This is a genomic window from Marichromatium sp. AB32, assembly GCF_003718675.1.
GTDB lineage: Bacteria > Pseudomonadota > Gammaproteobacteria > Chromatiales > Chromatiaceae > Marichromatium > Marichromatium gracile.
In genome coordinates, this window is the sequence record NZ_RHFJ01000010.1 from 1 (window position 1) to 85,708 (window position 85,708).

75 protein-coding genes, 1 tRNA gene, 1 other RNA gene and 1 pseudogene are annotated in these 85,708 nt (G+C 67.2%); 31 read left to right on the plus strand and 47 right to left on the minus strand.

Annotated elements, in window-relative coordinates; translation table 11 throughout:
* Positions 1-6: 6 nt before the first annotated feature.
* A pseudogene (gene folE, locus EBL85_RS04960) lies at positions 7-492 on the plus strand (GTP cyclohydrolase I FolE); the annotation flags it as partial.
* 15 nt (positions 493-507) lie between these two features.
* Here the strand turns inward: folE and EBL85_RS04965 are convergent.
* Entirely contained in the window at positions 508-1,131 is a 624-nt protein-coding gene (locus EBL85_RS04965) for a response regulator transcription factor (RefSeq protein WP_243695653.1), read from the minus strand.
* 289 nt (positions 1,132-1,420) lie between these two features.
* Here EBL85_RS04965 and EBL85_RS04970 point away from each other — a divergent pair, with 289 nt between their 5' ends.
* Positions 1,421-2,341 (plus strand): PAS domain-containing protein, encoded by a 921-nt coding sequence (locus EBL85_RS04970; protein WP_190288039.1) that lies wholly within the window; start codon positions 1,421-1,423, stop codon positions 2,339-2,341.
* A 148-nt stretch (positions 2,342-2,489) separates the two neighbouring features.
* Positions 2,490-3,941: a sensor histidine kinase gene (locus EBL85_RS04975; RefSeq protein WP_123142328.1), complete on the plus strand. Its 1,452-nt coding sequence runs from the start codon at positions 2,490-2,492 to the stop codon at positions 3,939-3,941.
* A gap of 73 nt (positions 3,942-4,014) precedes the next feature.
* Here the strand turns inward: EBL85_RS04975 and ilvC are convergent, their stop codons facing one another.
* The 4 genes from ilvC to EBL85_RS04995 form a co-directional block, all read right to left on the minus strand.
* Entirely contained in the window at positions 4,015-5,031 is a 1,017-nt protein-coding gene (gene ilvC / locus EBL85_RS04980; RefSeq protein ID WP_025275104.1) for a ketol-acid reductoisomerase, read from the minus strand.
* Between the two features lie 106 nt (positions 5,032-5,137).
* Positions 5,138-5,629 (minus strand): acetolactate synthase small subunit, encoded by a 492-nt coding sequence (gene ilvN / locus EBL85_RS04985; RefSeq protein WP_005220234.1) that lies wholly within the window; start codon positions 5,627-5,629, stop codon positions 5,138-5,140.
* A 31-nt stretch (positions 5,630-5,660) separates the two neighbouring features.
* The gene (locus EBL85_RS04990) at positions 5,661-7,424 is read right to left on the minus strand and encodes an acetolactate synthase 3 large subunit (protein ID WP_123139811.1); all 1,764 of its coding nucleotides are present in this window, start codon (positions 7,422-7,424) and stop codon (positions 5,661-5,663) included.
* A 207-nt stretch (positions 7,425-7,631) separates the two neighbouring features.
* On the minus strand, positions 7,632-8,672 hold the full coding sequence (locus EBL85_RS04995; protein ID WP_123139812.1) for a PilZ domain-containing protein: 1,041 nt from the start codon (positions 8,670-8,672) through the stop codon (positions 7,632-7,634).
* 233 nt (positions 8,673-8,905) lie between these two features.
* Between EBL85_RS04995 and EBL85_RS05000 the strand changes: the two genes are divergently transcribed.
* Complete coding sequence (locus EBL85_RS05000; protein WP_123142329.1) at positions 8,906-10,630, plus strand: proline--tRNA ligase; 1,725 nt, start codon at positions 8,906-8,908, stop codon at positions 10,628-10,630.
* A 119-nt stretch (positions 10,631-10,749) separates the two neighbouring features.
* Positions 10,750-11,265 carry a 3-hydroxyacyl-[acyl-carrier-protein] dehydratase FabA gene (gene fabA / locus EBL85_RS05005; protein WP_062276685.1) on the plus strand — a complete coding sequence of 172 codons (516 nt, stop codon included), beginning with the start codon at positions 10,750-10,752 and terminating at the stop codon, positions 11,263-11,265.
* 54 nt (positions 11,266-11,319) lie between these two features.
* Here fabA and EBL85_RS05010 read toward each other — a convergent pair whose 3' ends face one another.
* Complete coding sequence (locus EBL85_RS05010; protein ID WP_123139814.1) at positions 11,320-11,502, minus strand: hypothetical protein; 183 nt, start codon at positions 11,500-11,502, stop codon at positions 11,320-11,322.
* 161 nt (positions 11,503-11,663) lie between these two features.
* Positions 11,664-12,251, minus strand: a complete 588-nt coding sequence (locus tag EBL85_RS05015; RefSeq protein WP_123142330.1) for a YceI family protein — start codon at positions 12,249-12,251, stop codon at positions 11,664-11,666.
* 163 nt (positions 12,252-12,414) lie between these two features.
* On the opposite strand from EBL85_RS05015, the gene EBL85_RS05020 reads away from it, so the two are divergent.
* A complete protein-coding gene (locus EBL85_RS05020; RefSeq protein WP_123142331.1) occupies positions 12,415-12,996 on the plus strand; it encodes a nucleoside deaminase in 582 nt (193 codons plus the stop codon).
* Here EBL85_RS05020 and EBL85_RS05025 read toward each other — a convergent pair.
* Entirely contained in the window at positions 12,969-13,349 is a 381-nt protein-coding gene (locus tag EBL85_RS05025; RefSeq protein ID WP_123139817.1) for a hypothetical protein, read from the minus strand. The genes EBL85_RS05020 and EBL85_RS05025 overlap by 28 nt on opposite strands.
* Before the next feature lie 98 nt (positions 13,350-13,447).
* On the opposite strand from EBL85_RS05025, the gene EBL85_RS05030 reads away from it, so the two are divergent.
* Both EBL85_RS05030 and EBL85_RS05035 read left to right on the plus strand, forming a co-directional pair.
* Positions 13,448-14,098, plus strand: a complete 651-nt coding sequence (locus EBL85_RS05030) for an ankyrin repeat domain-containing protein (protein WP_123139818.1) — start codon at positions 13,448-13,450, stop codon at positions 14,096-14,098.
* Positions 14,099-14,131: 33 nt separating this feature from the next.
* Complete coding sequence (locus tag EBL85_RS05035) at positions 14,132-14,425, plus strand: hypothetical protein (protein ID WP_123139819.1); 294 nt, start codon at positions 14,132-14,134, stop codon at positions 14,423-14,425.
* Between the two features lie 348 nt (positions 14,426-14,773).
* Here the strand turns inward: EBL85_RS05035 and bamC are convergent, their stop codons facing one another.
* From bamC to tpiA, 19 genes are all read right to left on the minus strand, one after another.
* Positions 14,774-15,958 carry an outer membrane protein assembly factor BamC gene (gene bamC, locus EBL85_RS05040; RefSeq protein WP_123142332.1) on the minus strand — a complete coding sequence of 395 codons (1,185 nt, stop codon included), beginning with the start codon at positions 15,956-15,958 and terminating at the stop codon, positions 14,774-14,776.
* 89 nt (positions 15,959-16,047) lie between these two features.
* The gene (gene dapA, locus EBL85_RS05045) at positions 16,048-16,923 is read right to left on the minus strand and encodes a 4-hydroxy-tetrahydrodipicolinate synthase (RefSeq protein WP_123139821.1); all 876 of its coding nucleotides are present in this window, start codon (positions 16,921-16,923) and stop codon (positions 16,048-16,050) included.
* Between the two features lie 138 nt (positions 16,924-17,061).
* The gene (gene nuoN, locus EBL85_RS05050; protein WP_123142333.1) at positions 17,062-18,504 is read right to left on the minus strand and encodes an NADH-quinone oxidoreductase subunit NuoN; all 1,443 of its coding nucleotides are present in this window, start codon (positions 18,502-18,504) and stop codon (positions 17,062-17,064) included.
* A gap of 89 nt (positions 18,505-18,593) precedes the next feature.
* Positions 18,594-20,171, minus strand: coding sequence for an NADH-quinone oxidoreductase subunit M (locus EBL85_RS05055; RefSeq protein ID WP_005220220.1), 1,578 nt, complete (start codon positions 20,169-20,171; stop codon positions 18,594-18,596).
* Positions 20,172-20,193: 22 nt separating this feature from the next.
* Positions 20,194-22,200 (minus strand): NADH-quinone oxidoreductase subunit L, encoded by a 2,007-nt coding sequence (gene nuoL, locus EBL85_RS05060; protein WP_123139823.1) that lies wholly within the window; start codon positions 22,198-22,200, stop codon positions 20,194-20,196.
* A 147-nt stretch (positions 22,201-22,347) separates the two neighbouring features.
* Entirely contained in the window at positions 22,348-22,653 is a 306-nt protein-coding gene (nuoK, locus tag EBL85_RS05065) for an NADH-quinone oxidoreductase subunit NuoK (RefSeq protein WP_062276709.1), read from the minus strand.
* A complete protein-coding gene (locus tag EBL85_RS05070; protein ID WP_123139824.1) occupies positions 22,650-23,312 on the minus strand; it encodes an NADH-quinone oxidoreductase subunit J in 663 nt (220 codons plus the stop codon). Before EBL85_RS05070 ends, nuoK begins: the two co-directional genes overlap by 4 nt.
* A 47-nt stretch (positions 23,313-23,359) precedes the next feature.
* A complete protein-coding gene (nuoI, locus tag EBL85_RS05075) occupies positions 23,360-23,851 on the minus strand; it encodes an NADH-quinone oxidoreductase subunit NuoI (protein WP_005220216.1) in 492 nt (163 codons plus the stop codon).
* Positions 23,852-23,867: 16 nt separating this feature from the next.
* Complete coding sequence (gene nuoH, locus EBL85_RS05080) at positions 23,868-24,902, minus strand: NADH-quinone oxidoreductase subunit NuoH (RefSeq protein ID WP_123139825.1); 1,035 nt, start codon at positions 24,900-24,902, stop codon at positions 23,868-23,870.
* A gap of 7 nt (positions 24,903-24,909) precedes the next feature.
* Complete coding sequence (gene nuoG, locus EBL85_RS05085) at positions 24,910-27,303, minus strand: NADH-quinone oxidoreductase subunit NuoG (RefSeq protein WP_123142334.1); 2,394 nt, start codon at positions 27,301-27,303, stop codon at positions 24,910-24,912.
* Positions 27,304-27,484: 181 nt separating this feature from the next.
* The gene (gene nuoF, locus EBL85_RS05090; protein WP_190287888.1) at positions 27,485-28,768 is read right to left on the minus strand and encodes an NADH-quinone oxidoreductase subunit NuoF; all 1,284 of its coding nucleotides are present in this window, start codon (positions 28,766-28,768) and stop codon (positions 27,485-27,487) included.
* A gap of 4 nt (positions 28,769-28,772) precedes the next feature.
* Entirely contained in the window at positions 28,773-29,300 is a 528-nt protein-coding gene (nuoE, locus tag EBL85_RS05095) for an NAD(P)H-dependent oxidoreductase subunit E (protein ID WP_123139827.1), read from the minus strand.
* Positions 29,300-30,559 (minus strand): NADH-quinone oxidoreductase subunit D, encoded by a 1,260-nt coding sequence (locus tag EBL85_RS05100; protein ID WP_123139828.1) that lies wholly within the window; start codon positions 30,557-30,559, stop codon positions 29,300-29,302. Before EBL85_RS05100 ends, nuoE begins: the two co-directional genes overlap by 1 nt.
* Positions 30,552-31,262 (minus strand): NADH-quinone oxidoreductase subunit C, encoded by a 711-nt coding sequence (locus EBL85_RS05105; protein WP_123139829.1) that lies wholly within the window; start codon positions 31,260-31,262, stop codon positions 30,552-30,554. The genes EBL85_RS05100 and EBL85_RS05105 overlap by 8 nt, the downstream gene beginning before the upstream one ends.
* A gap of 17 nt (positions 31,263-31,279) precedes the next feature.
* Positions 31,280-31,756 (minus strand): NADH-quinone oxidoreductase subunit B family protein, encoded by a 477-nt coding sequence (locus tag EBL85_RS05110; RefSeq protein ID WP_005220209.1) that lies wholly within the window; start codon positions 31,754-31,756, stop codon positions 31,280-31,282.
* On the minus strand, positions 31,747-32,103 hold the full coding sequence (locus tag EBL85_RS05115; RefSeq protein ID WP_025275102.1) for an NADH-quinone oxidoreductase subunit A: 357 nt from the start codon (positions 32,101-32,103) through the stop codon (positions 31,747-31,749). Before EBL85_RS05115 ends, EBL85_RS05110 begins: the two co-directional genes overlap by 10 nt.
* Before the next feature lie 175 nt (positions 32,104-32,278).
* Positions 32,279-32,363, minus strand: a tRNA-Leu gene (locus tag EBL85_RS05120).
* Between the two features lie 8 nt (positions 32,364-32,371).
* Entirely contained in the window at positions 32,372-32,860 is a 489-nt protein-coding gene (secG, locus tag EBL85_RS05125) for a preprotein translocase subunit SecG (RefSeq protein ID WP_123142335.1), read from the minus strand.
* Positions 32,861-32,880: 20 nt separating this feature from the next.
* Positions 32,881-33,645 carry a triose-phosphate isomerase gene (tpiA, locus tag EBL85_RS05130; protein WP_123139831.1) on the minus strand — a complete coding sequence of 255 codons (765 nt, stop codon included), beginning with the start codon at positions 33,643-33,645 and terminating at the stop codon, positions 32,881-32,883.
* Positions 33,646-33,794: 149 nt separating this feature from the next.
* Here tpiA and smpB point away from each other — a divergent pair, with 149 nt between their 5' ends.
* Complete coding sequence (smpB, locus tag EBL85_RS05135; protein WP_005220205.1) at positions 33,795-34,274, plus strand: SsrA-binding protein SmpB; 480 nt, start codon at positions 33,795-33,797, stop codon at positions 34,272-34,274.
* An 80-nt stretch (positions 34,275-34,354) separates the two neighbouring features.
* Positions 34,355-34,711, plus strand: a transfer-messenger RNA (tmRNA) gene (gene ssrA, locus EBL85_RS05140).
* Positions 34,712-35,126: 415 nt separating this feature from the next.
* Here ssrA and EBL85_RS05145 read toward each other — a convergent pair.
* The 7 genes from EBL85_RS05145 to EBL85_RS05180 all read right to left on the minus strand — a co-directional run bounded on the left by EBL85_RS05145 (position 35,127) and on the right by EBL85_RS05180 (position 44,805).
* Positions 35,127-36,137, minus strand: a complete 1,011-nt coding sequence (locus EBL85_RS05145; RefSeq protein WP_223806066.1) for a Wadjet anti-phage system protein JetD domain-containing protein — start codon at positions 36,135-36,137, stop codon at positions 35,127-35,129.
* A 5-nt stretch (positions 36,138-36,142) separates the two neighbouring features.
* On the minus strand, positions 36,143-40,567 hold the full coding sequence (gene mukB, locus EBL85_RS05150) for a chromosome partition protein MukB (protein WP_123142337.1): 4,425 nt from the start codon (positions 40,565-40,567) through the stop codon (positions 36,143-36,145).
* Positions 40,564-41,262 carry a chromosome partition protein MukE gene (locus EBL85_RS05155; RefSeq protein WP_123142353.1) on the minus strand — a complete coding sequence of 233 codons (699 nt, stop codon included), beginning with the start codon at positions 41,260-41,262 and terminating at the stop codon, positions 40,564-40,566. Before EBL85_RS05155 ends, mukB begins: the two co-directional genes overlap by 4 nt.
* Before the next feature lie 2 nt (positions 41,263-41,264).
* Positions 41,265-42,563, minus strand: coding sequence for a condensin subunit MukF (locus EBL85_RS05160; RefSeq protein ID WP_190287889.1), 1,299 nt, complete (start codon positions 42,561-42,563; stop codon positions 41,265-41,267).
* Complete coding sequence (locus EBL85_RS05165) at positions 42,563-42,982, minus strand: hypothetical protein (protein WP_148040515.1); 420 nt, start codon at positions 42,980-42,982, stop codon at positions 42,563-42,565. The genes EBL85_RS05160 and EBL85_RS05165 overlap by 1 nt, the downstream gene beginning before the upstream one ends.
* A gap of 454 nt (positions 42,983-43,436) precedes the next feature.
* Positions 43,437-43,985, minus strand: a complete 549-nt coding sequence (locus EBL85_RS05175; RefSeq protein WP_190287890.1) for an HD domain-containing protein — start codon at positions 43,983-43,985, stop codon at positions 43,437-43,439.
* A gap of 364 nt (positions 43,986-44,349) precedes the next feature.
* A complete protein-coding gene (locus tag EBL85_RS05180; RefSeq protein WP_148040516.1) occupies positions 44,350-44,805 on the minus strand; it encodes a hypothetical protein in 456 nt (151 codons plus the stop codon).
* 687 nt (positions 44,806-45,492) lie between these two features.
* Here EBL85_RS05180 and EBL85_RS05185 point away from each other — a divergent pair.
* Positions 45,493-45,735, plus strand: a complete 243-nt coding sequence (locus tag EBL85_RS05185; protein ID WP_123139837.1) for a hypothetical protein — start codon at positions 45,493-45,495, stop codon at positions 45,733-45,735.
* A 72-nt stretch (positions 45,736-45,807) separates the two neighbouring features.
* Here the strand turns inward: EBL85_RS05185 and EBL85_RS05190 are convergent, their stop codons facing one another.
* Positions 45,808-46,152 (minus strand): TusE/DsrC/DsvC family sulfur relay protein, encoded by a 345-nt coding sequence (locus tag EBL85_RS05190; protein WP_165913537.1) that lies wholly within the window; start codon positions 46,150-46,152, stop codon positions 45,808-45,810.
* Positions 46,153-46,442: 290 nt separating this feature from the next.
* Here EBL85_RS05190 and EBL85_RS05195 point away from each other — a divergent pair, with 290 nt between their 5' ends.
* The 5 genes from EBL85_RS05195 (at position 46,443) to EBL85_RS05215 (ending at position 53,183) form a co-directional block, all read left to right on the plus strand.
* Positions 46,443-47,978, plus strand: a complete 1,536-nt coding sequence (locus EBL85_RS05195) for an alkaline phosphatase (RefSeq protein WP_123142341.1) — start codon at positions 46,443-46,445, stop codon at positions 47,976-47,978.
* 53 nt (positions 47,979-48,031) lie between these two features.
* Positions 48,032-49,141, plus strand: coding sequence for a YibE/F family protein (locus EBL85_RS05200; RefSeq protein WP_123139840.1), 1,110 nt, complete (start codon positions 48,032-48,034; stop codon positions 49,139-49,141).
* 200 nt (positions 49,142-49,341) lie between these two features.
* The gene (locus tag EBL85_RS05205) at positions 49,342-50,931 is read left to right on the plus strand and encodes a sensor domain-containing diguanylate cyclase (RefSeq protein ID WP_190288040.1); all 1,590 of its coding nucleotides are present in this window, start codon (positions 49,342-49,344) and stop codon (positions 50,929-50,931) included.
* Positions 50,932-50,958: 27 nt separating this feature from the next.
* Entirely contained in the window at positions 50,959-51,588 is a 630-nt protein-coding gene (locus EBL85_RS05210) for a protein phosphatase CheZ (protein WP_123139842.1), read from the plus strand.
* A 230-nt stretch (positions 51,589-51,818) separates the two neighbouring features.
* The gene (locus EBL85_RS05215; protein ID WP_123142354.1) at positions 51,819-53,183 is read left to right on the plus strand and encodes an NAD-dependent succinate-semialdehyde dehydrogenase; all 1,365 of its coding nucleotides are present in this window, start codon (positions 51,819-51,821) and stop codon (positions 53,181-53,183) included.
* A 12-nt stretch (positions 53,184-53,195) separates the two neighbouring features.
* Here EBL85_RS05215 and EBL85_RS05220 read toward each other — a convergent pair whose 3' ends face one another.
* From EBL85_RS05220 to EBL85_RS05230, 3 genes are all read right to left on the minus strand, one after another.
* A complete protein-coding gene (locus tag EBL85_RS05220) occupies positions 53,196-53,513 on the minus strand; it encodes a cupin domain-containing protein (RefSeq protein ID WP_123139844.1) in 318 nt (105 codons plus the stop codon).
* Positions 53,514-53,633: 120 nt separating this feature from the next.
* Positions 53,634-54,167 (minus strand): GNAT family N-acetyltransferase, encoded by a 534-nt coding sequence (locus EBL85_RS05225; protein WP_223806067.1) that lies wholly within the window; start codon positions 54,165-54,167, stop codon positions 53,634-53,636.
* A 17-nt stretch (positions 54,168-54,184) separates the two neighbouring features.
* A complete protein-coding gene (locus EBL85_RS05230) occupies positions 54,185-54,883 on the minus strand; it encodes a hypothetical protein (RefSeq protein WP_123139846.1) in 699 nt (232 codons plus the stop codon).
* Between the two features lie 170 nt (positions 54,884-55,053).
* On the opposite strand from EBL85_RS05230, the gene EBL85_RS05235 reads away from it, so the two are divergent.
* Positions 55,054-56,535, plus strand: a complete 1,482-nt coding sequence (locus EBL85_RS05235; protein ID WP_123142344.1) for an oligosaccharide flippase family protein — start codon at positions 55,054-55,056, stop codon at positions 56,533-56,535.
* 31 nt (positions 56,536-56,566) lie between these two features.
* Here the strand turns inward: EBL85_RS05235 and EBL85_RS05240 are convergent, their stop codons facing one another.
* A complete protein-coding gene (locus tag EBL85_RS05240; protein WP_123142345.1) occupies positions 56,567-57,199 on the minus strand; it encodes a DUF2076 domain-containing protein in 633 nt (210 codons plus the stop codon).
* A 155-nt stretch (positions 57,200-57,354) separates the two neighbouring features.
* Between EBL85_RS05240 and nhaR the strand changes: the two genes are divergently transcribed.
* Positions 57,355-58,293: a transcriptional activator NhaR gene (gene nhaR / locus EBL85_RS05245; protein ID WP_123139849.1), complete on the plus strand. Its 939-nt coding sequence runs from the start codon at positions 57,355-57,357 to the stop codon at positions 58,291-58,293.
* Positions 58,294-58,578: 285 nt separating this feature from the next.
* Positions 58,579-59,007: an FUN14 domain-containing protein gene (locus EBL85_RS05250; protein WP_123139850.1), complete on the plus strand. Its 429-nt coding sequence runs from the start codon at positions 58,579-58,581 to the stop codon at positions 59,005-59,007.
* 37 nt (positions 59,008-59,044) lie between these two features.
* Here the strand turns inward: EBL85_RS05250 and EBL85_RS05255 are convergent, their stop codons facing one another.
* The 6 genes from EBL85_RS05255 to EBL85_RS05280 form a co-directional block, all read right to left on the minus strand.
* On the minus strand, positions 59,045-60,106 hold the full coding sequence (locus tag EBL85_RS05255) for a cyclopropane-fatty-acyl-phospholipid synthase family protein (protein WP_123142346.1): 1,062 nt from the start codon (positions 60,104-60,106) through the stop codon (positions 59,045-59,047).
* An 81-nt stretch (positions 60,107-60,187) separates the two neighbouring features.
* On the minus strand, positions 60,188-60,772 hold the full coding sequence (locus EBL85_RS05260; protein ID WP_123142347.1) for an L-threonylcarbamoyladenylate synthase: 585 nt from the start codon (positions 60,770-60,772) through the stop codon (positions 60,188-60,190).
* Positions 60,769-63,072: a type I DNA topoisomerase gene (gene topA, locus EBL85_RS05265; RefSeq protein WP_123139853.1), complete on the minus strand. Its 2,304-nt coding sequence runs from the start codon at positions 63,070-63,072 to the stop codon at positions 60,769-60,771. Before topA ends, EBL85_RS05260 begins: the two co-directional genes overlap by 4 nt.
* 265 nt (positions 63,073-63,337) lie before the next feature.
* A complete protein-coding gene (locus EBL85_RS05270) occupies positions 63,338-63,826 on the minus strand; it encodes a DUF494 domain-containing protein (protein ID WP_062273949.1) in 489 nt (162 codons plus the stop codon).
* A 94-nt stretch (positions 63,827-63,920) separates the two neighbouring features.
* Positions 63,921-65,060, minus strand: coding sequence for a DNA-processing protein DprA (dprA, locus tag EBL85_RS05275; RefSeq protein WP_123139854.1), 1,140 nt, complete (start codon positions 65,058-65,060; stop codon positions 63,921-63,923).
* A gap of 11 nt (positions 65,061-65,071) precedes the next feature.
* Positions 65,072-66,283 carry a LysM peptidoglycan-binding domain-containing protein gene (locus EBL85_RS05280; protein ID WP_123139855.1) on the minus strand — a complete coding sequence of 404 codons (1,212 nt, stop codon included), beginning with the start codon at positions 66,281-66,283 and terminating at the stop codon, positions 65,072-65,074.
* 121 nt (positions 66,284-66,404) lie between these two features.
* Here EBL85_RS05280 and def point away from each other — a divergent pair, with 121 nt between their 5' ends.
* From def to EBL85_RS05320, 8 genes are all read left to right on the plus strand, one after another.
* Positions 66,405-66,941 (plus strand): peptide deformylase, encoded by a 537-nt coding sequence (gene def, locus EBL85_RS05285; RefSeq protein ID WP_123139856.1) that lies wholly within the window; start codon positions 66,405-66,407, stop codon positions 66,939-66,941.
* A 56-nt stretch (positions 66,942-66,997) separates the two neighbouring features.
* A complete protein-coding gene (fmt, locus tag EBL85_RS05290) occupies positions 66,998-67,936 on the plus strand; it encodes a methionyl-tRNA formyltransferase (RefSeq protein WP_123142348.1) in 939 nt (312 codons plus the stop codon).
* Positions 67,929-69,272 carry a 16S rRNA (cytosine(967)-C(5))-methyltransferase RsmB gene (gene rsmB, locus EBL85_RS05295; RefSeq protein WP_123139858.1) on the plus strand — a complete coding sequence of 448 codons (1,344 nt, stop codon included), beginning with the start codon at positions 67,929-67,931 and terminating at the stop codon, positions 69,270-69,272. Before fmt ends, rsmB begins: the two co-directional genes overlap by 8 nt.
* Positions 69,269-69,844 (plus strand): DUF4390 domain-containing protein, encoded by a 576-nt coding sequence (locus EBL85_RS05300; RefSeq protein ID WP_062273961.1) that lies wholly within the window; start codon positions 69,269-69,271, stop codon positions 69,842-69,844. Before rsmB ends, EBL85_RS05300 begins: the two co-directional genes overlap by 4 nt.
* Positions 69,826-72,033, plus strand: coding sequence for an ATP-binding protein (locus EBL85_RS05305; RefSeq protein ID WP_123139859.1), 2,208 nt, complete (start codon positions 69,826-69,828; stop codon positions 72,031-72,033). Before EBL85_RS05300 ends, EBL85_RS05305 begins: the two co-directional genes overlap by 19 nt.
* Positions 72,030-73,397 (plus strand): sigma-54 dependent transcriptional regulator, encoded by a 1,368-nt coding sequence (locus tag EBL85_RS05310; protein ID WP_062273965.1) that lies wholly within the window; start codon positions 72,030-72,032, stop codon positions 73,395-73,397. Before EBL85_RS05305 ends, EBL85_RS05310 begins: the two co-directional genes overlap by 4 nt.
* Before the next feature lie 253 nt (positions 73,398-73,650).
* Complete coding sequence (gene trkA / locus EBL85_RS05315) at positions 73,651-75,024, plus strand: Trk system potassium transporter TrkA (protein ID WP_123139860.1); 1,374 nt, start codon at positions 73,651-73,653, stop codon at positions 75,022-75,024.
* Positions 75,025-75,031: 7 nt separating this feature from the next.
* Positions 75,032-76,483, plus strand: coding sequence for a TrkH family potassium uptake protein (locus EBL85_RS05320; protein WP_123139904.1), 1,452 nt, complete (start codon positions 75,032-75,034; stop codon positions 76,481-76,483).
* A gap of 3 nt (positions 76,484-76,486) precedes the next feature.
* On the opposite strand, the gene EBL85_RS05325 is transcribed toward EBL85_RS05320, so the two are convergent.
* On the minus strand, positions 76,487-79,069 hold the full coding sequence (locus EBL85_RS05325; protein WP_190288041.1) for a PAS domain S-box protein: 2,583 nt from the start codon (positions 79,067-79,069) through the stop codon (positions 76,487-76,489).
* 338 nt (positions 79,070-79,407) lie between these two features.
* On the opposite strand from EBL85_RS05325, the gene EBL85_RS05330 reads away from it, so the two are divergent.
* Genes EBL85_RS05330 through EBL85_RS05340 form a run of 3 tightly spaced genes read left to right on the plus strand, consistent with a single transcriptional unit; the run spans position 79,408 to position 84,428 of the window.
* Entirely contained in the window at positions 79,408-81,054 is a 1,647-nt protein-coding gene (locus tag EBL85_RS05330; RefSeq protein ID WP_123142350.1) for a methyl-accepting chemotaxis protein, read from the plus strand.
* A 53-nt stretch (positions 81,055-81,107) separates the two neighbouring features.
* Positions 81,108-81,548, plus strand: coding sequence for a response regulator (locus tag EBL85_RS05335; RefSeq protein WP_123142351.1), 441 nt, complete (start codon positions 81,108-81,110; stop codon positions 81,546-81,548).
* A gap of 6 nt (positions 81,549-81,554) precedes the next feature.
* The gene (locus EBL85_RS05340) at positions 81,555-84,428 is read left to right on the plus strand and encodes an EAL domain-containing protein (RefSeq protein WP_123142352.1); all 2,874 of its coding nucleotides are present in this window, start codon (positions 81,555-81,557) and stop codon (positions 84,426-84,428) included.
* Between the two features lie 15 nt (positions 84,429-84,443).
* Here the strand turns inward: EBL85_RS05340 and mobB are convergent, their stop codons facing one another.
* Entirely contained in the window at positions 84,444-84,977 is a 534-nt protein-coding gene (gene mobB, locus EBL85_RS05345) for a molybdopterin-guanine dinucleotide biosynthesis protein B (protein WP_123139865.1), read from the minus strand.
* Between the two features lie 165 nt (positions 84,978-85,142).
* Between mobB and EBL85_RS05350 the strand changes: the two genes are divergently transcribed.
* A partial coding sequence (locus tag EBL85_RS05350; RefSeq protein ID WP_123142355.1) for an ATP-binding cassette domain-containing protein occupies positions 85,143-85,708 on the plus strand: 566 nt, incomplete at its 3' end.

The following is an 85,708-nucleotide window of genomic DNA, read 5'->3' on the forward strand; positions in this document are numbered from 1 at the left end:
ATCTAAGGCCTCAAGCGTACCCCGCTGCGCGTGGCCAAGGCGCTCGACTTCCTCACCAGCGGCTACCAGATGTCGGCCGAGGAGATCATCAAGAAGGCGCTGTTCGAGGAGGACGCCAAGGAGATGGTGATCGTGCGCGACATCGAGTTCTATTCGATGTGCGAACATCACATGCTGCCCTTCTTCGGCCATGCCCACGTCGGCTACCTGCCCAACGGCAAGGTGGTGGGACTGAGCAAGATCGCCCGCGTCGTCGATGTCTTCGCGCGCCGGTTGCAGGTGCAGGAGCGTCTGACCAACCAGGTGGCGGATGCCTTGATGGAGCATCTCGGCGCCCATGGCGTGGCGGTGGTGATGGAGGCCAGTCACACCTGCATGATGATGCGCGGGGTCCAGAAGCAGCGCAGCACCACGGTGTCGAGCGCAATGCGCGGCGCCTTCGAGAGCGACCCGCGCACCCGCGCCGAGTTCATGTCCTTCGTGCGCGGCTGATTCAGCCCCTTTCGATCAACCCTGCTCGAGCTGCCACTGCACCGCGTAACGCATCAGTTCGGCAGCCGAGGACAGCTGCAGCTTGCGCTTGATCTTCTCGCGATGGGTTTCGATGGTCTTGACGCTGAGGTGCAGCCGCTCGGCCATACGGCCATTCGACACCCCCTCGCCGATGAGGATGAACACCTGCAGCTCGCGGTCGGTGAGCAGTTCGACCGGGGACTGTGCCGGCACACGCTTCTGCGCGAATCCCTCGACGAAGCGCTGCTGCATGTCGGCGCTGAGATAGATGCGCCCGGCCAGGGTCTGGCGGACCGCGGCGATCACCTCGTCGATGCCCTTGTGCTTGTTGATGTAGCCAAGCGCCCCGGCACCGATGGCACGCTCGGCGAACAACGCCTCCTCGTGCACCGAGCAGACCAGGATGCGGATCTCAGCATCATGGGTTCTGAGCCGCTTGATCAGCTCCAGACCGTTGCCGTCCTCGAGCGAAAGATCGACGACGGTCAGGTTCGGGGTGAGGTCGCGCACCAACTGCAACCCCTCGCGTAGCGTCTCGGCCTCGCCACAGACCTCCAGATCCGGTTCGGCGGCGATCAGACTCGCCAGACCGGCCCGAACCAGCGGATGGTCATCCACGATCAGAATGCGTTTTACAGGCTCGTTCACTTGGAGATACGCCACCGATCAAGACACGTTGCGTGAGGATCGCCCCTGACAGGGGGAACTCGATCGAGATGATCCCCTGATGCCGGCATCAGGGGATCCCTGATCTTAGCGCCATCGTTGCACTGGGACAATGAAGCTCGACTTCATCGGTCCGTCCAGCCCCGGCACACGGCCTGGCACGGCGGACGACCGCAGTCTGGCGCCAACCCGCGCCAGGCGGAGATCAACGTCCACACGTGCAGCAAAACACCATTCGAAGATGAACTCGCCCGACTTCCATTTCGATCAGCATCCAGGGCAAGTCGGCACGCCGCCCTACACCTCCGTGCTGCATGCCTCCGGTCCCACGCCCCATCATGCGCCCAGGATCCCGAACACCACGCCCGAGGTGCTCGTCTGCATCGACGCACAGGAGCAGATCGTGATCTGCGATCATGGCGTCGAGCCCCTGTTCGGCCACTCGCCCGAGGCGCTGCGCGGCAACTCCTGGAAGCACCTGGTCGCGCACCAGAGTCAGCAGCGTCTCAGCGACCTGCTGCAGCAGGTCGACACCAGCCCGCACCCCGACGGCATCGACCTGGGCCAGGCCGGGCTGCTCGGCCAGCATCAGGACGGCGCGCTCTTCCCTCTCGACGGTCGCATCCTGCCGGCGCGCAGTGGTGCCAGCGGCGGCTATACCCTGGTCCTGCGTCCGGCGCCGCGTCGTGACGATGGCCGCGATCACTGCCCCGAGGTCGAGCGCCCACACCTCATCGACCAGCTCGATCGCGCGCTGCAACAGCACCGCCGACTCAACCGCTCCTGCGCGCTGTTGGTGATCGACATCGCCCTGGGCAGACACCACGCCAACCCGGCGCACACCGAGACGATGATGCAGGCCTGCATCCAGCGGCTGCAGCACGGGCGTCGCCGTCAGGACCGCCTGGCCCGGTTCGGCGCCAGCCGGCTGGCACTGCTGCTGAGCGAGATCACCGGTGTGGACAAGGTCGAGCGCGTGGTCGAGCGCCTGCGCACCACCCTGTCCCAACCCGTCGAGTCCGCCGGCGGCCAGCACCGACCCAGCCCGCGCATCGGCTTCGCCTGCTATCCCGAGGACGCAATCTGTCCGGCGACACTGCTCGACCACGGCGAGCGTAGCTGTACCGAGCGACATCGCCCACCGACCATCCTGGTCAGCTGAGCCGACGCCCTCCCGTCGGCGATCGCCTTTTGACCGCGCTTCTTCTATCCTAACCGCTCCACGCGTCCTGTCATCGCGCGTTCATCCAAGATGCGATGACGGGGCAACGACGCGCCCCGGGGCGTCTGCCGTTTCCAGGAGAACGATCGTGCGCGCGCTGTTGTTCCTGGCGCTGAGTTACATCCCGCTTTGGATCCTGCTGCAGCAGGTACCGGGCTGGCCCGTTGCATCGCTCTGCGCACCGGAGGCCGCCCTGACCCTGGCTGCGGTGATGCTCGGCGGCCTGCAGGCCCTCCTGCTCCCCATCACCGCCACTCTGATCTACGCCCTGACCGCCTGGCCAGAAGAGGCCGCCACCCGCCAGCTGGCTACGGCGCTGCTGCCCCTGCCCCTCTATGGCCTGCTCGGGCACTATCTGGCGCGCCGGCGGTTGATGCTCGAACCCTCGCTCAATGCCTTGCTGGCGATTGCCGCCACGGCGCTGGCCGCCATCGCCGCACAGAGCCTGATCCAGCCCGACACCCTGACCGCCGAACCCGGCCAGGGCGGGGCCATCTTCGTCTCCCTGCTGGTCACCGCCGCCCTGCTCTCGTTGCGTCAACACCCTGAACACCATCCCACGCCACCACCGCCGGCACAGGATACGGCCCGCACCACCCTCGGGCTGGCGCTGCTGCTGGCGTTGTTGAGCGCGCCGTTGAGCGATCACGGCATCGCCGCGCTGCTGCCACTCCTCGTCCTGCTCGCACTGCCGCTGGCGGCCGCCTTCGGCCTCGCACTGGGCCCACGAGCGGCGCTGGCGATGCTGTGCGGACTCGAGCTGCTCGCGCTGGTGCTGGCCGGCGCGCTCGGCTCACCGACGCTGACCCCGCTCTATCAGGCCGTGCTGGTACTGATCGGCGGCGCGTTGCCGCTGGCGATCAACCAGCTGCGGTTGCAGGTCGAGACGACCACGGCGAGGATCGGCCTGGCTCGGCACTTCGACAAGGAGCGGGTGGCGTACGGGCGCACCGCCCACCGACTCGCCCGCACCCTGCACGACGATCCGATGCAGCTGCTCACCGCGGCCGCACTCACCACCCAACGTCTCGCGCGCGACAGCGACGATGCCTCACGCGAGACACTGCGGCGTGTCCACCAGCTGATCGATCACGCGATCGACTCGATGCGCGGCGTCTGCGCCCGACTCAGCCCCCCACTGCTGCACGAGTTCGGTCTCGCCGAGGCCTTGACCCGCGAGGTACGGTCCAGCGCCAGCGGCGGCGAACCGCCACTGCTCGAACTCGATGCCGGACCACCGGTGGTCGCTGGGGCAACCCGCATCCTGCTCTTCGACAGCCTGCAGGCGCTGCTCGAGCACTATCCGCTGGCACGGATCCGCTTCACCACGAGGGCGGACGAGGGGTTGTCGATCATCCTCGACATCGCCGCCCCCGGCAGCGCAGCCGACCTGCCGCGCACCACGCTCGGCCAGATGCTCGAGCTGCGGTTGCAGGCACTCGGCGGAGAGCTGCGGCTGGCAGCGGATGGCATGAAGATCAGGATGGAGGTGCCACCACGAGCCTTACTCGCGGATGCGCTGGACGAACGTCCGGGATGAGGGGCCGCCCGCGCCCTGACGGGCACGGACGCGAGCGGGACCGACCAGGATGGCCGGCCCCGACGGGGGGCGATCAGTTGCGGGTCTTGTCGACCAGCTTCTGCTCGCGGATCCAGGGCATCATCTCGCGCAGACGCTCGCCCACTTCCTCGATCTGGTGCTCGGCGCCGATGCGACGCAGGGCCTTGAGCGAGGAGGCACCGGCCTGGTTCTCGAGGATGAACTCCTTGGCGAACTGACCCGACTGGATCTCCTCGAGCACACGCTTCATCTCGGCCTTGGACTCGGCGTTGACGACGCGCGGACCACGGGTGAGGTCACCGTACTCGGCGGTGTTGGAGATCGAGTAGCGCATGTTGGCGATGCCGCCCTCGTAGATCAGGTCGACGATCAGCTTGACCTCGTGGAGGCACTCGAAGTAGGCCATCTCGGGGGCGTAGCCGGCCTCGACCAGGGTCTCGAAACCGTTCTGGATCAGCGACACCAGACCACCGCAGAGCACCGCCTGCTCACCGAAGAGGTCGGTCTCGCACTCCTCGCGGAAGCTGGTCTCGATGATGCCGGCACGGCCACCGCCGTTGGCCGAGGCATAGGCCATGGCGATGTCGCGGGCCTGACCGGTGGCGTCCTGGTAGACCGCGATCAGGCTCGGCACGCCGCCGCCCTGGGTGTAGGTCGAGCGCACCAGGTGACCGGGGCCCTTGGGCGCGATCATGATGACGTCGAGGTCCTCGCGCGGCTCGATCTGGCCGAAGTGGACGTTGAAGCCGTGGGCGAAGGCGAGCGCCGCACCCTGCTTGATGTTGGGGGCGATCTGGTCGCGGTAGAGCGCGCCCTGGTGTTCATCGGGGGCGAGCACCATCACCACGTCGGCGCCAGCAACGGCTTCCTCGATCGACTTCACCGCCAGACCGGCGTTGGCCGCCTTGACCGCCGAGGCCGACCCCTCGCGCAGACCGACGGTGACCGAGACGCCGGAGTCCTTGAGGTTGTTGGCATGGGCATGGCCCTGCGAGCCATAGCCGATGATGGCGACCTGCTTGCCCTGGATGAGGGACAGATCGGCGTCTTTGTCGTAGTAAACGTTGATGCTCATGGGTGTGGATCCTATCGGATGGTGATATCCGCGCGGCGACGGATATGGAAGCGGAAGGCGTCCGGGCGATACCGCCCGGACGCCACATGGATACCGAAGGCTAGATGGTCAGACCCTTCTCGCCACGGGAGATCCCGGTCGGCCCGGAGCGCACGACCTCGATGATCAGCTCCTCGGCGACGGTATCGATGAAGGCGTCGAGCTTGTGGGTCGCCCCGGTCAGTTCGATGACATAGCTGGTGTCGGTGACATCGATGATCTTGGCGCGGAAGATGTCGACCAGACGCTTGAGCTCCTCGCGGTCGCGCCGCTCGGCGCGCACCTTGACCAACATCATCTCACGCTCGATGTGCGGGCCTTCGCAGAGATCGAGCAGCTTGACGGTGTCGACGAGCTTGTTGAGCTGCTTCTTGATCTGCTCGACGATGTCGTCGTTGCCGGTGGTCACCAGCGTCATGCGCGAGAGCGTGGGGTCGTCGGTCGGGGCGACGGTCAGGGATTCGATGTTGTAGCCACGGGCCGAGAACAGTCCGGCGACACGCGACAGCGCGCCCGCCTCGTTCTCCAGCAACACGGCGATGATGTGTCTCATGTGATCTTCTCGTCTTGTGTCGGCGCGGCGCTCAGGCCAGTTCTCGATCGGACAGGCTCGGCGAGAGCTGCATCTCGTGCTGGCCCTTGCCGGCGGCGATCATCGGATAGACGTTCTCCGTGGGATCGACCACCACGTCGAGGAACACGAACCTGTCGGTCATCGCGAACGCCTCCTGCATCGCCGACTCCAACTCCTCCGGGCGCTCCACGCGCATGCCGACATGGCCGAAGCTCTCGGCGAGCTTGACGAAGTCGGGCACCGCGTCGACATAGGAGTGCGCGTAACGGCCGTCGTAGAAGAACTCCTGCCACTGGCGCACCATGCCCATGTAGCCGTTGTTGAGCAGGATCACCTTGATCGGCAGCCCGTACTGCATGCAGGTGGCCAGCTCCTGGATGCACATCAGGATGCTCGCCTCACCCGAGACGCAGGCGACCTGGGCATCGGGATGACCGAGCTGGACGCCGATGGCCGCCGGCAGGCCGAAGCCCATGGTGCCGAGCCCGCCGGAGTTGATCCAGCGCCGCGGCTTGTCGAAACCGTAGAACTGAGCCGCGAACATCTGATGCTGACCGACATCGGAGGTCAGATAGAGATCACCCTTGGTGACCTTGTGCAGGGTCTCGATGGCGAACTGCGGCTTGATCGTGCTGCTGGTGCGATCGTACTGGAGGCAGTCGAGCGCACGCCACTGTGCGATCTGCTCCCACCAGGCGGCGAGCGCCGTATCGGTGCCCGAGACCGCCGGCTGCTCGCGATAGAGCCGCAGCATCTCCTCGAGCACCTTGCCGACCTGACCGACGATGGGCACGTCGACCTTGACGTTCTTGGAGATCGAGGAGGGGTCGACGTCGACATGGATGATCTTGGCGTTCGGGCAGAAGTGCTCGATCTTGCCGGTGACGCGATCGTCGAAGCGCGCACCGATGGCGATCAGCACATCGGTCTCGTGCATCGCCATGTTCGCCTCGTAGGTCCCGTGCATGCCGAGCATGCCGAGGAACTGACGATCGCTCGTCGGATAGGCACCCAGCCCCATCAGCGTGCTGGTGATCGGGAAGCCCGACTCGCGCACCAGCTCGGTGAGTTGCCCCGAGGCCTCGCCGAGCACCACCCCGCCGCCGGTGTAGAACACCGGTCGCTTGGCCGCGCGCATCAGCTCCACGGCGCGGCGGATCTGCCCCGAATGGCCCTTCTCGATCGGGCTGTAGGAGCGCATCCGCACCTCGCGCGGATACGCATAGGGCACCTTGATGCCGGGGTCGGTGACATCCTTGGGGATATCGACCACCACCGGCCCGGGCCGCCCCGAGGTCGCGATATAGAAGGCCTTGCGGATGGTCAGCGCCAGCTCGTTGACATCCTTGACGAGGAAGTTGTGCTTGACGCAGGGCCGGGTGATGCCGACGGTGTCGACTTCCTGGAAGGCATCGCTGCCGATCACCGGGGTCGGCACCTGGCCGGTGAGCACCACCATCGGGATCGAGTCCATATAGGCGGTGGCGATACCGGTGACCACATTGGTCGCGCCCGGCCCCGAGGTGACGAGACAGACGCCGCACTTGCCGGTGGCGCGGGAATAGCCATCGGCGGCATGGGCCGCGGCCTGTTCATGACGCACCAGGATGTGACGCAGCGCGCCGTGACGGAAGAGTGCATCGTAGATGTGCAGGACGGCACCGCCGGGATAGCCGAATACGCACTCGACGCCCTCGTCGGCCAGCGCCTGGACGACGATCTCGCCGCCACTCAACAGCGGTCCAGACGGCCCCTCGGCCGCGTCCGCGCCCATCTCATCCGGCTCCACTGACAGTGTCACCTCTACGACCTCCGATCACCCACCTTGATACTGCGACACTCGACGGAGCGCGTACGCGCCCCGCGACCGGAAGCGGCCGGGCGGCACGGATCCGGGGCCGATACCAGGGAACAGGTGAAATTGGTTGAAAAGGGATCGAAATTACAGGCATACCGAACGGGGGTCAAGCCAGGCCGGGATTCAGGTCACCCGCCCGCCGCGCAGCGGGTTGTCGCGCACGCTCGGCACCCCATAGGCCTGATCGTGGACATCCTGGAGCAGTCCCAGCTCCTCCCAGGCGTCCTCGGGCCAGCCACCGGGCTCGGCATGCTCCCCGATGATCAGATCCTGGAAACGCAGATCGAAGGCCTCGGGGTCGCCCCAGACCAGCGCCAGATAGTTGAGCGCATCGGGGTAGCGCATCTCGAGCGTCGAGCCGCCATCGCTCGAGGGCGGCAGGACCTCGCTGGGGCTTGCCAGATGCGCGCCACGCAGCCAGTCCGGCGCCTCGGCATAGCTCGACGTCGCGGCCTTCCAGTCGCTCGGCAGCTGCTCGAGGAGCAGCTCGACGAGTTTCTTGAGCATCGGACGCGGATGCTCGATCGCGAACCGCAGCGAATAGAGCGCCGGCCAGTTGCCATCGGCCGCGCGGGCCGCCGTCACCTCGCGCACCCGCGCGCGCAGCCGCAACGAGGGCAGATCGCCATCGCCACGAATCACCAGGCGGATGCTCTGATCCACCGCATAGGCCTCGAAGGCGCTCAGCGTCACCTCGCCGCTGACGACCTGCTTGAGGGTATGGCGCATGTCGCTGGCATCGGCCATGGTGATGTTGAGCTCGCGCACCAGCGCCGGCCCGTCGACGCCATCGCGGGGACAGAGCATGTTGAGCAGCTTCTCGAGCCGGGCCTGGCTGCGCGGCGACAGACTCTGGAAGCGGACGGCGACCTGGTAGCGTCCGTCGGCGAGACGCTGAGCGCGGGCGAGTTCGGCCTCGGCGGTGATCTGGCCGCCACCGGTCCAGGGCAGCAGCAGCGTCAGCGGCCCGGCCTCGCGGGTCGGCAGCTGGCCACCGAGCGACTTGCCGCTGACGATGAATCGCGCCCCGCCCCAGGAGAGATCCTGATTCAGTGCCGAGACGGGCTGGTCACGCCCCGGCAGCCTGACCTTGATGGGGATCTCGGCACTGATGCGTGCCTGGGTGCGGCGCTCGTGGAAACTGGACTCTGCGTGTTTGCTCATCGGGGGGATCTGGCTGCATCGGTGCACGACCTTCGACAAGGACCGCGCATCATGATTATCCGTTCAATTATAGATTGCACGTCCTGTGCGGAACGCGTTCGGCTCGACACAATGACCAAGGTGCCAGCCGGAGGCAAGCAATCGCAGACAACCGCCCGGCAACCCAGCGCCCCGTTGTGCTCGTCACCGTTGCACCCTAAACTCGCGTATTTTACGTCCTGGCCCCTTGCCCAATGCGCACATCCCAATTCCCTCTGCACACCGTCAAAGAAACCCCCGCCGACGCCGAGATCGCCAGCCACCAGCTGATGCTGCGCGCCGGCATGATCCGCAAGCTCGCCGCCGGCCTCTACACCTGGCTGCCGCTGGGGCTACGGGTGCTGCGCAAGGTCGAGCGCATCGTGCGCGAGGAGATGGACCGCAGCGGCGCGCTCGAGGTCTCGATGCCGGCGGTGCAGCCGGCCGAGCTGTGGCAGGAGTCGGGGCGCTGGGAGCAGTACGGCCCGGAGCTGCTGCGGCTACGCGACCGCCATCAGCGCGAGTTCTGCTTCGGCCCCACCCACGAGGAGATCATCACCGATCTGGCACGTAGCGAGATCAAGAGCTACAAGCAGCTGCCGGTCAACTTCTACCAGATCCAGACCAAGTTCCGCGACGAGATCCGTCCCCGCTTCGGGGTGATGCGTGCGCGCGAGTTCCTGATGAAGGACGCCTACTCCTTCCATCTCGACGACGACTCGCTCGAGCAGACCTATCGCGAGATGCACGCCACCTACAGCCGCATCTTCACCCGCTGCGGGCTCGACTTCCGCCCGGTGCAGGCCGACAACGGCAGCATCGGCGGCAGCGCCTCGCACGAGTTCCACGTCCTCGCCAGCTCCGGCGAGGACGCCATCGCCTTCTCCGATGCCAGCGACTATGCCGCCAACGTCGAGCTGGCCGAGGCCGTGGCGCCGCGCGCCGCACGCCCCGCGCCGGGCGAGGAGGCGCGCCTGGTCGACACCCCCGACACCCGCACCATCGCCGATCTGGTCGAGGGCTTCGGGCTGCCGATCGAGCGCACCGTCAAGACCCTGGTGGTCGCCGCGGCCGAGGACAGCGAGGCCGAGCTGGTCGCGCTGGTGGTGCGTGGCGATCACGAACTCAACGCCATCAAGGCCGAAAAACTGCCCCAGGTCGCCAGCCCGCTGCGCATGGCCAGCGAGGCCGAGATCCGCGCCGCGATCGGCGCCGGCCCCGGCTCGCTCGGCCCGCGCGAGCTGCCGATCCCCTGCGTCGTCGACCGCGCGGTGGCGGTCGCCGCCGACTTCGCCGCCGGCGCCAACAGCGACGGCAAGCACTGGTTCGGGCTCAACTGGGAGCGTGATCTGGCGCTGCCCGAGGTCGCCGACCTGCGCAACGTGGTCGAGGGCGACCCCAGCCCCGATGGCCAGGGCACCCTCACCATCGCCCGCGGCATCGAGGTCGGTCATATCTTCCAGCTCGGACGCAAGTACAGCGAAACGATGAAGGCCACCGTGCTCGGCGAGGACGGTCGCGCCACGGCCATGACCATGGGCTGCTACGGCATCGGCGTCTCGCGCGTGGTCGCCGCCGCCATCGAGCAGCACCACGACGACAAGGGCATCTGCTGGCCGGCGCCCATCGCCCCCTTCGAGGTCGCCCTGGTGCCGATGCGCATGGGCAAGTCCTACCGGGTGCGCGAGACCGTCGAGCAGCTCTACGACGCGCTGCGCGAGGCCGGGGTCGACGTCCTGCTCGACGACCGCGACGCCCGCCCCGGATTCATGTTCGCCGACATGGAGCTGATCGGGGTCCCGCACCGTATCGTCGTCGGCGACAAGGGCCTCGATCAGGGCATGGTCGAGTACAAGGGCCGATGCGACGCCGAGATGCAGCTCGTCGCAGTCGATGCCATCGTCGACTTCATCCGCGAGCGGCTGCAGCCGAGCGCCTGATCCGGCGGCGGGGCGAACGCGCCCCGTCGTCCCCGACGGCCCGTCCCGGCGCCGTCCCCGAGCGGCGACGCCGACGACAGGCGTCGCTCCCGCCCATTCCTGACAGCAGAATCACGATCATGACCAAAGAAGCCTCCTTCGACAGGGAAGAACTCCTCGCCTGCGGCCGCGGGGAGATGTTCGGCCCGGGCAACGCCCAGCTGCCGGTCCCCAACATGCTGATGATGGATCGCATCCTGCGCATCGCCGACTTCGGCGGCGCCAACGGCAAGGGCGAGATCCTCGCCGAACTCGACGTCAACCCCGACCTGTGGTTCTTCCAGTGCCACTTCCCCGGCGACCCGGTGATGCCCGGCTGTCTCGGTCTCGACGCACTGTGGCAGCTGGTCGGTTTCTATCTGGCCTGGATCGGCAACCCCGGCCACGGTCGCGCACTCGGCGTCGGCGAGGTCAAGTTCACCGGACAGGTGCTGCCCGAGGCGAGCAAGGTCACCTATCACATCGACATGAAGCGGGTGATCTCGCGCAAGCTGGTGCTCGGCATCGGTGACGGCATCGTCCAGGTCGACGGTCGCACCATCTACACCGCCAAGGATCTGCGCGTGGGGCTCTTCACCTCGACCGAGGGATTCTGAGCGGCTGACACGCCGCCGGATCGACGGTCGTCGTCCGGCGGCGAGAGGATGAAATCAGGCGGGCTGCACGGGCACCGTCGCGACCACGGCGACTGCGGGCAGAGGACTCTGCACCGCACCCTCGAGCGACTGGGCGCCGGAGTTGCCGGAAAACAGGTGCGGGATCAGGAAATAACCCACCGCGACACCGCTGATCGCACCGATCGCAGCACCCAGCAGGATGGCATACCACTTCATGGTTGAACGAACCTCGTCACGCTCACGACCGCGCCCCAGGGCACCATGCCCCGGGGTCTGACCCCACGCACCGACACGCTGTCGACGCGCGGCTCGGCCGCGTTCCCCCGAGTGTCCGAACTCACCACGGACAAGTCAAGCCACGCACCCGCCGAACCGACTCACTCCGGCTGGGCGACGAAGGTCACGACAAAGGTCACCGGCACCGCCCGGGCGATGCGCTCGAGCCCGGCGATCTCGCGCAGTTGCTCCACACCGTCACTCAACCCGAACTTCTCCGCATCGACGATCAACGGCTTCGTGCTCGCCACCATCAGCGTGGTCTCGTCGAGCCGCGCCACCTGCATGCTGATGGTCATCGGCTGGGTCTCACCGTGCAGCGACAGCCGCCCCTCGGCGATCAGCGGCATCATCGACCCGACCTCGAGCGCAGCGAGCTGCTCGGGATCGACCTTGGCCTCGAGCAGCGCCTCGCGATAATCGGCAGTCTCGAACAGCATCTCGCGCATGCGCTCGTTGCGGATCGGGATCAGCGTCTCGACACTGTCGAGCATCAGCGTCACGGTGACATCGCCCTGCTCACCGACCACGCCATGCACCTCCTCGAAGGTGTTGATCTCGGCGACATCGCCCGACTTGATCGAGACGAAGGCCAGGTGCGAGCGCTCGGGATCAAGGGTCCAGTCGGCGAGCACCGGAGTCGCGGCAAGCAGGGCACTACAGCCCAGGGCAAGGATCGAATGACGCATTCGTACGCTCCCTATGCAGAGGATCATGGGTCCAGGCACCGCAGGGCGCGGCGCGATCAGGGAGAGAGGTTATGGGCGGCTGGCAAAATTCAAGCCCCGGGCTGTCCCGATGCCACGCGCCATGTCATCCTCCCGGCACCGACCACCACCACAGACATCGAGCATGCAAGCGATCCACATCCCCCATCCCGACTGGCTGGACGGACTGCTCGCGTCGCGCGCCACGCCCCTGCCCGACCCCGAGGCGCAGATGGCGCTGGTACTCACCCTGGCCGAGACCAATGTACGCCAGCGCAGTGGCGGCCCCTTCGGCGCGGCGGTGTTCGCACGCGCCGACGGGCGGCTGCTCGGCGCCGGGGTCAACCGGGTCAGCGCCAGTCATTGTTCGCTCGCCCATGCCGAGATGCTGGCGCTGGCGAGCGCCCAGCAGCGGCTCGGCGACGATGATCTGGGGCGTGCCTGTCCCGGCGGCTGCGTGCTGGTGAGCAGCGCCGAGCCCTGCGCCATGTGCATGGGCGCGATCCCCTGGAGCGGGGTCGATGCCCTGTACTGCGGGGCTCGCGACAGCGACGTGCGCGCGATCGGCTTCGACGAGGGGGACAAGCCCGCCGACTGGGTGGCGCACTATGCGCACCGCGGGATCGCGGTCACCCGCGACCTGCTGCGCCCACGCGCGATTGCCGTCCTCGAGGCCTATGTCGCCGGCGGCGGCGTGCGTTATGGACCCGCCGCGACATCGGCCTGAGCGGGCGCGAGCAGCATCCGCTCGACGTCGGCCAGGCGCACCTCGATCCCGTCGAGGGTGCGGAAGCGCCGCCCCTCGACCGAGCCTCGGCGCGCCAGATAGCGGGTCTCGGCGCCGCTGGCGACATTGAGCACCCGCACCTCGACCACCTCGCGCCCCCGCTGCCAGTCATGCAGCAGATAGAAGCCGCTCGCCCCGAGCATCACCACCACCAGCCCCGCAGCCGTCCAGCGCAGTGCGCGCGAGGGCAGCCCTGGACGCATCCCCGGAGCGGTGTCGCCCCGCCAGCGCGCGCGCACCACCAGATAGGCCCCGGCGATCACCGCCAGGGTCAGCACCAGCTTGCCGATCATCGTCCTGCCCCCATGTCCTGACACACGGCTTGCGCCTTCCCGAGGGCAGGCCTTACCATCAACCGAGCCTTGTCGCCGGCGATCTCGCCCATCATCCGATGCATCGTTTACTGCCCATCCTGTTCGTTGCCGTACTCGGCGCCTGTAGCGAACCGCCACCGCCGACGCTCAACCTGTTCCGCGCGCTCGAGATCGGCGACCTCGACCAGGTCAAGCGCCACCTCTACTGGGAGGACGGGACCGACCGCCCCGACAGCGCCGGTGATTACCCGCTGCACATCGTCGCCCGTACCAATCGGGTCAGCATCGGTCGCGCTCTGCTCGAACACGGCGCCGACCCCGAACGACGCAACGGCGCTGACCAGACCCCGCTCGAGGTCGCCCTGGCCAACGGCAAGATCCTCTTCGCACAGATGCTGATCGAGGCCGGCGCCGCCTTCGATCCCCAACGGCTGTTGCTCGAGCAGGCCGCCACCGGCAACGCCGACCGCGACGTCCATACCTTCCTGCTCGAACAGGGCGCGGTCATCGACCAACCCGACGCGCAGGGACGGACCGCGCTGCACCTGGCCATCGCCGGCGGCCATCTCGACGCCGTCTCCCGACTCATCGACAATGGCGCTGACGTCAACCGCGTCGACGGCAAGGGCCATCTGCCACTGGAACTGGCGCGCCAACCCGGAATCGGCCCGGACGCCGGGACCATCGAGCGATTGCTGCTGCGCAATGGTGCGCGCGCAAACCGCTGAACGCGGTCCATCATCAGCAAGGAGATTCAATCAATGACCGAAACGGTCGAAGACCTGTCCGTCAGCTATGTCGAGGACGGGATCGAAACCACGCAGCAACTCGACAAGGTGATCCTCTCCAAGGGGAGCTGGACGACCATCGTCTTCCGCTATCGCGACTGGGACCGCGCCAAGAACTGCTACGGCCCGGACAAGTTCACCATCCGCCGCTATCAAAAACGCAGCGGCGAGTATCGACAGCAGTCGAAGTTCAACATCTCCAGCCGCGCCCAGGCGCAGTCACTGGTCGACGCGCTGCAAGGCTGGCTGAGCGAGGCCGAGGACTGAGAGAGGCTGGACCGCCAGGACCTCGCCCGACCTGAAACCGCTGGTCATGAGCAGCTGCGCCCCGCCTCGGATCGCTCAAGGCTGATGCCAATCGCCAGGGCGCCGAGGAGACACGGGCGGGGCAGATGCATCGGCTTCCAGGTCGGGCATGGCTTGCCCAGACATCACCCCATCGACAACTCGCCAGGGCGCATCGACGGACAGCCCGACATCGACATCGGCAACTGACACCAAGAGCCACCTCGGTTCAGCACAGGCGGTCAAGGTCGATGATCGGACATCGCAGCAGACGTTGGGTTGCCAAGAAGCGGCAACCCAACCTACGGGCCACTGGCAAGGCCAGGGCTGTCAGCGGATCTCGGCCTGCAGCAGACCGAGGATGCGCTCGGCGCTGGCCGAGTCGTCGATCCGCCCCTTGTCGTCGAGCACCCGGACGCGGGATCTCTGGGTATCGCCCTCGACCTGGATCAGGTACTGACGCACCCCCTCCTCCGAGTCGCCCTTGCCACGCCAGAAGGCCAGACGCGAGAACATGCCGCGCTTCTCCTCCTCCTCGACCGCACGCCCGCCCTCGCCGCCGTAGCGAACGTAATAGAGCCCACGACTCTGGTCGCGATCCTCGACCGCGAAGCCGGCGCGATCGAGCGCCGAGCCGGTCAGGCGCCAGGCGCGACGGAACTCCTCGTCGATCGCCAGCACCTGGACACCGCCGTCCTCGGTCAGTCGCGCCCGCTGCGGCGCAACCGTATCGCCGCCACGTGTGGCGACCGCCGTGGCGGCACGCTGTGTCGAGGCACCGAGATAGATCATCAGCCGGCGCAACATCTCGGCCTCCTTGCCGGCATCACGACCGCTGGGCTCCCACACCGTCCCGGCACTGTCGCCGAGGGCGTTGGTGACCAGCTTCTCCTCCATGCCGCGATGGCTGAGATGGACATCGGTGGTGCCGGCGCCGGTGCCACGTTCGATGCGCACCCGGTACTGATCGCGCGTCGAGGTGGCATAGACCCCCTCGACCACCTTGCTCAGCATGCGGGTGACGAAGTCCTTGCGGATCTCGGCGCGGTTGTCGAGCCAGTCGGTGCGCATCACCCCGATGGCGGGGTTCTGGTCGAGCAGCAGGATCCCCTGCTCGCGCCAGAAGGCGACGACCCGCGACCACACCTGCTGCGGCGAACCCTCGACCTCGAGCCAGCGCTCGTCACCGCGACGCTTGAGCTCGACGTCGGCGACCTCGGGCAGCACCTCGGTGGACCCCGAGGCGGCGATCCGCGCCCGCGCCGCGCGCGAGCCGGAGTATTCGGAATAGGTGGTGGTACCGGCCACGACCCCGGGCACATCGAGCGCATCGTCGAAGCTGCTGCCGACCAGATCCGGCGGAACCTCGAGGTTCTCGCCGGCCTCGCGCTGCTTTTTGTAGGCGAGACGCTGGTCGGGCAGCGCGTCGTTGACGGCGGACATGCTGCAGCCGGCCATCAGGGGGACCAGGATCGCCACGGCACAGACACCGGGCAGCCAGAAACTTGCTCTCAACGTCAGCAACCTCTCAGTGGAGTTGGGGGACGCGTGGGCGCCGGCCGGGGGTAGCGCTGCGGCGCCCTCCCCCGGCCCAGGCGTGACGATCAGAGGATGCCGGCCCGCTCCATGGCGGCCCTGACACGTCCGTGATATTCATCGGAGAGCCAGGTCAACGGCAACCGGATCCCGCGCGGGCTGCGCCCCAGTTCGGAGACGGCCCATTTTACCGGGATCGGGTTGGACTGCACGAACAACTCGGCATGCAGACCGGCGAGGGGCTGATCGAGGGCGACGGCCTGCTCGCGCTCGCCGGCGAGCGCTGCGGCGCACATCGCCTGCATCTCGCGCGGGGCGACGTTGGTCGTCACCGAGATCACCCCGTCACCGCCGCGCAGCATGAACTCGCAACCGGTGGCGTCATCGCCGCTGTAGAGGGCGAAGTCCGGCCCGCAGCCCTCGCGCAACGCCGTCACCCGCTCGAGCTCTCCGGTGGCATCCTTGATGCCGACGATGTTGTCGATCGTGGCCAGGCGCGCCACCGTATCGCTGTGCATGTCACAGGCGGTGCGACCGGGGACGTTGTAGAGGATCTGCGGCAGGTCGACCGCCTCGGCGATCGCCTTGAAGTGCAGATAGAGCCCTTCCTGCGTCGGCTTGTTGTAGTAAGGGGTGACCAGCAGCGCGGCGTCGGCCCCGGCCGACTGGGCGCAACGGGTCAGCGCGATGGCCTCGCGCGTCGAGTTCGCGCCGGTACCGGCGATGACGGGGATGCGCCCGGCGGCGAACTCGACACAACGGCGGATGACCGCACAGTGCTCATCCTCGTCGAGGGTGGCCGACTCGCCGGTGGTGCCGACGGCGACGATCGCCGTGGTCCCGGACTCGACATGCCAGTCGATGAGCGCGCCCAGGCTCTCCTCATCGACCGTGCCATCGGCGTGCATGGGCGTGACTAACGCAACGATGCTGCCGCGTAACATGCGTGGACTCCATTAGAGCAAAGCGGCCATGGTAGCTTGCGCGAACGCGTCGAGACAACCAGCGCGCCATGCCACCTCTCGCCACCAGACGGGGAATGTCGAGTCCGCGCGCCGGTGCTCACCGGCACGCGCACCACATCAGGCGCCGAAGACCGCCTGACAGACGGCCAGCAGGCTCGCCGGGAAGATCCCGAGCGCGAGCAGCGCCAGCCCGTTGAGCGACATCGCCACCCGCACCCCGCCGCTGCTGACCAGCGCCGGCGCATCCTCCTCGGGCTTGTCGAAATAGATGTAGCGCACCACCCGCAGGTAGTAGAAGGCACCGATGATCGAGAAGATCACCGCCACCACCGCCAGCCACACGAAGCCGATGCGCACCACCGCCTCGAGCACCAGCAGCTTGGCCATGAAGCCGACCAGCGGCGGCACCCCGGCCATCGAGAACATCACCAGGGCCATCATCGCCGCGTACCAGGAGTCGCGCTCGTTGAGGCCCTTGAGGTCCTCGATGCGCTCGGCGTCGAAGCCCTTGCGGCTGAGGATGATGAGGATGCCGAAGGCGCCGGTGGCCATCACCGCGTAGGTGATGGTGTAGAACATCGCCGCGGCATAGCCCTGCTCGGTGCCGGCGAGCAGACCGAGGAAGATGAAGCCGACGTGCGAGATGGTCGAGTAGGCGAGCATCCGCTTGATGTTGCGCTGGGCGATCGCCACCAGGTTGCCGATCCCCATCGACAGCACCGCGAGGATCAGCAGCATGCCCTGCCAGTCGGCATGGAGGCTGCCCAGGCCATCGACCAGCAGACGGATGGCAAGCCCGAAGGCGGCGATCTTCGGCGCGCTGCCGAGCAGCAGCACCACCGGGGTCGGGGCGCCCTCGTAGACGTCGGGCACCCACATGTGGAAGGGCACGGCGCCGAACTTGAAGCCGATGCCGATGACCATGAACACCAGACCGAAGACCAGGACCTTGTTCTCCATGCCCTGGCTGGCGAGCGCCTCGGCCACCGCACCGAACTCGACCGAGCCGGTGGCGCCGTAGACCATCGAGATGCCGTAGAGCAGCATGCCCGAGCCCAGGGCGCCGAGCACGAAGTACTTCATCGCCGCCTCGGCCCCGCGCGAGGAGTCGCGATCGAAGGCGACCAGCGCATAGAGACTCAGCGCCAGCAGCTCGAGACCGAGATAGACGGTGATGAAGCTGTTGGCCGCGACCATCACCAACATGCCGAGCACCGCGAACAGCCCGAGCATGTAGAACTCGCCGACCAGCATGTCGCGATCGCGCAGCCAGGGACGGGCATAGATGAACACCAAGAGGCTGACCACCAGGATCGCCCCCTTGAGCAGATCGGCCAGCGAGTCGCGCACGACGTTGCCGTCGAACACCAGCTCGGTGGCGCCACCACCGACCGCGGCGGTCAGGGCAACGGCGGCCACCAGACCGATCAGGGTCAGTCCGTGGATCACCTCGCGATGACGTTCAGCGATGTAGAGATCGACCACGAGCACGATGGCGGCGGTGAGCAGCACCGCGATCTCGGGCAGGATCGGCAAGAGGTTGGCGGCGTCGAAGTGCATGTGAATCTTCCAGTGAGAGTAGATCCGCGTTCGCGGCGCCCGGGGCGGGGGCGGTGCTCAACCGCCCCGGACCTGCACGCGACAAGGGGTCAGGGTTGGACGACGGTGGCCAGCGGCTCGGGGCGCGCGAGCACACAGGCGCCGATCTCGTCGGCCGGCAGCTTGCAGGTGGTCACCTGGGCGACCAGATGCTCGACCGAGGTGTGCATCACCTCGAGCAGCGGCGCCGGCCACAGACCGAGCGCCAGCACCGCCGCGGCGAGCACGCCGAGGTTGAGCGCCTCGCGACGGTTGAGGTCGGTGAGCGCCGCGACCTTGTCGTTGGCCACCGGGCCGAACACCACCCGTTTGATCATCCACAGGGTATAGGCCGCGGCGAGGATCAGGGTGGTGGCCGCCAGCAGCGCCCACCAGAAGTTGGCACGGAAGGTGGCGAGGATCACCATGAACTCACCGACGAACCCGGAGGTGCCCGGCAGCCCCGAGTTGGCCATGGCGAAATAGACGAAGAAGGCGCCGAACCAGGGCATGGTGTTGACCACGCCGCCGTAATCGGCGATCTCGCGCGAGTGCACCCGGTCGTAGAGCACGCCGACACAGAGGAAGAGCGCGCCGGAGATGAAGCCGTGCGAGATCATCTGCACCATGCCGCCCTCGACGCCCATCACCGCACCGGCACCGGCTGTCGAGTTCTGCACGATGGCGAAGACGATGAAGAAGCCGAGGGTGACGAAGCCCATGTGGGCGATCGAGGAATAGGCGATCAGTTTCTTCATGTCGCGCTGGGCGAGAGCGACGAAGCCGATATAGACCACCGCGATCAGCGACATGGCGATGATCAGCCAGGCGAGCGCGGCGCTGGCGTCCGGGGCGATCGGCATCGAGAAGCGCAGGAAGCCGTAGCCGCCGATCTTGAGCATGATCGCCGCCAGCACCACCGAACCGCCGGTGGGCGCCTCGACATGGGCGTCGGGCAGCCAGGTGTGCACCGGGAACATCGGCACCTTGACCGCGAAGGCGAGCAGGAAGGCGATGAAGATCAGCGTCTGCGCGGTCATCCCCAGCTCGAGGCCGTGGAAGTCGAGGATGCTGAAGCTGTCGGCCTGGAAGTACATGTAGATCAGCGCGACCAACATGAACACCGAACCGAAGAAGGTGTAGATGAAGAACTTGATGGTCGCATAGACCCGGTTCGGCCCGCCCCAGACCCCGATGATGATGAACATCGGGATCAGCATCGCCTCCCAGAAGACGTAGAAGAGCACCGCGTCGAGCGCCGAGAACACGCCGATCATGACGCCTTCCATGATCAGGAAGGCGGCCATGTACTGACTCGGCTTGTAGCTGATCACCTCCCAGCCGGCGATCACCACGAAGATGGTGATGAAGGTGGTGAGGATGATCAGCGGCATCGAGATGCCGTCGACCCCGAGCGCGTAGTAGACGTCGAAGGTCGGGATCCAGGCCACGCGCTCGGCGAACTGCATCTCGGCGGTGCCCGGATCGAAGCCGAACCACAGCCACAGGCTGGAGACGAAGGTGAGCACGGCGAAGCCGAGCGCGGTCCACTTGGAGGTGGAGGCCGACCTGTCACCACTGGCCAGCACGGCGATACCGCCGACGATCGGCAGCCAGATGAGCAGCGTCAGCAGCGGAAACTGATACATGCGGGGCGTCTCCCTGTGCGCGTCAGAGGGTCACGAAGATCGTCATCAGGCCGACCAGACCGACGATCATCGCGATAGCGTAATGGTAGAGATAACCGGTCTGCAGCAGACGCAGCACGCCGGCCATGCGGCCCACGCTACGCGCCGAGCCGTTGACCATACCGTCATCGATCAGCGCCCGGTCGCCACGGCTCCAGAAGGTCTGACCGAGCAGCTGCGCGCCACCGGCGAGGAAGCGCTGGTTGAAGTCGTCGAAGCCGTACTTGTTCTGCAGCAACCGGGTCAGCGGCCCGCCGAGGGCGAGCAGCTTGGCGTCGATGTCGGGCTTGCGCGCGGCGACCACCCACCAGATCAGCGCGGCGAGCACCAGACCACCGAGCGCGAGCATCAGCGTCGGGGTGCCGAGCGCGTGCATCACGAAGGCGCTCTGGCCGTGCCAGTGCTCGCGCAGATGCGCCAGGGTGTCGTGCTCGGGGGCGACCATGATCGGGCTCCAGTCACCCGAGGCGAACCAGTCGTTGATCAGCATCGGCTCGATTGCGAACCAGCCGATGAACAGCGAGGGGATGGCCAGCATCACCAGCGGCACGGTCACCACCCAGGGCGTCTCGTGCAGGTGCTCGCGGGTATGCTCGTCCATCCGCGGCTTGCCGTGGAACACCAGGAAGTACATGCGGAAGCTGTAGAGCGCGGTCACCAGCACGCCGAGGGTGAGCAGCACCGAGGCGTAGCCACCGCCGAAGATCGCCGTCTCGTTGACCGCGGCGATGATCGCGTCCTTGGAGAAGAAGCCGGAGAAGCCGGGGAAGCCGATCAGCGCCAGCGAGCCGATCAGCGCGGTGATCCAGGTGATCGGCATGAACTTGCGCATACCGCCCATCTCGCGGATGTCCTGCTTGTGGTGCATCGCGATGATCACCGAGCCGGCGGCGAGGAACAGCAGCGCCTTGAAGAAGGCGTGGGTCATCAGATGGAAGACGCCGGCGGCATAGGCCGAGGCGCCGAGCGCGGTGATCATGTAGCCGAGCTGGGAGAGCGTCGAGTAGGCGACCACCCGCTTGATGTCGTTCTGCACCAGACCGATCAGCCCCATGAAGAAGGCGGTGGTGGCGCCGATGATCAGCACGAAGCTCAGCGCCGCCTCGGAGAGCTCGTAGAGCGGCGACATCCGCGCAACCATGAAGATACCGGCGGTGACCATGGTGGCGGCGTGGATCAGCGCCGAGATCGGGGTCGGGCCCTCCATCGAGTCGGGCAGCCAGACGTGCAGCGGCACCTGCGCCGACTTACCCATGGCGCCGATGAACAGCAGCACGCAGATCAGGGTCATCAGCGAGATGCCGCCGAACAGCGCCACCTCGGTATCGGCCAGCCCCGGGGCGGCGGCGAACACCTCGGCGTAGTCGAGGGTGCCGAAATACATCGCCACCGCGGCGATGCCGAGGAGGAAGCCGAAGTCGCCGACGCGGTTGACCAGGAAGGCCTTGAGGTTGGCGAAGATCGCGCTCTCGCGGGTCGACCAGAAGCCGATCAGCAGGTAGGAGACCAGACCGACCGCCTCCCAGCCGAAGAACAGCTGCATGAAGTTGTTCGCCATCACCAGCATCAGCATCGAGAAGGTGAACAGCGAGATGTAGCTGAAGAAGCGCTGATAGCTGTTGCGACCGGTGAGCGCACCCTCGGGCCAGTTGTGCTCGTCGTCGGCCATGTAGCCGATGGTGTAGATATGCACCATCAGCGAGACGAAGGTCACCGTGGCCATCATCATCGCGGTGAGCTTGTCGACCAGGAAGCCGACCTCGAAGCGCATGCCGTCGGAGACCAGCCAGGTGTAGACGGTGCCATCGAACACCGCCTGCTCCGCCCAGATGAAGCGTCCCAGCACCCACAACGACAGGAGTGTGGAGAGGCCCACGCCGGCGATGGTCACCGAGTGCGCGCCCACGCGGCCGATCCTGCCGCCGAAGAAGCCGGCGACGATGGCGCCGACCAGGGGCGCGAGCACGATGGTCAGGTAGACGTTTTCCATCTTGATTTCTGCTCTTTCGCTCTATTTGCCGTGTCCACGGGTGCCGACCGCGGTGAGGCGGCGGCGCCCGAGGGCCTCCGCGCGCCGCCGCGCGCGCCGCAACGACGATTCCCAGGGACCGCCGGCGCCTCGGCGCCCGCGCGCGCCCTACCCTTTCAGGACGTCGAGATCCTGCACATTGATCGACCGTCGGTTACGGAACAGCACCACCAGGATGGCCAGTCCGATCGCCGCCTCGGCGGCCGCGACGGTGAGGATGAAGAAGACGAACACCTGTCCCGTGACATCCCCGAGGAAGTGCGAGAAGGCCACGAAGTTCATGTTCACCGCCAACAGCATCAGCTCGATGCACATCAGCAGCAGGATCAGGTTCTTGCGGTTCAGGAAGATCCCGGCCACCGAGATCGAGAACAGCAGACCACCGAGGATCAGATAGTCGGAGAGCGCGATCATGCGGACCCTTCCTCTTGCGATTGTGCAACACCCCGCGCGCCCTGCTCCTCGCGCAGCCCCGCCGTGGAGACCTGCGAGACCAGACGCACCCGGTCCGGCCCCTTGCGCACCTCGACCTGATGCTTGGGATCGACATACTTGGTATCGGGACGCTTGCGCAGGGTCAGACGGATGGCGGCGATGATGCCCACCAGCAGGATCACCGCGGCCAGCTCGAAGGGATAGACATAGGCGGTGTAGAGCAGCATCCCGACCTCCTCGATGTTGGAGGCCTCGGCCGGCGCCGCGGCCGGTGCCGGGAACTGCTCGGCACCGAAGTTGCCGGGCCCCACCACCAGCAGGATCTGCGCGGCCATCACCACCGCGATCACCGCGCCGAGCGGCAGATAGCGGATGAAGCCCGCGCGCAACGTCGCCAGGTCGATGTCGAGCATCATCAGCACGAACAGGAACAGCACCATCACCGCGCCGACATAGACCAGCACCAGCACCAGCCCGAGGAACTCGGCCTCGAGCAGCAGCCAGAGCGCGGCGCTGGAGAAGAAGGCGAGCACCAGATAGAGCACCGCGTGCACCGGATTGCGCCGCGTCACCACCATCCCCGCCGCCGCCAGGGTGATGGCGGCGAAGACGTAGAAGAGAAACTTTTCAAAGCCCATGGTTGATCCCTAGTCTCCTGGATGCGCGAGACGGCGCGTGATCCCGTTCATCGATAGGGCGCATCGGCCGCCCGCGCCGCGGCGATCTCGGACTCGTACTTGTCGCCGATCGCCAGCAGCTTGTCCTTGGTCATGATGTGCTCACCACGATTCTCGAAGTGATACTCGTAGACCCCGGTCTCGACGATCGAGTCGACCGGGCAGGACTCCTCGCAGAAGCCGCAATAGATGCACTTGAACAGATCGATGTCGTAGCGCGTGGTGCGCCGCGAGCCGTCCTCGCGCGGTTCGGCCTCGATGGTGATGGCCAGCGCCGGACAGACGGCCTCGCACAGCTTGCAGGCGATACAACGCTCCTCGCCGTTGGGATAGCGACGCAGCGCATGCAGCCCACGGAAGCGCGGCGAGATCGGCGCGCGCTCCTCCGGGTACTGAACCGTGAACTTGCGTTTGAACAGATAACCGCCGGTGACCCGCATCCCCCGGAACAGCTCGACCAGGAGCAGGCTCTGCACATACTCTCGCGCGTGTTTCAGCATCTTGCCTCCTCCACAATCACGCCGACCACCACGGCGGCAGCCGGTAGACCACCGCCAGCGCCACGACCAGGATCCACACGATCGTGATCGGGATGAACACCTTCCAGCCCAGGCGCATGATCTGGTCGTAGCGGTAGCGCGGGAAGGTCGCGCGCAGCCACAGGAACAGGAACATGAAGAAGCCGGTCTTCAACGCGAACCAGTGGAAGCCGTCGTCGAGCAGCGCCACCCCGTCGACCCAGGACTGCGGCAGCGGCGACAGCCAGCCGCCCATGAACAGCACCGCGGTCAGCGCCGAGATCAGGATCATGTTGGCGTACTCGGCGAGGAAGAAGACCGCAAAGGCCATCCCCGAGTACTCGACGTGGAAGCCGGCGACGATCTCCGACTCGCCCTCGGCGACGTCGAAGGGCGCGCGGTTGGTCTCGGCCACGCCCGAGATCAGATAGACCCCGAACAGCGGCAGCAGCGGCAGCCAGTACCAGGTGAACAGGTTACCCGCCTGGGCCTCGACGATGGCGCCGAGATTGAGGCTACCGGCGGCCACCAGCACCCCGACCAGGGCAAAGCCCATGGCGATCTCGTAGGCGACGATCTGCGCCGCCGAGCGCATCGCGCCGAGCAGCGCGTACTTGGAGTTGGAGGCCCAGCCGGCGATGATCACGCCGTAGACCCCGAGCGAGGTCAGCGCCAGCACATAGAGCAGCCCGGCGTTGATGTCCGAGAGCACCAGCCCGGCGTCGAAGGGGATCACCGCCCAGGCGGCCATCGCCGGGCCGATGGTGATCACCGGGGCCATCAGGAAGAGCGCCTTGTCGGCCTTGGAGGGGATCACCACCTCCTTGAGCAACAGCTTCAGCGCATCGGCGATCGGCTGCAGCAGGCCGCGCCAACCGACCCGGTTGGGGCCGATGCGGACCTGGATATAGCCGATCACCTTGCGCTCGGCATAGGTGTAATAGGCCACCAGCAGCAGCAGCGGGACCAGGATGGCGGTGATCTTGAGCAGGATCTGGATCACCACCGGGAGGCTGTTCCACAGTTCGATCATAGTCGCATCATCCTCTCTGGGCGCCGGCGGCGGTGATCTCGATCGGGCCGATCTGCGCGCCGAGCCGCTCGCTGCCCGCGACCGCGGCCGGCACCCAGGCACACCCGGGGGCGAGCCGTGCATCGAGCCGCACCTCGCAGTCGAGCGTCCGGCCGCCCTGGGTCAGGGTCGCCTCGGCGCCCTCCTCTAGCCCCAGCGCGGCGGCCCGCTCCGGGTGCAGATAGAGCGCGAGGGCGGCGCGCGGCATGGCGGTGCGCTGCAGCGCCGGGGCGCGTCGCACCAAGGCGTCGAGCGCATAGATCGGCACCCCGCCGACCCGCGCCAGCCCGCCCTCGGCGAGACGCGGCTCGAGCGCGCCGAGCGCCGCGCGCGCGGCGTTGTCGTGCACGGCCTCACCACAGCACTCGGCGAGTTCCTCACGGACCCCGGCGGCGCTGACATAGTCGAAGCCGCGCAGGTCGAGCAGGTTGCCGAGCACCCGCAGCACCTTCCAGCCCGGGCGTGCCTCGCCCGGGGGCGCCACCGCGCCCTGGAACGACTGCCAGACGCCACTGGCGTTGACGAAGGTGCCGGAGGTCTCGGCGAAGGCGCCGATCGGCAGCAGCACGTCGGCGACCGCCTCCAGCGACGGCGAGCGGAAGGCCGAGCAGGCGACGACGAACTCCGCCTGCTCGCAGGCGGCCATCGCCCGCGCCGGGTCGACCAGATCGCGATCGGGCTCGACGCCCCACAGCACCAGGGTGCGCGGCGCCTCGGCGAGCATCGCATCGAGCGCACGCCCGGGCCGCTCCAGCGCGACGCCACCGGGGCCGACCTGGGGCAAGGCGCCGGCGAGATGGGCACCGACGCTGTTGGCCGCCGCCGGCAGCCAGCCGAGCGCGCAACCGCTGGCCGTGGCGATGGTCTCGGCCAGGGCGCGGATCAGCGCGTAATCGGGATGGGCGACGGCGAGCGCGCCGAGCGCGACCAGACCGCCCTGCCCGGCCTCACCGGCGCGCAGCAGCTCGGCGAGCGCGCGCTGCGCCTCGCCGGGCTCGGCGGCGGCGATCAGCGCCGCGCCCGCGCCCTCTGGAGCGCAGTCGAGCGCCTTGGCGATCGCCGCCAGCGCCGCGGGCAAGGCCGCCGGATCGACCACCAGCTGGGTGGCGGCGTGATTGAGTTCGAGTTCGAGCGGATTGACGCAACCGACCCCGGCGCCGGCGAGCGCGGCCTTGCGGATGCGATGGGCGAGCAGCGGCTGCTCCTGGCGCAGGTCGCTGCCGATCACCAGGATCGCACGCCGGGTCTCGAGCTCGGCGATGGTGCAGCCGAGCCAGGGGCGCAGCGGCGCCACCGCGTCGTCGCGGAAGTCCTGCTGACGCAGTCGGCTGTCGATGTCGGCGACGCCGAGTCCACGCGCCACCCGCTGCGCGAGATAGAGCTCCTCGAGGGTGGCGTTGGGCGCCAGCCACCAACCGCTGGTGGCCGGATCGGCGGCCTTGAGCCGCTCGGCCACCAGGGTCATCGCCTCGCCCCAGGCCACCGCCTGCCAGGCGCCGTCGCGCTTGATCATCGGCTGAGTGAGCCGATCGGCGGCATGCAGGCCCTCGTAGCTGAAGCGGTCGCGGTCGGCGATCCAGGTCTCGTTGACCGTCTCGTTGTCGTTGGGGTGGACCCGCAGCACCTGGTCGCGACGCACGTGCAGGCGCAGGTTGGCGCCGACCCCGTCGTGCGGGGAGATGCTGTCGCGACCGGTCAGCTCCCAGGCGCGGGCCTGGAAGCGATAGGGCTTGGAGGTCAGGGCACCGACCGGACAGAGGTCGATGACATTGCCCGAGAGTTCGTGCTCCACGGCGACGGCGGTGAAGGTGCCGATGCGCATCGTCTCGCCGCGCCCGGTGGCGCCAAGCTCACGCACCCCGGCGATCTCGGCGCCGAAGCGCACGCAGCGGGTGCAGTGGATGCAGCGGGTCATCTCGGTGGCGATCAGCGGGCCGAGGTCCTCGTCCTCGACCACCCGCTTGCGCTCACTGTAGCGCGACACGTCACCGCCGTAGCCCATGGCCACGTCCTGCAGCTCGCACTCGCCGCCCTGATCGCAGATCGGACAGTCGAGCGGGTGATTGATCAGCAGGAACTCCATCGTGCCCTCCTGGGCATCGATGGCCTTGGGCGAGCGCGTCTGCACCTTCATCCCGTCACTGACCGGGGTCGCACAGGCCGGCACCGGCTTGGGGAAGGGACGACCGCCGGCCTCGGCCTCGACCAGACACATCCGACAGTTCGCCGCAATGGACAGCTTCTTGTGATAGCAGAAGCGGGGAATGGTAATGCCCTCACGGTCGGCGACCGCGATGATCATCTCCCCCGGCGCTGCCTCACAGGCACGGCCGTCGATCTCGATGGTGATCTTGTCCGTCATTAAGGTCTCTCGATCGGCACCAGTGACGCGGCCTCCAGAGGGCCGCATTGAGACGCCCGAGGTGCACTCGCTACGGGGCGCCAGGATGTCCGCCGCGGCGGACACCGTCTGCTCATGGATTCACGGTCGGCGGCGACACGGGCCGCCGGCCGACAGAGGATGGCTCGAAGGGCGCGGCCGCTCAGGCGACCATGCTGCGTCCGTGTTCGATCCGGTACGCGAACTCGTGCCGGTAGTGCTTGAGGAAGCTCTGCACCGGCATCGCCGCGGCATCGCCGAGGGCGCAGATGGTGCGCCCGCCGATCCGTCCGGCCACGCTCTCGAGCAGCTCCAGGTCCTCGGCGCGCCCCTGACCGTCGAGGATGCGCTTGAGCACCCGCGCCAGCCAGCCGGTGCCCTCGCGACACGGCGTGCACTGACCGCAGGACTCATGCATGTAGAAATGCGAGAGGTTGTGCAGCACGCGCACCATGCAGGTGCCCTCGGCGATCACGATCACCGCGCCCGAGCCGAGCATGGAGCCGGCCTTGGCGATGGAGTCGTAGTCCATGTCGGTCTGCATCATGATCTCGCCCGGCACCACCGGGACCGAGGAGCCGCCGGGGATCACCGCCTTGAGCGGGCGATCGTCGAGCACCCCGCCGGCCATCTCCAGGAGATCGCGGAAGGGGGTACCGAGCGGCACCTCGAAGTTGTTCGGGCGGTTGACATGGCCACTGACCGAGAACAGCTTGGGACCACCGTTGTTGGGCCGTCCCTGCTCGAGGAACCACTGCCCGCCACGCTCCAGGATCACCGGCACCGAGGCCAGCGATTCGGTGTTGTTGATGGTGGTCGGGCAACCGTAGAGACCCTGCTGGGCGGGGAACGGCGGCTTGTAGCGCGGCTGTCCCTTCTTGCCCTCGATCGACTCGAGCAGCGCGGTCTCCTCGCCACAGATGTAGGCGCCGGCGCCGCAATGGACATAGAGATCGAAGTCGACCCCGGAGCCGAGCAGGTCGCGCCCCAGCAGCCCGGCCTCATAGGCCTCGCCGAGCGCCTCCTCGAAGCGCGCGATCGGTTCGTAGAACTCGCCGCGGATGTAGTTGTAACCGACGGTGGCGCCGATGCAGTAGCCGGCGATGGCCATGCCCTCGATCACCTGGTGCGGGTTGTAGCGCAGGATGTCGCGGTCCTTGCAGGTGCCCGGCTCGCCCTCGTCGGAGTTGCAGACGATGTACTTCTGCCCCGGCGCGGTGCGCGGCATGAAGCTCCACTTCAGCCCGGTGGGGAAGCCCGCGCCACCGCGTCCGCGCAGGTTGGAGCGCTTGACCTCCTCGATCAGGTCATTGGGATCCGGGCGTTCGCGGAGGATGCGCTCCCACTGGACATAGCCGCCGACGCTGCGATAGGCCTCGAGGCTGTGCCGCGTCGCGGCCTCGAGGTGCATGGTGCGAAAGCATACGGTGTTCTGGTTCTCGACCATGGTCTCACTCCAGCCCGTCGATGAGTTCGTCGAGCGCCTCCGGCGAGAGGTTCTCGTGGTAGGTCTTGTCGACCAGCACCGCCGGCGCATGGCGGCAGGCCCCGAGACATTCGACTTCCTTGAGGGTGAAGCGACCATCGGCGGTGGTCTCGCCCGGCCCCACCCCGTACTTCTCACCGACGTGCTCGATCAGCGTCTCGGAGCCGCGCAACATGCAGGAGACGCTGTTGCAGACACAGACCTTGTGCCGTCCCTGGGGTTCGAGGTCGTACATGCCGTAGAAGGTGGCGACCTCGTAGACGGCGACCTCGGGCATGTCGAGATAGGCCGCCAGGTCGTCCATCAGCTCGCGGGTGAGCCAGCCACCGTTGGCGTCCTGCAGCAGGGTCAGTGCGGGCATCACCGCCGACTGCTGCCAGTCCTCGGGGTAGCGGGTCAGCAAGGCATCGATCGCCTCGCGCAGCTCTGCGGTGAACAGGGTCGACTTGTCGCGATCGTGCGCGACGGTGAGCGGTGTGGTACGAAAACTCATCAGCGATCGATCTCCCCGAAGACGATATCCAGCGTCCCGATGATGGCCACCACGTCGGCGATCATGTGACCGCGCGACATCTCGTCGAGGGCGGCCAGATGGGGGAAGCCGGGGGCGCGGATCTTCAGCCGGTAGGGCTTGTTGGCGCCGTCGGAGACGATGTAGCAGCCGAACTCGCCCTTGGGCGCCTCGACCGCGGCATAGACCTCGCCGGGCGGGGTGCAATAGCCCTCGCTGAAGAGCTTGAAGTGATGGATCAGGGCTTCCATGTCCGCCTTCATCCGCTCGCGCGAGGGCGCGATCACCTTGGCATCGTCGATGCGCACCGGACCGGGGTTGACGCGCAGCCAGTCGATGCACTGACGGATGATGCGGTTGGACTGGCGCATCTCCTCCATGCGCACCAGATAGCGATCGTAGCAGTCGCCGTTGATGCCGATCGGGATGTCGAAGTCGACCTTGTCGTAGGCGGCATAGGGCTGCTTCTTGCGCAGGTCCCAGGCGATCCCCGAGCCACGCAGCATCGGCCCGGTGAAACCGAGGGCCTGGGCGCGCTCGGGCGAGACCACGCCGATGCCGACGGTACGCTGCTTCCAGATGCGGTTGTCGGTGAGCAGGGTCTCGTACTCGTCGACGTGCTTGGGGAAGCGCTCGGTGAAGTCCTCGAGGAAGTCGAGCAGCGAGCCCTGGCGATTGGCGTTGCGCCGGGCCATCTCCTTGGCGCCGTGCCACTTGGAGCCGGCCTTGTCGAACTGCGGCATGCGCTCGGGGAGGTCGCGGTTGACCCCGCCCGGACGATAGTAGGTCGCGTGCATGCGCGCGCCGCTGACCGCCTCGTAGCAATCGAACAGGTCCTCGCGCTCGCGGAAGCAGTAGAGGAACACGCTCATCGCGCCGATATCGAGCGCATGCGCGGCCAACCACATCAGGTGGTTGAGGATGCGCGTGATCTCGTCGTACATGGTGCGGATGTACTGCGCGCGCTCCGGCACCTCGACCCCGAGCAGCTGCTCGATGGCGCGCACGTAGCCGTGCTCGTTGCACATCATCGAGACATAGTCGAGCCGGTCCATGTAACCGATGCTCTGGTTGTAGGGCTTGCTCTCGGCGAGCTTCTCGGTGGCGCGATGCAGCAGTCCGACGTGCGGATCGGCGCGCTGGATGACCTCACCGTCGAGTTCGAGCACCAGACGCAGCACGCCGTGGGCCGAGGGGTGCTGGGGACCGAAGTTGATGGTGTAGTTGCGAATCTCAGGCATCACCTGGCTCCTGGCTGGGATCGGACCCGGCGGGTGCCTCGCCACGGATCACGCGCGGCACCAGCACCCGCGGCTCGATCGAGACCGGCTCGTAGACCACACGGGCCTGCTCGGGGTCGTAGCGCATCTCGACCTGGCCGATCAGCGGGAAGTCCTTGCGGAAGGGATGCCCGACGAAGCCGTAGTCGGTGAGGATGCGACGCAGGTCGGGGTGACCGCGGAAGAGGATGCCGTAGAGGTCGAAGGCCTCGCGCTCGAACCAGTTGGCCGCCGGCCAGAGATCAACCACCGAGTCGACCATCGGCTGGGCGCCACCGGCATGGACCCGCAACCGCAACCGGCGGTTGTAGGCCAGCGAGAGCAGGTGGTAGGCCACCGCGAAGCGCTTGGGGTCGTCGAGTTCGAGTTCGGGATCGCGATCGACGCCGCGCCCGAAGCCGGTGAAGGAGGCCGTCTCGGTCTCCCACTCGGATTCGCCGTAGGCGGCGTAATCGACGCCGCAGACGTCGATCAGCTGCTCGAAGCGCAACGCCTCGTGGTCGCGCAGGGTCAGGCACACGTCGAGCAGACGCTCGGCGGGTACCACCAGGGTCAGCTCACCAAACTGCTCCAGCAGCTCACAGCCGTGTTCCGCGAACTGCTCGCGAAGAGTAGCGGCGAGCGCATCCAGCCTGGCGTTGCGGGTCAGGTGCTCTGTAGACATGGATTATGGAGACTGCTTCAGCGGGCGATGGTGTTCGTTCGGCGGATCTTGTTCTGCAGCTGCAGAATGCCGTAGAGCAGCGCCTCGGCGGTCGGCGGACAGCCGGGCACGTAGACATCCACCGGCACGATGCGATCGCAGCCGCGCACGACGGAATAGGCGTAATGATAGTAACCGCCACCATTGGCGCAGGAGCCCATGGAGATCACCCAGCGCGGCTCGGCCATCTGATCGTAGACCTTGCGCAACGCCGGGGCCATCTTGTTGACCAGGGTGCCGGCGACGATCATCACGTCGGATTGACGTGGACTCGGGCGGAAGATGATGCCGAAGCGGTCAAGGTCGTAACGCGCGGCGCCGGCGTGCATCATCTCGATCGCGCAGCAGGCCAGACCGAAGGTCATCGGCCACATCGAGCCGGTGCGCGCCCAGTTGATCAGCTTGTCGGCCGTCGTGGTGACGATGCCTTCTTCAAGAACCCCTTCTATTCCCATTCCAGTGCGCCCTTCTTCCACTCGTAGATGAAGCCGACCACCAGGATGCCGAGGAAGATCGCCATCGACCAGAAGGCGAACACCCCAAGGTCATCCAGTACGACCGCCCAGGGAAAGAGGAAGGCGATCTCCAGATCGAACAAGATAAAGAGGATTGCGACCAAGTAGTAACGGACGTCGAACTTCAGACGTGCGTTCTCGAAGGCCTCGAAACCGCACTCGTAGGGGGAGTCCTTTTCCTGATCCGGTCGGCGCGGTCCCAACAGGTACCCGAGCCCGAGCGACCCGACACCCACCAGGATCCCCACGAGGATAAAGATCAGGATGGGCAAATAGTTCTCGAGCACCTTGACCCCCGTGTTTCATGGTTTGCTTATAAAGCCGGAAGATTGAGTCTAGTGCAGCGTCAACGACAGTGTCAACCCGGCGCTCAATCAAAAATATTAGGATTTTCAATCCCTTAGAATATCGATCCCGGCATAAAAAAACGGCATACCAGATACTGGTATGCCGTTTGCTGTTTGGTGCCGACGGCCAGACTCGAACTGGCACGGCTTTCGCCACTACCCCCTCAAGATAGCGTGTCTACCAATTTCACCACGTCGGCAATAAATTTTATTCGCTGTTACCGGTCTCGACAGATGCGTCATCTGCCTGCCCGTCAGCGTGTCCCACTACATTAGCAGAATTTTCGTCGTTGTCAACAGAAATTTCTGCTGCAGGCGCAGCGGGGATGTCGGAAGCGCCCGGAGCGGCGCTGTCACCGGCGTCCACGCCAGGGACCGAGGGCACGTCGGACGGCACCAGGGTTTCCGGCGCGGCCTCGATCAGCACGGCATCATCCATGTCTTCCATGAAGCCTTCCGGCTCGGTGACCTGGGTCGCGAAATAGGCCAGCGCCATGCTGGTCAGGAAGAACAGTGTCGCGAGGATCGCGGTCGCTCGCGTCAGGAAGGAACCTGACCCCTGCGAACCGAAGACGGTCTGCGATGCACCGCTTCCGAAAGCGGCTCCAGCGTCAGCGCCCTTGCCGTGCTGAATGAGGACCAAGCCTATCAGGCCCAACGACAGGAAGACCTGGACAATTGTCAAAATGGTTTGCATGCCTGACTCGTTACCCTGGGCTAACCTGCCGCGGCCTCTGCGGCGCGACAGATCGCGAGAAAATCATCAACGTCCAGCGACGCGCCGCCGATCAGTCCACCGTCGATATCCGGCTGCGCCAGCAGCTCGGCTGCGTTACCGGGCTTCATGCTGCCACCGTAGAGAATCCGCAGCTTCTGCGCAATACGCTGATCCGAGGCAGCAATTCTTGCACGCACGAAGGCGTGGACCTGCTGCGCCTGTTCGGGAGTCGCGGTCTTGCCGGTACCGATCGCCCAGACCGGCTCGTAAGCGATGTCGAGCGCAGCGAAGACCTCGATGCCGGCAACCTGGAGCACGCCATCGAGTTGTGCGGCGATGACCGCCTCGGTCTCGCCGCGCTCGCGCTGCTCCAGCGTCTCGCCGATGCAGAGGATGGGACGCATCCCGCTGGCGATGACCGATTGCAGCTTGCGCGCAATCAGGGCGTCTGATTCGGCGTGATACTCACGGCGCTCGGAGTGCCCACAGATCACGTAGCGACAGTCGAACTCGGCCAGCATCGCTGCCGCGACCTCGCCGGTATAGGCACCAGCGGACTCGGCGCTGACGTCCTGGGCGCCGAGACGCACCACGCCATCGGCGAGTTCGGCCTCACCGAGCGCCAGATAGGGGAAAGGGGGACAGACCGCGACCTCGACTCCTTGGAGCGAGGCGGCTCCCGCTGATACACCGCCGAACAGCAGCTGCGCGTCGCGCTTGCTGCCGTTCATCTTCCAGTTCCCTGCAATCAGTGGCGCTCGCATGGCAAAGACTCCGTCCTGATCGAGCCGGGTAATCTACCCGCTTAGCCTATCCCTTGCAAGCCAAAGGGCGTGGATGTGCGTATCATGGGGGCTGGACAGGCGCTCGCCTCCCGTACCGCCCTACCTCGACTATCGATTACACTCGCGACATGGCTAAAGGAAAGAAGAACAAGACCGACGGCGGCTCGACCATCGCGCTCAACAAGAAGGCGAGCCACGACTACTTCATCGAGCAACGCCTTGAGGCGGGCTTGGCACTCGAGGGCTGGGAGGTCAAGAGCCTGCGCGCCGGGCGCATCCAGCTCAAGGAGAGCTACGTCAAGATCCTCCATGGCGAAGGCTACCTGATCGGCGCCCACATCTCGCCGCTGCAGACCGCCTCCACCCACATCAACCCCGACCCCACGCGATCGCGCAAGCTGCTGCTCAAGCGCCACGAACTCAACCGCCTGATCGGCCAGACCGAGCGCGCCGGCTTCACCCTGGTGCCCACGGCCATGTACTGGAAGCGCGGTCGCGCCAAGCTCGAGATCGGCCTCGGCAAGGGCAAGAAGCAACACGACAAGCGCACCACCGAGAAGGATCGTGACTGGCAACGCGAGAAGGAGCGGCTGTTCAAGGGCAACTGAGCCGCGGCGATCCGTGCCCCGCCCCGGCACACCGCACTTGCCGGGGAACCCCGGCTCTTCTATAGTGTCCTTTCACTTAAGGGGGCGACTGGCTTCGACGTGGGTCGCGAAACCTAAGGTGCATGCCGAGGTGCGGTTGACCTCGTAAAACCCTCCGCAAACTTATAGTTGCCAACGACGACAACTACGCTCTCGCTGCTTAATCCCAGCGGGCCTCTGACCGTCACTTGCCTGTGGGCGGCGGATTCCAGGGGTAACCTCACACAGGATCGTGGTGACGGGAGTCCGGACCTGATCCACTAAAACCTAACGGAATCGCCGACTGATCGCCCTGCCCTTCGGGCGGCAGAAGGCTAAAAACAATAGAGTGGGCTAAGCATGTAGGACCGAGGGCAGAGGGCTTGCGGACGCGGGTTCGATTCCCGCCGCCTCCACCAAGCAAGCAGCAAAGGCCAACCAGTCATGGTTGGCCTTTTTTGTTGCGCGGAGATCACATCGTTCACGAGCTGGCAGTGCTGCAGGTGCCCTCCCCCACAGGCCTTGCTCACGAATCAGCGCCCACGCGAGCCTCCCCGGCATCCAGGCCACAGGCACACCGTGCCGAACCATACCCGCAACGCCGTAGGCGTCCCGATATCGAGCGCGCGCTCGAGTATCGTGCTGAGCGGTGCCGGCTTGGTCCAGAGCGGTCGCTGCTGCTCCGGGGCGTCGACCTCGGCACAGCGCACCGAGGCATTCTGTTAGCGCTTGGGCAGATCCAGCGCCCGGCCGATGAAGGTGACGCCATGACGCCTGGCAGACACCGCAACACCCCGATCAGGTCACGAGGCGCCGCTATAGCAGGCTGTCGCATTACGGCCCTTCAACGCTACCGAAACCGCATTGATCCCGGGCATCCAGGATCAGTGCCGCGTCCAGGGCCTCTGGAATACGCGGATCAAGGACGATACGCTCCTGCTCAAGCCATAGCCCGCGCGCAGCAAGCACACGCACCGGAGCCGGCGCGAAGTCGAGCTCGAGATCTTGGGGCCATGAGGCTTGGAGCCCACACACGTCTATGAGCTCAAACCAGAACTCGGGAAGAAACCACTTCAGGTTCGGTACGCGTTTGCGCAGGTGCAGCATGATGCGCACGCCATTCGGATCCAGGTCGCCGAAGTGCACAACGGGTATGCCCTGGATGCGATTGAGCATGTGACCAACGGTGGCAGTGTCCCAGCCGGGCACGTGGGCCAACAGCCAGCCCGGCGGTGGAGAGAGGTCACGCCACGCCCCCAGGTTCTCAACGAGGAGCACAGCGCGCATCTCGCCCTCGAAGGCCAAGCCATCCACCAAGGCTCGCTCCGGTATCGAGACCTCGCCCAGCACCGCCGCAATCCCGCCGAGGTCGATCACTCCGTTAACCGTTCGAGCCGACAGCCCAGCCGGCGGACGCAACCTGATAGCGCCATCATGCGAGGTATCGGTCCCGCCGAGCGCACCCCTTCGGCTTTCAGTGAGTGATGCCTTGGAATGCGAGGCCGTGAGAGAGGCTGCGGTTCGCCGGTTGATGCGATCCGGCAGCTCGGGCAGGGCGGCGGCGCGTTCGATATCGAGCAGCCGGCCATATCCCTCCGGTGTCGGCGGTAGCCCGGCGGCCACCAAGTCCACCAACACATCGCGCCATGCCGGCCAGACCCGGTCGATCAGGCCCGCAAGCTCTGCCCTGCGCTCCTCGACCATGCCGATCTCGTCGCGGCGACCTGTGGCCCGCGTCCAGGGAAGCTCAGCAAGGGCGTCGTACGCATCCAGCTGCGTGCGCCGGCGTTTGAGACTGCCACGTGAAAGCAGCTCCAACAACGCCAGGCGTGCGTTGTCGCTCACCCAGATCACACATGCGCCCTCGTTCTTCTCCCGCTGACGCACACCTTTTCGCGCCCGTCTGCATCGACACGCCGTACCAGGCGATAGGTTGTGTTGCCTTCCGCCCTGGCGACCTCTGGCGCAGCGATGAGCAGCTGCAGTTCGAGTGTCTGACACAGGTCAAAGAGAACGCCCAGGTTATCGTGGGAGAGCCGGTTGGCCTCGTCGAGAAACAAGAAGCGGAGCGACCCCTGTGCTCGCTTACCGCGCAACAGGGTGGCATTCCGCTCCCACTCGGTGAGCACGACCATCATCAGCACAGCGCCAACACCAATCGCCTCACCGGTGGAGAGACGGATGGGATTCGCAGCCTCCCAGTCAGGGGCAGCCGTACGACGGATCTCCACCTGCAGGTGGACGTACTCACGATAATCCAGCAGTCGCTGGCCACCCGAGCGCCCACCGCCGTAGCGTCGAAAGATCTCATCCAAGGCTTCCTCGATGGGCAGGTTTTCCTGGAACAGCAGTCCCTGCACAGCGCCATCACGCAGCGCCCGAAGCACCTGCTCCATCCGCCCCACTGACTGGACCTTCACCCGAACCCCTTCGATGCTGCCGAAGCTGACGCCGTTGAGGTTCTGGTTGAGACGGCTGACCTGGCCTCGAGCCTTGCGGATCTGCACGTCGATCCCACGAGCAACATCCTCGCTGGCGCCACGCAGATCCTTTTCCTGACGCGAAAGGCGCTCCTCGAGCCCTGTCAGTTGATCACGCAATCGCAGCAGCGCTTCTCGCGGGTCGTCCACTTCGGCCACCTGCGCCGGCAGCCGGCGACGCAACCAGTCGCGCACCGCCAGCCAGAGCTCTAGGTAGACGTCGGCAAACCCGATGCTTTCGCCCTCGGCGTTCTTGTCGACCTTGGCGAGCAGATCCTGTGCCCCGTGAGCGGCTCGTAGCCGCTCCACGAGCACAGCCCTCTGCTTGTGTGCCTCCTGCACGAGATTCACGTGTCCGCGGATCCCGCTGACATCGCTGGTTCCGGAGGTAACGACGCTGGCGAGTAGATTCCGCTCCACTACGGCCGCTCTCAGGCGCTCCCAGCGATCAAGAGCCGGCTCAGCCTCGCGGCGTTCGGCAGCAACCTTCTCCTCGGCCTCCCCGTACTCGCGAGCTGCTTGCGCCTGCTCGGCCTCACAACGCCCCTTGGTGGTGTTCAGCGCTGTGAGTTCCGCGGCAAGCGCCGTCGCCTCCTCTTCCAATCGCCGCATCGCCTCATGCGCGGTCGCGACGGCGGCTTCGGTGGGGTCGGGAATCTCCATTTCGTTGAAGCGCCGCTCCGCGGCCCGAAGTTGTTCGACGGCCGCCCGACGACGACCATCGGCGTCCTGCCAATTTGCTGTGGCGCTTTCGAACGCCTGCTCGGCGGCCTCGACCGCGGCACCCGCCTCGTTAAGCGCCTCTTCTGCCCGGTGCAGCTGTTCCTCAAGCGCCGGAATAAGCAACCGGTTCTCTTCGAGCTGCACAGGCGCGTCGTCCCAGCGCAGGGCCTCCGCGTTGACCGCGATAAATTCCATGGCCTCTATCGCGGCATCCAACCGGTCGCGTTCGTCCGAGAGTCGAGTCAGCTCGGTTTCGAGAATCGTAACCTCCACCTCCGACAACGGCGTTCGCCGCAGCGTGTCGAGCTTGCCCTCGACCACCCGGGCGGCTTGCCGACAACGCTGAATCTCAGCCTGCGCCGCTTGTGCGGCATCGTGGTCCCGCCCGAGGTCGTCTCGACGTTGCGCATGATCTGGGGGATCGAGCAACACGGCTGAACCAAGCAGACCGCGTAGCGCCTCAATACGCGGCGCAAGCTGGCGGGCCGCCTCCTGAAATCGGGTCACTGCAGCACGGTGGCTCTCTCGTTGCTCTTGAATCTCCGAGAGTTGACGACCAATCGCCGCCAGCTCCGGTGCCGGGTCGCCGGCCAGCCACACGCGCTGCTCCACAAGTAGGGCTTCACCATCCTCCGCCAGGCGCTCGAACCGGCGTCGCCCCACTCGTGTGTTCTCGATCTGAGCATCCAGCGTATCAGCCACGGCACGCAGCTCCGCGGCACGCTTCTCACGCGCCTTCCGACCAAGGCGAGGACGCGTCGGGATCCGCGTGACGCGGATGGCCCGCGGCTCCGAGACGATGACATCGGTCGCCTCGCCGCTCTCGCGGACCGCGTCCGCACCGAGCCGTGCAACGTCCTCGTCGCGGCTGACAAGCCACACATCAGAGAGCGAGTCCGGGCGGCCATGGACCTGCTTGGCGGCTGTGACCGGATCATCAACGACAAGCGCCTGCACCAATGCCCCCAGCCTCGCTTCCACCACGGCAGCATCTTCAACAGACGCGTCCTCGAATACCCCGGCCAGGAGTTCAGCACCCAGGGTGTCTTTGAGTCGCAGCAGCTCCGTATCGAACGGCCCGCCAACGGCCAGGAGCTCTCGTGCCGCCGACTGGAGACTCTCTCGTCTCTCGACAAGCTCGGACTCACTCGCCTTTACTCGGGTGAGGTGCTGCCCTACCTGCTGGTGCGCAGCTTTAAGCTCCGGGAGTGACGTCAGAGGACACCCGAGTTCGTCCGCCAGACGCTGGGCGCGCAACGCGAGGGCGCGCCAGATCGGCTCGCGACCATCGAGCTCCTTTTGCCGCGCCAGCGCAACGTCCAGCGTTCGCTGACAGTCAGCTTGGTTTGCCTGAGCTTCGCGGGCTTGGTCGAGCAACCGCTCGCGCTCCAGCTCCGTCTGTTCAAGAGGCTCCGTGATCTCGATGCGGGCAGACCGCTGCCCCGAAAGGGAAATGCCCAGTTTTTCAGCCTGTTCCCTGGCCTTGGCTTGGCGGCTGGCGAACTTGCGGGCCTCGGCAAGTTCGGCGGCGATCGTGCTCAGACGCCCGGCCAGCGCCTCCAGATCCCGATAGCGGCGAAGTTGTTGGAGGGCCATCGAATGGGCGGTGTCCACTTCGACCGGCCCCTCTGCCATCAGTTCGAGTGCCTCAAGCGCGGCCCGGTGATCTCGCCTGTGCTGATCGGCATCAGCGAGCCGCTGCCTCGCGTCTCGGCGAGAGCGATCCACCTGATCGAGCGTGGCCCTGCTCTCCGCCACCCGAGCAGCGACAGTCCCGATCGCAAGCTCCTCTACTTCGAGTAGCCGCTCTACCTCACCCTTCCGACGGAGCACCTGCCTGTAGGCGCCGGCACGCCGGTGGAGTTCGTCGAGTCCACGCTGGAGGTCTGCGAGGCCCGCGCGGGCGCGCGAATCATCCTCCCGACAGCAATGCAGGCCTGCCCGGCATTGGCTTCGAGTTTGTTCTCGCGCCTTGCGTTGAGCCTCAGCAATCCGTGTATCGGCCTCGGACGAAGACAGCTCTTCGCGGCGTTGCTCGACTTCTTCAGCCGCCTGCAGCGCTCGATGAAGACGCTGAAGCCAATCCTCGGCAGCCTTGACCTCCGCCACGAGAGCCTCCTGGCGAGCTGCCTTTTTGCCGAGATCATCGTGAACGCGGGCGAGCTGATCCTTGGCCTCTGCAAGCCGTTCCCAGCCCTTGCGCCGAGCGTCCTCGGCCTCGGTCAAACGGCGCCGGAGTTCATCGGCACGCTCTCGGGTCGCGAAGAAGGCCGCGGCGAACATGGTCTGTCCAGCCTCGAACACCCCGCCGATCTCACGCTCGAGCTGCTGCGCCTCCTGGACCTCGGTGCGCGTGCGCTTGCATGCATCAAGGTTGGCCTTCATGCGCTGCAGGGTATCGGCCAGCCCGGTCTCTTCCTTTAACAGAAAGGAGCGCAGCTCCGAGGTCAGCGCCCGTGAGATACCGCCCGTCATGCTGGTACGCAGCATCTCGTTGAGCTTATTGCGTTCTTCGTCCGTGGCGAGGCGCAGCGGCATCACCCCCTGATCGAACAGGACGGCAAAGTAATCGCGCGCGGTACCGAAGACCTGCAAGCGTCCACCGAGACGTGCGGCGTTCTCACGCAGCTCGTTGAGTTCGGGAACCACGTCGTGGTCGCCCAGTGAGAGCAAGAACACGTCTTGCAGGCGGACACCCATGTCGAGACCCGAGATGATGAAAGGCGTTGGCTCGACGGATGGCTCGCCCTTCCGCTCCAGGTGCACGCCGGCAATGAGGCGCTGACCCGATGCCAGGGCGAACTCGATCGCCGAGTAGGCCGGCCGGCCAGACTCACCGAGGCGTCCCCAGATGCCTTTATCACCGCCCGTCGCGCCGGTCTCCCCGAGATTCGTGAAACGCAGCCGGGACATATCCGGGAGGAGCACGACATAGGCCGCGATCATCACCGTTGTCTTACCAGCGCCATTGGCCCCCTCGAGGGCCGTCACATGCCGGTCGATGAGATAGCGCTCGTAGAAGACGCCTTTCCAGTTGGCGAGCACGAGCGCCCGGGCCCAAGTACGACTCATCCGCTCGCCTCCTCCTCGTCGTCCTCGACTCCATCACCGGCGCTGGCACCGTGCTCGCGCAATTCGTCAGTGTCACCAAGGCTGATCTCACCGCTCTGGACCAACCGTTCCAGCGCGGCTTGTCGGTCGCTCAGGTCGCGGACTGGTTCGGCGAATCGCATCAATGCTGGACGCAGGCGCAGCATCGCGTCGTCGACCGAATCGATGAACCCGAGGTCGGTGAGGCGCCGAAGGGCCTCGGTGACCTTGGTGCGAACGGTCTCGGCGGCTATCCGTTCGTCGAACTTCCTGCGCCGTGGATTCAGGATACGGACCAGCGCCTCCGTCCCCAATAACCCCGAGAGCCTCTGCAGGAGCGTCTCACGCTGAACCATGCCCCCGTGCTGCACGGTGGCGGGATCCAGGTACATCAGCGCAAGCGTTTGACCGACGAGCATCTCGCCAGCGCTCAGTTGGCGACGACCGAGTCGATCCCCCGAGGGCAGGAGGTAGAAATACCCGTCCGCCCGCTGTATCAGCTCACAGCCGAACCGCCGATAGAAGGGTTCGAGGTGGTCGAGGGCATCGACGAGATAGTCATAGGCCGTGCCGTCGTCGCGCCCGATGTGCCGCCCGCGGCGTAGCACGAGATCCACCTCGGGGAAATGCTCATCGCTGATGGCCTCTTCGAGGGACCGAAAGCTGGAGGCGCTCACCGTCACTCATCCTCCCTCGACAGCTCCCAGTCCTCCAGCTCCAGGCATGGCGCAACAGTACGCCACGGACGCTCGTAGGTGCTGCGTATCCGGACGATACGGACGAACACGTCGACCACGCGGCCGGTAACGGCGTAGCGAAGAGCCACAGGAAACCGGGGCAATACCCACTCGGTCACCTCGGCCAGGGATCGAGCGCCCTCGGCTAGCGCCCCTTCAACCAAAGTCTCGATGTCCAGGCCCGCCTCTTCAGGATCAACAAGATCGGGAGAGCCCTCGCGATCGGCGCGTGGCCTCATGACAGCTGGCCGCTCTACTCGCGACTCGAGCGGACGCAGCAGCCGGATCGACGGTGCCGCCGTCACGAGCAAGTGGAACGGTGTCGCCGGCCAGCCCGCGACCTGATCGCGCAGTCGCTGACTCAATGCACGGTCCGGGTCGAGGCGTACGACATCACGAAGATAACGATGAACGTATTGGTAATAGTCCGACCACGCGCGCTGCCGGGCGCCGCCCCAGGCGGCGATGCGATCGACGTGCTCGATGACGCGCTGCACCGCCTCTTCGGACTCGGTCTGTCCCGCCTCGGAAGCCGAGGACTGAATCTCTTGCAACAGCGCGACAAAGTGATGGGTGTCGCGGAGCAGGATCTCGTTGAGTTCTCGGAGCGTATCAGTGGTTGTGTCGAGCAACGACTGGCATCGTTCGACCGCGCCGAACCAATCCGCTTGCAGAAGGCCGGCCATCTCTCCCTGCACCTCTTCCTGTTGCGCATCGAGCCCGCGCTGACGGCGCTCGATGCCGCCGACAAGATCGCCAACGGTTACCCGCAATGGCGCCACCACTCGCTCCCGCCATGCATCGTCCGTATCGGCGCGTTTGGCCGCTGCAAGGATCTCGGCGAGCTGGGCCCGAAGCGTCCCCGTGAGCAAGGTCAAGCTCTCGCGAGTGAGTGCCTCATCGGCGAGGAAGTACTCGACGACTGCAGCGGCCAGGCGCGTCAGCGTGTACTCACCGGATCGAACGATGCCCGCGCCGTCCACCCGGGCCAGCATGCGCTGGTCACGGAGCCGCTGGATGGCGTGTGTTGCGCGCTTGCGTGGACGGTCCGCACCCGGATCCACCACATCGCACACCTGCTCGAACATGTCGATAAGCGCATCCTCCTCAAAAGACGCGAGTGACGCCCGGTCGGCCTGCAGGTAAAGGCCAGCGAGAAAGCACAGGTCGAGCGTCTTCAGGTCCAGATGGATCCGGTCACGTGCGAGTGCGGCAATGAGACGGCTCGGATCCGATGACATCAGTCGCTCCTGCCGACCGCTGCTGCGGTGATTGCTTGAGTCATGATGAATCGATAAACACGTGGAATCACATCAGCGAGGCTGACGGAACGAAATGCCATGTTCTCCAGAACACCGCTCCATGGACACTGCCTGCACTTGTCCCCGGCAAAGTCCGGCGCAAGAGCATCGAGCAGATCAGTCAGAATCGTCAGCATCACGCTGTTCGAAGGGCGCGGCCATTGTCCCAACCAGTCATCCTCGAAAGGAGACGGCTGGCTGATGAGCAACATGTCATGGCAGTCTTTCATCCGGTTGTTCGGGCAGCCAAACGCCACCATCACCTGAAACGTCTTTGCGATCAACGCCTCGCTGGCATCAGCACGCCGCCGAGGTGCCGAAAGATCCGCCGTATGCGGATCATCGATGATGATCCGCATACGGCTCCAACATCTCGCTGAAAGCGACATCTACTATAACCGCGATACCGGTACCATTGATCGACGCGCTCGTATACAACCGCAACCCACCGTACTCGACCTCCTCCTGGATCTGGTCGACACATACGGCGTTCGAATCGAAATCGATGCCATCCTCGACGTCTTTCTCGAATGAGCACGAATCGGTCAGAGAGGGCTCGCACGCCAGGGCAGTAAAGCAGGCATGCCAACCCATAGCGCACGGGCATCAGCTCAAAGAGCTGCGTCGTTTCTCGGGAGAGGTTCTGCAGACGCATCCGAACGGAAGCGCGGATATGTCTCATCTTCTGAGGCATTGGCGCTCAGTGCACCGAGATACCGGCAAGCGCCCCACCCGCGACCAAGAGTGCCGGTGAATAAGGGCGGGCTTCGGCCGGCTGGAGCAGGCACTGGCGGCGCTGTCGTAGACACCGCTTCAGAGTTCGCGCCCCTGGGCATGGACCTGATCGAAGACCGCCTCGAGCGCGGCGTGGGTCCCGCGCAGGCCGTCGATCACCTGTCCGGCCCAGTCGAAATAGGCGCGCTGGCGCTCACGGCTCCAGTCCGGTGGGGGCGAGTCGAGGATGTCGCGCAGGTTGCAGATCTTGTCGGCGAGCTTGACCAAGCGGGCCTGCTCGGAGAGCTGCGGGGCGTGCTCGATCTGCAGCCGTTTACGCTCGTGCTGGGCCAGCGACCTGTCGTCGCTGACCTCGAGCACCACGGCGGTGACGGTATCCCCGAAGTGCTCGATCAGCTCGGCCTCGGTGGTGGCGGTGTCCTCGATGGTGTCGTGCAGCAGCGCGGCACAGAGCACCACGGGGTCAGTCACCCCGGCCTCGTCGATCAGCACCCGGGTCAGGGCGATCGGGTGGTTGATATAGGGCGAGGCACGCTCGTCCTTGCGGCGCTGGTCGCGATGCTTGTCGGCGGCGAAATCGAGCGCGCGCACGAAGTCGGCCAGGGACTCATACTGCATCGTCGTCATCTTCTTCACTCCTCGGGGCCGCCACATCCCGGACGACGGCCTTGGCCAACGGAACGAGACGACAGGCACGGGGCACGCATGGACCCGCCGGGCACCGTCTCGCATCCAGAGCATCACGCCCCCCGTCCATGGGCCTTGCAAGGCCACATGCGGCGATGATTGATGGAATCCTGCGACAAGGCGCGGGCGCTGTTCAACCCCGAATCACCGATGACAATCCCGCGCCACGGCGATCACCAGAGCGGCATCCGCCAACGAGGTCAAGGGGTGATCCGGGTCGCAAGGCCGACCAAGGGTTCGACGGGACGGCGACAGCGGGAGGAGGAGCGGAGGCTGAACGACATGGCCGCGCTTGCGCGCGACGTCAGGGCACGGGTGTGTCCCGCCAGCCATTGAAGATCAGAGTTCCGGTGGTGTCTGACTCCAGGTTGATCGACTGCTCGAAGGAGCGCGACAGCGTCCGGGCACGAATCCGGTAACGCCCTTCCGGCAGGCGCAGCAGCAGCCAGGGCCCGGGGGAATGCAGCGACACCAGCGACCCGCCATCGGCGCCGAGGATCTCGACCGCGACGTCGCCGAGATAGCGACCGTCGCGCAGCGCGAACTCGAGCTTGAGGTTGTAGTCGATGCCGAGGCGTGTATCGAGATAACGACGTTCGTCGAGTCCGACCCCACCGCTCACATAACCGATGCCCTGGCGCTCCCCCGGTGTCAGCAGCAGTCCATCCTGGGCCAGGGCATCGGTCAGACCGAGCAGCGCCGTCAGCGACAGCGCCCCCATCATCACACGCCATCCGTGCACCAACCATTGCAAGCTCATCGGTCCATGTACTCCCGCAGGAGACAAGACGCGCACGTCATCAGCCATGCCAACGCAGCCGACCGCCGGAACGGGCGAAACTGCTGGCGATCAGTGTCTCCCATGGCGAGGCATCTCCACCCAACAGACAGAGCGCGGCCCGTGTCTGTACCGACAGACGCCAGCGCCCCGCCCGGGTCGCGGCGAGCCAGGCCCGGGCGAGTTCGCACCCCAGCTCATCACCATCGGGCGGCTTGCGTAGGCCCGCGCGACGCTGCAGGGGCAACGCGGATGGCGAACGCGAGCCATGTCTCCAACGGACGCCGGACGATGCCTGGGTACATCTCCAGCAACGAAAGACACAGGGTGCAGCGGGGGGTGCGTCGCCCCCTGAGCAGTCATTTTCGGTCATCGTGCATCTCCGTGGTCTGATTGCGCAGCGGATCGCACATGCGGAACAGCCCATCGAGCGATCCGATCGGTCGCCTACAGCAATTCCGTCCCTGGACCTGAAGCAAGAGTACAGGGCGGCGGGACCACTCCAACGACCGCTCATCATGTTGCAGCGCAAAAAAACGTCCCTATCTAGTTCGACGGGCGGGCCGAAATGACCCGCCGCCTATCTTCAAGGCCCCCATGTACCGACATCCTGGCGCTATCCTCAAGCGCCCGACACCGTCTCACCGAGACAGCACAGGAGGTGTAGAGATGACCATCCCATCGCCCCGTATCGCGTTCGCGCTCACCATCGGCCTGCTCGGTGCGCCGATCCTCGCCGGCTGTGAACAGGAGGGACCGGCCGAGGAGGCCGGACGCAAGATCGACCAACAGGCCGAACAGATCGGTCAGCAGCTGGAGCAGGCTCGCGACGCCGTCACCGAGGCACTCGAGGGTGCCGGGGACCGGGTCGAGCAGGCGACCGACCAGCTCGAGGACAACGGCGAGCGCTGACACCCCGGGGCCCGGCCTGCCGGGCCCTGCCCCCCCCGGCACCCGCCACGGCAGCGCTACGGGACGAAGGCGTCAGCGTAACTGGCGTACCGCTCCACCGCCGGGCACCAAGGGCGCACGGCGAGGCGAGTCCGCGGCCGGCAGGCCGGCGATCCGCCAGGCTGTCCGCATATCCCCGAACAGACGCTCGGCACAATCCGCCGGAAGTCCCAGCGCGCGACACGGATCGGCGCGCGCATGCCCCTCCAGATAGTCACCTCGCAGCCGATCGATCAGGTCCCAGTGCGTCTCGGTCAACTCGCCGAGACGTAGCTCGGCGGCGATCGCCAGCGCCAGGTCGCGACTCCACAGCTCGGGGTCCTCGAGAAATCCCTGCTCGTCGAATAGGTCCTGATGGCACGGGGTCGAATCGTCCATCGCAACCTCCAGCATCGGTGGTCGGATTGGGGGTGCGCAGTCAGGCTGCGCCCCTGCCCTACACAAGGTAGACGGCGATCGCGTAAACGGTAGTCCGCGCAGGGCCATCGGCCACCGGCGCGCACCACAGATGACGCTCGACGTCACAGCGCTGTCCACGAATCGTCATCCCCGTCTGGTGAAATCGCGCGCTTGAGGGGAAACCCCACGCCGACAAGGTCGATACCGAACCCAAGGAAGCCGGTGAGCGGAGACACCCCGCCACCGCCATATCGCGAGGATCCGTAGCAATGATCGACAGCAAGCCACGCACCCTGGCCCGCGCCCTGCTCCTGGGGCTGTGCGCACTGGGCGCTGCCGGCGCGAGCGCCGCGCCCAAATACGTCTTCTATTTCATCGGCGACGGCATGGCCAGCCCGCAGATCCATGCCACCGAGGCCTATCTCGGCGCCCTGCAGCAGGACGACGCCGAGCCCGGCGGGACCAAGTCGGTGGCGCTGCACATGAGCCAGTTCCCGGTCCAGGGGATGCAGACGAGCTATGCCAACGACCGCCTGATCACCGGCTCGGCGGCCGCCGGCACCGCGCTCGCCTGCGGACTCAAGACCAACATCGGGGTCATCGCCATGGACCCGAGCGCCACTCAGCCCTACACCACGCTCGCCGAGCTGGCCAAGCGCAAGGGGATGAAGGTCGGCATCATCAGCAGCGTCTCGCTCGATCACGCCACTCCGGCGGTGTTCTATGCCCACGAGTCGAGCCGCAACAACTACGAGCAGATCGACCAGGCGCTGCTGGCGAGCGACTTCGACTACTTCGCCGGCGGCGGCCTGCGAGTCAACAAGTGGCAGAGCGAGCAGTACGCCGACCTGAGCAACGCCCAGCGCTACACCCTGGTGCGCGAGTGGGCGCGCGCCCGCGGCTTCCAGTACGCCGACGACCGCGCCACCTTCGACGCCCTCGCCCCGGGGCTGCGCACCATCGCCATCAACCCCTATCTCGACGGCTCCAACGCCATCCCCTATGCGCTCAATCGCAAGGCCGGCGACTACCCCGGCGGGCCCTACGAGGGCTCGATCAGCCTCGCCGAGTTCACCGCCAAGGGCATCGCCGTACTCGACGGCCCGCAGGGCTTCTTCATGATGATCGAGGGCGGCAAGATCGACTGGGCCGCGCACGCCAACGACGCCCGCGCCGCGATCGAGGAGACCATCGCCTTCGACGACGCCATCCGGGTCGCCGCCGACTTCGGCGCCCGCCACCCCGACGAGACCCTGATCGTGGTCACCGGCGATCACGAGTGCGGCGGCATGACGCTCGGCTTCGCCGGCACCGCCTATGACACCTACTTCGAGGTGCTCGCCGGCCAGCAGCTCGCCTACGACGACTTCGACGACCGGGTGTTCGAGGCCTATCTCGCCCAGTTCGACACCGCCCCGCCCAACATCGACGCAACCCTCTGGGGGCTGGTCTCGACCTACTTCGGACTCGACGGCGCCGGACTCACCGAGACCCTCGAGGATGATCTCAGCGACTACGAGCTCGGACTCCTCGAGGCCGCCTACGACAAGACCGCACACAACCACAGCGACAACGCCGCCGAGGCCGACACCCTGCTCTACGGCGGCTACAACCCGTTCTCGGTGACCCTCACCCACCTGCTCAACCGCCGCGCCGGGATCGCCTGGACCTCCTATTCGCACACCGCGGTGCCGGTGCCGGTGCTGGCCACCGGCGCCGAGGCCTGGCGCTTCGGCGGCTATTACGACAACACCGAGGTGGCGCGGCGTATCGCCGCGGCCATGCGGGTCGAGCTCGATCAGTGAGCCCGACGGGCGTCCCCCTGGCGGGGGCGCCCGCCACCGGTCGCGCAGCAACGATGAAAAAAGACCTCCTCACCGTGTCACTCTTCGCCCTGCTCTGTCTGCTGCTGTGGCTGGCGCCCACCGGCTTCGAGCACAGCCGTCCCGAGGGCAGTCTGCTCGCCAAGGCACGGGTGATCGCCAGCGACGACGCCGATCTGCGCCAGCACGGCGTGGTGCGCACCGGCACCCAGACGCTCACCGTCGAGCTGCTCGACGGCGCGCAGCGCGGACAGCGCGCGCGCGTCACCAACGCGCTCACCGGCAAGCTCGAGTTCGACGAGTTCTACCGCCCCGGCGAGCGCCTGCTGGTCGAGTACCGTCTACGCGACGGCGAGATCGGCCTGGCCTATGCGCGCGGTCACTACCGTCTCGACCACCAACTGTTGCTGCTCGGGCTGTTCTGCGGTTTTCTCGTGCTGGTCGCCGGCTGGACCGGGGTCAAGGCGCTGCTCTCCTTCGTCTTCGCCGCACTGGCGCTGTGGAAGGTGCTGATCCCGCTGTTGCTGCGCGGGGCCGACCCCGTGCTGGTCGCCCTCGCGGTGGTCGCCGGGCTCACCGCCGCGGTCAGCCTGCTGATCGGCGGACTCAACCGCCGCGGCCTCACCGCCTGTCTCGGCGCGCTCGGCGGCCTGCTGCTCGCCTATGCGCTGGCGCGCATCTTCGCCACCGGCTTCGCTCTCCACGGCGTGGTGCGCCCCTTCACCGAGAACCTGCTCTATGCCGGGTTCGCCGGTCTCGACCTCACCGCGATCTTCCTCGCCGGGATCATCCTCGCCTGCTCGGGCGCGGTCATGGACCTGGCGATGGACATCGCCGCTGCGCTCGACGAGCTGCGCGCCAAGCGCCCCGATCTCGACGCGCGCGCGCTCTTCGTCTCCGGCATGGCGGTCGGCCGTTCGGTGGTCGGGACCATGACCACCACCCTGCTGCTGGCCTACTCCGGCGGCTACACCACCATGCTGATGGTGTTCATGAGTCAGGGGCTGGCGCTCTCCCAGGTGCTTAATATCCACTTCGTCGCCGCCGAGGTGCTCAACGTCATCGTCGGCAGCTTTGCCCTGGTCGCGGTCGCCCCCCTGACCGCACTCGCCGGCGCCCTGATCTATCGCCGCCCAGCACGCTGAAACGACCGATCGCGCGGCTGACGCGGCATCCATCATGTATTGCGGGTATCCTGCAGTGTCGGTGCACTCCTCCATGGAGTTGCACCCGCATTCGTCTGGTCTACACAGACATCGATCAGTCTCGACCCCTGTTATCCGCAATGCCATCACACGCCCAACCGGATCGCGATCATCTCGATACAGACAGCCCCGACGCGTCGTTGCTGACAGCGGTCGGCGTGCCGGTGCTGGTGCTCGACGACAGCCACCGCATCCACACCGCCAACCCGGCGGCAACGGCGCTGTTCGGTCGCGATCCCGTCGGTGAACACTGCTTCGCGCTGCTCGCCGGCGAGACGGCTGCGTGCGCCAACTGTCCGTCCACGCACGCGCACCCCGCATCAGCGCTGGCGCGCAACATTCGCGACGCGGAAGGTCGCGAGCACTACTTGAAGGAGTCACTGACCCACGGCCCGGATGGCCTGGTACTCACCCTGGTCGACATCAGCCGCGAGATCGAGGCGCTCAGACGCGCCGATCTCGGTCGTAAGGAGGCCCAGGCCAAGCGCATCATCCTCGAGCGCCAGCACCGCGAGGCGCTGCTCGAGCAGCACGGACTCAGCCAGCTCATCGATGATCTCCCCGATGCCCTGGTAGCCATCTCCTCGGACCACCGCATCCTGCGGCGCAATGCCGCCGCCCGTCAGTGGTTCGCCACGGGCGAGACGGCGGAGAGCTGCCACGGGCTGCTCGGCCATGACGCACCCTGTCCGGACTGCCCGGCCCACGGCGGCTTCCCCCTCGGCTCCACGTGCAAGACCAAGCACCGGCTCGGCGGTCGCTACTACACCGAGCAGCTGATCGACACCGGCGACGGCAACGGCCTGCTGCTGTTTCGCGACACCACCCGCGAGATCCGGTTGATCGAGGAGATCCGGGCACAGCGCGCCACCATCACCCGCAACAACGACATCCTCTCCGGACTGTTACGCCTGGAGTCACTGATGCGCCACGCCGCCACTCCCGTGGATGTCGCCGACGAGCTCCTGGCGCTGTTCATGTCGGCCTGCGGCAGCGAGGCCGTCGCGCTGCGCCTCGACGACGGCCCGAGCGACCCGATCCGCCGTGGCGACCCGCCAGCCGAGCCGAGCCCCGACCAGTCCCGGCTGGAGATCGTCGGCGGCGACGGCAGACGGGTCGGCGAGGTCTGGTGGCGACCGGGCACCATCGAGGGCGGCGATGAGCTCGCCAGCCTCTTCTTCGAACCCTTCGGCGCCTATCTGCACAACCGGCGGCTGATGCGCCAGCTCGAGGAAAAGGCCAGCACCGATGCACTCACCGGCGTATACAATCGGGATTATCTGCATGCCGCGCTGGAGACGGCGCGGCATGATCATGCAACCAGGGCCATACCACATGCCCTGGTACTGGCCGACGTCAACCGACTCAAGCAGGCCAACGACCGCTACGGACACGAGGCCGGTGATCGGCTGATACTGGCCGTCTCCGAGCGGATCACCCAGGCGGTACGCGACTGCGACCTCGTCGCCCGGACCGGCGGCGACGAATTCGTGATTCTGCTCCCCGGATCCACCGAGACCGAGGCCGAGGCCCTGGTCGACCATCTCCAGCGGAACGTGTTCTCCGGGGCCAGCATCGAGGTTGCCCCGCACGAGCATTTCCCGGTCAGCCTCAGCCTCGGTGCCTGCGGGACCGATCGCACCCCGCCGGAGTCGCTGCTCAAGACCGCCGACGCACGCATGTATGCCGCCAAGGCGGCCTTCTACAAAGATCACAAATACAACAGATAGCTGCGATCGTATCGTCGCGAGGGACCCATGGCAGAGCCGCAGAACATCGACAAGAACATCGCCTCACTGGTCAAGGCCACAGAATCCATCCTCAACGGCGAATACGAGCGTCTCGACATCGATATCGACGCCGAGGGCATGCTCTCGGTGCTGGCGCAGAAGATCAACGCGCTGGTGGTCAACATGAAGAGCGCCGAGACCCCGCTGACCAACGCCGGCGAACAGGCGCCTAACGCCGTCAGTCACGCGCGCAACGTGATCGAACTGATGTCGCAGTCCACCGGCCAGGTACTCGACAACGCCGACCGGCTCTCCCAGGAGATCGAGAGCCTCGAGGGGCAGCTGCGGGGCGATACCGCCTCGGCCCCCGAGCACGAGCAGCGTCTCAGCCAGATCAAGCACCACCTGTTCGACATCGTCGCCTCGCAGTCCTACCAGGACGTCGCCCGACAGCGCATGGAACAACTGGTCGAAGACCTCGACCAGATCCGCGACTGGCTCGTTGAGGTGCTGGTGATCCTCAACATCCAGCAAAACAGCTCGATCGAGAACGTCGAGCAGAAGGCCCAGCTGCTGCGCGAGGTCAACGGGTCGAGCACCCCGGAGGCACTCAAGCAGGATCTGGTCGACGACCTGCTCTCCGAGTTCGGTTTCTAGGCCCCGTTCCTGCATCGAGCGAGCCCCGCCGACACGATCGGTCAGGCGCTGCGAGGCACGGCCGCCCCCGGTCCCGCTGATGCGTGCGGGCGCGCGAGGCCGGCTTGATCCATCTTGGCCCCGCACCGACACTCACGGCGATGCGTCTCGACGACGCCAGCGAGTGGCGTACATCGGGGGCCGCCCCGCTCGGCGATGCGCCACCAGCCCCCCAGCCGCAGGAGCCATCGATGCCACTGAGATCAATCGACCCCGCAACCGGCGCCCTCCACGCCACCCTGGAGCCGGCCACCGCCGCGATGCTCGAGCAGGCGCTCGCCAGCGCGAGCCGCGCTGCCGGCCCGTGGGGCACCCAGCCACTCGCCACACGCGTGACACTGCTGCGCGCCCTGGCCGAAGGGTTGCGCGCCGAGCGCGCCCGGCTCGCCCGACTGATCACCGACGAGATGGGCAAGCTCATCGCCGAGGCCGAGGCCGAAATCGACAAATGCGCACTGGTCTGCGACTACTACGCCGAGCACGCCGCGACCCAGCTCGCCGACATCCCGCTCGCGTCCGACGCCAGCCGCAGCCTGCTCGCCCACCAGCCGCTCGGCGTGGTACTGGCGGTGATGCCCTGGAACTTCCCCTTCTGGCAGGTCTTTCGCTGCGCTGCCCCGGCGCTGGCCGCGGGCAACGTGGTGCTGCTCAAGCACGCATCCAACGTGCCGCGCTGCGCGCTGGCGATCGCCGACCTGTTCGCCGCCGTCGATGCCCCCGAGGGCGTGTTCCAGACCCTGCTGATCGATGCCGAGACCGCCGAGCAGGTGGTCGCCGACCCACGGGTGCGCGCCGTCAGCCTCACCGGCAGCGAGCGCGCCGGACGCCGGGTGGCGGGGATCGCCGGGGCCAACCTCAAGAAGAGCCTGCTCGAGCTCGGCGGCGCCGATGCCTGCGTGATCCTCGAGGATGCCGACCTCGAGCGCGCCGCCGAGATCGGTGCCCGCTCGCGCTTCATCAACGCCGGACAGAGCTGTATCGCTGCCAAGCGCTTCATCGTCGTCGAGGCGGTGGCCGATGACTTCGCCGCGCGGCTCCAGTCCCAGGTCGAGGCGCTGGTGCCGGGGGACCCCCGCGACCCCGACACCACGCTTGCGCCACTGGCCCGCAAGGACCTGCGCGAGACCCTGCACCAGCAAGTCGAGCAGAGTCGCGCCGCCGGCGCCGAGCTGCGCTGCGGCGGACAACCGTTACCGGGACCGGGGTGGTTCTATGCGCCGACCCTGCTCGACCGGGTTGGACCGGGGATGCCCGCTTACGAGGACGAGCTGTTCGGACCGGTGGCGACGGTGATCCGGGTGGCCGACGAGACCGAGGCGCTGCGTGTGGCCAACGATACCCGCTTCGGGCTCGGCGGCAGCGTGTGGAGCACCGACATCGCGCGCGCCGAGCGCTTTGCGCGTGCCATGGCCTGCGGCGCGGTCTTCGTCAACGGACTGGTGAAGAGCGATCCGCGCCTGCCCTTCGGCGGGATCAAGGACTCGGGCTATGGTCGTGAACTCGGCGCGCCCGGCATCGCCGAGTTCCTCAATCTCAAGACCCTGTGGATCGGTTGAGCCCGGGGTCGGCTAGGCCGCCCGCATGCGCTCGGCGGCCAGGCTGACCACCGGCTCATCGCCCATCACCTCGGCCTGGTAGAAGGTGTGCCTGGGGATCACCACCAGGTCGCCGGGGCCGAGCACCAGGCTGCGCTCGCCGATCCCGACCCGCATCCGACCGCAGATGACGCCATCGATATGATCGATGCCGTGGTCATGGTCGGGGAGGAAGGTCCCGGGGGGATAGATGTCGAGTCGGGTCTGGAAACCGCGAGCCTCGAGCTTGCGTCGCATGCTCGCCTCGGTGAGCGCGCCGTCGCGCCGGGCATGCCAGTGTTCGATCTGCATGATGTGCCCTCCTGTGCCAGGATGACGGGGCGGTGACAGCAGCCCCTACCGTCACCTTAGCCGAGCCATCCTCCTTTGCAAGACGGCCCATCCGGCGGACCTTCACCCCCGTCGCACGCTTCAGTCGGGATCGCTCCCCGAGGTCTCGGTCAACGACAGCCGCATCGCGCAACGACGCTCCGGCGCCAGACCGTGCTCGGCCTCGTGACGCAGCACCGCGCACAGCCGCGACCCGAGCTGGTCCTCCTCCAGGACCCGGAACCCCAGGGTGGCGTAGAAGGGGGCGTTCCAACCGAGATCGCGGAAGGTGGTCAGGGTGAGCGCGTGGTAGTGACGCGAACGCGCCCAGGCGATCGCCGTCCGCACCAACCCCCGACCACCGCCGCGACGCTGCTGCGCCAGCCGGACCGCCAGCTGGCTGAGATGCAGGGTTCGCTCCACCGGCTCGGCACAGAGAAAGCCCCAGGGAGCGGGGTCGGCGCCATCTCCGACCACCCAGGAGGTCCCTGCCCGGACCGCCTCCAGGTGCGCTGCGACCGGCAAGACCCGATCATCGGCGATCCAGGCCAGCTCGGGGACGGTCCTGAACAACGCACCGGCAGAGCGCTCGATCCCGGGCAGCACCTCGACCTCATCGCGCCGCGTCGGTCTCACCCAGAGGTCGCCCCTGGTCAATGGCGCGCCCGCTGGCGCAGCCGGGCCTGACGGGCACGGATGGTGGCGCGGCGGGTCGCGCGCCATAGACCACGCACCCCGAGCGCAAAACAGGCCGCGCCGAACAGGGTCAGGGACTGCTCGGTCCAGTGCAGCGACACCGGCTTGGGTTCGGTGATGGCCAGCGAGGGCAGGATCAGCACCACCGCCAGATCGACCGCGAGCAGCAGCCCCACCCCCCAGCGTCGCAGCCGCAACGCCGCCGTCAGCAGCAGAGCGCTCAACGCCAGCTTAGCGATCGAGGCCAGCGTCAGCAGCGGCAGGAACCAGCCACGTGCGATCCCCAGCAGCTCGACCCGCGCCGCGGCGACGGCGGCAACCAGCGCCAGCACCCCCAGGACCAGCCGCCAGGGATGTCGCAATGGCGGTCGCACCGTCGACCACAGCGCCACCGCCAGCAACGCGAACCCCGGCCCCAACAAGGGAAAGAGCGCCGCAGCCAGCCAAGGGATGTCCATCCCCAGGGTCACCACCAGCAGTTTCCAGCTCGCCTTGACCACCCCCGCGGCAAAGACCAGCACGGCACCGAGCCGGACCATGGCCAGCTGCGTGTCGTCGCGATCGCGGACATAGCCGGTCAGCCACCACAGGGCCAGACCGGTGACGGCCACGGGCAGCAGGTTGTAGAGCGCAAGGGCGAGAGAGAAATCGTACATCCAGGTATCCACCGCTTGAAATCATGGTTATTGCACCATGATCCGGCCTCGATCGCACCGTTCAGGATTCACGAAAACCAACAGGGATCCAGACAGCAGCCCCTGACATCACGGACCGACGACAGGGTTTAGAATATGCGCCCTGCCCGCACAAGCCGAGAGCATCGATCTTGAACCCACTGAAACGACTCGCCTCGCAGACCGCCATCTACGGCGTCAGCAGCGTCCTCGGGCGCTTTCTCAACTATCTGCTGGTGCCATTGCTGACCTACAGCTTCGCGCCCCAGTCCTACGGCGTGGTCGCTGAATTCTACGCCTACATGGGCTTTCTCGCGGTGGTGCTCACCTTCGGGCTGGAGACCGGCTACTTCCGCTTCCGCAACGGCGACACCTGGGCACCCGAACGGGTCTATGGCACCGTGGTACAGACCCTGCTCGTCGGCAACCTGCTGTTTCTGCTCGGCGCGCTGTTGGTGAGTGAGCCACTGGCGGCGCTGCTGCGCCATCCCGAACACCCCGAGTACATCTGGTGGTGCGCGGCCATCCTCGCCACCGACGCGCTCGGCGCCGCGGCCTTCGCGCGACTGCGCGCCGAGGAGCGTGCGGCGCGCTTCGCCGCGATCAAGCTGCTCGAGATCGGCGCCAATATCGGGCTGACGGTGTTCTTCATCGGTCTCTGTCGCCCCGCCTTCGAGCAGGACCCCAACTCGTTCCTGGGGGCGCTGTGGGACCCGGCGATCGGCATCGGCTACGTCTTCATCGCCAACCTCATCGCCAGCCTGCTCAAGCTCGGGTTACTCGCACCACAGCTGCGCGACGGGCTCGGTGGATTCCAGGGGGACCTGTTCCGCCGCCTGATCCGCTACTCGGCGCCGATGGTGGTGATCGGGCTGGCGGGGATCGTCAACGAGATGCTCGACCGTGCCGCGCTCAAGTACTTGCTGCCCTATGACGACGCCACCAACCTCGCCCAGCTCGGCATCTACAGCGCCTGCTACAAGCTCTCGATCCTGATGGCGCTGTTCATCCAGGCCTTTCGCTATGCCGGCGAACCCTTCTTCTTCGCCTACGCCCGCGAGCGCGACGCCCGCGCAGTCTACGCCCTGGTGCTCAACTGGTTCGTGATCTGCTGCGTCTTCATCTTCCTGATGGTATCGCTGTTCCTGGAGCTGTTCGGCTATTTCGTCGGTCCAGAATACCGCGCCGGACTCGGTGTGGTCCCGGTGCTGCTGATCGCCGGTATGCTGCTCGGGGTCTATGTCAATCTCTCGATCTGGTACAAGCTCACCGATCGCACCCTGCTCGGCGCCGGGGTATCGCTGATCGGCGCCGCGATCACGGTGGTGCTGCTGTGGTGGTGGGTGCCGATTCACGGCTATGTCGGCGCGGCCTGGGCGCACCTGGTGTGTTACGCGAGCATGGTGGCGCTGTCCTATCTGCTCGGACGGCGTTACTACCCGGTGCCCTACGAGGTCGGGCGGGTACTCGGCTATCTCGCCTTCGGCATCGGGCTCTATCTGCTCGGCGAATGGCTGACCGAGACGCGGGGCTGGTCGTCGGTGGCGGTGGGCGCAGCCATCCTGGCGGGATTCATCGCGGTGGTGGCGGCGACCGATGGCCGCCGCCTGCTGCGCCGGACGGCGCGGGCCTGAAGGCCCGGCAACCCGTCCGGCTGAGGCGGGATCAGAACTCCTCTTCGCCGCCGAAGTCGTCGAAGAAGGCGCCCTCGTCCTCGGGCATCGCCTCCATCGGGTCCTGCATCATCTCCGGCTCCATCGGCACCTCCGGCTCGGCGGGGATATCGGCGGCCTCGGCGTCGTCGGCGAACATGCCAGCGATGGCGTTACCGAGCAGCACGCCACCGGCCACGCCCATCGCGGTCTGCGCCGCGCCGGCGAGGAAGCCGCCGCCGCCACCGGCCTGGCCCTGCTGGAAGGGGGCCGCGCCCTGGCCCTGCGGCTGCGCGCCACGCCCGGCGCCCCAACCACCACCGCTCGACTGACGCGGCTGACGGGCAGGCGCCTGCTGCTGTTGCTGCGCGCCGCCGCCGAACAGACCGCCGAGGAAACCACCGCCGCTCTGCTGCGGACGCTCGGCGAGCTGCTTTTCGAGCTCCTCGACGCGCCCCTGCAGGTTCTGCAGGGCATGCTCCTGCACCAGCACCGCCTGGGCCATCAGATAGGGGGCCGCCGGCTGACGGGCGATCATGTCCTGAATCAGCTTCTCCGCCTCGGGGTCACGCTGGCCGGACTGGGTCTCGGCCTGCTGCAGGCGCTGAAACAGACCCTCGATCGCGGATTGGTCCTGTGCATTCATCTTGCGGATTACCTCGTGATGTTCATTCGGTGGTCACGCACCGTCGCACGACGGTGTCTTCCACTGCCAGTGACAACAGAGTGTAAGACAAGGTTTCGATCAATATAATTCGAATCTTTTCTAGATAAGAGTTCGAAAAAACCGAACTGAAGGCGATGCGCGGCAGCAATTACAAGCACCTCTATTACTTCTGGATGGTCGCCAAGGAGGGTGGCGTGGTCCGCGCCGCCGAGGCGCTGCACCTCACCCCGCAGACCATCAGCGGCCAGCTGCGGGTGCTCGAGGAGCAGCTCGGCACCCGACTGTTCGACCGGCGCGGACGCGGGCTGACGCTGACCGAGACCGGGCGGCTGGCGTTCAACTTCGCCGACGAGATCTTCCGTCTCGGCGCGGAGATGGAGGAGGCGCTGCAGGGGCGGACCAGCGGCCGACCGCTGCAGTTCACCGTCGGGGTGGTCGACGTGGTGCCGAAGATGGTCGCCTACCGGCTGCTGGAGCCGGCGCTGCACCTGGCCGAGCCGGTGCGTATCCACTGTCGCGAGGGCAAGCTCGAGGCCCTGCTCGCCGATATCGCGGTGCACAAGCTCGACATGGTGCTCGCCGACACCCCGCTGGCCGGAGCGCTCAATGTCCGCGCCTTCAACCATCCGCTTGGCGAGTGCGGCATCACCTTCTTCGCCGCCCCGGCGCTCGCCGCGCGCTATCGCGCGGGCTTCCCGCAGTCACTGCACCAGGCGCCGATGCTGGTCCCGGCGCTCAACACCGCGTTGCGCGGCGCGCTGATGCAGTGGCTCGACCAGCTCGACATCCGCCCGCGGATCGTCGGCGAGTTCGAGGACCGGGCGCTGATGCAGGCCTTCGGCCAGGCCGGGGTCGGGGTCTTCGTCTCGCCCAGCGTGATCGCCGAGGAGACCCGGCGCCAGCACGGAGTCGAGACGATCGGCGCGACCGAGGCGGTGCGCGAGCGCTACTACGCGATCTCCGCCGAGCGCCGCCTGCGCCACCCCGCCGTCGTCGCCGTCAGCCAGGCCGCACGGCTGGAACTCTTCCAGGCGGAGACCGAGGGCGGCGGAGGCCAGCCGCCAAAAGGTTGAACCGCAAAGGTCGAACCGCAAAGTCACAAAGGACGCCAAGGGGGAGGAAAGTCTTCAGCTCCGAGTGAGAGCAAAGCACAGCGTACCCACCGGAGGTGAGCGGCGAGGTTCGTCGGTAGGCGTCGACGTCGATGTCGCCGCCAACCCGGCACACGACCGTCCTTTCCTTCGCGATCTTTGCGGCTTTGCGGTTCGACGCTCTCCTGCGCTCATCAGACTGGCGACTGACCAGCGTTCCCCGGATAATGCCCCGGTTTCCGCTGACCGTATTGACCGAGACCCCGCATGTCCGACCCGATCCGTTCGTCCCGCACTGGTCACCTGCGCGCGCTGCCCTTGCTGCCACTGCTCTGGGGGGCCGGAGGCGCCCGAGCGCAGTCCCCCGCGACGCTCAGCGCCGAGGCCGGCGAGCTGTTCGACCAGGGCTTCTTTCTCACCCTGGGCTTCTCCTTCATGGTCGGGCTGGCGCTCGGTTTCGCGCTCAAGTTCGCCTTCAAGGTGGCACTGGTGGTGGGCGGGGTGATCCTGATCGCCCTGGTCGGGCTGCAATCGATCGGCGTGGTGGAGATCAACTGGGCCGGGCTCGAGGGGCACTATGACACCTGGAGCGCCTGGACCAGCGCACATGCCCAGGCGCTCTTCGATCTGGTCGCGGCCAACCTCTCCGGCACCGCCGCCTTCCTCGCCGGACTCGCCGCCGGGCTCAAGCTCTGAGCGACGCCGGACACGAACGTCCCGGCGCCCCTGTGTCTCAGGCCGACTCGGCCGCCGCCGGGCGCTCGAACAGATAGTGCCCGACGTACCACTCCTGACCATCACGGAAGGCGAACAGCTCGGCACAGGCCATGAAGAACAGCCGCCAACGCCGCCACCACAGCGGCGCGTCCGCCACCCCGTAGGTCTGCTCGAGCAGCGGCCAGACCTGCTCGCGCGCGCCATCCATGCGCGCCAGCCAGGCCTCCAGGGTGTGGGCATAGTGCAGCCCGTTCCAGCGCCAGCGATCGATCAGGCGCAGCCGGTCCTGAAAGGACAGCGGCAGGTCGTCGCTCGGCATCAGCCCGCCGGCGAAGAAGTAATGGCTCATCCAGTCGCTCGGACCGTCGTCCTCGAAGAAGTAAGGGTGGTGGCGGTGACAGAAGATGTGCATCAGCATCCGCCCGCCCGGGTGCAACCAGTCGTGGATGCGTCCGAGCAGGCGACGATGGTTGCGCATGTGCTCGAACATCTCCAGCGAGACCACGCGGTCATAGCGCCCGTCGGGTTGGAAGTCGTTCATGTCGGCGGTGATCACCTCGAGCCCGTCGAGCCCGAGCCGATCGCGCTCGGCCTCGATGAAGCGGCGCTGCGCGTGTGAGTTGGAGACGGCGGTAATGCGACAGCCCGGCAGGTGCTCGGCCAGATAGAGGCTGAAGGCACCCCAACCACAGCCGAGCTCGAGCACGCGCTGACCGTCACGGATGCCGGCGCGCTCCAGGGTCGTGGCGAGCGACGCCTCCTCGGCCCGCTCGAGCCGGTCGACGCCCTCCGGCCAGTAGCAGCAGCTGTACTTGCGCCGTGGTCCGAGCACGGTGGCAAAGAAGGCCGCCGGCAGCTCGTAATGCTGCTCGTTGGCGCGTTGCGGCACCTCGGCGACGGCCGAGTCATCCATCCGCGCGATCAGCGCCTGCTGTTGCGCCAGGGCCGCTTCGCAGTCGTCCTGCGGCAGGCTCGCCAGGCGCTGACGCAGCAGCGCGCGAATACCACCGCGCGTCACCCCGTCCGGCACCAGCCCCTGCTCGACCCAACGAATCGCCGTCGCTGTGGCATTGAACATCCACCCCTCCCCACCCGGAGTCTTCCGACCATTTCGGTGAGATATCGGCGTGAGCGCCGAACAACAAGCCCCGGCGCCCGATCAGCCGCGCAGGATACGACCGCTGGCGGCGTCGCGAATGGTCGATGGGCGGTCGGCGCCGCAGCAGGCGCCATAGAGGAGGTAGTCGGGAGCGTCGCCGGCGAGCGCCAGACGCAACGCCCGCGCGGTTGTGGCCGGCGGGCGGTCGGCACGGTTGGCGCTGGTCGAGACGATGGCACCGCCATAGGCACGGCACAGCGCCGCGGCCAGCGGATGGGCAGTGACCCGCACCGCCAGGGTGGAGAAGCGACCGGTGAGCCAGTCGGGGGTGCTCGGGCGCGCCGGCAGCAACCAGGTGTTGGGTCCGGGCCAGCTCGCCCGGACCTCGGCCATGCGTGCGGTATCGAGCGACTCGACCTCGACATAGGGGGCGAGCTGGGCGTAGTCGGCGGCGATCAGGATCAGCCCCTTGGCCGGATCGCGCTGCTTGATCTCGAGGATGCGTGAGACCGCGACGGCATCGCGCGGATCGCAGCCGAGCCCGTAGACGGCCTCGGTGGGATAGCCCACCACCGCGCCGGCGCGCAGCCAGGCGGCGGCGAGTCGCACCCGATGACGCTGGGCGGGGCCGAGCACCGTGCTCACCCGCCCTCATCCTCGCCGCCGGGCTGCTCGACCGGGGCGCGATAGCCGCACTCCTTCTGCGGACAGACCTTGGAGGCGCCCTTGGTCTTGGTCACCTTGAGGGTGAGCACCGGCCAGCCACAGCGCGGACAGGGCTCATCGAGCGGCTGGTCCCAGACCGCATAGTCGCACTTGGGATAGGTCGAGCAGGAGTAGAAGATCTTGCCACGGCGCGATTTCTTCTTCTGCAGGGTGCCCTTGCCGCACTTGGGACAGGGCACGCCGGTGTCCTCGGGTTTCTCCAGCGGCTCGATATGACGGCACTTGGGGTAGGCGCTGCAGCCGATGAACTTGCCATAGCGCCCGCGCTTGATCTCCAGCGGTGAGCCGCACTCGGGACAGCTGCGCCCCTCGACCACTTCGGGGGCCTCGGCCTCGCCCTGATCGGGGTTGAGGTCGCGGGTATAGTCGCAGTCGGGATAGTTGGTGCAGCCGATGAAGCGACCGTTGCGACCGAGCCGGATCGAGAGCTGACCGCCGCACTTGGGGCAGACCTCGTCGATACGCTCCTGGGTGACGTCGCTGCGCTTGACGTTGGCCTGGGTGTGGTCGACCTGCTCCTTGAAGGGCTGCCAGAAGCGCTCGAGCAGCGGGATCCAGTCGACCTCGCCGCGCGAGATGGCATCGAGGTCGTCCTCGAGCCGGGCGGTGAAGTCGTAGTCGACATAGGAGGTGAAGTACTCGGTGAGGAAGCGGTTGACCACCCGACCGACGTCGGTCGGCAGGAAGCGCTTCTTGTCGAGCACCACGTACTCGCGATCCTGCAGCGTGGAGATGATGGTGGCATAGGTCGAGGGGCGACCGATGCCGAACTCCTCCAGCGCCTTGACCAGCGAGGCCTCGGTGTAGCGCGGCGGCGGCTCGGTGAAATGCTGTTCAGGGCGGATCCCGAGCAGGGTCACGTGATCGCCCTCGTTCATCTCCGGGAGCATCCGCTCCTCGTCGTCGTCCCCGCCCTTGGCATCGTCGCGCCCCTCGAGATAGACCCGCATGAAGCCCGGCTCGGCGACCATCGAGCCGGTGGCGCGGAACAGGTTGCCATCACCGGCGCTGAGATCGACCGCCACCTGGTTGATCAGCGCATGGGCCATCTGGCAGGCCAGGGTGCGTTTCCAGATCAGCTCATAGAGACGCTGCTGCTCCTGGTTGAGATAGGGCTTGAGCGAGGCCGGGTCGCGCAGCACCGAGGTCGGGCGCACCGCCTCGTGGGCCTCCTGGGCGTTCTTCGACTTGGTCTTGAAGAAGCGCGGCTGCGGCGGCAGGTGATCGGCGCCGTAGCGATCGGCGACGCACTGGCGGATCTCCTCGAGCGCCTCCTGAGCGAGGTTGACCGAGTCGGTGCGCATGTAGGTGATCAGACCGACGGCGCCGGCGCCGACATCGACACCCTCGTAAAGCTGCTGAGCCACGCGCATGGTGCGCTGGGCGGTGAAGCCGAGCTTGCGCGCGGCCTCCTGCTGCAACGTCGAGGTGGTGAAGGGCGGGGCCGGATGACGCTTGCGCTGCTTGCGCTTGACCGACTCGACCACCAGGGTGCCGGCGGCGGCCTGCTCGAGCTGCTGGCGTACCGTCTCGGCACGCTCGCCGTCGGTGATCGAGAACTGTTCGAGCTTGACCCCATCGAGCTGGATCAGCTTGGCGACGAAACGCTTGGCGTCCCTGTCGAGATCGGCCTCGATGCTCCAGTACTCCTGGCGCTCGAAGCGCTCGATCTCGGACTCGCGCTCGCAGATCAGCCGCAGCGCCGGGCTCTGCACCCGCCCCGCCGAGAGACCACGACGGATCTTCTTCCACAGCAAGGGGGACAGATTGAAGCCGACCAGATAGTCGAGCGCACGCCGTGCCTGCTGCGCGTTGACCATGTCGAGCGAGAGTTCGCGCGGATTGGCCACCGCCTCCTGCACCGCGCGCTTGGTGATCTCGTTGAACACCACGCGGTGCACCGCCCGCTCGCCGAGCTGGCGGCGCCCCTTGAGCAGCTCGAAGAGATGCCAGGAGATCGCCTCGCCCTCGCGATCGGGGTCGGTGGCCAGATACAGCGCATCGGCCCCCTTGAGCTTCTTGGCGATGGTCTGGACGTGTTTCTCGTTGCGCTCGATCACCTGGTACTTCATCGCGAAGCCATGCTCGGGATCGACCGCCCCCTCCTTGGGCACCAGATCGCGGACATGGCCGTAGGAGGCGACCACGTCGAAGTCCGGGCCGAGGTATTTCTTGATGGTCTTTGCCTTCGCAGGTGATTCGACGATAACGAGATTCATCTGTGGTCTTGGTCGGCCATGTGGGTGTGACTGAAGCCTGCCGGGATACAGGTCATCGGGTCAAGGTGGTGGAGGTGACACCGCCACTGCCGCGCAGGAGCACGACGGGACGGCGCAGACGGACACGGGCGGCGCGGAGAGCCTCCGACGCAGGGGCCAGGTCCGGCGCGGAATGCGGGCAGTTTAGCGGTGCGCTCGGAGTCCCCACAAGGGGGCCAGAGCGCATGCGGCGATCGGCACCGGGTCCGATCCGGTGCGCTGATCCTCAGTGTAGGTAGGCCTGCCCCCCATCGTAGACCATCTCCTCCATCTGACTGAAGGCGTCCTCCTGACCGGGTCGGTTCAGCAACACCAGCAGCACCACCCACTTGACCTCATCGGCCGTCACCTGCGGCAGATGGGTCGCCAAGAGACGGTCGATCACCAGCTCCCGGCCGAGCGGGTCGAGGATCCCGTTCTGCTCCAGCGCCAGCAGGAAACCGCGCGCCTCGGCACTGAGCTTGACACACTCCTGCTCGGCATAGACACGGAGCGAACCGGCCGCGTGGCCCAGGTCCTGCGGCGCATACTGCGGGGCCTCGACTTCGTCGGCCAACTCGTCGAGCCAGCGCAGCGCCTGCTCGATCTCGTCGCTGTTGAAGCCTGCCTCGGAAAGTTCATCCTCGAGCACGTGCGAGTCGATGGGGGCGCGCTCCCCACCGTCCATATAATTCTCGTAGAGATAGATCAGAACATCGACCATGTTTTCGAACATCAGCCAACCTCGTGGGCGGCGCCAGCCGGGCGACTGGCGGGAAGCGGCGCCTGGATGCGCCCTGGGGGTCGTCACTGGCCTCGCGACGCGTCGCTTACACGGACGGCGGCGCGTCACCGCGCTCGGCGACGCCGCGACGACAATAGCGACCACCCGGCAGCGATGATACATGAGCGTCCAGTTCCAGGACCAACAAGGTCGAGAGGATCTGCTGTGCCGGCAATCCGGTGCGGGCGCTCAGCTCGTCGGGGGCGACCGGATCCTCACCCATCGCCTCGAGCACCCGCGTGGCGGTGTCATCCAGCCCGTTCGGGGTGGCCGGTCCCGGCTGCGCCCCGGCGGGCACCGGATCGATCAGCGCACGCAGCTGGGGCGCGAGTTCGACGAGCACCTCCTGGGCCTCCTCGACCAGCCGCGCGCCATCGCGGATCAGCGCGTGACAGCCGCGCGCCAGCGGGTTGCGCACCGAGCCCGGCACCGCGAACACCTCGCGCCCCTGTTCGAGGGCGAGTCGCGCGGTGATCAGCGAACCGCTCTTGAGCGCCGCTTCGGTGACCAGCACGCCCAGCGACAGACCGCTGATCAGACGATTGCGCCTGGGGAAGTTGCGCGCCAGCGGCTCGACCCCGGGCGGGAACTCGCTGACCAGGGCGCCGTTGGCGGCGATGCGGTGGGCCAGCTCGCGATGCGCGGCCGGATAGACCCGGTCCGGCCCGGTGCCGAGCACCGCGATGGTGCGCCCGCGCTCGAGCGCGCCGAGATGGGCGGCGGCATCGACCCCGCTGGCCAACCCGCTGGTCACCACCAACCCGTAACCGGCCAGCTCGCGGGCGAAGGCATGGGTGAGTTCGGCGCCGCCCGGGGTCGGGTTGCGGCTGCCGACGACGGCGACCTGGGGTTCGGCGAGCAGTGTCGGATCGCCGCGTACGTAGAGCAGCGGCGGGGCGTCGTCGAGCTGGGCGAGACGCCGCGGATAGCGCGGATCGTTGCGGGTGAGCACCCAGGCCCCCGGCTGCTCGACCCAGTGCAGCACCCGCTCGATCGGCTCGCGCGCCGGACTGGCGAGTGCCGCGACCGTCTCCGGGCGCAGCCCGGCAGCGGTGAGCTGGCGCGCGGGCTGGGCGAGGATCGCCTCCGCATCGCCGTAGCGCTCGAGCAACTGGGCGGCAGTCCGCGGACCGATCCCGGGGGCATTGACCAGGGCCAGCCAGGGCTCGAGCGCCTCGTGCCTCAACGCCACCTCGCTCAGGCCGGCGGCGGGGCGACCCGGTCGCCGACCGCCATGGCGCGGTAGGCCTCGAGCACCAGCGCAAAGCTAACCCGATCGAAGACGCGGAACACCATCAACACGCCCGCCCGTTCATAGGGTCGGAGATAGGTGTCGCGGTCACGACGCATGTCGGCGTGCAGCGGCATGCCGTCCTCTCCGGGCGGATCGGCGCGCCACCCCTCGAAGGAGAAATCACCGAACCAGAAATCGCTGTCGAGCGGGGAGTCGTCGCGCCAGTTCCAGTCGAAGCCGCCCCGACGCACCTGATCCGGCGCCGTCTCGCCGCCGATGAAGACCTCGAACACATGGCCTGCCTCGATACCGTCACGCTCCCCCTTGTTCAGGATCACGACATCGAACTGACCGATCTGCGACACCCCCTTGAGCACCGAGAGGATGCGCCCACGGACCCCGGCGGGGCCTGGCTCGGGATAGAAGTTCTCGAGCGAGCGCTCCTGCTCGGCCGGGATCACCCGGTCGCCGATCGCGACCTCCCGCTCGGCGCGGGCGATACGCAGCTTGGCCGGGTCGCCCGGGCGCTCGAGCGCGGCGGTGGCGACGAACTCGACCTCGTAGCCGAGCAGCTCATTGGAGTCGGGGTCGCGCAGCGCCTTGCCCGGGCGCACCACCTGGTAGCGCGAGGAGTCGGTCTGGGCGAGCCGGCGCACATAGATCGAGTCGAAGGTGCCGACGACGAGGTGCTCGTCGGGGAAGCCGACCACGTAGGGCGCGCGCTCGACCTGATCGGAGTCGGCCACCAGCGGCTGGGTGAGGAAGGGGGCGATCGAGGCGATCGGGATCACCGGCACGGCATCCTCGAGCGAGGTCACGCGGGCCTGGGGCGAGCGCTTGACCACGCGCATCCCGTCCTGATAGCCGAGGGTCCGGTCACCGCCCCCGCGGGTCAGCTGCAACTGCGCCGCGCCGTTGACCTCGACGAGTTCGAGCAAGTCGCCGGGGTAGATCAGATCGGGGTTGGTGATCCCGGGGTTGGCGCGCCACAGCGCATGCCAGCGCCAGGGGTCGCGGAGGAAGCGCCCGGCGATGTCCCACAGGGTGTCGCCCGAGCGCACCACGTAGCGGGCGGGGGCATCGGGGGCAAGCGTCACCTCGGCGCGTGTCGGCGCGGGGACAAGGAGCACGAGCAACAGCGGTGCCAGCACACGAAGCGAGCGGGGAGCGCGCATGGACCCTCCGTGACGGTCGAAACGGGATTCACCCGCCCCCAATACGGGGTATAGTATTGATTCCGATAGTAGCGCAGTCCAGGCGCCCTCTTCCACTCGCGGACCTGACACTCAACGAACCATGGCCATGCTCGAAATCCTCACCTTCCCCGATCCCCGGCTGCGCAAGGCAGCAAAACCGGTCGACCAGGTCGACGATGCCGTGCGTCGGCTGATCGACGACATGCTCGAGACCATGTACGCCGCTCCGGGAATCGGACTCGCCGCCACCCAGGTCAATGTTCACAAGCGCATCGTGGTGATCGACATCTCCGAGGATCATGACCAGCCGCTGTGTCTGATCAACCCGGAGATCCTCGAGCGCGAGGGTGAGGAGCAGATGGAGGAAGGCTGCCTGTCGGTGCCCGGGTTCTACGAACCGGTCATCCGTGCAGAGCGGGTCCGGATCAAGGCGCTCGACCGCGACGGCAAACCCTTCACCCTCGCGGCCGAGGGCCTGCTGGCGGTGTGCATCCAGCACGAACTCGACCATCTCGACGGCAAGCTGTTCGTCGATCATATCTCCACGCTCAAGCGCCAGCGCATCCGCCGCAAGCTCGAGAAGGTCAGCAAGCGCCACCACGGTGCCGCCGAGACGGCGCACCGGACCGCGATCTGATGCCGACGTCCCCAGCCGTCGCCTCGACATCAACCCAGACCCAGACCGATTCTCCCATGCGTGCACTGCGAATCATCTTCGCCGGAACGCCCGACTTCGCCTGTCCGAGCCTCGCCGCGCTGATCGCCGCGGGCCACCAGGTGGTCGGCGTCTACACCCAGCCCGATCGCCCCGCCGGACGCGGGCGCAAGCTCCAGGCCAGCCCGGTCAAACAGCTCGCGCTCGAACACGCGATCCCCGTCCATCAGCCCCAGAGCCTCAAGCGCGACCCGGCGGCGGTCGCCGAGCTGGCCGCGCTCGAGGCCGACCTGATGGTGGTGGTCGCCTACGGCCTGCTGCTGCCCCAAGCGGTGCTCGATGCGCCGCGCCTGGGCTGCGTCAATGTCCACGCCTCGCTGCTGCCGCGCTGGCGCGGCGCAGCGCCGATCCAGCGCGCGGTGCTCGCCGGCGACCCCACCAGTGGGGTCTGCATCATGCAGATGGAAGCCGGACTCGACACCGGCCCGGTCTACCATCGGCTCGAGACCACGCTCGCCGCCGACGAGACCGGCGGCAGCCTCCACGACCGGCTCGCCGAACTCGGCGCGCGCGCCCTGGTCGAGGCCCTGCCCGGGATCGCCGACGGCAGCCGCCCGGCGGAGACCCAGGACGATGCCGCCGCGACCTATGCCCACAAGCTCACCAAGGACGAGGCGCTGATCGACTGGAGCGCCCCGGCCGTGGCGATCGAGCGTCAGGTCCGCGCCTTCGATCCCTGGCCGGTCGCCCATACCCGGCTCGATGACGAGCAGCTCAGGGTCTGGGGCGCCCGCGCGCTGGATGAGGCCACCACCGCCGAACCCGGTCGCGTCGTCGGCGCCGACAAGCACGGCATCCGTGTCGCCACCGGCGAGGGGCTGCTCTGCATCACCCGGCTCCAGCCCTCCGGCAAGCGCCCGATGGAGGCCGCCGCCTTCATCAACGCCCGCAATCTCGAGGGTGTCCTGCTTGGCTGATCCCCGCTCCGCCCCCCGTCCCGACGGCAGCGGCGCCGCCGCGCGCGCCACCGCAGCGCGCGCGCTGCACCAGGTCCGTGATCGCGGTCAGTCGCTCACCCGGGTGCTGCAACGGCTGCGACTGCCGGACCAGGCCGCCGATCGCGCCCTGGTCCAGGAGATGACCTATGGCGCACTGCGCACCCTGCCACGGCTCGAGGCACTCGCCGGGCAGCTGCTGCATCGTCCGCTGCCCAAGCGCGAGGCCGAGCTCCAGGCGCTGATCCTGATCGGGCTCTATCAGCTCACCGCGATGAAGACCCCGCCGCACGCCGCGGTCGCGGCCACGGTCGAGGCCACCCGCCAACTCTCGCGACCGGGCAAGGCCGGGCTGGTCAACGCCCTGCTGCGCCGCTTCCTGCGCGAACGCGAGAGCCTGCTCGCGGCGATCGAGCACGACCCCCGGGTGCGCTGGCCGGTGCCCGAGTGGCTACGCGAGCAGCTGCGCCGCGATTGGCCCGACGACTGGGAGCAAATCATCACCGCCAGCGACACCCGCGCGCCGATGACCCTGCGGGTCAACCCGCTGCGCGGCACCCGCGCCGACTATCTCGCCGAACTCGCCGCCGAAGGGGTCGATGCCGCGCCCGTCGCCGGCTGTCCACACGGCCTGACCCTCGCCCACGCGCGCCCGACCGAACGTCTGCCGGGCTTCGCCGAGGGGCGGGTGTCGGTACAGGACGCCGGCGCCCAGCTCGCCGCCGAGCTGCTCGAGGCCGCGCCCGGGATGCGGGTGCTCGACGCCTGCGCCGCGCCCGGGGGCAAGAGCGCAGCGATCCTCGAGCGCGCCGGCGGCGAACTGACGCTGACCGCGCTCGACGTCGACGGCGAGCGGCTGCAGTCGGTCGCCACGCTGCTCGACCGACTCGGACTGCGCGCGACCCTGGTCGAGGCCGACGCCGCCCGCCCCGAGGGCGACTGGGCCGCGACCGGCTTCGAGCGCATCCTGCTCGACGTACCCTGCTCGGCCACCGGGGTGATCCGCCGCCATCCCGACATCAAGTGGCTGCGGCGCGCCGAGGACATCGCCGCGCTCTGCGACCAGCAGCGCGCCATCCTCGAGGCGATCTGGCCGCTGCTCGCCCCCGGCGGCCGGCTGCTCTACGCCACCTGCTCGCTGCTCGGCGACGAGAACCATCGCCAGATCGCCGCCTTCCTCGAGCGTCACCCCGAGGTCCGCGAGTGTCCGCTGCCCGGTGCCCCCGGCGTCGCCCGACCCCATGGTCGACAGCTGCTACCCAGCAGCGGCGGCAGTGACGGCTTCTATTACGCCCTGCTCGAGAAACCGGCCTCATGAGGGCACGGCGCCTGCGTACCCCATCGACGGCTCTGGTCCTCGGTCTCCTGCTCGCCTGGGTCTCGCTGGCGATCGCCGGCGATGACTTCCGGGTACAGCGTCTCGACACCCGACTCGACGACGACCGCGGCTACCGTCTCAGCGCCGAGATCGACTACGGCTTCAGCGCCGAGGCGCTCGAGGCGCTCGACAACGGCGTACCGCTGACGGTGTTGATCCACATCCAGGTCCGCCGCAGCGGCGCCTGGCTGTGGGAGGACAGCCTCGCCGACCTCCAGCTGCGCCGCGTCATCCGCTACAAGCCGCTCTCCGAGCGCTATCAGGTCTACACCCTGCCCGACACCGAGGGGCGCAGCTTCGTCTCGCGCGAGGCGGCGCTGCGCGCGCTCGGCGAACTCATCGACCTGCGGCTGCTCGGCGCCGCGCGACTCGCTCCCGACAGCGACTACGAGGTGCAGCTGCGCACCACCCTGGAGATCGAGGCGTTACCGCTGCCGCTGCGCCCGATGGCCTACCTCAAACCGGCCTGGAAACTCTCGAGCGGGTGGACCAAATGGCCACTGCAACCGTGAGTCGACTGCGCGGACTCGGGCTCGGCACCCTGCCGGTGGCGATCCTGATCGCCGCGCTGTTCGTGGTGCTGGTGCTGATGCGCGACTCGGTGGCCAACTCCGAGGCGCTCAGCCGGGCCTTCGTACCGCTGCTGTTCGTGGTGCTCGCCGGGCTCGGGATGCTAGCGCTGCTGGTCGGCTTCAACGTCGTCCGCCTGGTCCGGCGCTATCGCCAGCAGGCCGCCGGGTCGCGTCTGACGGCACGGATCGTGGCGCTGTTCGCGGTCCTCTCGCTGCTGCCGGTGGGCACCGTCTACTACTTCTCCCTGGGCTTCCTGCTGCGCGGCATCGACAGCTGGTTCGACGTCGAGATCGGCCAGGCGATGGAAGACGCCCTGGTGCTCAACCAGGCCTCGCTCGACCTCAACCAGCGGGTACTGAGCAAATACACCGAACAGCTGCTGGTGAGCATCGAGGATCGCTCCTCGACGGCGATCGCGCTGAGCCTCGACAGCCTGCGCCGCCAGGCCGGGGCGATCGAGCTGACCGTCTACGGCGGCAACGGCCAGGTGCTGGCCAACGCCAGCGAGGACCCGACCAAGCTGGTGCCCAACCACGCCGAGCGCGAGATCCAGCAGAGCGTGCGCGCGGGCAACAACTACGTCGGACTCGACTCGGTGCCGGGCGCCGATCTGGTGGTGCGGGTGCTGGTCAACGACCCGCTCGGGCGACCGATGCAGATGCAGGCGATCTTCCCCACCTCGGCGCGTATCGGTGAGCTCTCCGATCAGCTCGAGGCGGCCTACAACCGCTATACCGAGCTGGCCTATCTGCGCAACTCGCTCAAGTTGAGCTTCTCGCTGACGCTCTCGCTGGTGCTGCTGTTCAGCCTGATGGCGGCGTTGATCGTCGCCTTCCACACCGCGCGGCGACTGGTCGCCCCGGTGGCCGACATCGCCCGCGCCAGCCGCGCCATCGCCGAGGGCGACTACGGCCAGCAGATCCCGCTGCCACGTCACGACGACGAGCTGGCCTTCCTGGTCGCCTCGTTCAACGCCATGTCGCGGCGCATCGCCCGCGCCCGCGACGCGGCCGAGCGCAGCCAGCAGGCCGTCGAGACCCAGCGCAACTATCTCGAGACGGTGCTCGGTCGGCTCTCCTCCGGGGTCGCGGCGCTCGATGCCGAGCACCGCCTGCGCACCGCCAACCCGGCCGCACGCGCGATCCTCGACCTCGAGATCGCCGAGGCCTCGGCGGTGGATCTCGACCAGATCGCCGCATACCATCCCTGGCTCAGCCCCTGGACCGAGACCGTGCGCCAACAGGTCGCGAGCGGCCAGGCCTGGCGCGCCGAGGTACAGCTGCAGCGCCAGGAGGGCAGCCAGACGTTGATGTGTCGCGGCAGCCCACTGCCCGGCGGCGACGACGAGGCCCCCGGGCACGTGGTGGTGTTCGACGACATCACCTCGCTGATCACCGCCCAGCGCGAGGCGGCCTGGGGCGAGGTGGCGCGGCGTCTGGCGCACGAGATCAAGAACCCGCTGACCCCGATCCAGCTCTCCGCCGAGCGGCTGCGCCACAAGCTGCTGCGCAAGGCCGAGGAGGCCGACGCCCGGGTCATCGACCGCGCCACCCACACCATCATCCAGCAGGTCGAGGCGATGAAGGCGATGGTCAACGACTTCTCGGACTACGCCCGCTCGCCGCAGCTGCGCCCCGAGCCGCTGGTGTTCGACCGTCTGGTGCGCGAGGTGCTGGACCTCTATCGCAGCGCCGGGGCCGGCGCACTGCAGGTCGCGCTCGGCGCCGACGAGCACCAGATCAACGGTGATGCGCTGCGCCTGCGCCAGGTACTGCACAACCTGATCAAGAACGCCCAGGAGGCGCTCGAAGGCAACCCCGATGGCCGCATCCGCGTCGCCACCGGGGTGCGCGAGACGGGCGAGCAGCATGGCGTCTGGCTCGAGATCAGCGACAACGGTCCAGGCTTCGAGCCTCACCTGATGGAGCGACTGTTCGAGCCCTATGTCACCACCAAGGCCAAGGGCACCGGACTGGGGCTGGCGATCGTCAAGAGGATAATCGAGGAACACGGCGGTATCATCGTCGTCGAAAACACCGGTTCCGGCGCTCGGATCGAGATCCGACTGCCCGTCTGGCAGCCCCCCGGCCGGGACGCTCAAGCGCGAGGAACACACACAGAGACATGAGTGCAACCCATATCTTGGTCGTGGACGACGAGCCCGACATCCGCGGCCTGGTCCAGGACATTCTCGAGGACGAGGGCTACACCGTGGCCGGCGCCGAGAATGGCGAGGCGGCCCGACATGCGCTGCGCGACCGTCGTCCCGACCTGATCCTGCTCGACATCTGGATGCCCGACCTCGACGGCATCACCCTGCTCAAGGAGTGGGCCGAGGAGGACAGCCTGCCCTGCCCGGTGATCATGATGTCCGGGCACGGCACCGTCGAGACCGCCGTCGAGGCCACCCGGCTCGGCGCCTACGACTTCCTCGAGAAGCCGCTGTCGATGGCCAAGCTGCTGCTCACCGTCGAGCGCGCGCTCGAGGCCGACAAGCTCCATCAGGAGAACATCGGGCTCAAGCGCCGCACCCCGCTGGTCCACGAGCCGGTCGGGCGCAGCGCGGCGATGCTGCGGCTGCGCGAACAGGTCAAGCGCATCGCCCAGCACGATACCTGGGTGCTGATCACCGGCGACGCCGGCAGCGGTCGCGAGACCTTCGCCCGCTATCTGCACTCGCAGAGCGCGCGACGCGAGCGCCCCTTCGTCGATCTCAGCGTCTCCACCCTGGCCGGCGGCAACGCCGCACGCGAGCTGTTCGGCACCGAGGAGGGCGAGCACATCCACTACGGCAGCCTGGAGAAGGCCGCCGGCGGCACCCTGTTGCTCGACGAGGTCGCCGACATGGAGCTCGACGCCCAGGCCAAGCTCCTCGGCGCGCTCGACAGCGGCTCCTTCCTGCGCATCGGCGGCAGCGAACCGGTGCGCATCGACGTGCGCATCATCGCCGTCACCCAGCGCAACCTCGAGGAAGAGGTCCAGGCCGGGCGCTTCCGCGAGGACCTCTTCTATCATCTCAACGTGGTGCCGCTGCACGTCCCGCCGCTGCGCGAGCACGCCGAGGACGTCCCCGACCTGCTCAACTTCTATCTCGACTACTTCGCCACCCACGAGAAACTGCCCTATCGGCGCTTCAGCGTCGGCGCGCAGAACTTCCTGCGCAACTACACCTGGCCGGGCAACGTGCGCGAGCTGAAGAATCTGGTGCAGCGGGTGCTGATCCTCGGCGCCGGCGACGAGATCAGCCAGAAGGAGGTCGAGAGCGCGCTCGGCGCGCCGCCACCGGTGCAGGCCCAGGCGCTCGAGGGGCTGGTCTCCTTCGACCAGCCGCTGCGTCAGGCGCGCGAGCAGTTCGAGAAGGCCTATCTCGACTACCAGCTCGAGAAGCACGGCGGCAACGTCAGCAAGATGGCCAAGGAGGCGGGGATGGAGCGCACCCATCTCTATCGCAAGCTGCGCTCGCTCGGCATCGAGATCAAGGAACGGCGATGAGGATCGAGCAGCCAGCGGCCAGCGACCAGCCACCAGCTGCCAGCCACCAGCGCTCGGCCACCAGCCGCGGGGCGGCGGCGCGCGCGCCACGGCGCCCGGGACCGACAGACCGCTGGAAGCTGGCGACTGGAGGCTGGCCACTGGCGACTGACCGCTGGAAGCTGGCGACTGGAGGCTGGCCACTGGCGACTGACCGCTGGTGGCTGGCAGCTGGCAGCTGGCCGCTGGCGCCCGACCGAGGGCCGAGCGCGGCATGAAGATCATCATCCTCGGCGCCGGCCAGGTCGGCACCTCGGTGGCGGCGAACCTGGTCAGCGAGGCCAACGACATCACCGTGGTCGATCACAACCCGGCGCTGCTGCGCGAGCTGCAGGACCGCTTCGACCTGCGCACCGTCTACGGTCACGGCGCCCACCCCGACGTGCTCGCACGCGCCGGCGCCGAGGACGCCGACATGATCATCGCGGTGACCAACAGCGACGAGACCAACATGGTCGCCTGTCAGGTCGCCTACACCCTGTTCCACACCCCGACCAAGATCGCCCGGGTGCGCGCCCAGAGCTTCCTCGACCAGCCGCGACTGTTCGGCACCGACGCGCTGCCGATCGATGTCGCGATCAGCCCCGAGGCGCTGGTCACCGACTACATCATCCGTCTGATCGAGAACCCCGGCACCCTGCAGGTGCTCGACTTCGCCGGCGGGCGCATCCGTCTGGTGGCGGTCAAGGCCTATTACGGCGGCCCGCTGGTCGGTCAGGAGCTGCGCACCCTGCACCAGCGCATGCCCAACATCGAGGCGCGGGTGGCGGCGATCTATCGCCAGGACCGCGCCATCCAGCCCGAGGGCGACACCGTCATCGAGGTCGACGACGAGGTCTTCTTCGTCGCCGCCCCCGAACACATCCGCGCGGTGATGGGCGAGCTGCGCCGGCTCGACAAGACCTACCGACGGATGATCATCGCCGGCGGCGGCAACATCGGCACGCGGCTGGCCGGCGCGCTCGAGCGCAGCTTCCGGGTGAAGATCATCGAGCGTGACCTGAAGCGCTGCAAGCACATCGCCGAGGACCTGGAGAAGACCATCGTGCTCCACGGCGACGCCGCCGACCAGGACCTGCTGCTCGAGGAGAACATCGAGAGCACCGACGTGTTCTGCGCGGTGACCGACGACGACGAGGCCAACATCCTCTCGGCGATGCTCGCCAAGCGCCTCGGCGCGCGCAAGGTGATGGCGCTGATCAACCGCCCCTCCTATGTCGACCTGGTGCAGTCGGGAGCGATCGATGTCGCCATCTCGCCGCAGCAGGCGACCATCGGCAGCCTGCTCAAGCACGTGCGCCGCGGCGACGTGGTGATGGTGCACTCGCTGCGCCGCGGGGCGGCCGAGGCGATCGAGGCCATCGCCCACGGCGACGAGACCTCGAGCAAGGTGATCGGACGCTCCATCGCCGAGATCCGTCTGCCCAAGGGGGCGAGCATCGGCGCACTGGTGCGCGGCGACCAGGTGCTGATCGCCCACCACGACACCCGGATCCAGTCCGAGGACCACGTCATCCTCTTCCTCCAGGACAAGCGCCGCATCCCCGAGGTCGAGCGTCTGTTCCAGGTCGGCGTCACCTTCCTCTAGCGCCATGATGAAGTTCGCTGCGGTACAGAAGGTGCTGGGCCTGCTGCTGGCGGTGTTCAGCTTCGCCATGCTGCCACCGGTGGTCGTGGAGCTGATCTATGCCGACGGTGAGGCCTGGCCCTTCCTGGTCGCCTTCGCCATCCTGCTCAGCGCCGGACTTCTGATCTTCCTCCCGGTGATGCGGTATCAGGCGGTGCTGCGGCTGCGCGACGGCTTCCTGGTGGTGGTGCTGTTCTGGACCACCCTGGGGCTGGCCGGCGCCCTGCCCTTCCTGCTCGCCCCCGACCCGGTACTGTCGCCGACCGACGCGGTGTTCGAGTCGATCTCGGGGCTGACCACCACCGGCGCGACCGTGATCGTCGGACTCGACGACCTGCCCAAGTCGATCCTCTTCTATCGCCAGCAGCTGCAGTGGCTCGGCGGTATGGGGATCATCGTGCTCGCCGTCGCGGTGCTGCCGATGCTCGGCATCGGCGGCATGCAGCTCTATCGCGCCGAGATGCCGGGACCGATGAAGGACTCCAAGCTCACCCCGCGCATCACCGAGACGGCCAAGGCGCTGTGGTACATCTATCTGTGGATGACGGTGGCCTGCGCACTGGCCTACTGGGGCGCGGGCATGACCCTGTTCGATGCCATCGGTCACGCCTTCTCGACCGTGGCCATCGGCGGCTTCTCGACCCATGACCTCAGCATGGGTCACTTCGACAGCACCCTGATCGAGATGATCGCGGTGGTGTTCATGCTGCTGGCGGGGATGAACTTCGCGCTGCACTTCGTGGCGGTACACCGCCACAGCCTCGGGGTCTATCTCCACGACAGCGAGTGGCGCTTCTATCTGCTGATCATGGTGACGGTGACCGCCATCGCCACGGTCGCGCTCTATCGCACCGACACCTTCATCACCTGGGACGACGCCTTCACCAAGGGGTTGTTCCAGGCCGTCTCGATCGGGACCACCACCGGCTTCGCCACCGCCGAGTTCTATTTCTGGCCGCCCTTCCTGCAGATCCTGCTGCTGTTCACCAGCTTCGTCGGCGGCTGCGCCGGCTCCACCGGCGGCGGCATCAAGGTCATCCGCTTCCTGCTGCTGATCAAGCAGGGCGTGCGCGAGATCGGTCGCCTGATCCACCCCAACGCGCAGATCCCGGTGCGCATCGGCGGCAAGAGCATCGATCACCGGGTGGTCGATGCCGTATGGGGCTTCTTCTCGCTCTATGTCGCCTGCTTCGTGCTGATGTATCTGATGCTGGCGGCCACCGGACTCGACCTGCTGACCTCCTTCTCGGCGGTCGCCGCCTGTATCAACAACCTCGGTCCAGGGCTGGCCATGGTCGGCCCGCACTTCGCCGACATCTACGACCCGGCCAAGTGGATCCTCTGCTTTGCCATGCTGCTCGGCCGGCTCGAGATCTTCACCCTGCTGGTGCTGCTCACCCCCACCTTCTGGCAGCGCTGAGGCTCAACCGGCGGGGCGCAGCTCGAGTCCGGCGAGGGTGAAGCAGAAGCGCGCCCCCTGCCCGGGCCCCGGTGATTCGGCCCAGATCCGCCCACCGTGGACCTCGACGATGCGCTGCACCAGGGCCAGACCGATGCCGGTCCCGTCCCCCTCGAGGTCGAGGCGCTCGAACAGCCCGAAGACCTTGTGCAGATGGCGCGGGTCGATCCCCTTGCCGTTGTCGGCAACGACCACCACCAACGCGTCGTCCAACCTCTCGAGTCCGATCTCGATACGCGGCGCCGACTGATCGCCCATGAACTTGACCGCATTGTCGATCAGGTTGAGGAAGACCTCGGTCAGGCGGGGGCGATCCCCCAGGATCCATGCCGGCGCATCGCTCACCGTCACCTCGACCCCGCGCTCGACGATGCGTCCGGCGACCAACTCGAGCACCTCATCGACCACCTCGCGCAGACTGAACTCGGTCGGGTCGTTGACCAGCCGACCGATGCGCGACAACTCCAGCAGCTCATCGAGCAAGCGCGTCATCCGCTCCGAGGCCTTGCGCACGAACCCCAGGTCCTTGGCGATGCGCGCCTCGTCGCCGGCGGCGATGTCGCGTTCGAGAAAGCCGAGGAAGGTGCGGATGGTCACCAGCGGGCTCTTGAGGTCGTGCGAGACGGTATAGGTGAAGCGGGTCAACTCGTCGGTGCGCTGACGCAGCTCGGCCTCGCGCTCGGTGCGCTCGGTGACATCGACCGCGACCCCGATCACCGACACCCCGCTGTCGGTACCGGGATCGCGCACCGGGTTGAAGTAGGTCTCGAACACCTGTCGACCGAGTGCGGCGGTGAACTGTACCTTGTCGCCGCCGATCGCCCGGGCGATGTGCGTCTCGACCCCGGAGTCGGCACCGAGAAAACCGGCCACCGATTGCCCGACCAGGGCGCCGGGCTCGAGCCCCAGCGACTCCAGGCCGCTGCCCTCGCAGAGCCGGAAGACGCCGTCGGCGTCGAACTCGAAGATCATCACCGGGGTATTGCTCACCACCGAGCGGAAGCGCGCCTCGCTCAGGCGCAGCGCCCGCTCGGCCTCCTTGAGTTCGGAGATGTCACGGATGATCTCGAGCGCGCCGAAGACCCTGCCAGCGGTATCGCGCAACGGCACCGCCTTCCCCCAGACATAGGCCCCGCGGCCACCGTAGACCCGCGGCAGATGCAGCTGAGCCAGCAGCACATCGCCGTCGCGATGAACATGGTCGTAGCAACGCATGATCTCCTCACACTTCTCGGGGGCGGCCGACACCATGTCGATCAGCATGGGTCGCTGCTCACCATAGAAGGCCGTCGCATAGACGCGCCCCGCTCTCCCCAGCACCTGCTCCCTGGGCACCCCGGACATCTGCTCGATGGCCCGGTTCCAGATGGTCACCACGCCTTCGCCATCGATCGCGAAAAGCGCATCCGGCAAGACATCGATCAGGGTGTCGAGATATTCCCGCGATTCCTCGAGCGCGCGCTTGGCCGCTACGCGCTCGGATATATCGCGCCCGATGCAGCTGTAGTAAGGCTCGCCATCGACAACGAAATGACTGGCGAGGATCTCCACCGGGAAGCGAGAGCCATCACCACGCTGATGGATGGTCTCGAGTCGAATCGACGACTCCTCGAGCAATCGCGCAAACACCTCCTGCAATCGCTGCGGCGGGAACAGCGGATCGATGTCCGGCACCGACATGGTCAACAGCCGCTCGCGGCTCAGGCCGAGCGTCTCATGCATGCTTTCATTGACATAGACGAAGCGCGCCTCGGAATCGAGCAGGAAGACCTCGTCCCCCGAGCGCTCCAGGGCGAAGTGCGTCAGTCGCCGCTGACGCTCCGCCCGCTGACCCGCACTGAGATCGCGCAACATACCGGCCACCAGCTCGGGCGCCCCGATCGGGCTGGGCAGCGCGAAGATGGTTGCGTCGGCGAGAAACTCGCTGCCATCGAGCCGTCGCTGGCGCAGCTCGCCACGCCACCCACCGGCGAGCGCCTCGGGCAGCAGCACCTCGAGCATGGCGAGGCCGTCCTCCGGCCAGAAGCACCCTCCGGCGCGACCGATCATGTCGCGCGACTCCGGGTCACAGCCGAACAGTAGATGGGCGGCGCGATTGGCATAGATCACCTCCAGCCGCTCGAGCCTGGCGACCACGATGGCATCGGAGGCCGAGTCGGCGACCGACTCGAGCAGCCGTGCCCGACTCCCTCCTTCGACACCTTCGTTCGGCGGTACTGGCGGCAGCGGCTCGAACATCAGGGTACAGCAGTGCATCCGGCCTGCAGCACCAAGCACCGGCACCAGGTGCGCGCGAAACCACCGCCCACCGGACTCACCGAGACGCAGCCGCAGCTTGCCGCGCCAGGGGCGCGGCGCACTCAGCAGCTCCCAGGACGGCGGTGGGTCGAGCAGGACATCGAGCGTCCGACCGAGCAGCGACGCCACCGACAGACCGAGCGATGCGCTCCAGTCGGCATCGACCTGACAGATCCGTCCCGCCTCGTCGACCACCACCGCACCGACGCCGTCATCCATGCAACACGCCGAACTGGGTTCATTATCCATTCCATCCACCTCGCTGGAGACAACAGGCCGGGGATGACACACCCCGGCCACTGGGGTGTCGACGCCGGCGCTGACGGGACAGCTGCAAGTCGGCCAAGGGGGGTGCACAGGGCCGGAGGATTTCGGTGAAGCCGTCGACATCCGCCGATGATTTCCCGAACGGGAACGATTGATTAAGGCATCACCTGCGTCCATTCCTAAGGCAGGGCACGAGACGGCGACGGTGTCGACGGACAGGTCGGCCGACGACCACGGCACCTTGCAACGATTACCCCGCCAGTGATTCCTTCACTGACGACAAAGCATAGCAACGCACGCAAGACGACAGAGGTACAGGCATGAAGCTGATGCGGTCACTCACCATCAAGCAGCGTCTATTGATGCTCTCGGCCCTGGTGCTGTTCGGGATCATCGCCGGGGTCGCGCTGGCACTGTTCGAGGTGAGGTCGATCCTGGTGCAGGAGAAGTTCACCCAGGTCCAGAAACTGGTCGAGACCGCGCATAGCGTCGTCAAGCACTACCAGGGACTCGCCGAGGCCGGTGAACTCCCCCGCGCAGAGGCCGAACGCAGCGCGCTCGAGGCCCTGCGCACGATGCGCTATGACGGTAACAACTATTTCTGGGTACGTGATCGCCGCGGCTTCATGCTGATGCACCCGATCAAACCCGAGCTGGTCGGCAACGACGGACGCCAGCAGACCGACGCCAACGGCAAGCGCTTCGTCGCCGAGCTGCTTGAGCAGGTCGAGCGCGATGGCCGCGGCTCGGTGCACTATGTCTGGCCCAAGCCGGGCGCGGAGCATCCCGAACCCAAACTCACCTTCGCCCAGCGCGAGCCGACCTGGGGCTGGATCGTCTCCAGCGGGATCTACATCGACGACGTCGACACCGCCTTCTGGCGTCACGCCACGCTGATGGGGGGGCTAGGCACGGCCATGCTGCTCCTGGTCATGGCCTTGATCGCGCTGACCTCGCGCTCGATCACCGTTCCGATCGGCGAGGCGGCGCGGGCGATGCACCGGATCGCCAAGGGCGATGGCGACCTCACCCAGCGCCTCGACACCAGTGGGCGCGACGAGATCACCGACATGGCGGCGGGCTTCAACGAGTTCGCCGACAAGACCGAGCGCACCATCGGCGCGGTCGCCCGCGCCACCGAACAGATCGCCGCCGCCGCCGAGCAGCTCTCGACCATCACCCAGTCCAACAACGACGGCATCGAGCGCCAGCGTGGCGCGATCCAGCAGGTGGCCACCGCGGTCACCGAGATGACCGCCACCATCAAGGAGATCGCCAAGAGCGCCGAGGACGCAGCAGCCTCGGCCTTCAGCGCCGACGACAGCGCCCGCCAGGGTGGCGAGACGGTCGACAAGGTGCAGGCGTCCAACCAGACGCTCACCCAAGAGATCGCCCAGGCCGCCGATGCGGTACGCCGCTTCAGCGAGGAGAGCGTCTCGATCGGCGGCGTGCTCGACGTGATCCGCGCCATCGCCGAGCAGACCAACCTGCTCGCACTCAACGCCGCGATCGAGGCGGCACGCGCCGGCGAACAGGGACGCGGCTTCGCCGTGGTCGCAGACGAGGTCCACACCCTCGCCAGCCGTACCCAGGCCTCGACCACCGAGATCCAACAGATGATCCAGAACCTGCGGGCGGTCGCTCAGGAGGCGGTCACCGCCATCGATCGCGGCGAGCATCTCACCCGCGAGACCCTGGAGCAGGCCGGCCAGGCGCACGAGGCGATCGCCGAGATCGGCGGCGCCATCACCACCATCCGCGACATGAACACCCATGTCGCCAGCGCCGCCGAGGAGCAGGCGGCGGCGGCCTCCGAGATCGATCACAGCGTGATCAAGATCTCCGACTTCTCGGAAGAGTCGGCCGACAACGCCCAGCACACCGCCGCCGCCAGCCAGGAGCTGGCACAGCTGAGCGAGACGCTGCGCCAGCTCATCGGCCAGTTCAAGTTCGGCGCGGGCGGCTGAGCGGTACTACAGTAGCGGCGCGACCGAGCCGGCGCACCGCAACGGAGGAGGCCATGCAAGAACAGACACTCTCGGTGCTGCTGGTCGAGGACGATCCGGCACACGCCGAGATCACCCGACGCGGACTCGAGTCCAATGCACTACCGGCGCGGTTGGAACATGTCGAGGACGGTCAGGCCGCGCTCGACTACCTGTTCCGTCAGGGCCGCTTCAGCGACCCCGAGAGCAGCCCACGTCCCGACCTCATCCTCCTCGATCTGCGTCTGCCCAAGGTCGAGGGGCTCGAGGTACTGCGTCGGATCAAGGCCGACGATCAGCTCCGGCGCATCCCGGTCGTGGTCCTGACCACCTCGGCGGCCGACCCCGATGTCCAGGGCGCCTATTCCAACCAGGCCAGCAGTTATCTGGTGAAGCCGGCCGACTACGATGCCTTCGCCCGGCTGTTCGACTCGCTCGGGCACTACTGGCTGGCCTGGAACCGCTATCCCGGTTGACATCCTATGCCCCCAACACCGATCTCCGTGCTGATCGTCGAGGACGACCCGGCGCATGCCGAGGCGGTCGCGCGCGCGCTCGAGGACAGTGAGCAGTTCGCCGATCCACGCGTGGCCCAGACCCTGGCCGAGGCCCTGCAGGCGATCGCGCAGCAGCCACCGGATGCGGTGGTCGCCGACCTCAACCTGGTCGACGGCAAGGCCTACGAACTGCTCCCCGGCGCGGTGCAAGACATCCGCTATCCGGTGCTGGTGATGACCAGTCAGGGCGACGAGCAGATGGCGGTACAGGCGATGAAGGCCGGCGCACTCGACTATGTGGTCAAGTCACCCGAGACCTTCACCCAGATGCCCCGCCTGCTCGAACGGGCGCTGCGTGAATACGGCCACATCACCGAGCGCGCCCGCGCCCAGGAGGCACTGCGCGCCTCGGAGCGGCGCATGACCGATATCATCAATTTCCTCCCCGACGCCACCTTCGCCATCGACACCCAGGGCCGGGTGATCGTCTGGAACCTCGCCGTCGAGCGCATGACCGGGATCGCCAGTCAGCAGATCATCGGCCAGGGCGACCAGGCCTATGCCAAGGCCTTCTACGGCGAGCGCCGCGCGCTGCTGGTCGACCTCATCCTCGCCCCCGACGACCACCACCCCGAGCACTATCAAAACCTCCAGCGCCTGGAGGGCGACCAGCTCACCGCCGAGGTCTTCAACACCCATATCGGCCAGGCTCAGGGGATCTATCTGCGCTCGGTGGCCTCGCCGCTGCGCGACGGCGCGGGCGTCATCGTCGGTGCCATCGAGTCGGTGCGCGACATCACCGAACCCAAGCGCGCGCAACAGGAACTGCTGCGCGCCTATGGCGAGAGCCGCGCCATCACCGAGGCAGTACGCGACACCCTCTACATGGTCGATCTCGAAGGCCGGCTGCTGTGGTGGAACAAGCGCGTCGAGGCCGAGACCGGATATACGGCCGAGGCCCTGCGCCAACTGCCGATCGAGCGGCTGTTCGTCGACACCGATGCCCCCAGGCTCAGACGCGCCATCCAGGCCGCGCTCGAACAGGGCTATTGCGAAATCGAGGGACGCACCCGAACCGTCAATGGGATTCGCAGCTATCGCTACAACGGCGTCCCGGTGCGGGACAAGCAGGGAGCGGTGATCGGTATCGCCGGCGTCGGCCAGGACATCACCGAGCGGCTGCGCGATCAGGAGCGGTTGCGGCTGGCCGCTGCGGTACTCGACAACACCCATGAAGGGATCATGGTCTCGAACGCCAGAGGCGATCGGCTGATCGCGGTCAACCAGGCGTTCACCGAGATCAGCGGCTATCACGAGGATGAGGCGCTGGGGCATGCCCCGAACCTGTTGAAATCAGGCCGACACGAACGTCAGTTCTACCAGGCGATGTGGGCCTCGATCCTGCAGACCGGACACTGGCAGGGCGAGATCTGGAACCGTCGGCGCAACGGCGAGATCTTTCCCGCCTGGCTCACCATCAGCCGGGTGCGTGACGAGCGCGGCGCCACCACCAACTATGTCGGCATCTTCTCCGACATCAGTCAGGTCAAGCAGTCCGAGGCCCGGCTCGAACACCTCGCCCACTATGACGCGCTCACCGACCTGCCCAACCGGCTGCTGCTGCTCTCGCGCCTGGAACACGCCATCCACCGCGCCGAGCGCGAGCGCAGCAAGGTCGCGGTGCTGTTCATCGACCTTGACCGCTTCAAGAACGTCAACGACAGCCTCGGCCACCCGGTCGGCGACGAACTGCTGCAGGCCGTCGCCGCGCGGATGCGCGCGCGCATTCGCGCCGAGGACACCCTGGCGCGGCTCGGCGGCGACGAGTTCGTGCTGTTGCTCGAGTCGATCGAGCGCCCCGACGAGGCCGGCAACCTCGCCCAGCAGATCATCGATCTGATGGCCGAGCCCTTCCGTCTCTCCGGCGGACGCGAGATCTATCTCGGCGCCAGCATCGGCATCAGCCTCTACCCGGAAAACGGCACCGATACCACCCAACTGCTGCGCAACGCCGACACCGTGATGTACCAGGCCAAGGCGCAGGGGCGCAATACCTACCGCTACTACACCGAATCGCTCACCCGCGCCGCCAACGCGCGACTCTCGCTCGAATCACGCCTCAGGCGCGCGCTCGAGCGCGAGGAGCTGGTACTGCACTACCAGCCCCAGGTCGACATGCACACCACCCGGCTCACCGGGATCGAGGCGCTGGTGCGCTGGGAGACCCCGGACGGCGAGCTGATCCCGCCCGACCGTTTCATCCCCCTGGCCGAGGAGACCGGGCTGATCATCCCGCTCGGCGCCTGGGTACTGGCCACCGCCTGTCGCCAGCTCCAGGACTGGATCGACGCCGGCGCCCCGCCGCTGACCCTGGCGGTCAACATCTCCAGTCACCAGTTCGCCCAGCCCGACCTGGCGCTCCATGTCGATCGCGAGCTGACCGCCTCCGGTCTCTCCCCCGAACGCCTCGAGCTGGAGCTCACCGAGAGCACCATCATGCAGCACAACCGACGCGGGATGGAGATCCTCGAGGCGTTGCGCGCGCTCGGCATCGCACTCTCGATCGACGACTTCGGCACCGGTTACTCCTCGCTGGCCTATCTCAAGCGGCTGCCGATCGACAAGCTCAAGATCGACAAGAGCTTCGTCCAGGGCATCCCCGAGGACCGCAACGATGCCGAGATCGCCGCGACCATCATCGCCATGGCACGCAACCTCAACCTGCGGGTGCTCGCCGAGGGCGTCGAGACCGAGGCCCAGCGCGACTTCCTGCGTCAGGCCGGCTGCGACGCCTACCAGGGCTATCTGTTCAGCCGTCCACTGCCGACCGCCGAGTTCGCGCGTCAGTACCTGCGCTGACCCGACCTGCCCCGTTCACCGCTCCCCCAGCCCGGCCAACCACTCGAGCACGAACCCGGCGATTGCCTCCGGGTCGTCGAGCGCGAGCCGGGGCGGCGCCGGGGCGGTCAGCGATGGCCGGTCGCTGGCCACGGCGATGATCGCCGGGTCCTCGGGATAGAGCGGCGCGAGTCCGAGCGCGCTGCGATGGACCTCGATCTTGGCATAGTCGGCATGCTTGAAACCCTCGACCAGCACCAGGTCGAGACCGCTCGGATCGAGCCGCGCGAGCAGGGTGTCGAGATCGGGATCGGCGTCCGCCTCCGGAGTCTCGACCATCAGCGCCCAGCGCCGGCGCGAGGCCACCAGCACCTGCTCGGCGCCGGCCGCGCGCAGCTCGAAGCTGTCCTTGCCGGGATGATCGACGTCGAAGCGGTGATGAGCGTGCTTGAGACAGCCCACCCGCAGCCCGCGCGCGCGCAGCAGCGGCAACAGCCGACACAGCAGGGTGGTCTTGCCGCTGCCGCTGGGGGCGACGAAGCCGAGTACCGGCGGGGTTGCTACTGCCATCGCGTTCACTCCTCGGGACAGCGGTCGCGAGCGGTCGTCTGCGCTTGGACTTTTCCCGGGTGCCAGCGCAGAATGAGTGCCTCGTCCGGGGCGCAACACCTCGGCCCGGGCGCCCCACCGCGCCCGGACCATCACCCGACTCTCGACAACGACCGCAAGGACCTCATGGCTCAGTACATTTACACGATGAACCGGGTCGGCAAGATCGTGCCGCCCAAGCGTACCATCCTGCGTGACATCTCCCTGTCCTTCTTCCCCGGCGCCAAGATCGGCGTGCTCGGCCTCAACGGCGCGGGCAAATCGACCCTGCTCAAGATCATGGCCGGGCTCGACACCGAGATCGAGGGCGAGGCGCGTCCGCAGCCGGGGATCAAGGTCGGCTATCTGCCCCAGGAACCCCAGCTCGACCCCGACAAGGACGTGCGCGGCAACGTCGAGGAGGCGCTCGCCCACATCAAGCAGGCGAGCGAGCGTCTCGAGGCGGTCTATGCCGCCTATGCCGAACCCGACGCCGACTTCGACGCCCTCGCCCAGGAGCAGGCCGAGCTCGAGAACCTGCTCGAGGCCAGCGGCGGTCACAACCTCGACCACACCCTCGAGGTCGCCGCCGAGGCGCTGCGCCTGCCGCCCTGGGAGGCCGACGTCACCAAGCTCTCCGGCGGCGAGCGCCGCCGCGTGGCGCTGTGCCGGCTGTTGCTGTCGAGCCCCGACATGCTGCTGCTCGACGAGAT

Bases quoted from the DNA above. Each gene is read 5' to 3' on its own strand.
- nhaR (WP_123139849.1), top strand. From the start codon at position 57,355: ATGCGCGGCAGCAATTACAAGCACCTCTATTACTTCTGGATGGTCGCC.
- nuoE (WP_123139827.1), bottom strand. From the start codon at position 29,300: ATGAGTTTTCGTACCACACCGCTCACCGTCGCGCACGATCGCGACAAG.
- EBL85_RS05310 (WP_062273965.1), top strand. From the start codon at position 72,030: ATGAGTGCAACCCATATCTTGGTCGTGGACGACGAGCCCGACATCCGC.
- EBL85_RS05200 (WP_123139840.1), top strand. From the start codon at position 48,032: ATGAAAAAAGACCTCCTCACCGTGTCACTCTTCGCCCTGCTCTGTCTG.
- EBL85_RS05280 (WP_123139855.1), bottom strand. From the start codon at position 66,283: ATGCGCGCTCCCCGCTCGCTTCGTGTGCTGGCACCGCTGTTGCTCGTG.
- EBL85_RS04970 (WP_190288039.1), top strand. From the start codon at position 1,421: ATGAACTCGCCCGACTTCCATTTCGATCAGCATCCAGGGCAAGTCGGC.
- EBL85_RS05185 (WP_123139837.1), top strand. From the start codon at position 45,493: ATGACCATCCCATCGCCCCGTATCGCGTTCGCGCTCACCATCGGCCTG.
- nuoL (WP_123139823.1), bottom strand. From the start codon at position 22,200: ATGGAAAACGTCTACCTGACCATCGTGCTCGCGCCCCTGGTCGGCGCC.
- EBL85_RS05015 (WP_123142330.1), bottom strand. From the start codon at position 12,251: ATGCGTCATTCGATCCTTGCCCTGGGCTGTAGTGCCCTGCTTGCCGCG.
- EBL85_RS05195 (WP_123142341.1), top strand. From the start codon at position 46,443: ATGATCGACAGCAAGCCACGCACCCTGGCCCGCGCCCTGCTCCTGGGG.
- EBL85_RS05175 (WP_190287890.1), bottom strand. From the start codon at position 43,985: ATGACGACGATGCAGTATGAGTCCCTGGCCGACTTCGTGCGCGCGCTC.
- def (WP_123139856.1), top strand. From the start codon at position 66,405: ATGGCCATGCTCGAAATCCTCACCTTCCCCGATCCCCGGCTGCGCAAG.
- EBL85_RS05240 (WP_123142345.1), bottom strand. From the start codon at position 57,199: ATGAATGCACAGGACCAATCCGCGATCGAGGGTCTGTTTCAGCGCCTG.
- EBL85_RS05255 (WP_123142346.1), bottom strand. From the start codon at position 60,106: ATGTTCAATGCCACAGCGACGGCGATTCGTTGGGTCGAGCAGGGGCTG.
- nuoF (WP_190287888.1), bottom strand. From the start codon at position 28,768: ATGGTCGAGAACCAGAACACCGTATGCTTTCGCACCATGCACCTCGAG.
- EBL85_RS05320 (WP_123139904.1), top strand. From the start codon at position 75,032: ATGAAGTTCGCTGCGGTACAGAAGGTGCTGGGCCTGCTGCTGGCGGTG.
- fmt (WP_123142348.1), top strand. From the start codon at position 66,998: ATGCGTGCACTGCGAATCATCTTCGCCGGAACGCCCGACTTCGCCTGT.
- nuoI (WP_005220216.1), bottom strand. From the start codon at position 23,851: ATGCTGAAACACGCGCGAGAGTATGTGCAGAGCCTGCTCCTGGTCGAG.
- EBL85_RS05190 (WP_165913537.1), bottom strand. From the start codon at position 46,152: ATGGACGATTCGACCCCGTGCCATCAGGACCTATTCGACGAGCAGGGA.
- nuoH (WP_123139825.1), bottom strand. From the start codon at position 24,902: ATGATCGAACTGTGGAACAGCCTCCCGGTGGTGATCCAGATCCTGCTC.
- EBL85_RS05305 (WP_123139859.1), top strand. From the start codon at position 69,826: ATGGCCACTGCAACCGTGAGTCGACTGCGCGGACTCGGGCTCGGCACC.
- EBL85_RS05340 (WP_123142352.1), top strand. From the start codon at position 81,555: ATGCCCCCAACACCGATCTCCGTGCTGATCGTCGAGGACGACCCGGCG.
- EBL85_RS05270 (WP_062273949.1), bottom strand. From the start codon at position 63,826: ATGTTCGAAAACATGGTCGATGTTCTGATCTATCTCTACGAGAATTAT.
- EBL85_RS04995 (WP_123139812.1), bottom strand. From the start codon at position 8,672: ATGAGCAAACACGCAGAGTCCAGTTTCCACGAGCGCCGCACCCAGGCA.
- EBL85_RS05335 (WP_123142351.1), top strand. From the start codon at position 81,108: ATGCAAGAACAGACACTCTCGGTGCTGCTGGTCGAGGACGATCCGGCA.
- EBL85_RS05250 (WP_123139850.1), top strand. From the start codon at position 58,579: ATGTCCGACCCGATCCGTTCGTCCCGCACTGGTCACCTGCGCGCGCTG.
- nuoG (WP_123142334.1), bottom strand. From the start codon at position 27,303: ATGACGGACAAGATCACCATCGAGATCGACGGCCGTGCCTGTGAGGCA.
- smpB (WP_005220205.1), top strand. From the start codon at position 33,795: ATGGCTAAAGGAAAGAAGAACAAGACCGACGGCGGCTCGACCATCGCG.
- fabA (WP_062276685.1), top strand. From the start codon at position 10,750: ATGACCAAAGAAGCCTCCTTCGACAGGGAAGAACTCCTCGCCTGCGGC.
- EBL85_RS05220 (WP_123139844.1), bottom strand. From the start codon at position 53,513: ATGCAGATCGAACACTGGCATGCCCGGCGCGACGGCGCGCTCACCGAG.
- ilvN (WP_005220234.1), bottom strand. From the start codon at position 5,629: ATGAGACACATCATCGCCGTGTTGCTGGAGAACGAGGCGGGCGCGCTG.
- EBL85_RS05325 (WP_190288041.1), bottom strand. From the start codon at position 79,069: ATGGATAATGAACCCAGTTCGGCGTGTTGCATGGATGACGGCGTCGGT.
- EBL85_RS05035 (WP_123139819.1), top strand. From the start codon at position 14,132: ATGACCGAAACGGTCGAAGACCTGTCCGTCAGCTATGTCGAGGACGGG.
- EBL85_RS05030 (WP_123139818.1), top strand. From the start codon at position 13,448: ATGCATCGTTTACTGCCCATCCTGTTCGTTGCCGTACTCGGCGCCTGT.
- dapA (WP_123139821.1), bottom strand. From the start codon at position 16,923: ATGTTACGCGGCAGCATCGTTGCGTTAGTCACGCCCATGCACGCCGAT.
- trkA (WP_123139860.1), top strand. From the start codon at position 73,651: ATGAAGATCATCATCCTCGGCGCCGGCCAGGTCGGCACCTCGGTGGCG.
- EBL85_RS05025 (WP_123139817.1), bottom strand. From the start codon at position 13,349: ATGATCGGCAAGCTGGTGCTGACCCTGGCGGTGATCGCCGGGGCCTAT.
- EBL85_RS05230 (WP_123139846.1), bottom strand. From the start codon at position 54,883: ATGTACGATTTCTCTCTCGCCCTTGCGCTCTACAACCTGCTGCCCGTG.
- mukB (WP_123142337.1), bottom strand. From the start codon at position 40,567: ATGAGTCGTACTTGGGCCCGGGCGCTCGTGCTCGCCAACTGGAAAGGC.
- tpiA (WP_123139831.1), bottom strand. From the start codon at position 33,645: ATGCGAGCGCCACTGATTGCAGGGAACTGGAAGATGAACGGCAGCAAG.
- EBL85_RS05010 (WP_123139814.1), bottom strand. From the start codon at position 11,502: ATGAAGTGGTATGCCATCCTGCTGGGTGCTGCGATCGGTGCGATCAGC.
- topA (WP_123139853.1), bottom strand. From the start codon at position 63,072: ATGAATCTCGTTATCGTCGAATCACCTGCGAAGGCAAAGACCATCAAG.
- nuoK (WP_062276709.1), bottom strand. From the start codon at position 22,653: ATGATCGCGCTCTCCGACTATCTGATCCTCGGTGGTCTGCTGTTCTCG.
- EBL85_RS04990 (WP_123139811.1), bottom strand. From the start codon at position 7,424: ATGGGCGCGGACGCGGCCGAGGGGCCGTCTGGACCGCTGTTGAGTGGC.
- EBL85_RS05160 (WP_190287889.1), bottom strand. From the start codon at position 42,563: ATGTCATCGGATCCGAGCCGTCTCATTGCCGCACTCGCACGTGACCGG.
- EBL85_RS05000 (WP_123142329.1), top strand. From the start codon at position 8,906: ATGCGCACATCCCAATTCCCTCTGCACACCGTCAAAGAAACCCCCGCC.
- EBL85_RS05330 (WP_123142350.1), top strand. From the start codon at position 79,408: ATGAAGCTGATGCGGTCACTCACCATCAAGCAGCGTCTATTGATGCTC.
- EBL85_RS05210 (WP_123139842.1), top strand. From the start codon at position 50,959: ATGGCAGAGCCGCAGAACATCGACAAGAACATCGCCTCACTGGTCAAG.
- EBL85_RS05070 (WP_123139824.1), bottom strand. From the start codon at position 23,312: ATGGGCTTTGAAAAGTTTCTCTTCTACGTCTTCGCCGCCATCACCCTG.
- EBL85_RS05215 (WP_123142354.1), top strand. From the start codon at position 51,819: ATGCCACTGAGATCAATCGACCCCGCAACCGGCGCCCTCCACGCCACC.
- EBL85_RS05055 (WP_005220220.1), bottom strand. From the start codon at position 20,171: ATGTATCAGTTTCCGCTGCTGACGCTGCTCATCTGGCTGCCGATCGTC.
- EBL85_RS05110 (WP_005220209.1), bottom strand. From the start codon at position 31,756: ATGGGAATAGAAGGGGTTCTTGAAGAAGGCATCGTCACCACGACGGCC.
- EBL85_RS05100 (WP_123139828.1), bottom strand. From the start codon at position 30,559: ATGCCTGAGATTCGCAACTACACCATCAACTTCGGTCCCCAGCACCCC.
- nuoN (WP_123142333.1), bottom strand. From the start codon at position 18,504: ATGCACTTCGACGCCGCCAACCTCTTGCCGATCCTGCCCGAGATCGCG.
- secG (WP_123142335.1), bottom strand. From the start codon at position 32,860: ATGCAAACCATTTTGACAATTGTCCAGGTCTTCCTGTCGTTGGGCCTG.
- EBL85_RS05105 (WP_123139829.1), bottom strand. From the start codon at position 31,262: ATGTCTACAGAGCACCTGACCCGCAACGCCAGGCTGGATGCGCTCGCC.
- EBL85_RS05165 (WP_148040515.1), bottom strand. From the start codon at position 42,982: ATGCGGATCATCATCGATGATCCGCATACGGCGGATCTTTCGGCACCT.
- EBL85_RS05020 (WP_123142331.1), top strand. From the start codon at position 12,415: ATGCAAGCGATCCACATCCCCCATCCCGACTGGCTGGACGGACTGCTC.
- EBL85_RS05180 (WP_148040516.1), bottom strand. From the start codon at position 44,805: ATGAGCTTGCAATGGTTGGTGCACGGATGGCGTGTGATGATGGGGGCG.
- EBL85_RS05300 (WP_062273961.1), top strand. From the start codon at position 69,269: ATGAGGGCACGGCGCCTGCGTACCCCATCGACGGCTCTGGTCCTCGGT.
- mobB (WP_123139865.1), bottom strand. From the start codon at position 84,977: ATGGCAGTAGCAACCCCGCCGGTACTCGGCTTCGTCGCCCCCAGCGGC.